A 112,244-nucleotide genomic window follows, 5' to 3' on the forward strand; every position below is an offset into this window, starting at 1 on the left:
AACGGCCGGACGGTGAGTCCCGGCCCTGAGCTCAGGGACTCCCGTGCCGGGTCACCGCATCCACAAGTTCTTGCCAGCCCTTCTCCAGTCGGAGCAGGCTCATTCCTTCTTCGCCGTGCAGGTGGAGAAGCAGTCCGGCGTCAAGGAAGGCCGTCAGCTGATAGGCGGCGAGTTCCGGATCCGGTACCGGGCCGGCCAGCCGGAGCAGCCCTGCGAGGTGCCGGCGTGCGAGGCTCCGGGACGGGTGCTGATAGCGCGTCCCGGGGTCGACGTCGGCCGCCCGGGCCAGCTCGCCGGTGACCTTCAGCGCCGCCAGCCGGGCCAGGCCGAAGGCATGGAGACGGTCCCTGGCCGGAGCCCCCGGTCCCAGCGGCGGCGGACCGAGCAGGTAAGCCGTCTGGAAACCCCGCTCGGCATGGTCCAGGAGCGCCTGCATGAGGCCCGCACGGGAGCCGAAGCGGCGGAACACCGTCCCCTTGCCCACGCGGGCACGGCTGGCAAGATCATCCATCGTCAAGGCGTCGGCACCGCGGGCTGCAACGAGTTCCAACGCGGCTTCGAGCAGGCGGTTGCGGTTCCGGGCGGCGTCTACCCGGATGCCTGTCTGTGATGGTCCTCTCCCGCCCATGCGGGCCAGTGTAGTGCCCTCGGGAATAAAATCGGACTGTAGTCCGCTTAAGCCATGAAGAAGAATCCGTGCTCGTGTCCGTAACCCGGCACGGCCAAGACAGGAGTTTCAATTTTGAGCACCACCATCCTGACCCTCGTCGGCAGCCTCCGCGCCGGTTCCATCAACCGCCAGCTCGCTGAAGCCGCTGCCGCCGGCGCTCCGGAAGGCGTCGAGGTGAAGCTCTTCGAGGGGCTGGGCGAGATTCCGTTCTACAACGAGGACATTGATGTGGAAGGGCTCGTCCCCGAAGCCGCCCAGGCCCTGCGGAACGCAGCTGCTGCGTCCGACGGTCTGCTGCTGATCAGCCCCGAATACAACGGCACCATGCCGGCTGTCCTGAAGAACGCCATCGACTGGCTGTCCCGTCCCTTCGGCGCCGGTGCCATCTCCGGCATGCCGACCGCCGTCATCGGCTCTGCCTTCGGCCAGTACGGCGGCGTCTGGGCCCAGGACGACGCACGTAAGTCGGCCGGTATTGCCGGGGCCCGCGTCGTTGAGGAAGTGCGCCTGGCCATCGGCGGTTCCGTGACGCGCTACGACGGAATCCACCCGCAGGATGATCCGGATACCGTTGCCCAGCTCGGGGAGGCCATCCGCGTTCTCGCGGATGCATCCGTCTCCGTAGCCTAGGCACGCACAGACACACAGGAGAGGGACGAACCGTCAGCGGTCCGTCCCTCTCCCGTTACAGCGGACCGTCTAGAACCAGACCTCGTCGGCCCACGCCGCATCCCGGAGATATTCCCGGGCCGGGCCGACGTTCCACGCTTCTCCGTTGGACGCCAGGACCCCGCTGTTCTTCAGGTCGGCAAGGACGTCCTCGGAGCATCCGAGGACCGACCCCAGCTCCTGGGAGTCCGCCACCACTACTTCTTCATGATCGGCCACCGGATGGGCCCCCTTCCCATTTATGCGCGGTCAGCGCTTATCGAGCAGAACCGACTCGCGTTCCGGACTCCATGTGCGTGCGTACAGTCCCATGGCCGCTTCTTCGCGCAGGCTCAGGCCAAGCCGGTTCAGAAGCATGTGGGCCTGGTAGACCGTTAGGTGCTGGGCGCTTCGGCTCAGCCGGGCTTTGTCCGCCCGGTACAGGTACGTGTCGATTCCGCGGAACCAGCGGCGGCGCCAGTTCTCGACGGCGGATTCGGCCGCCGTCGCTGCCATGAGGCGGTGCGTCGGCATGACCTTTGCGCCAATCTGGACCGTCATGGCCTGCCGGACGCCGGCTGCACGGGGACCGAACCCTGCGGTGCAGCTGCGCAGGTGGCTGTCCCAGTAATAGTCCCAGGAGAGCCTGCGGCGGTCCGGCCAGGCTGATGCCCGCGGACCCTTCATCATGCTCCGGGCTGCGTCAAACAGCAGAAGCGAACCGAGTGCCCAGCGGTTCTGGACTTTGGGGAAGCGTGCGGTGGCCCAGCTGGCCAGATCCGAGGAGAGTTCAAAAACCTCCTCCGCGAGGGAGAGACCCTCCACACCGCCGTATTTGGCGAGGTCTGCTTCAACACGGGGATCCTGCGGCTCGCTGCCCCCGGGGCTGAGCCGGTCCGTGGCCGGCTCGCTGAACTGTTGGCTTGTTTCCAGGTGGCCGATGACGCCGCTGGACTGTTCCTGCAGTGCAACAAGCAACGACTGCAGCCTGTCGAGGGTGTTCATATTGGCCAGTATGCGGAGCTTTACGTGTGCGTGGGCCGGTTCCGAGCAGCGGGTGAAATACCAGCGCTGCGCTCCAAGGACCTGGGCCTGAGCCGCCAGCGGGGTAACCAGTTCTCCGATGACGCCGTCCGCTACATCAAAGCCCCCGGTATGAATGGAGAGCGACCACCAATGAGTGCCGGGTTGCGTCCGTGAGGCTGGTCGAACTGCAGCTAGCTGGCTCATAGGTGTCTTTCCCCTCGGGGTCTGGTTACCGCCGGCTGGCGGCCTGGAATTGTTCCAGTTACGGGTGGTTTGCCCTGTACGGGCCTTCGGTTAGAACCAGTCCCAGCTCTTCATGATCGCTATCCCCCTTGGGTCTTAGGCTGTTGCTCAGCCGGCGCCTTGATTGACTCCGAAAGCTTCCCCCGCCGTTGCACGGCCTGTAAATACCCTCCGCTGCCCGGTTCCTGACATGTCCGGATGTGGACCCGCAAAAGTGTCATGTCCGGGCCGCAGGAGGCGCAGGGTGCAGGCTTTCGGCGACAGGCGCATCGGATTGCCGCCGGTGTCATTAACCGGCCATGTCCTGCATTCCAAAGTGTGTTGCCGTCATAAAACACTTTCGCCACACCCGGACCGCAATCCGCGCCCACTGGGTAGGGTAGCTGTGGGGGCTCCTGCTAACGCTGTCGAGAAAGGATTCGCCGTGCTGTCTCAGGTTTCGCTCGACGTCTACCGCTTTGCCGTAAGCCGTCCGGGATGGACGGCCGAGGAGGCTTCCGAAGCCCTGGGGTACACCAGCCGGGCGATCGACACTGCCATCACCGAGCTGACGGCACGCTGCCTCCTGCTGAAGCAGGCCGCCGACTGCCCCAGCTACACGGCCGTGTCCCCCGACGTGGCCCTCGCGGAACTGGTTGATCCGGACGAACGGGCTCTGTTGGAACTGCGCGGCAGGATCAATGCCCGCCGCAGGGAGATGGCCTCGCTGACGCCCGCCTACGTTGAGGCACGCAAGCGCCTTGCCGCCGATTCATCGGTAGAGGTGGTTGAGGATCAGGAGAAAGTCCAGCGGGTCCTGATTGAGTACGGCCGCAGCGCCACCGACCGCGTCCTGATTGCCCGTCCCGGGCAGGGCGCCAATGCCGACATTCATGAAGAAAGCGTGGAGAAGGATCTGGACCTGCTGCGCAGCGGAGTGCGGCGGCAGACGCTCTACCACGCCAGCACCCGGGACCATGTGCCCACCCGCAAGGCGGTGGAAATCATTACCGAAGCCGGAGGGCAGTTCCGCACCCTTCCCTACATGCCCCTGCGGACCCTCATTTTCGATGACAAAGTGGCAGTGGTGGCCCGCGACCTGCATCCCGGCGATGTGGCCGGGCTGGTGGTGCGGGATCCCAACCTGATCCGGATTTTCGGCCTGCTCTTCGAGTTCGCGTGGGGCCTGGCGGAACCGTTCCTGACGGACAATCCGGGCCGGGAGGACCTCACCAGCACGCAGCGGGCGGTATTCACGGCGCTGGCGTCCGGGTATTCGGATGAGGCGATTGCCCGCCGGGTGGGGATCAGCGTGCGCACCTGCCGCCGCCACATCGCCTGGATGCTGGAAGAGCTGGGTGCGGAGAGCCGCTTCCAGGCCGGGATCAAAGCGCACAAGGCCGGCTGGATCTAGGCCCTGCGGCAACCCTGTGTACTAAACAGCCGTTGCCTGACAGTCAACCGAGCGGGTTAGCATGGGGGCATGACCCGCGAGGACTTCTCCGATGCCGTAGAACTGCCCGTCGACACCATGGCCGCGCTGGAGCGTGCCGCCGGTTCCCACCGCCACGAGGTGCTGTTCTCCAACCGCGCCTTCCACATCAAGCAGTCGGCGGTGCGCGATGTCTTCGATATTTCCATCCGCCCCGGCCTGATCTCCCTGGCCGGCGGCAGCCCCTACCTGCACTCCCTCCCCCTGGAAGAACTGGGCCGGACCGCCCAGCGGATCATCGCCGACCACGGGCTGGAGGCGCTGCAGTACGGCGGCGGACAGGGCATGGAAGAACTGCGCAGGCAGGCCTGCGAGGTGATGGCGGCGGAGGGGATTCTCGACGCCGATCCGGCGGACATCGTCATCACCACAGGCTCACAGTCTGCACAGGACGTCGCGGCCAAGGTTTTCTGCGATCCCGGAGACGTCATCCTCTGCGAGGACCCCACCTACGTAGGGGCACTGAATGCCTTCGAAGCCTACGAGGTCGACGTGCGCACCGTGCCGATGGACGACGGCGGCCTCGTTCCGGACGCGCTCGAACAGCGGATCCGCGAGCTGCGGGCAGAGGGGAAGACCATCAAGCTGCTCTACACCATCCCCAGTTTCAACAACCCCAGCGGTGTCACCCTGACCGCCGGGCGCCGGCAGGCCGTAGTGGAGATCTGTCGGCGGAACAACATCCTGATCCTCGAGGACAATCCGTACGGCCTCCTCCGGTTCGACGGCGAACCGCTGGCTCCGATGCGCGCCGGGAACCCCCAGGACGTCCTGTACCTGGGCTCGTTCTCCAAGATTTTCGCTCCCGGGGTCCGGCTCGGCTGGGCGCTGGTCCCCCGCCACCTCTACCGGCGTTTCTACCTCGCCTGCGAGGCCGTTGTCCTCTGCCCCTCCCCCTTGACCCAGATGCTGGTCTCGGCGTACCTGCGCGAATACGACTGGATGGGCCACGTGCGCAGTTCCCGCACCCTCTACGCCGAGCGCTGCTCGTCGATGCTGGCTGCACTGGAGGCACAGATGCCCGAGGGTGTTTCGTGGACCCGTCCGGACGGCGGGTTCTTCATCTGGGTGACGCTGCCCGAGGGCGTGGACACCTATCCCCTGCTGTATGAAGCCATCGACGCCGGGACGGTCTTCATTCCCGGCGCGGCCTTCACGCCCGGCGAGGGGCCCTCGAACAAGCTGCGCCTGGCCTTCAGCGCAGTTTCCCCCGAGGACATTACCGAAGGCGTACGCCGCCTGGCGCCCATCCTGAGGGCCGCCGTCGACGCCGCAAAGGTCCGCTGAGGTTCCTTAGCCCAGCAGCAGTGCGGGTTCTTCCAGGATCGCCGCAACGTCGGCCATAAAGCGGGCCGAGAGGTCGCCGTCGACCACGCGGTGGTCGAAGGAGCCGCCCAGGGTGGTGATCCAGCGCGGCACCACCTCGCCGTCGACCACCCAGGGCTTTTGCTTGATGGTTCCAAACGCCACAATGGCCACTTCCCCGGGGTTGATGATCGGGGTGCCCGTATCGATGCCGAGGGACCCGATGTTGGTGACGGTCAGGGTGCCGCCCCGCATGTCGGCCGGCGGTGTCCTGCCTTCCCGCGCCGTTGCCGCAAGGGTGTTGAGCGCAATCGCAAGTTCCTTCAGTGAAAGCTCCTGCGCCTCCTTGATATTGGGCACCATCAGCCCGCGCGGCGTGGCTGCTGCAATACCGAGATTCATGAAGTGCTTGACCAGGATCTCGTCGCCCGCCCAGGTGGCGTTTACGGACGGGTTGCGTGCGGCAGCCCAGATGACGGCTTTCGCCAGGATCAGCAGCGGCGAGACCCGGATACCCTCAAAGTCCTTCGACGCCTTCAACCGCCGAACGAACTCCATGGTCCGGGACGCATCCACGTCCACGAAAATGCTGACATGGGGTGCGCTGAACGCGCTTTCCACCATTGCTTTCGCCGTGGCTCGCCGTACTCCCTTGACAGGAATGCGTTCAATCCGTGAATCATCCGCTCCGGGGCCGGGTGACCAGAACTCGCCGGCCGACTCACGCTCTGCCTCACGCTGGGCCTGGTAACTCATCAGGTCCTGTTTGGTGACCTCGCCGCTGACGCCCGTGGCGGTGACGTCCGCCAGGTTGATACCCAGGTCCTTTGCGGCCTTGCGTACCGGCGGCTTGGCCAGCACGCGCTGGATCAGCCGGTTGACCCGGTCCTGGACTGCTGCGGTGCCGGACGGCGCCGGGATTTCGGACGGGGCGGGGATATGGGCCTGGGGGGCTGCCGGAGCGGGGGCCGGGGCCGGATCCGCTGCCGGAACGGGCCTGGCCTCCGCCGGAGTCACGGGCGAAGGCGTACCGGAAGCCGAGGGACGGCGGGGGCGGCGGCGCACCGCGTCGGGCTTCGGGCCGGCACCCGTCAGGGAGGCGCGCGGAGCTTCTGCCGCAGGCGCGGGTTCCTTCATTGCAGGGGCGGGTGCCTGGGGTGCCGCCGGAACGGTCTCCGGTGCGGCAGCTTCGGTGCTTACTTCCGGCGTCGGCGTCGTGGATCCGGCACCGCTGTCGACCGTCACGCTGATGATGGGCGTGCCGACGTCGACCGTTTCGCCTTCCGCAACCATGAGGGCAGAAACCGTGCCGGCGTACGGTGAGGGCAGCTCCACCAGGGACTTGGCGGTTTCGATCTCCACGATCACGTCATTGACGGCAACGGTGTCCCCCGGGGAGACCTTCCACTGCACGATATCGGCTTCGGTAAGGCCTTCGCCCACGTCCGGCAGGCGGAATGTCTTTTCAGTCATGGCAACTCGTTCTCGATTATCGGCTGTGGGCGGGCGGACAGGCTCATCAGTACGCGAAGGACCGGTCCAGCGCCTCAAGGAGGCGGTCGATGTCCGGCAGGTAGTGCTCTTCGACCTTCGCCACCGGATACGGCATGTGGAATCCGCCGACGCGCAGTACCGGGGCCTCAAGGGACAGGAAGGCGCGTTCGGCCACCCGTGCGGCAATTTCGCCGCCGATTCCGCCGAAGGTCGGTGCCTCGTGGGTGACGATCAGCCGTCCGGTTTTGCGCACGGACTCGGTCACGGTGTCGAAGTCGATGGGGGAAATGGACCGCAGATCCACCACCTCCACGGACCGTCCGTCTTCCTCCGCGGCGGCGGCGGCGGCCAGGGCAACGGGGACCAGCGGCCCGTACGCCACGATGGTGGCGTCGGTTCCTTCGCGGACAATATGCGCAGAGAACGGGTCCGAAGTGGGCGCAGTGGTGTCGACGTCGCCCTTGAGCCAGTAGCGGCGCTTGGGTTCAAAGACGATAACCGGGTCCTTGCAGGCCACGGCCTGCTGGATCATCCAGTAGGCGTCCTGCGGGTTCGACGGCGTGATGATGCGCAGGCCTGCGGTATGGGCGAAGAGTGCTTCGGGTGATTCCGAGTGGTGCTCAATGGAGCCGATGCCGCCGCCGTAGGGGATGCGGATGACCACGGGTGCGCTGAGCGTACCTTCGCTGCGGGAGTGCATTTTCGCCAGCTGGGTGGTGATCTGGTTGAAGCCCGGGAAAACGAACCCGTCGAACTGGATTTCGCAGACGGGCAGGTAGCCGCGCAGGGCCAGGCCGATGGCCGTGCCGATGATTCCGGATTCGGCCAGCGGGGTGTCCATAACGCGGTCTGCGCCGAAGTCCGCTTTCAGGCCTTCGGTGACGCGGTAGACGCCGCCGAGGGAACCGATGTCCTCGCCCATCAGCAGCGAGTTGGGGTGCGATTCGAGGGCTGCGCGCAGGCCGGCGTTGATGGCCTTGGCCATGGTCATGGTGGTGCTCATGCGTTGTGCTCCCGGGAGGCGGGGTCGGAGGTGGCGGGGTTGGCGTCGTCGTCGGCGCCGGCGAATCCGGCTTCGTACCGGCGGTGCTCATCCAGTTCCTCGCGGATCAGCGGGTGGGCCTCGGCGTACACATCGGCGAAGGCGTCCTCGAAGCCCGGGGCTTCCATCTGCTGGACGTTTTCACGGAGCCGGACCGCCATGGTGCGGCCTTCCTCGCGGAGCTCTTCGAAGAAGGCGTCGTCGGCCAGCCCCTGGCTGCGCAGGTACTTTTCCATCCGCAGCAGCGGGTCCCGGTCCAGCCAGGCTTCCTCATCAGCGCTGAGGCGGTACTTGGTGGGGTCGTCCGCCGTCGTATGTGCGCTCATCCGGTAGGTGAAGGCCTCGATGAGGACAGGACCTCCGCCCGAGCGGGCGTGTTCCAGCGCCCAGCGGGTGACCGCATGGACGGCCAGGACGTCGTTGCCGTCCACCCGGACTCCGGGGAAGCCGTAGCCCTGCGCCCTGTTGGCCAGCGGGATCCGTGACTGGACTTCGGTCGGAACGGAAATGGCCCAGTGGTTGTTTTGGCAGAAGAAGACCACCGGTGCGTTGTAGGACGCGGCGAAGACCATGCCCTCGTGCACGTCGCCTTCGGAGCTCGCGCCGTCGCCGAAGTACGCCACCGTGGCGGCTTCGGGCAGCATGGGATCCACCAGCCGGTCGCGGGCCATTCCCATGGCGTAACCGACGGCGTGCGGCACCTGCGCGGCCAGTACAAGCGTGTAGAGGTGGAAGTTTGCCTCCCGGGGATCCCAGCCGCCGTGGGAGATGCCGCGGAAGCGCCGAAGCAGGTGGGCAAGTTCCAGGCCGCGGGTGTACGCGACGCCGTGCTCCCGGTAGGTGGGGAAAACGTAGTCCTGAGGCATCAGGGCACGGCCGGAACCGATCTGCGCGCCTTCCTGGCCGGTGAGCGGAACCCACATCACGAGTTCACCCTGCCGCTGAAGCGCAGTGGCCTCTTCGTCGAACCGGCGGACCAGGAACATGTCCCGGTAGAACCCGCGGAGTTCGTCGGGGGTCAGGTCCTGGACGTAGCTGCTGTAGGTGTCGTCCTGCAGGAGCTCCCCGTCGATGGTTAGCAGCTGAACCATATCCGGGACAGGGTTCTCCTCGGGAGCACCCATGAGGGATTGCTCGAGTCCGGCCGAGTCGAACTCACTGGCCGGCAAGTGTCCTACGTCCATGCCTACTCCTCGCCTGGACAGCCGAAAGCCGCACCGCGCTAGAAATATACCTCTCCGAGAATATATTCCCGGTGTTGCATATAAGTGGAAGTTACCTTCCAAAGCCTAACGACGGCGCGGCTTCAGCCCCTACCTAAGACACGCTAGGAAACGCGCGGGCCTTTTGTATAGGTCGCACATAACGCGAGGAACCGCGTGTTTGCATCCTCTTCGCCAATGGTCACTCTCACACCCTCATTGCCGAAGGCCCGTACAGCCAGGGCCTGCTGCTCCGCCAGAGCTGCAAATTCGGGGGTATTCCCGCCCAGGTCCAGCCAGACAAAGTTGCCCTGTGCCGACGGAATGGACCAGCCCAGCGCCTTCAGCCCTTCCACCACGCGGGTCCGTTCAGCAACCAGTCCTTGTATTCTTTCCACAACTTGGTCGTGGTGCCGCAGGGAGGCCACGGCAGCCTGTTCGGCAATCGTGGAGACGGCGAACGGCACGGCTGCTACGCGGAGATGCTGGGTGATGGGAGCGTGCGACACGGAGTAGCCCACGCGCAGTCCGGCCAGGCCTGCACCCTTGGAAAACGTCCGCAGCACCACCACGTTGGGGTGGCTACGGTACATATCGATGCCGTTGACCGCGTCGTCGTCCCGCACGAAGTCCTCGTACGCTTCGTCAATCACCACGATCACGTTGGACGGAACCCGCCGGAGGAAATCCTCCACCTGGGCCGTAGTCAGTACCGGGCCGGTCGGGTTGTTGGGAGTGCACAGCAGAATCACCTTGGTCCGCTCGGTGACGGCTTCGACCATGGCATCCAGGTTGTGGGTGCCGTCGGCGTTCAGCGGCACCTGGACGCTTTCAGCACCGGCCAGGCCCACACTGATGGGGTACGCCTCAAAGGAACGCCATGGGTAGATGACCTCGTCTGCCGTGCCGTCCGGGTTTTGTCCGGCAAAGGTGGCGAGCAGCTGGTTCAGCGCTCCCAGGCTGCCGCCGCCCGTCACGATGTCTTCTGCGGGAACGTCCAGGAACGCGGAGAGCTCATTGCGCAGCGCCGTGGAGAGCGGGTCGGGATAGCGGTTCACGGTTGCGGCGGTGCTTATCGCTTCCAGCACGGCGGGGAGCGGCGGGTACGGGTTCTCGTTGGAGGACAGCTTGTAGCTCTGGATTCCTTCAACAGCCACCGGCGGCTTGCCTGCCGTGTATTGCGGCAGCTTCCCGATAACGGGCCGTGGGGTGATGCCGGGTACGGGAATTTCAGCTGCGTCGGTGTCATTCTCGGTAGTGGTCATGGCGTTAACAGTAATGGTCTCTTTTCTGCCAGCATGGGGGCATGCTCTCTCTGTTGCTGCGGATTGTCCTGAACGCCGTTGCCCTCTGGGTGGCCGGGTGCCTTTTGCCAGGCCTGACGGTGAGTGCGCCCTCGGGGAGCATAAGCGGGGATCCGGCGATCGACACGGTGCTTGCGTATCTGTTTGTCGGCCTGATTTTCGGCGTGGTCAACGCTCTCGTCCGCCCTATAGCCCAGGGACTGACGCTGCCGTTGGCCATTCTGACGCTGGGGTTGTTCCGAGTGGTCATCAATGCCGCCATGCTTGAGCTCACCGCCTGGCTCAGCAGCTACACCCCCATCCGGTTCGAGGTTGATTCCTTCTTCTGGACCGCCATTGCCGGTGCAGTTGTCATCAGCGTTGTGTCGCTGGTGTTGGATACGGTGACCGGGAGCCGCCGGCGGGAGCGGAACCGGAGCTAGCACCGTCGCGGCCCGGGTGCGGAAGGCGTCTTACCTTCCAGCCCCCACGGGCGGGCGGTATTCGTCCTCTTGTTCCCGCGCCGGCCCCGGCTGTACAACCCGTACCGGACGCTGCTGCCGCTCCGGGCGCTCCGGCAGTTTTTCCCGGGAGAGGCGGTAGAGGTGCCTCGTGGCCACGCTTCCGGCCGCAATAGCTGCGCCCAATGATTCCAAGGAGGCCTTCAGGGAGGCGTCGTCGCTGGCATCTGCGCGTGCGGCACCCTCCCGGTAATTGTCCAGCCGGTGCGCGGGCCCCAGACCGGCGTCCTCGCCCTCGGGTGTGGCCACGGGGTTGGTCAGTGTCATGGTGACCCGGTCCGGCGTATCGGGGTTCTGTCTTCCGTCGATTGCGGATACCCAGTCCTGCACATGCTCCAGGTGCAGTGCCGGCACTCCGGGAGGGAGATCGGTAGCGCCGGTCGGGCTGCCGGCCGTCAGCAGGAACGCCACGTCGTAGTCACTTTCGGCCGCCAGATTCCCGGCTACATGAGTGGCGTGGTCCCCGCCCTGGCTGTAGCCGGACAGAATGACCGCATCCCCCGCTTCGGCCCCGGCCCGCCGCAGCGCCTCTGCCACTCCTGCTGTGACATATCGGCTGTCTTCGACGGTGGGTTCCAGAACACCCAGGAAATCGAACACGTTCTCGCTTCCCTCCGAAATGCCGACACCCTGGGTCCCCGGGAGCGTGACAACGAACGCCGGCTTTCCGTCTGTCCCCACAGCCTCGATCACTTCAATTACTCCCGGGTCGTTTTCCCGCTTCAACACTTCCGACCGTCCGAGGACCCAGGTGGCGGTTCCTTCCACCTGAAGCTTTTCCGGCTCTCCGGGAAGGGTCGTTACCTCTACCGGGCGCAGCTTGCCCAACCCCGCCGCGGTGATCAGGCCCAGTACGGAGCGCATTGCTATCTCGGAGGTCGGATAGGCAAGGCCCTCTTCGGCCTGGCGGCGAGTAGGAAATCCTTCTGCCCGGGGGTACGGTCCGGGTGCAATCCAAGGATTCACGGGATAGGGGCCAACGGGAGGAAGCCGTGTCTCAACGCGCCCTTCGACTTCCGCGTAGGCTCGGGCGCTCCCGCGCACCCCGTCCGCAATTTCGTCGACGGCGGCAGCCGACGTCCTGAGGATGTGCCCCGCTTCCATGATCCGCGACCTGATCCGGTCAGCCGACGCGGAACCGCCGCCGAACGCACCAACGGCCAGCCAAAGCTCCGTCACCCTCTCCTCGAGTTGCCGCACACGGCCCGTTGTCGATTCCAGCCTGCCCGCGACCCGGACCAGGTCCTCGTACTGGACCAGGAGCCCGGCAGCCCCTCCCCTCACCTCGTACATCCCCCGGTCTCCGGTCCCCTGCTCCGTCATGGTCAGCTCCCCGCCGCCAACATGAGCGGATCCTGCTGCAGCTCGACGGCAGCTGACCGCAGCTGCGACGAGACATCGAAAAACCGCTCCGCTGCAGTCAGGACTTTGCGCCGGAAGGCATTGGCGGCGCGTGACTCCCATTGGATAATTGCTGCCTCTGCGACCTCCCGTTCCAGCTCGTCGGTTTCTGCTGCAAACGCCAGAAGCAACCGTTCCGTCTCTTGCGCATACGCTGCCGCTGCCATTTGGTCCACCACTACCTCCCGTGGGTGACGAATTATCTACGCTGTGCTTTCCGGTTCTGTACCCGCCCGGAGTAGGCCACGATCAGGAACCCCGGCGAACCGCCGGTGGGGACCGGATCAAGAACGATGCCGTGGCGTCAAGGTTCCCGGACTGCCGGCCGAAGGACGGGCATTACCTCCCCGCCGGTGGACACAGCCCGCACCCGCACCGCCCGCAGCTTGCCTGTGGAGGAAAACCCTGCTCCCGGGAGAACGCGGCGGAACAGCAGGACCTGCAAAACAGCCAGCCGGAAAGTCACACAGCGGCAGCACCCCGGCGGCATGAAAGAATTACTGCATGGCCGAATCCGAACCCCGTGTCTCCCTTGCCTCCGTGACTCCCGCTATCGCCCTGGGCCCGTTGGACGGCCGCTACCGCAGCGCCACCGCGCCGCTGGTGGACTACCTGTCCGAAGCCGCCCTGAACCGGGACCGGACGCATGTGGAGGTGGAATGGCTGATTCACCTGACCTCCAACGCCGTCCTGCCCGGCACTGCTCCGCTTACGGAAGACCAGCAGCACCAGCTGCGGGCCATCGTCTCGGGCTTCGACGGCGATTCCGTGGCCGAGTTGGGCGAGATTGAAAAGCGCACCGTGCACGACGTCAAGGCCGTCGAGTACTACATTGCCGATCGGCTTCCGGCCCTCGGTCTCGAGAGCCTGAAGAGCCTCGTGCACTTCGGCTGCACGTCCGAGGACATCAACAACCTCTCCTACGCACTGGGCATCAAGGGCGCCGTCGAGAACGTCTGGCTGCCCGCCGCGCAGAAGCTGGTGGACCAGATCGCCGCCATGGCCGAGGACACCCGTGCCGTGCCCATGCTGTCCCGGACGCACGGCCAGCCCGCCACCCCCACCACGCTGGGCAAGGAACTGGCCGTCACCGTCCACCGGCTCTCGCGCCAGCTGCGCCGCATCCGCAGCACGGAGTTCCTCGGCAAGATCAACGGCGCCACCGGCACCTACGCAGCCCACTACGCAGCCGCCCCGCAGGCAGACTGGCAGCAGGTGGCGCGCAGCTTCGTGGAAGGCCTCGGCCTGGCCTGGAACCCGCTGACCACGCAGATTGAATCCCACGACTGGCAGGCCGAGCTTTACGCCGACATCGCCCGCTTTAACCGCATCCTGCACAACTTCTGCACGGATGTGTGGAGCTACATCTCCATTGGCTATTTCGCGCAGGTTCCGGTGGAGGGCGCCACCGGCTCCTCAACCATGCCGCACAAGGTCAACCCGATCCGCTTCGAGAATGCCGAAGCGAACCTGGAGATTTCCAACGGCCTGCTGGACACGCTGGCTTCCACTTTGGTCACCTCCCGCTGGCAGCGCGACCTCACAGATTCCTCCTCACAGCGCAACATCGGTGTGGCCTTCGGACACTCGGTCCTCGCGATTTCCAACGTGGCCAAGGGACTGGAGCGCCTGCACGTGGCCGAGCAGGTCCTCGAGCAGGACCTGGATGCCAACTGGGAGGTGCTCGGTGAAGCCATCCAGATGGTGATGCGCGCCGAAGCCGTCGCCGGAACCGAAGGCATGGAAAACCCCTACGAACGGCTGAAGGACCTCACCCGCGGCCACCGAGTAGACGCCGAACGGATGAAGGAATTCATTGCCGGCCTCGGCCTTCCGGCAGACGCGGAAGCCCGCCTGCAGGCTCTCACCCCGGCAAAGTACACCGGCATCGCGGACACCCTGGTGGACCACCTCAAGTAGGCTGCCCGCTTAAAACCAAACGACGACGGCGGGAGCCGGGCATGCAGCCCGGCCTCCCGCCGTCGTCGTCTTCGCCTCGGTGCCGCCCGCCGAAGCGGACGCGGGACTGCTAGTCCGCTGCGGCGAGCTGGCCGCAGGCGCCGTCGATCTCCTTGCCGCGGGTGTCGCGGATGGTAGTGGGGATGCCGGCGTCGATCAGGTGGTTGATGAACTCCTGCATGACCTCCGGCTCCGGCGACGTCCAGATGGAACCGGGCGTGGGGTTCAGCGGAATGGGGTTCACGTGCACCCAGCCGCGGCCGCGGGCATTGAGCTTCTTGGCGAGCAGGTCCGCACGCCAGGCGTGGTCGTTCATGTCCTTGATCAGCGCGTACTCGATGGAGACGCGGCGGCCGGTGACGCGGTAGTAGTTGTACGCGGCGTCCAGCGCCTCGTCCACCTTCCACCGGCTGTTGACCGGGATCAGCTCGTCACGAAGTTCGTCGTCCGGGGCGTGCAGGCTCAGGGCGAAGGTGACCGGGATGTTTTCCTCGGCCAGCTTCTTGATGGCCGGCACCAGGCCCACGGTGGAAACGGTGATGTTGCGGGCGCTCATGCCCAGGCCTTCGGGAACCTCGGCGGCCATCCGGTGGACGGCGTTCATCACGCGCTTGTAGTTGGCCAGCGGCTCGCCCATGCCCATAAAGACAATGTTGGTGACGCGCTCGGCGTCGTGGCCGCCGTCGCGCCGCTTGCCGCCGAGGCCGCCCTCCTTGATCACCCGGTTGGCCTGGACAATCTGGTCCAGGATTTCCGCGGTGGACATGTTGCGGGTCAGGCCGGCCTGGCCGGTGGCGCAGAACGGGCAGTTCATGCCGCAGCCGCACTGGCTGGACACGCACAGGGTGATCCGGCCGGGGTAGCGCATCAGCACGGACTCCACGAGGGAGCCGTCGAAGAGCCGCCACAGGAACTTGATCGTGTCGCCGTTGTCAGTGGTCAGGCGCTTGATCTCGGTGAGCAGCGTCGGGAACATCTCGCCCACAAGCTCGTCGCGTCGCTCCTTGGGGAGGTCGCTCATGGCTTCCGGATCGGTGGTGTAGTGCTGGAAGTAGTGCACCGACAGCTGCTTCGCGCGGAACGCGGGCAGGCCCATGGACTTGAGCTTCTCCTGGCGTTCGGCCAGCGACATATCGGCCAGATGGACCGGCGGCTGGGACACGCGCGGCGACTTGAACTGCAGCAGCGGGCGGCCGTCGGGCTCCTTGGCCTGTTCCCAACCCTCCGTGGCGGGGCGGACCTGCGGTCCGGTGGCGGTGGGAAGCGCGCGGGTGGTGCGCTGCTTTTTGGCGGTGTTTTTCTCAGGGGAAGAATCGACAGTTGACATCGCTACCATTCTCGCACGATTCGCATATCCGGAACATTCCCTTTGCCGGGACGGCACACTCCCGAAACACAGGCGAAACCCCGCACTCCTAGCGTGGAAGCACCACCCCTGGCCACTGGAGGCAGCATGTCGGATTTGCGACCCTTTTCCGGATTCCGTCCCTACTCCACCCCGCACCTGCGCATCCGCGAAGTGCCCTGGAGCAACCCCGTAGGCGCCGACCTGCGCGAAGCCCAACAGGCCGAACTGGATGCCCGGTACGGCACCGCGGAACACGATCCCAACCCGCCGCGCGCCGCCGATGCGGCGGTCTTCCTCATCGCCTATGAGCGCAGTACCGGCCAGCCGCTGGGCTGCGGCGGGCTGCGGCGGCTGGATACGGCGACGGCGGAGATCAAGCGCGTGTATGTCCTGCCCTATGCGCGCGGGTCAGGGGTGGCGACGGCGGTCCTCGGGGCGTTGGAGGCACGTGCGAAGCAGATGGGATTCGCTGCCCTGATGGCCGAAGCGGGCTCTGCGCAGCCGGACGGACACCGGTTTTACGAGAATGCCGGCTACCGGGTGGTGCCGAACTTCGGCCCCTACATCATGGCCGACGGGTCCACGTGCTACTCCAAAACCATCGGCGCCGCGCTGGAGCACCGGCTTTAGCAGCCCGCCGGAAGCGGGCTGCTAAAGCCGGCGGACTGCCGCCTAGTAGTCGATCCGCGTAGCTGCCGCGGTCCAGGCGTTGAACGGAGTCATCGCGGGAGTGCCGTCAACGGTCTGCTGGGTGACCTGCATGGAGCGCTGCTCCAACGGTGTCTCGAAGTACTCGTAGAAGGCGGCGTCGTCGAACCCCGCGCTGGCGGCGTCGTGCCGGTCGGCAGCGAAGATCACCCGGTCCACACGCGCCCACAGCGAGGACGCCAGGCACATGGGGCACGGTTCGCAGCTGGTGTAGAGGACGGCGCCCGAGAGGTCGAAGGTGCCGAGGGCTGCGCAGGCGTTGCGGATGGCCGTGACTTCGGCGTGCGCGGTCGGATCGTTGTTAGAGGTCACGCGGTTCACACCCTCAAATACGGCACCTTCCGCCGTGACGACGACGGCGCCGAACGGGCCGCCGTCCATGGCCACGTTCTCGGTGGCCAGGCGGATGGCCTGGGCCAGGTAAACATCGTCCGAAGTACTGCTCATTGGCTTCTCCCTTGGTGTGGTGCCAGGTAGATAACCGGAAGTGTCCGGCCCGCCTTCGCAGCTGTGAGATTAGCAGTTATTGCCGGGCGGACGCACAGAGGCAGGACATATTCGGCGGCACTGCAGACACAGGCTGCAACCTTCCCGCTACCCGTTGTCAGCGGCGGCGGGCAGTGGGAACGTGAAGAAACAGTCTGATACCTACCCGTACGCATATTCCCCGCGGGCCCTCCGCCGCGATGCGCCCACGGACCTCCTGGAAGGACCCGTCATGGAACGCATGATTTTCCCCAACCTCCCCGTGGCAGACCTGCCCGCCGCGGAAAACTTTTACCTGGGTCTCGGTTTCACCAAGAACCCGCAGTTCAGCGACGATCGCACCACCGCCATTGTCGTCTCGGACAGCATTGTGGTGATGCTGCTGCAGCAGGACTATTATCAGGAGTTCCTGCCCAAGGGAGACACCCCGCACCTTGCTTCCGCCGGCAAGGAAGTGTTGAACGGCATCAGCTGCGACAGCAGGGAGGAAGTGGACCGTTTCCTGGCTGCCTGCACCTCCGGCGGCGGTGCCCTCTACGCTCCGGCAGAGGAACGTATGCCCGGAATGTACAGCGGCTCGGCCACCGACCCGGACGGACACGTCTGGGAGTTCATGTGGATGGATCCCGCGAATGTTGAGCCGCCCGAGCGGACCTTCGAGGTATCCTCCAACGCCACGGTCCAGGAGCAGAACTCAGCGCTGTGACCGGGCCCGGCGCGGCCGGCCCCCGGCGCGGCCCGCTTACTTGACTGCGCCCATGGACAGACCGCGGACCAGTTGCTTTTGCGCCACCCAGCCCGCGATGACGACCGGCAGCGACGCCAGCACCGACGCCGCGGAGAGCTGCGCCAGGAACAGGCCTTCGCTGGTCATCTGCGACACCAGGAAGACCGGAACCGTAGCCGATTGGCCGGCGGTGAGGATCAGGGCGAAGAAGAACTCGTTCCAGGCGAAGATCACGCAGATCAAGGCGGTCGCTGCCAGCCCGGGAGCCACCATGGGCATCAGCACCCGCCAGAGGGTCTTCATCAACCCGGCACCGTCCATCTGCGCCGCTTCCAGCACCTCCCCGGGCACTTCAAGGAAGAACGAGCGCATCATCCACACAGCGATGGGCAGGTTCATGGAGGTGTAGAGGACCACCAGCGTCCACACGTTGTCCAGTACCTTCAGCTGCCCGGCAATGACGTAAATCGGCATAATCACAGCCACGACAGGCAGCATGCGGGTGGAGATGAAGAAGAACAGCACGTCGGAGGTTTTCTTCACCGGGCGGATGCTCAGGGCATAGGAAGCCGGCACCGCAAGAAGAATCACCAGGATGGTGGAGACGCCGGTGGCTATCGCCGAATTGGCGAAGTAACTTCCGGCACCGCTGCCCAGCACCGCACGGTATTGGTCCAGCGTGGGCGCGAAGAAGAACACCGGCGGATCGGATGCTGCGGCGGACTCCTGTTTAAAGGAGGTCAGCACCATCCAGAGCACCGGCGAGAAGAAGATCAGCGCCAATACCCAGGTGACCGTGGTGAGGATGGGCCCGGAGTTAAACCTTCGATCCGGTTTCCGGATGGTCTTTGGGATCGAGGGAGTCTTCTTCCCGGCGGGAGTAGGTGCAGCAGTCTGGGTAGCCACGTCGTCAGTCCTTTACGTCGAAGCTCTTGAAGATCAGTCGCAGGGCCAGGGTGGCCACAATGATGGTGGCGATGACCACCACCACGCCCATCGCAGCCGCCTGGCCGATATCGAAGCCGAGGAAGGCCCGCTGATAGATGTAGAACGGGAGGTTGGCACTGGCCGTCCCGGGACCGCCGGCGGTCATCAGGTAGATCTGGTCGAAGGTATTCACCACGTAAATGGCTCCGAGCAGGATCCCGAGCTCTATGTAGCGGCGCAGCTGCGGCAGCGTCACCGAGATAAAGGTCCGCCACCACCCAGCTCCGTCCACCTGGGCCGCTTCCAGCACGTCCTTGGACTGCGCCTGCAGTCCGGACAGAACCAGCAGCATCATGAACGGCGTCCACTGCCACACCAGCGCCATGAGGATGGACACGATGGGGTGCTGCGAGGTCCAGTCCACCGGAGGGATCCCCACCAGCCCGATGACCCAGTTCAACAGGCCGTAACTGGGGTTGAGGATGGAGATGGACCACAGCAGGGAGCTGGCCACGGGCATGATCAGGAACGGGGTGATCAGCAGGGTCCGCACCACTCCCCTGCCGGCGAAACTGCGGTCCAGCAGCAGGGCGAAAATGATGCCCAGCAGCATCGCGAAGAAAACACAGGCCAGGGTGAACAGAACACTGTTCAGCGCCGCCCCGCGGAAGGTCGAGTCGGAAAAGATATCAACGTAGTTTCCGAGCCCGACGAACTGGTTTCCCTCCGGCCGCAGCAGGTTCCAGTTCTGCAGGGAGTACCAGATGGTAAAGAGGAAAGGCACCTGCGTCACGATCAGAGTGAAGATCAGGGCCGGCAGCAGCGGCAGCCGCCGCCGCCATCCCTCGGCAGAGGACATCCCTCCGCCCTGCCTTTCCGTAGCGGCCTTCCTGGCGCGGACCTGCTGCCGTTCTACCAAGGTGGACATTAACCGCCTCCGTCCTGGTAGCTTTCCGCCACCGTTTCGGCGTACCCCTGCGATTGCTCCAGGGCTTCCTGTACCGTCTGCTGCCCGGCGATGGCCGCCGAGATCTGCTGCGCCACACGGGTGCCCAGATCCTGGAACTCCGGGATGCCGACAAACTGAAGCCCGGTGTACGGCACACCGCGAACCATGCTGCTTTCCTGGGACGCGCCGGCCATGGCATCGAGGGTCGGCTCGGCATAGGCCTCGGCAACCTCGGCGTATTCCGGGATCTCGTAGGTGGAAAGCCGGCTGCCCGGCGGCACCCGTTCCCAGCCGATCTCCTCGCCCACCAGCTGGATGTATTCCTTATTGGTCATCCAGGAAACAAAGTCCCAGGCGGCGTCTTTCGACTCACTGGTCGAGGGGATGGCCAGTGACCAGCTGTAGAGCCAGCCGGAGGACTCGGTTTCCTGGATGGGTGCCGGTGCGTACCCGCTTTTCCCGACTACGAGCGACGACGCCGGATCCTCAATGGCGGAGACCATGGCCGTGGCGTCGTACCACATGGCCGTGTTGCCCTGGCTGTAAAGGGTCAGGCAGTCCCCGTAGCCGCTGGTGGCGGCGCCGGCCTGCCCGTAGTTCTGCACCAGGTCCACATAATCGGTGACCGCCGCTTCCACTTCGGGCGCATCCAAGGTGGCATTCCAGTCCTCGTCGAACCAGCGGCCCCCGTAGGTATTGATCATGGTGCCCAGCGGTGCCATGACCTCGCCCCAGCCGGCCAGTCCGCGCAGGCAGACACCGGACATGTTGTTCTCCGGGTCATTGAGCGCTTCGGCAAATCCGCGGATGTCCTCCCAGGTGGGGTTTTCCGGCATGGTCAGACCGGCCTCGTCGAAGAGGTCCTGCCGGTAAACCAGGAAGGAGGATTCCCCGTAGAACGGAACGGAGTATAGGTCCCCCTCGTAGCTCAGCGCCTCGCGGATGGTGGGGACGAAATCCTCGGGGTCATATCCCTCGGTGGAATCCGCGTAATCCTGAAGGTTGGTGATCCAGCCGTTTTCCGCCCACATCGGCGTTTCGTAATTGGAGATCATCACGACGTCGAATTCCCCGCCCTGGGTGGCGACGGAGGCCGTGATCTTGGCGCGGGCCTCATTTTCGGGGAGTGATACAAAACTGACGTCCACGTCCGGATACTGGGCTTTGAATTCCTCCTGGAGAGTGATCGCGTCCTGCATCTGCGGATTGGAAACAATTGCTACGACAATTTCCTCTTTACCCTCCGCCTCCGTGCCTCCGCAGCCGGTCAGAACAAGGGCCGCGGCAGCCGCTGATGCCAGTCCGGCACGCAGCCGGGGTCGGCCTGAGCGGTAAAACCGCCTGCTGTGTCGGAATCCCATCTGGTCACCTTTGCTCATTTGAGATCGTGGTACCGCTCACGTGTGCGGAACACTACTTCCATCCACCCATGCGGACAAGATCTACCGCTGCGATACCTTGAGGAAACAGGTAAGCGGACCATCAAATGGCATTGTTGCCTGATTTTTCCGGGAATTACGGCCGTAAGATACGCCGCCGGACCTCCCTCAAAACCGGTAGGGGTTATTGCCCTTCGGAGAAAGTGCAGCGTGTTTCCATCACTACGTCAACTGCCCCTTCTCCCGGCTCGGCACTCAACCGGACCTCAATCGCGGAAACAGCCGCCAGCGAGGTGAGATGGGTGCCGCCGCAGGGAATGCTGACCGTGCCGTCGGGCAGCTGGCAGACCCAGCGGCGCATGCCGGTAAGGAGACCGGACTCCCGCTCAATGCGCACCTCGGCCCCGGACGCCACCCATTTGGCCAGTGTTGCGTTCACCCCCGCTTCCACGGCTGCCGGGTCCGAGAGCAGAGCATCCGGGAGGAAGCCCTTGCGGCGCAGGGACTTGCCCAACCGGTAAACATCCCGGGAGCCTCCGGGAAGGATGGTTGTCGTTTCAATCGCCAGTGCATCGAAATTCGGGCTGCCCGCGGCGTCGGCCTGCACGTCCTTCTTCCAGGCATCGGCCAGCTGCCGGTTCAGGGCCAGCGAGGCCAGATGGCAGGCGGTGTGCCCGGCCGAAAGCGCGGCCCGGTACTCACCGTCCACGCGGACCTCTACCCGCTCCCCCTCCGCAATGCCGGCGTCCCCGGGCACCATGTGGATTACCAGGAACACCCAGCCCTCGGTGCCCTTGCGGACCGGAATTTCCCGGCCGAGGAACAGTGCGTCTCCGTCCGTGGCTCCTACTACGCAGTCGAGCACGGGCACCCCGCGGCCAGTCGCCGTCGTCAGTGTTGCCCGGTCCGGCCCCTGGTCCGGCCAGCCCGCATCCACGGGATGCACGGGCGTGGCATCCAGCAGTACCGCCAACCGCCCGTCCGGGAGGGTTTCGACGTGCTGTACGGTTCCCGTTCCGGTCAACGCCCCGGCCGGATAAGTGACGGTGGTATCAGTTTTCGGCATGCTCACGCGGTCCAGCGTAGCGAATTCCGCCGCACTAAATGTGAGCGCCGCCACTGGATTACACTGTGCGGCAGATCTGCGGTAAAGTCATAACCACGCCGCGGGGTGGAGCAGTTCGGTAGCTCGCTGGGCTCATAACCCAGAGGTCGCAAGTTCAAATCTTGCCCCCGCAACCAATAGAAAGATCCCGATCCGGAAACGGATCGGGATCTTTTTTGTCTTCCCGCCCTTCGCGCAGCAGCGGAACCTCAATCGCCAGTGGTTCAGCGGCGAAGAGTCCCGGTTGACGGCATCAATGGTTGTCTCCGCCACATCTGCTCCGGTAGGTTGCGAGAACAAACCGCGAGGGAGAGGTGTCCCACATCTCATGGAAGCCCGAATAACCCTGCAGGTGGACGGCGAGCCGCGCACCCTGACGGTGGATACCCGCACCACGGTCCTGGACGCGCTGCGCGACCGGTTGGACGTCACGAGTCCCAAGAAGGGCTGCGACCACGGCCAATGCGGTGCCTGCACAGTCCTTCTGGACGGGCGCCGCGCCAATTCCTGCCTCACCCTTGCCGTGGCCCACGACGGAGCCGAGGTCATCACGTCCGAGGGACTGGCCGGCGGCACGCCCGACGGCGAACTGCACCCGGTCCAGCGCGCCTTCCTGGAGCAGGACGCGTTCCAATGCGGTTACTGCACTCCCGGGCAGATCTGTTCCGCCGCCGGCATCATCGAGGAAGCCGCCGCCGGGCACCCTTCCACGGCCACGGAAGATCTGCAGGCCGAGGGCGGCATAGACCTCACCGATGCTGAAATCCGCGAGCGCATGAGCGGAAACCTGTGCCGCTGCGGGGCTTACGTAAATATTGTTGCCGCCGTCCGGCAGGCCGCCGAAGCAGCCGCGGCACGGCGGGGCGGAGCAGCCGACCCGGAGGTTCCGGTAGTGGCGGACTCCCCCACCGCGGAATCCATGCCCGAACACCCGGAGGAACGCGCATGATCCCGTTCGACTATCACCGCGCCGAAGACGTCGCGTCGGCCGTCGCCCTGGTGAGCGGCAACCCTGAGGCCGCTTTCCTGGCCGGGGGCACCAATCTGGTGGACCGGATGAAGCTCGGCGTCGCCCAACCCACCCTGCTGGTGGACATCTCCCGGCTGCCGCTGGACACGGTGGATGTGCAGGAGGACGGGCGGGTCCGGATCGGTACGAATGTGCGCAACGCGGACCTGGCAGCCAACACGGTCATCCGCAGCCGCTACCCTGCCCTGTCCCAGGCGCTGCTGGCCGGAGCCTCGGGCCAGTTGCGGAACCTGGCCACCACCGGCGGAAACCTGCTCCAGCGCACCCGCTGCGTGTACTTCCAGAACCCCACCACTCCCTGCAACAAGCGGGAGCCCGGCACCGGCTGCTCCGCTCTGGAGGGCTACACCCGGTACCACGCCATCCTCGGCGCCTCCGAGGACTGCGTCGCCACCCATCCGTCGGATATGGCGGTGGCGCTGGCCGCCCTGGATGCCGCCGTCGTCGTTATGGGCCCCGCAGGCGAACGCGTACTCCCCGTGTCTGATTTGCACCGGCTGCCCGGCAGCGAACCGCAGAAGGACACGGTGCTTGACCACGGTGAGCTGATCACCGCCGTTGAACTCCCGCCGGCGCCGGCCCGTTCCGCGTACCGCAAGGTCCGCGACCGTGCGGCCTACGCCTTCGCCCTCGTTTCCGTGGCCGCGGCACTGGAACTGGAAGACGACGACGCCGCCGCCCCGGTGATCCGGGACGTACGCATAGCGCTGGGCGGAGTGGCGCACAAACCCTGGCGGGCCCTCCAAGCCGAAGCGGTGCTCCGCGGGGCCGCAGCCACCGAGGCCAACTTCCGGGCCGCCGCGGATGCCGAGCTATTGCACGCCGAGACGCTCAACGGGAACGGTTTCAAGGTGCCCATGGTCCGGAACACCCTGGCCGCAGTGCTGCGGGACCTGACCGGCACCGCCGGGCCGGACGCGAGCGCGCCGGGGACGGACCATCCGGAAGGGCCCGCCGGCCCGGAGGACGCAGGCTGGGAGGACATGAACTCATGAGCAAGCTGATGCCCGCGTCCGCCATCGGTACTCCGTTTGAACGGCTCGACGGCGAACTCAAGGTCCGGGGCACCGCCCCGTATGCCTACGAACAGCCGGTGGAGAACCCCGTCCACCTCTACCCCGTACTTTCCACCATTGCCCGCGGCCGGGTGGAGCGGGTGGAGACCGCCCAAGCGGAGGCCCTCGACGGGGTGCTGACCATCCTTACGGCGGAAACCACTCCGCGGCTGGCAGACAGCTCGGACCGGGAATTGGCGGTCCTGCAGGACACCAGCGTGGGCTACCGGGGGCAGATAGTGGCCGCAGTACTGGCCGAGACCCCGGAAACCGCCCGGGAGGCAGCCGCTGCCGTGCAGGTGACTTACACGGAGGAACCGTTCACCGCCCAGCTGCACGGAGACGATCCTGCGCTGTACGCCCCCGAGGAGTTGAATGCCGGCACCCCGACGGACAGCAGCCAGGGCGATTTCGACGGCGCCTTTGCCACGGCCGCGCTGCGGATCGACGCGACGTATTCCACTCCGCCCGAACACAACAACCCTCTGGAGCCGCACGTCACGGTGGCGCAGTGGGACGGGACTGTCATGACCCTCTGGGACTCCACGCAGGGCGTCCACGCCGTCAGGGGCACGCTGGCGCAGGTGCTGGGTCTTGAAGAGGAGCAGGTCCGCGTCATCGCCCCGCACGTGGGCGGCGGCTTCGGGTCCAAAGGCATGCCGCACGTGCAGGTGGTGATGGCGGCCCTGGCCGCGCAGTGCACGGACGGACGGCCGGTGAAGTTCCCGGTCAGCCGGCAACAGATGTACACGCTGACCAGCCACCGAACCCCTACCATCCAGCATGTCCGGCTGGGTGCGGCCGACGACGGCCGGCTCAGTGCCATGTCGCTGGACATCCTGGAACACACCTCCCGGATCAAGGAGTTCGCCGAGCAGACTCCGGCACCGTTCCGGATGATGTACGCCTCCCCTAACCGGCGGACCACCACGAGGCTGGCACCGCTGGATATTCCGGTGCCGTCCTGGATGCGTGCCCCCGGGGAATGCCCGGGCATGTTCGGACCCGAGGTGGCCATGGATGAGCTGGCGGCGGCGGCCGGCCTGGATCCGATCGAGCTGCGCCGGCGCAACGAACCGGAGGTTGACCCGGAAACCGGCAATCCGTTCTCCAGCCGGCATTTGCTGGAATGCTTCGACCTCGGTGCGGAGCGCTTTGGCTGGCAGAACCGGGTGGCCCGCCCACGCTCCGTTCAGGAGGACGGCTGGCTGGTGGGGATGGGAACCGCCAGCGCCGTGTATCCCTTTATGCGCCAGCCCGCGAACACGGCGCGGATCCGGTACGAGCAGGACGGCGTCTACTCGGTGCAGATCGGTGCCGCCGACATCGGCACGGGCAGCTGGACCGCCCTGACGCAGATCGCCGCCGATGCCCTGCGGGTGCCGGTCGACCGGATCCGGCTGGGCATCGGTGACACCCGGTTCCCGAAAGCCAGTGTGGCCGGCGGGTCCTCGGGGACGGCCAGCTGGGGCGGCACCATCATTGCCGCCGCCCGCGCCTTCCGGGAGGATCACGGCGAGCACCCCTCCCCCGGCGCCCAGACGGAAGCGCAGCCACCGGAAGACCCGGAGGCTGCGGACCTTGCCCTGTACTCCTTCGGCGCGCACTTCGCCGAGGTCCGGATCCACGCGGACACCGGGGAGATCCGGGTCCCCCGGATGCTCGGGGTGTTTTCCGCGGGCCGGATCATCAACCCGCGCACGGCCCGGTCCCAGTTCCTCGGCGCCATGACCATGGGCCTGGGCATGGCACTGCACGAGCAGGGGGTGCTGGATCCGCGGTTCGGGATCTTCGTGAACTCCGACCTTGCGGAGTACCACATCCCCACCAACGCGGACGTGCTGGACATGGAGGCACTGTGGATCGAGGACCATGACGAGCATGCCGGACCGCTGGGCGCCCGCGGCATCGGAGAAATAGGGATTGTGGGCAGCGCTGCTGCCATTGCCAATGCCGCCTACAACGCCTCCGGCACCCGGATCCGGGACCTGCCGCTGACCCCGGACAAGTTCCTGGCCTGACCCGGCTGCCCGCCTTAGCAAACTGACGCCTGCCGGGCCAGGAGCCGCAGACTTCGGCGGAGGGCCGTCGACGCCGGCCCGACAGACCCCTTACTGACAGTTACGGCATCCCGGGTAAACACGCCGCGACACCTGGCATGCCGGGTCCCGGCCGGAATTCCCGCCCTATACTGGCGCTCTCTGCACCGGGAACCGGTGCGGTCCGAATGGGGGAAATGTGAGTCGAAATATTCCAACGGGCCCGCGCCCGGCATCTGCCGCAGCGGGTCTGGCCTTGCTGGTAACCGTCCTTTCCGCCTGCGGCACCGACCCGGCGGGCACTGACGCCAGCAGCCCGCCGGCCGCTTCCAGTTCGCCGTCCGCAACTGCTTCCGACAAAGCGACGGGAAAGCCGTCAGGCAAAGCCCAGCCCTCGCCGTCGGCAACGCGGACGAAGACCCCGGCCCCGACGTCGTCCGCTTCCGCCGTCAACGGGCTGGGCGTCAAGGGCACCGTAGAAACGGCACACGGAACCTACCTGCAGATCTCGCTTGCCGAGGACGATCCCGCCTGGACCCTCGATCCGGCGGTGGTGGAACCGAAGCTGCTTTCGCTCTACTCGCAGGCCGAAATCGAGGAAGCCCACCGGACAAACCTCACTTTTATGGTGGAGGAGGGACTGGACTCCCCGCTCAACGGCGGGGCCTGGACCCCGGAGGAGTGGTGGGCGGAAAATGAGAACCGGATTGCCCCGGAACTCCACGGCACAGCCCGGCAGAGCCTGAGCGACGGTTCCCCCTTTGGCGGAATGGTTATGCAGAGCACCTTCCACCACGAGCGGTACGGCGACTCCTACCGGTACATCTACGAACCTGACCGGTCACGCTTCACGGCGCTGGAGGTCGAAGTCCTCGGTGTCTGGCTGGCCGACGACGGCGAGAGCATCGTGACCGAGATTTCCGCCTCGGCGGAGATGGAGGTAGCGCCCGGTGCGGGCGAACCCGGTACCGATGCGCAGATCGTCCAGGCGTCAATGACGCTATGCTCCCGGCCCGGCGAGAGTTCCGGCGACTGGCTGATCACGAGCTGGCGCAACCTGTTCCAGGTCACCGCGGGCTAGGCGGCAGCCATGAAACTGAGACGCCGAGCCATCTTGCTTGCCGGAATACCGGTCATTGTCATGACGGGTATCGGAGCTGCCCTGTATGCCCAGGGCGATGCCGTCAACGGACGCAGCACCATTGCCGCCGGAGTGATCTCCGGGGCCGTGGCCGGTGCGACGGTGATCTACCAGCTGGAACGGTGGCCGCTGTGGCGGCAGTCCGCCGTGCACTTCGCCGTCATGGCTGCAACCGTACTGCCGGCATTGTTCCTGGGCGGCTGGTTTCCGGTGGACAGCACGGGAGCCGTGTTCAAGGTCATCGGCATGTTCCTAACGGTTGGTGCGGTCCTATGGAGCACGCTGTTTCTGATCTTCCGCCACCTGGAGCGACGCGCGGCAAGGCCGGCGAACTCCGGCTAGAGCGGCTCCTGCCGGCGCCGCGCGGGACTGAGTACGTGTCGGAACGGATGGGGTGCCCGCCGCGGGTCGGCCGGATGTCCCGCCGCCGCAGGGGTAGCATCCGGGGCAAAGCGGAAATCCGGCACACCAGCCGGCAGGAAAAGGCGGAACCCCATGGGCATGAACTACGGCGATTATCAGCTTGGCATCTACATGAACGGTGCCCGGGGTGTCCTGCCGGATCTGCCGATGGACTCCGCCGCCATGGAGGAACTGGCCAAGAGCCGGATGGATCCCCGGATCCTGGGGTACGTGGCAGGCGGTGCGGGCAACGAGTACACCCAGCGGGCCAACGTCGCCGCCTTTGAACGGCTGGGCATCATGCCGCGCATGCTGGTGGGAGCCGCGCAGCGCAGCATGGGCATCGACCTGTTCGGGCACGCGCTGCCCTCCCCCCTGTTCTTTGCGCCGGTGGGCGTGCTCGGCGCAGTGGCCGACGACGGCGACCTGGCCACCGCTGCCTCGTCCGCGGAGCTGGGCATACCGATGGTGGCATCCACCCTCTCGCAGGCTCCGCTGGAACAGGTCCGGACGGCAGCCGGGGAAACGCCGGGCTTCTTCCAGCTCTACCCGCCGGCGGACCGGGAGCTCGCCGAGTCCCTGGTGCACCGCGCGGAAGCGGCCGGTTACTCCGGCATCGTCATCACCTTGGACACCTGGGTCAACGGCTGGCGGCCCCGGGACCTCAGCGCCGCCTACCTCCCGATGCTCACCGGACAGTGCCTCGCCAATTACCTGTCCGATGACCGCTTCCGCAAACTCCTCGCCGAGCAGGGCTCAATCGACCCTGCAGCTGCGGTGATGCTTTGGGCCTCACTGTTCGGCAACCCCACCATGACGTGGGAGGACCTGGCGTGGTTCCGTTCCCTGACGTCCCTGCCGATTGTGCTCAAGGGCATCTGCTCGCCGGAGGACACCCGGCGGGCGCTCGACGGCGGCATGGACGGAATCTACTGCTCCAACCACGGCGGGCGGCAGGCCAACGGCGGCATTCCCGCGATCGACTGCCTGCCCGGCGTCGTCGAGGCCGCCGGGGGCGCACCCGTGCTCTTCGATTCGGGCGTGCGGTCCGGCGTGGATGCGCTGCGGGCGCTGGCACTGGGCGCAACGGCGGTGGGCATCGGCCGGCCCTATGTCTACGGCTTGGCGGCGGGCGGGCAGGCGGGAATCACCCATGTCATGCGCAGCCTGCTCGCGGAAGCGGACCTGACCATGGCGGTCAACGGCTACCCGGACCTGGATTCGCTGCGGGGCAGCCTGCACCGCCTCTAGGCTGCTGCCCGCGGAGAGAAACTTAGCGGCGGGGCCCTACGCCTCGGGGAAGCCGTCCCTCGGCCACCAGCACGGGAGCAGGTAACGCAGCGAGGCCAGCCGGGCCTCGACGTCGTCGTCGTCGCTGGCCACCCACTGCTCGAACCAGGAGGCGTAGGCGCCGGCGAGGAAAGCGGCGGTCGCCTCCAGGTCCAGGGCCGGCGGCACCTTGTGCGCCTGCCAGACATGGAGTGCCAAAAGGATCCGTACGTTTAGCTGGTCGGCGAGGATGCCGAGGAAGGTCTCGGTGTGAAACAGCGCCCGGTAGACCCGCTGTTCCGCCTTGATGTGCTGCAGGATCTGCCGGATGGACTCGACGTACAGATCCCCGATCTCCGCGACCGTCCGGCCGGTGCCGCGCTGATCCAGTTCGATCGTGCCCAACCGGTCCACGACGCCGGCGTACACGGACCCGGCGAAGTCGAAAATGTTGCGGTGGTGTCCGTAGAAGGTGGTGCGGTGCACCCCTGCCTGCCGGCAGAGCGCGGCAACGCTGATATCCGCCAATTCGTGGTCCCGCAGCAGTTCCCACAGGCCCGCCTCCAATGCGTCCCGGGTACGGGTCATCCTCGGCTCGTCGGAGGATGGGCGCCGTGGCGGCTTGGGGTGGTGCAGTCCGGGCATGGAACTTATCTTCTCAGATACACGGAAGGGCCCCGCCGAAGCGAAGCCCTTCCGTGCCGCGGCGCTGGGGGACGCCGCAAGCTTTTAGTTGTCGCAGGCCCAGTGGTCGATCAGGCCCGCGGTCTCGCCGCCGTCGACGATGAAGTCCGCACCGTTGGAGAAGCTGCAGTCCCCTCTCCAACAGGTTCGTTTCTATCCTGCCTTATTCAACACCTGTAGAAGAACTTCCCATTCCGAAAAGTTTCGAATGTGACCGAGCAGACAGTTTCGCCCCCTCCCGTCCGTCCTAGTGCTTCGGACCCAGCCGAGGGGGAAGCGGAATGATCGGTGAGGTCCGACGCCGGTACCCGGCGTATTCGGGGTAGCGCGCCTGGGAAATGCTCTCGGTAAAGGCGGTGGAACCGGCGAAGAGCAGCGTCACCAGGACCGGCCCGGCGAGCGTCCAATGCAGCCAGGCACCCGAGGCGGTAACGGCGAACCCGTAGAAGAGCCACCACTGCGCCTGTTCAAAAAAGAAGTTCGGATGGCGCGAGTACCGGAACAACCCGGTCTGCAGGAAATCGACGGCGGGGGTCCGGCCGGCAGTCCGGAGGGCCTTCTTCCATTGCTGAAAGTTCCACTGCTGCTGGTCCGCGAGCGTTTCCCCGGCCAATGCAGCCAGGAACAGGAGCGCCAGCAGCCAGTCCCAGCCGGTGAGCGGCCCGGGATGGTGATAGACGGTCAGCACCGGAAGAGTCATCACCCAGATAATGAAGTTCTGGTAGACGCTGATGAACAGCAGGTTGAAGGCCTGGAACTGCCAGGACTTCAACCGGCGCCGGAGGATGCCCCAGCGATAATCCTCGCCGCCGGGGGCATACCCGCCCTTGCGGGCAAAGTTGAACGTCAGCCGGACACCCCAGAGGGTGACCAGGACCGCCATCAGGGTTACCCGGGGGTCGCCGTCGGACGCCGCTGCGAAAACCCACAGGTAAGCCACGGGAGTTACGGACCAGATGCGGTCCGTCCAGGAGTATTCACGGGTGGCCAGCGACAGCACCCAGGTGCCGGCGCAGGTGGCGGCAAATATCTCCAAGCAGACGCGGACCGGGTCCATGCTTGGAGGATACGGTTGGTTTCCTGCCGGCGGGACCCCCCGCAGAGCAGGAGGCGGTGTTGCGCCGCAGGTTGATCCGGGGCCCTGCACCTGTCTCTGGCTCGGGGCAATGCCCGGGCGCCGTTCCCCGCAGGCTTATGGTTGCAAAGGTACGCACACAGCATCCATGCACCCGAAAGGACGCCATGAGCGAGGAACGCCGCAGCGAAATCGGAGAATCCTCAGCACCGGTGGAGGATGAACTGAAGGAATCCTTCGACAACACGGTGACGGAAGGCGCAGAACGGCTGCACCGCACTTTCCGGACCATCCTGGTGACCGGGTTGTTCGGCGGCATGGAGGTTGGCCTGGGCGTGATGGCCTATCTGGCCGTGATGCATCAAACCGGGGACCATCTGCTGGCCGGCCTGGCCTTCAGCGTCGGCCTGATTGCCCTGTTCCTGGCCCACAGCGAACTGTTCACGGAGAACTTCCTGATGCCGGTGGCCGCCGTCGCCGCCAAGGAGGGAAGCGTTAAGTCGCTGGCCAAGCTCTGGGGCGGAACCCTGCTGGCCAACCTTGCAGGCGGCTGGATTTTCATGTGGATTGTGATGCAGGCCTTTCCGCAGTGGGGGCCCACCGTCGCCACATCGGCGTCGCACTTCACCGAGGCGCCCTTTTCGCTCCAGACCGTTGCACTGGCCTTCCTAGGCGGCAGCACCATCACCCTGATGAGCCGCATGCAGCAGGGAACCACCTCGGACCCGGCCAAGATCGTGGCGACCGTAATCGGTGGTTTCCTGCTCGCCGGACTGCAGCTCTTCCACTCGATCCTGGATTCCCTGCTGATCTTTGGCGCCATTGTTTCCGGCGCGGACATCACGTACCTGGAATGGCTGGGCTGGTTCGGCTACACCCTGCTGTTCAATATGCTCGGCGGGCTGGTGCTTGTCACGGCACTGCGGCTGGTGCGCACCAAGGAACTGGTGGCGCAGCGGCGCAGGGAGGCACCCGAGGACCCCGACGCCGCCCGCAGGGACGCCTGAGACGGACCCGAGGCCGGTGGGATTGACCACCGCTGAGCGGTGCGGAGAAGGGGTACTTGCGCAGGGAGGATAAACTGACTGAACAGCGCGGGACCGGAGGCCGGACAGTCATTGACGAATCCGTCAACCTCCTGAGCACTATCCGCTCCCCTCGCCTGGAAATTGACTCCTTCTCTATTGCCCGCCCGCCCGGCCGTCACCCTTCGCTCGTGACCGGCATGGACAGGTCCAAGCGGTCTTGGGAGCCCGCTTCTAAAAGCATGCTCGGAACCATTGAACAGAGGGACGTCATTTTGATTTTCACCGTCGGACAGACACTGGTGTATCCGCACCACGGCGCCGTTACCGTGACAGATATTTCACCCATGACCGTCAAGGGGGTGGAGCGGGAAACCCTGACCTTCCGCGTCCATGCCACTGAGCTGACGATCAAGCTCCCGGCAGACAACGCCGAAGACGTGGGGGTACGCGCCGTCATCAACGACGACGGCGTCCAGGCCGTGTTTGCGGTGCTGCGCGGACCGGTGGGGATGGAACCCGACAACTGGTCCCGCCGTTTCAAAGCCAACGAAGGCAAGATGTCCACCGGCGAGCTGCACCTGATTGCCGAAGTTGTCCGTGACCTGTGGTGCCGCGAGCGGACCCACCCGCTGTCCACCGGGGAGAAGCGGATGCTGCTAAAGGCCCGCCAGCTGCTCGTTTCCGAACTTGCACTGGCCCGTTCCTCTTCCCTGGAAGATGCAGGCGACCTGCTTGATTCCGTGCTGATGGAAACGGCCGGCGAGCCGGAACTCGCCACAAGCTGATCCCCCTGCCTCCCCGCGCTTCGGAGCACGCGGCCACAGCCGCCGGAAGTGCGGGGAGGCAAGGAAATCCCCGTTTTGGATCAACGCGGGGTGGCGTTGTATCAAGGAAAGTAGGACAGTTTCCGCCTTTAGCGGAAGCTCCCGCTGCGGATCAAGAGAACTTCGAGGGCCTTGATGCCTGGGCCCGGAAAGGCGCCCGTGAACTTTCCCTGTACATGTTTTTGCCAGCCTGTGCCAGGCACCGGCCGGCTGGGGATCGAAATCTATGACCCGTTCTGCCTGGTGCGCCAGCACCGGGTCGCGGGGTCCACCAACCACGAGCCGACGTATAGATACGACCAGGGAAGCTGGTAGCCGGACCGGCCCGGAGACGCGCTTCCTGATAAGAACCTTGGAATCGCGCACAGGGGCTTCCTGTATTATTTCTTGGACTATGGATGACCCTCCCTCACATAAACCCATGCCCCTCCCCGTCCTGACCGACGTGCAGACTGTGTTCACCCCGGCTGCACCGGCAATCACGAGAGAGGGGCAGCCCCATGTATGAATGGCTCATGGTCGGCGTAGGTTTGCTCCTCACCGTCGGCACCGGACTGTTTGTCGCCTCCGAGTTTTCCCTCGTCAATCTGGACCGTGCGGAGCTCGAGGCCCGGCGCGACAAGGGCGAGAAACGCCTGACTCCAACGATCAACGCGCTGAAGATCACCTCCACGCACCTTTCCAGCGCGCAGCTCGGCATCACCCTGACCACGCTGCTGACCGGGTACACCTTTGAGCCGGCGATTAGTTCGCTGCTGCGCTCCCCGCTCACCACGCTGGGCCTTCCCGAGGGGATGGTGCCGGGAATCGGTGCCGTCATCGGCATTTTCCTCGCCACGGTGTTCTCGATGATCATCGGTGAGCTGGTACCCAAGAACTTTGCCATGGCCCTCCCCCTGGGCACGGCGAAACTCGTGGTGCCTTTCCAGACCCTCTTCACCACGGTGTTCAAGCCCGTGATCCTGCTGTTCAACAACACGGCCAACGCAATCATCCGATCCTTCGGGATCGAACCCAAGGAAGAACTCTCGGGCGCCCGCAGTGCCGAAGAGCTCAGCTCCCTGGTTCGCCGCTCCGCACTGGAAGGCGTGCTGGACCTGGACCACGCCGTGCTGCTGAACCGGACCCTGCGCTTTGCCGAGCACTCCGCGGCGGACGTCATGACGCCCCGCGTGCGTATGCGGACTGTCCACGAGTCCGATACCGCCGAGCAGGTGGTGGCCGTTGCCACAGCAACCGGCTATTCCCGCTTCCCCGTGATCGGACGCGATTCGGACGACGTACTGGGCGTGCTGCACCTCAAGCAGGCCTTCGCCGTCCCGCTGGCCGCACGGGCCTCCGTCACCGCCGCCGACCTCATGGTGGAACCGCTGCATGTACCCGAGTCCATGGGCGTTGATACCCTGCTGGGACTGCTGCGGGCCCAGGGCCTGCAGGTAGCGATCGTCTCCGACGAGCACGGCGGCACCGCCGGAATCGTGACGCTCGAAGACCTCGTTGAGGAAATTGTCGGCGAACTCGAGGACGAACACGACCGCGCACGCGTCGGCGTCGTCCGCACGGGCCGCGCCATCACGTTCGACGCCGCGCTGCGGCCGGACGAACTCCTCGACCGCACCGGCGTCGAGGTTCCCGACGGCGAGGAATACGACACCATCGCCGGCTTCGTCACGGACGAACTGGACCGGCTGCCGGAACTGGGCGACGAAGTGGAAATCGAGGGCGGCAGCCTCCGCGTGGAGCGAGTGGTCCGAAACCACATCGAACGCCTGTGCTTCACCCCGTCGGGATCATCGGAAACCCCGGTGAGCGCCCATGACCGCATTGTCGACTCGCTGACCAAGGAACTGACCCATGAGTGAATACCTGCCCGGAATCATCTGGCTCGTAGTGCTGCTCGTGGTCAACGCGTTCTTCGTCGGGGCTGAATTCGCCGTTATCTCGGCCCGCCGGTCCCAGATTGAGCCTAAGGCCGAAGCCGGAAGCAAGGCCGCGAAAACCACGCTGTGGGCCATGGAGCACGCCACGCTGATGCTGGCTACCAGCCAGCTTGGCATTACTGTCTGCTCCCTGGTCATCCTGAACGTCTCGGAACCGGCCATCCACCATCTGCTGGAGATCCCGCTGGGCCTGACTCCCCTGTCTGCAGACGCCATCGGGATCATCGCGTTCGTAGTGGCGTTGCTGCTGGTGACGTTCCTGCACGTGGTGGTGGGGGAAATGGTGCCGAAGAACATTTCGTTCTCCGTGCCCACCCGCGCCGCACTGCTGCTGGCTCCGCCTCTGGTGATGGTCTCCCGCATCGTCCGTCCGGTCATCTGGGCCCTGAACGGCATAGCCAACGGCGTCCTTCGCCTGTTTCGGGTGGAGCCCAAGGACGAAGCCACCAGCGCCTACACCTTGGACGAGGTGGCCAACATCGTGGAGCAGTCCACCCGTGACGGGGTCCTCTCGGACAGCAGCGGCACCCTGACGGCCGCGTTCGAGTTCACGGAGAAGACCGTGGCCGACGTCGAGGTTCCCATCAGCCAGATGGTGCTGCTGCACGAAACCGCGACCCCTGCGGACCTGCAGCAGGCCGTGGACGTCCACGGCTACTCGCGGTACATCCTCACCAACGACGACGGCGACCCCGACGGCTACCTTCACCTGAAGGACGTCATGGACCTGACCACTCCGGACGAGTTCGCCGCACCGGTTCCGCCCAAGCGGATCCGCCGCCTGGCCTCGGCCTACCGGGGCAGCGACCTTGAGGACGCCCTGGCCACCATGCGCCGCACCGGCGCCCACGTGGCACGGGTGTTCGATGCCAAGGGCAACACCACGGGTGTGCTGTTCCTCGAGGACATCATCGAAGAGCTGGTGGGCGAAGTCCACGACGCCACCACCGTCTGACGCCTAGCGGAAGCGTTTCCACCAAGGCCGCCGCTGCTCCGGTTCCGGAGCGGCGGCGGCTTCATTTTCCGCTGCCGCGGCCTTCCGTTCCCGCCAGCGCTGCACTTCCAGTTCGACGTCGCGGACGCGCGTGACAACGGGGGGACCGCCTTCTAGCTGGCGGCGTGCCTCGATGACCCGTGCATTGAAATCCTCCACGATCTCCCGGACCTGCTTGTCCGTCCACCGCGTGTCCAGCCGCGCGTCGAGTTCGGCGTCTTCGGTGCGGAGCAGGATGGCTTGAGGACCGAGGCCGGTGACGTTCTCTCGCTGCATCAGCCCCTTGATCCACCAGTCCGGATCATGGCCGTCACCCAGGTTCGGCAGGGGTTTGCCGGCGTATTTCAGGTTGTCGAAGTCGCCCCGTGCCATCGCGTCGCGGATCAGGTAGTCGGCCTTGGCGGCGTCGTCGACCTTCCGCCGCTTGTGCTGCAGCTTGCCCTCCGCCGTGGCCCGTTCCAGGCCTTCCTCGTCCAACCCGCCCCCGGACGCGGCCGCCCTCAGCCGGGCCGCACGTTCCATCCTGCTCCGGTACTGCTCCACGCCTCTGCCGTCCATGGTCTCCTACCGCCTAAGCCGTCCCGTTATGGATTCCAACAGGCCGGGACCCCGCCGGTATTCCTTGGATGGGCTACTTCCGCAGCCGCCGCACCACCGCGCCGACGGCGGTGGCCGCCCCGGCACCGGCCAGCAGCCAGGGGCCGCCGACAATGATCGGATCGATCCACTGATGGACGACGTCCGCCCGCCTCCGGCCCGCCCGGGAGGAGTATCCGTGGCGGGAAAACTCGCTCAGCACACCGGTCTCGGTGATGGGGTTGTCCGGGTGCAGGGTCGCGAAGGAGGTCAGATGGCTCTCCACAGCGTCCACCCGGTCCGCGGCGAGCAGGATCAGCCAGTGCGCGGTGCGGGCTTCGCTGAACCGGCGGTAGGCGTAGCGGCGCATCACGCCGGACAGTCCCTTGGGCGGGCACGCGGTGCCGAACACGGGCGTGAGGAACTTGTGCTCGATGGACCGTTCGCGCGGATACTTTTCCTCCTGGCGCTCCGGGAATTCCCAATGGGCACCGCTGAGGGTCGGGTCAAACTGCAGCCTGGGCACTGCGGGACGGTCCCGGGGATCAAGGTCTGCGCCCCAGCCCGGGATCCGTGCACGCAGTTCCTCGCTCGTGGGGGTTCGGGACGGCTTTTGCGGGGTATAGGGCATTGCGGAATCCTTCCTTCAGGAACCGGGGATGATGACGGGCTTGATGCAGTTATCCAGCTTCGCGGAGAACATGTGATAGCCCTCGGCAATGTGTTCCAGCGGAATCCGGTGCGTGATGATCTCGTGGGGCTTGAGGTAGCCGGCCTTGATGTGCTCGAACAGGCGCGGCCACTGCCGCTTCATCGGGGTCTGGTTCATGTTCAGCGTCAGGCCCTTGTTCAGGGCGTCGCCGAACTTCACGGCGCTGTAAACCGGCCCGTAGGCACCCATCACGGAGATGGTTCCGGCCTTGCGCACCGAGTCGATGGCCCAGTTCAGTGCCACCGGGGACCCGCCCTGCAGCTTGAGCTTTGTCCCCGTGACGTGCTGGAGGAAACTCCCGTCCGCCTCGGCTCCCACCGCATCGATTGCGACGTCGGCACCCAGGAAATCGGTGGTCTTCTTCATCTGGACCACAATGTCGTCATACTCGGTGAAGTTGTAGGTCTCGGCGTGGGCGAAGGTCCGCGCCTTTTCCAGCCGGTAGTCCAGGTGGTCAATGACGATGACCCGGCCGGCCCCCATCAGCCAGGCAGATTTGGCGGCATACAGCCCCACCGGTCCGGCGCCGAAGACAATCACGGTGTCGCCCTCCACGATGTCCCCCAGCTGGGCCCCGAAGTAGCCGGTGGCCAGCGCATCGGTGCACATGAGGGCGTCTTCCTCATCCATCCAGTCGGGGATGATAGAGGGTCCGACGTCGGCGAACGGGACCCGCACGAATTCGGCCTGGCCGCCGTCGTACCCGCCGGTGGTATGCGAATACCCGTAGAGGCTGCCCACGGCCGTGGCGTTGGGGTTGACGTTGTGGCAGTTCGAGTACAGCCCGCGTGCACAGAAGTAGCAGGAACCGCAGTAGATGTTGGCCGGAACCATCACCCGGTCGCCGGCCTTGAGGTTCTGCACGGAGGACCCTACCTCCTCGACAACGCCGATGAACTCATGGCCGAAGGTCATTCCGATCCGGGTGTCGGGCATCAGTCCGTGGTACAGGTGCAGGTCGGAGCCGCAGATGGCCGCCCGGGTGACCCGAACAATGGCATCGTTGGGATGCTCAATGGGCGGTATGTCCTTTTCTTCGACCCGGACTTTGTAGGGTCCGCGGTACACCATCGCTCGCACTGGGCTGCCTCCTCGTCTGGAGTCGGATCCGGCCCCTTAACAATAAGCAGACTTAGTAACTTTGCAAGCCCGTACCCGGTGCTGCCGCCGGAAGCGTCACACTGAAGACCGTTCCCTGCCCGGCCGTGCTGCTGAAGCGGATGCTTCCGCCGTGTTCCTCCACAATCCTGCGCGCGATCACCAGTCCCAGCCCTGCCCCCGGAATGGCGGCCGTGAGGGCCTGGCCTGACCGGAAGAACCGGGTGAAGACCTGCTCCTGCTCCTCAAGCGCCATGCCCATGCCGTTGTCAGCCACCTCGATCAGCACAGATTCGTCCTGCCGCCAGGCCCGCACCTGCACCTTTCCACCCTCGGGCGAGTACTTGACCGCGTTGGAGACCAGGTTTTCCAGCACCTCCCGGATCCGCCCGCCGTCCACCGTTGCCTTCAGATCCGCCGGCACCTCGACGTCGAACTCCACACCGTTCATCCGGGCACGGGGGCCGAAGGAATCCACGGCGGCGTTCACCACGGGGGCGAGGTCCGTCTCCCGCAGCTCCAGCGCAGCATTGCCGGTGGCCACGGACAGAAGGTCGGTGACCAGCTGCAGCAGCCGTTCAGCGTTCCGGACGGCGGTCTGCAGGGCTGTCTCCACGGCGTCGGGCAGCTGCACCTCCTGCTCCAGTGCCATGTCGAGGTAGCCGAGGATGGAGGTGAGGGGAGTCCGCAGCTCGTGGGAGACATTCCCGACAAACTCGCCCTGCGCCGCCAGCGCACGCACGAGCTGGGTAACGTCGCTGAAGGCCAGGACCGAACCCCTGAAGTTTTCTCCGTCCCGCATACTGCGCGCGCTGACGCTGACTGCCATTTGCCCCCGGCCGGTGCCGATCCAGACAATCTGTTCGGAAAAGGACTCGCCGGAAATCGCCCTGCGGATGGGACGCTGCTCGTCCGGAAGCGGAGTTTTCCGGTCCGGCCCGTAGACCGGCCATGCCCCGCCCCCGAAGGTGTGGGATTCCAGGGATTCACCGGAGGAGACGAGGGACCGGCTGCTTTCCATCCGTGCGTTGGCAAGGATTTCCCGACCCGTGTCATCCACCACCAGCACACCGACATCCACGGTGTCCAGGACGGTCTTGAATAGCGACTCCCGCTGCTGGGCCCGCAGCTCGGCAGCGCCGCGGGCAGCTTCCGCCTGCTGCAGCGCATCAGCGAGGCGGCGTTCATCCCGGCGGTCACGGGGCGCGGGAAAGACAGTGATCAGGTCAACGGTACTGCCGCGGGAGTCCATCCGGACTGCGGAAATCCAGGCCGGCAGCCTGGCATTGTCCGGCCCCCTGAAGTCCACACCCAGATTCGCCGACGATCCGGCAGCCAGGGCCGCGCTCCATCGCTCGTACTCGGGCAGATCCCCCGATGAAAGCAGGTCGGCAAAAGCAGTTCCGGCCAGCGCACTCCGGCTCCTGCCGGCCCACACTGCAAAAGTGGAGTTTGATTCCAGGATGACGCCGCGTCCGGAAACCAGGACATAGCCGGACGGGGAGCGGTGAAACAGGGTGGGCCAGTCCGGAATAGGCGTCCGTTCCCGGCCGATGCGCGGAAAACGGCGGGAAAACATTGGCATAACGGACCTTTGGGAAGAACAAATAGTCAGGGACTTTTCCGGGGACCCGCATTTGTTAATACCGATTGCGCATTGTGCCCGGCAAAGAATTTATCAGCCTGCTTGTAATATGCCGCAATATGACGGGTGTCCCTGTGCTCCTCCGTATGCACACCCGTCCGCACCGCCCGGCCCAGGCCCGGCGGTGCATGCCGGTGCGGGGCCTGGAGATACTACTACCAATCGGGCACTTCGGGCGGGGTTCCGAGTGTCTTGGCAGAGAGGAACTTTCGGTGGTGGACACGGCCGTCCAAGTGGGAAAGACTTCCATCCCGGGACGCGCTGCAAGAGGCGTTCCGGTGGGGTGGCCCAGCAGAAACAGCACCGAAAGGATGGCCATGACCCAGCCAGCCGTACTCCGCACCCCCTCCCGCCCGTCCCCCCGCCTCGCGTGGTGGAACCTGACCATTGATGCCGGTGGTTTCGAACTGGCCGACCGGATCATCGGTGAACTCGTGGCGCCCCTTATCGCCCAGGCAAGGCTGTGTGGAACCCAGCGGTGGTTCTATACCCGCCGTATGCAGCCCTCGAACGCTCAGGTCCGGCTTCGCGTGCTCGCCCCGCCGGAGACCCTGGAGCGGCTCAAGTCCCTGCTGGGAGCCCTGCAGGAACAGTCCGGCGATCCGGTGCGCAGTCTCGCAGTGGAGCATGATTTCAGCGAGCCGGTGCTGGACCGGACCGTCGGCACGGACGCACTGCTGCCCTCAGTCGAAGCCGATCTGGCCCGCTACGGCGGAGTTGACGGGCTTGCCCTCGCGGAAGAAGTCTTCGAGCTTTCTTCCGATCTCTGCCTCTGGGCAACGGCCCGGTTTGCGAAGGCGCAGAACCGGTCCGCCCTGGCTTCGCTCCTGCTCTTCGATTCCGCCTACGCGATGATGAAGGGACCGCGCGCATCCACCTGGCCGGACCGTCGTCGGGTCTCCTGGGAGTACTACTGGGACAGTCATCTGCACAGCTGCACTGCAACGGACCCGCGGGCCGCGGGAGTGCAGAAGGCCACCGGGGCGCAGGCACAGGCCCAGCTGATGCCCGTCCACCGCCTGATGATGGCCACGGCATCCGAATCCGCAGTCACGAACTGGCGCAGGCGCTGGCTGCGGACCATAGACACCTACCTGTACCGGGCGGACAAGGCCGGAGCCAGCCGCAGCGCCCAGCACCTCACCGTTTTCCAGGCGCACGGCCTGTTGAACCGACTGGGGTTCACCCTTCGCCAGGAGGCACTGATCGGGGTTTATGCGCGCACCTGGAGCCGGGAGAAGGAAGTGGAGCTGGCGGAGGCCACCTGAGCGTGCGGCGGGGCAGCGGCGGCGGGCCGGGGACGGGCGAGGATAGAATCGGCGTATGAGCCTAACCGCGGACCAACACTCCGTTGCAGCTGAATTGCAGCAGCTAATTCTGCAGACCGAGTCGGTGGAGCTCTTCCTTGAGGGCTTCGCCACGCGTGCGGCTGAACTTTTCAGCAGCGACGCCGAAGTCCTGGCCGGGGTGACCCTGCTTCGGAACAAACAGGGCACCACCGTGGCCAGCAGCAGCGAGGCGGCGCGGGCGCTGGATGAAGTCCAGTACGGCTTCGGAGACGGACCGTGCCTGCGGGCCTCGCGGACGGGGCGGACCGTCATGGTGGACGATGTGCGCACCGACCCGCGGTGGCCGGACTATACGGACGCCATCCGGGACCGCGGTTTCCATTCCATCCTCGGCGTCCCGCTTATCCTCGGTAACGACGGCGGTGCCGGACTGAACCTGTACGCCCGGGACGCGGGCCACTTCACGCCGCACATCGTCCAGTCCGCCGAAGCGTTCGCCGCCGAGGCCGCAGTCACCCTGCAACTGGCTGTCCAGATCGCCCGGCACAAGAGCACAGCCGATCATCTCCGCGCGGCCATGGAAGCCAGGACCACCATCGACGTTGCCGTGGGCATTGTCATGGCGCAGAACAAATGCAGCCAGGAAGCGGCCTTCGAGATCCTGAGCGGTGCCTCCAGCAACCGGAACGTGAAACTCCGGGACGTAGCCGAGCGCGTGGTGCAGTCCGTAACCGCGCAGACTGTGAAAACGCACTTCGTCGACTAGGCACCCCCGGGACACTGTCCGGTCAGGCTTTGTCCACCAGCGCGGCGACGGCCGCCCGGGCACCGCTGCGGTGCAGGGTTCCGAGGGCGGACAGGTACTCCTGCGCAAACCCCGGATCGGAGGACAGGTTGGCAAAGAAGTGCTCCTGCGAAATAAAAGCCAGCGGATCCTCCCGGTTCCGGGTGGCCGCGGCCATCACCTCGTCACGCCGGTTATCGACCACCCGGATCTGTTCACCTGCTTCGTCCACGCCCTCGGCGTAGCGTGCCCACGAGGCGATGATGGCGGCTGACCTGGCGGTTTCGCCGCCGGCGGCCACATTCTCCCGGACCACCGGAACCAGCCATTTCGGAATCCGGTCGGAGCTTTCGGCGCACAGCCGGGCGAGGGTGTCCCGGACGTGTTCATTGCCGAAGCGCTCCAGCAGCCTTCTCTTGTAGGCGTCCAGATCGACATTCGGAACCGGGAGCAGGGTGGGGGTTGCTTCCCGGTCCATGTAGTCCAGGAGGAACTGTGCCATCTGCGGGTCCCGCGCGGCCTCGTGCACGTATCGGTAGCCCGCGAGGTAGCCCAGGTAGGCCAGGGCCTGATGGCCGCAGTTCAGCAGACGCAGTTTCATGTATTCGTACGGTTCGACGTCGGCCGCCATGTTCACGCCGGCGTCCTCCCAGGCCGGCCGGCCCTGGGGAAACGTGTCTTCCAGGGCCCACTGCTCAAAGTCCTCTGCGATAACCGGCCAGGCGTCCTCCACCCCGAATTCCTCCGCCAGCAGGGCACGGTCGGCGTCGGTTGTCGCCGGGGTGATCCGGTCCACCATGGAGGAAGGGAACGAGACGGATTCCTGCACCCAGTCCCCCAGTTCGGGATCCAGCAGCCGAGCGAATTCGCCAAAGGCCTTGCGTGCCACCTCGCCGTTGCCCGGGACGTTGTCGCAGGACATCACCGCGAACGGTGCCACCCCTCGGTCGCGTCGGCGGCGCAGGGCCTCGGTCACCAGGCCGAAAACACTCATGGGAACCGCGCCGGGCTGCAGGTCCGCGGCGACGCCGGCGGACGCAGCGTCGAACTCGCCCGTGGTATCGCTGATGTTGTAACCGCCCTCGGTGATCGTCAGGGAGACAATGCGGGTGGCCGGGTCCGCCATTTTCTCAATGACGGCGTCGGGATCCTCGGGTGCGAACAGATATTCAACGATGGAGCCGATTACGCGGGCTTCGCGGACACCGTCAGGGTGCTTCAGCATCAGGGTGTACAGGCAGTCCTGGCTGTCCATCACGGTTTTCATGGCGGCGTCCTGCGGCAGAACGCCCACGCCGCAGATGGCCCAGTCGAGGGCCTTGCCCTCGTTCATCAGCCGGTCCAGGTACATGGCCTGGTGTGCCCGGTGAAACCCGCCCACGCCGAAGTGCACAATCCCGGTGGTCAGCCGGGAGCGGTCATATAGGGGCCGGGACAGGGAGGCCGGGAGATGGGGAAGGGACTCTTCATTGAGCTTGGTCATAACGCCGCCTTAGGCCAAAGGATTCCGCTAAAGCTACCAGATTCAGCCTTGGCCGCCCGGGTAAAGCGGTCCTGCGGCGTACTTGGCGGCGGTCACTCGACGGCCTGGGCATCCAATTCAATAAAGACCCAGTCCGGTTCGGCCAGGATGGGATCCATGACGGGACCGCCGGCCTCGGCAATCCGGTCCTGGACCTTGGGCGGCAGGCCGTCCTGGCGGAGATTGTGCCTCAACCAGTCCTTGGCCGAACCGTCCAGGTACGGCCACCAGCGTTCGATTCGGATAGGTTCCACAGCAGCCCCCTTCAGCGTTGCGTAAATCCACGGTGACACCGGCACTGAGGGGGCGCAAGAGGGCACCGAAAGAGCTGCGGTGCTACCGGAAAGTAGCACCGCAGCCGAGAAAAAACTCAGTCCCGGACGCTGATCGATTCCAGCGCTTCACGGGCCTCTTCGGCCAGGGAAGCGGGGATGGGGGCACTCTTCGCTGCCTCTGCGGAGGTCTGCTGTCCCTCCTCGCTCACCACATACTGGCCGAAGGTCCGCACCCGTTCGACGAGGTCGGCGTCTTCGTAGGAGCTGCAGTAGATCTGGTAGGACACCAGCACCAGCGGGTAGGCCCCGGGCGCGGTGGTCCGCCGGTCCAGCTGCAGCGCAATGTCGTGTTCGCCGCGTCCGGGGACCCGTGTGGACTGTTCGACGGCGGTGCTTGCCGCTTCGGCGCTGATCGGCACGAATTCGGTTCCGACGAGCAGGTTGGCGGTGCCCATGGAATCGTCGATCACCGAGTCGTCGGCGTAGGTGACGGCCCCCTCGGTGCGTGTCACGGTGCTGACGACGCCGGAGCTCCCCTGCGCGTTCTCGCCCTGCAGTCCACCCGGCCAGGTTCCGGAGGGCTCGTCCGGCCAGGCCCCGGGCGCCACTTCGTGCAGATATTCGGTGAAGTTCTCCGTGGTGCCGGAGTCATCGGCACGGCTGACCGGGGTAATCCGGGTCTCTGGCAGCTGTGTTTCCGGGTTGAGCGCCGCGATGGCGGGATCGTTCCAGGTCTCGATCTCGCCGCGGAACATCCGCGCGATGGTGTCGGCGTCAAGGTTCAGCGATTCGACGCCGGGAAGGTTGAAGGCGACGGCTATCGGGGAAATGTAGGCGGGAATGTCCAAGGCGCCGTCCGGGCCGCAGACGGCCTTGGCGTCCTCCATTTCCTCGTCCTGCAGGTAGGCGTCGGAACCGGCGAAGTTCACCGCGCCGGCCAGCAGGGCGCTGCGCCCGGCGCCGGAGCCGTCCGGGGAATACTGCAGCTGGACCTTGGGATGCAGCGTTCCGAAGCCGGCAATCCAGGAATCCATTGCCGGCCCCTGGGCACTGGACCCGGCACCGGAAAGCACTCCGCTGAGAGTGGAGGTGCTGTTCTCGGCGGCCTCGCGCTGGGCGTCTCCGAGGGGATAGTCGGATCCGCAGGCGGTGAGGGCAAGTGTTGCCAGCACCACCGTGGCCAGGGAACGGGCGGGGCGGTTTGGGCGCACAGGGTGTCCTTCCAAGAAACGGCTACGGCGTCCATGCCGGGAGGTAGTCTGCAAAAAGGCAGCTCTTTCAAGGCTAGCTGGCAATCGGCCCCGCCTGCCAACTGAAAGCCGCCTTCCCCCTTGAGCGGCGGCGGTGCCTACTGACAGCATTGACGGCACTGCGGAGGTTACCGTTACGGCTGCGCCGGCGCCGGGGCGGCTCCGCGTGCGCAAAGCCGAGGAGCTCCCGTGCTGATTGCCGCAGCCATCTTTGCCGTCGTCGCCGCAGCCGTTGCGTTTTACTTCTTTATGCTCGAATCCCTGCGCTGGGCGGAGCCCGACACCGCCGAAGTGTTCGCGCTGCGGGGCTCCAATCCCGCCGCCACTGCCCAGCTGGCCTACAACCTGGGGTTCTACAACCTGTTCCTGGCGGTGGGCGCCGCGCTGGGGGTGGTCCTACTCTTCGCCGGGAACGCCGTGGCCGGGCTGACGCTGATGACCTTCACCACGGCCTGTTTGCTGCTCGCCTCGGTGGTCCTGGTACTCAGCGACCGGAGAGTGGCCCGGGTGTCCCTGGTCCAGGGTGCTCCTGCCGCCCTTTCCCTTGTCCTTTCACTGCTCGGCACCTGAAGGACGGCGGTGACGCCGGGCCGTTACCCGACGACGGCGGCCGGCACCGCGTACGCGGCCCGGGTCCAGAGGTGGAACAAGGCATAGGAGCGCCACGGACGCCACGGCTGTGAGAGCCGGGCTGCTTCCCGCCCGGTTCCCACGCCCAGGGCCCGTTTCAGCACCAGGTCATCGGCCGGATAGGCGTCGCGGTCCCCCAGCACCCGCACGGCCAGGTAATCCGCGGTCCACGGGCCGATCCCCGGCAGGGCCAGCAGGCCAATACGCACGGCGTCGGAATCCGCTCCGGGATGCAGCGGCAGGCCGTCCGCCACGGCCCGGGCCAGGGCGGACAGGGTCCGGGCTCGGGCATGCGTGATCCGGACGGTGGACTGGATGTCGGCAGCCGGCACCGCGGCCAGGCGCTCCGCCGTCGGAAAGGCGGCTAATCCGCCGGGTCCGGGTTCCCCGAAGGCCGCAACCAGCCGGGAGCCGAAGGTCCGGGCGGCCGCCAGAGATACCTGCTGCCCGAGGACGGTCTGGACGCCGGTCTCAAAGCCGTCCGTGGAACCCGGCACCCGCAGGCCGGGGTGCCGCCGCACCATAGGTTCCAGCAGCTCGAAGCCGGCGAGGAACGGATCCACCACGCCCGGGTCGGCGTCCAGGTCAAGCCAGGCCCGGACCGAGGCGATGAGCGCCGCTTCCTGAGCGTCAGGCAGGGCGGGCAGCTCGAGGACCGCTCCGGCGTCGTCCATGTGCACTGTCACGGGCACCGGACCCGCGGAACCCGCGACGAGCCGCTCCACGGTGGCGCCGTCGTCGGTCCGGGTGACCCGTTCCAGGCCCGGTACCGCGTGCGCCTGCAGCGCACTGGCGAGCGGTTCCCAGGCGAAGGGCCCGCGGTGCGGCAGCGAAAGCCGCCGACCCGCCGCTACTTCGGTCATGAGAGTCCGGTCATGCGCAGCGTGATGTTGATCCGCCCCGCGGGCAGGCCGGACTCCGGATCGGCCGTACCCGCCAGGGTCCGCGGGACGCCGTGGTAGGCGAAGCGGGAGGGGCCGCCGAACACAAACAGGTCTCCGGACTCCAGCTCCAGGTCGGTGTAGGGGCGGGTTCTCGTCTCGGTGTTGCCGAACCGGAAAACGCAGGTATCCCCGATACTGATGGACACCACCGGGGCGCTGGATTTCTCGTCCTTGTCCTGATGCATGCCCATGTGGGCACCCTCCGCGTAGTAGTTGATCAGCGCGGTATCCGGGGTGTAGTTCTCCGGCCGGAAGTCCTCCCGGGCGTAACTGCCGTCGGGTTGCCGGTAGGCCTCGCGGAGGGCGTCGCGGCCCAGTTCGACCAGCCAGTCGGGCAGTTCGGCGACGCGGCCGCCGCCGACGTCGTCGGCCGTCCGCGTGTACTTGTAGGGCTGCCAGTGCCACCCCAGGCACACGGTCTGCACGGACATGGTGTGCCCGCCCGGCAGCACGGCGGCGCGCATGGGCACCGGGCCGATGGCCCACTGCCGGCATGCCTGCACGATCTGCCGCTGTTTCCCGGGGGGCAGCCAGCCCGGCACGTGGACGGCGCCGACGGCGGGTTCGGATCGTTCGCGCGGAAAGAGGGAGTTGCTCATGCGGCGGCTTCCAGGTCGAGGAGGATTTTCTTGGCGGCCGGACCGCCGCGGTAGCCGCCGGTGGTTCCGTCGGAGCGCAGGACCCGGTGGCAGGGGATCACCAGGGGCAGTGGATTGCGGCCGCAGGCGGTGCCCACGGCCCGGACGGCGCCGGGGTTTCCGGTCAGTGCGGCTATGCCCGCGTACGTGGAGGTGCGTCCGTAGCCGATCTGCTGCAGCGTCTGGACCACGGTCCGCCGGTACCCGGCGGTGAGCCGCAGGTCCAGGTCCAGGTCGAAACTGCGCCGGGTGCCGTCGAAGTACTCACGGAGCTGGGCCGCGGGACGGGCCAGGCGGCCCGGAGCCTCGAGGATCCGCGGGCTGATCCGGGTGCTGAGGTCCTGCAGCACGGTGTCCACCCCTTCACATTCGAACGCCACCCGGACCAGGCCGGCGTCGGTTGCTGCGAGGATGAGCCGGCCCACGGGGCTGTCGATGACGGTGTAGGCGACGTCCAAGAGTCCGGCCGGCTCCGCCTCGGCGGCGAGGCGGGTGTGCAGGGCGGCCAGGACCGCGGCCTCCCGGGGGTCGGGCGCCAGGAGGCGGGTGCCGGAGATGTCGGTGGCGGCGACGTCGGTGGCGGCGACGTCGGTGCCGCCGGGTCCGGTGCCGGCGGAATCATAGGATGCCATTGCGGTCCTCCTCGTACAGGGTGCGTAGTTTCTTGATGCCGTCGGCCGCGGACCGGCGGCAGGCGGCTTCGCTGCCGCCGAGCAGCTGTGCAACTTCGGCGTACGGAAGTCCGGCGAGGTGGTGGTACGCCAGGGCCTCGCGTTGGCGGACCGACAGTGTTTTCAGGGCCGTCCACAATCCGTCGGTATCCGCCGGTGCTGCCGCCGGCGGAGGTTCCGGTATGTCGTTCACCGGAAGCGGGTTCCGGGCCGCGGAGCGGTGCTGGTCCACGGCCTTCCGCTTGGCAATGGTCACCAGCCAGGCCTGGACATTGGCGCCCTCGGGCAGGTCCGGGTAGGCGCCCAGGGCGGCGAGGAACGTTTCCGACCAGGCATCTTCGGCCGCATCCGGCCCAAGAACGGCACGGCAGACGCGCAGCACGGCCGGGCCGTGCTCGCGGACAATCTGCTCAAAGGGTTTCACTTCCACATACGGTAGACGTTTTCCGCGCTCCGTTTGTGAGCCGCCGTGTTAAGAAAGTTTCTCCCGTTCGGCGGCGGTGGCTAGACTTCCCTCTACGTCGCACTGATCAAAGGAGATCACCCCCATGCACAACCTCGCCGGCATCCTGACCGACACGGTGGCACGCTTTCCGGAGCGGACAGCCCTCAAACTAGATGACACAGTTATCTCCTACGCGGCCCTCGATGCCATGAGCGCCAAGGTTGCCGGCCTCCTCGCGAGCCGGGGCGTGAAGCCCGGAGACCGCGTCGCACTGGTGATGCCGAACATCCCGCAGATGGCGTTCCTTTACTACGGCACCCTTCGCCACGGCGCCGTCGTCGTCCCCATGAACCCGCTGCTGAAGGCCCGCGAGGTGGCCTACCACCTGCAGGACTCGGGCGCCCGGATTGCCTTCGCCTGGGAGGGTGTGGCCGCCGAGGTCGCCGCCGGGGCGGAAGAAGCCGGCGGGGTCGAGGTGGTTTCCGTGGACTCGGGAGCTTTCCTGCAGCTGCTGGCCGGTGCGGAGGCACGCCCCGACGTAGCGGAGGTGGATGACCAGGACACCGCGGTGATCCTCTACACCTCCGGGACCACGGGACGCCCCAAGGGTGCCGCCCTCACCCACCGGAACCTGCTGACCAACGCCTATGTGGCGCAGTCCCTGCTCAACACCGTGGAGACGGACGTCCACTTCGGCGGACTGCCCTTCTTCCATGTGTTCGGCCAGACGGCAGCACTGAACTCGTCAGTGCTGTCCGGGGCCTCCATCAGCCTGCTGCCGCGTTTCGATGCGGGCAAGGCGCTGGAGATCATCGAGCGCGACGGCGTGACCATCTTCGAAGGCGTGCCCACCATGTACGTGGGGATGCTGCGCCACCCGGCGGTCAAGAGCACCAACCTGTCATCCCTGCGCGGAGCCATCACCGGCGGTTCCGCCATGCCGCTGGAAATCCTGCACGAGTTCGAAGAGGTTTTCGGCATCGAGCTCCTGGAGGGTTACGGCCTCTCGGAGACTTCACCGATCGTCTCCTTCAATGTTCCCGGCGGCGACCGCCGGCCCGGCTCCATCGGCAAAACCGTGGCGGGGACGGAGGTCCGGATGCTGGATCCGGACGGTAACGACGTGCCGGTGGGCGAGGTCGGAGAGCTCTCCGTCCGCGGCGACGGCGTGATGAAGGGCTACTGGAAGAACGACGACGCCACCGCCGCCGCCATTCCGGACGGCTGGTTCCGAACCGGAGACCTCGCCCGGTTCGACGAGGACGGCAACATCTTCATCGTGGACCGGAAGAAGGACATCATTCTGCGCGGCGGGTACAACGTCTATCCCCGCGAGATCGAAGAGGTGCTCTACGAGCACCCGGCCGTGGCGGAGGCTGCAGTAATCGGCATTCCCGACCCGCTGCACGGCGAGGAGATCGTGGCGGTGGTGGGACTTCGCGAGGAGGCCGCACCCGCTGACAACGCCGCCCGGGAAGCGCTGATCGCGGATATCCAGCAGTTCACCAAGGACCGGCTGGCCGCGTACAAGTATCCGCGCCGCATCGAGCTGACCGATGCGCTGCCGAAGGGGCCCACGGGCAAGATCCTGAAGCGGGAAATCAAGGTTCCCGCTCCCTTGGCGGCCGAAGCGCCCGGGGTCTAGGGTCCGCTGGGGCCCAGGGCACGGCCCCTGCGGGGCCTGGAACGGCGGCAACGAAATTCTCCGCTCGCAGAGCTCGCGAGAATATTAAAGCCGCCTTCCTCCAGGCCCCTCCGGCGCCGTTGGAGGGGCCGCGGGTTCATCGAGTCTGCACGATTTACCGTTCCCTGCATCGAGTCCGCAGGATTTACTGATTTTCGGTTGGAAAAAGGTAATTGCTGCAGACTCGATCTGCAGCGACCCTCTAACGGCTGAATGGACACCCGGAGCCTGGTGACGTGCCTTGTAGGGAACGTGTTCGCTAGGCGTAGGGTTCGACGTCGGAAGCTGCCTCCCCCGGCAGCCCGGCGGGATCATCGGAGCGGACCAGCACAACACCGGCAATAATCAGGCACCCGCCCACCAGTTGGATCGGGCGTGGCAGCTCAGATAGCAGCAGCCACGCCCACAGGACCGCAAACAGCACCTCGGTCAGGGACACGAACGAGGCCACACGCGAGCCGAGGGATCGCGCCGCGATGATGCCGGTGACGTAGGCCAGCACCGTGGACAACAGCACCAGGCCGGTCAGGGGGACCCACCACGCCGTCTGCCAGCCGCCCAGATCCACGTCGGCTGTGCTGAAGGCCAGGGGCAGGATGCCGGTGAGCCCCAGCGCGGCCATGGTGGCTCCGCCTACGAGCATCCCTCCCGTGGCCAGCACCAACGGCGGGAGCGAGTCATTCTGCTTGGCGGTGACGAAGAAATAACTGGCCAGGCAGACCGCAGCGGCGAGACCCCACAGCACGCCCACCGGGTCGATGCGCGTGCTGCCGGCCAGATCAAGGACCAGCACCAGCCCCGCGACGGCGGCCACAGTGCCAAGAATGGTGCGGACCCCGGGCCGGCGGCGAGTGGCCAGCCAGATCCAGAGGACCATCAGCACCGGGGCAAGGAACTCCAGCAGCAGCGCCACCCCCACGGACAGGCGCTCCACCGCGTTGAAGTAAAAGAACTGGCACCCGGCCACTCCGACAAATCCGAAAAGCACAATGGTGCGCCAGTTCTCCCGGACCTGGCTCCATCGTCCGTGCAGGGCAACTGCGGCCGGAACTGCCAGGACCAGGGCGGCTCCGAGCATCCGGACGGCCACGGCCCCGGTACTGCTCCAACCGGTCTCCAGCAGCGACTTCGCAAAGGAGCCGGAAAGTCCGAACACCGCTGACGATGCCAGCGCCACCAGGATGCCGGCGGCCCCCGGACGCAGCAGCGTACGGTCAGCGTTCGTCCGTGCCGGTGCCATGCGTCTCCCTGGGTTTGCGGATGCCCGGGAGACCCGGTCCCGGGGAGTACGAGGCGACGCTACCCGGGGCGCCGAACTGGTTCAAGACAGCAGCAGCACTACTTGCTGCTGCCCCTTGCCATCCGTCTGGTCTGAAGCTATTCTTGCGACGGCTGCGGGTAGTGACACTTGTCACCATCATTCGAGCAGACCACTTTTAGTCTCGCTCCTCCGCATGTCCCAGTGCTGCTCACGCCCGCATGGACGCCGGAGGCCGACGTTTATGGGGGAATTTCATGCAGGATAGTCCACGTCCGCTCTACGCCCGGGCCAGCGCCCTGAGCGCAGCGGCCCTTTTGGCAGTGAGCGGCGCATTCATCGCCGGTCCGGCCATGGCCAATACCGGGGATACCCCGGCAACAACCGATGCTCCCGCCACTGCACCGCTGGAGACCGAAGCCGCGACTCCCGCCGAAACCGGTGAAGCATCTCTGGCTCCCGGCCTGGAAGAGGCATTGCAGCGGGACCTCGGCATGACCGTCGAGGAATTCCTGGCTGCCGGCGAGCTCGGCAAGAAGGCTTCAGACGCCCTCGAGCAGCTCAAGGCCACCGAAGGCTTCATCAGCATCGAGATCCTCGACGGCGGCCTGGTCATTACCGGCAGCGGCGAGGAACTCCAGAAGCTTGCTACAGAACTCGACGCCACTGTGGTTGAGCCCTCGGCTCCGGCTGTGGAAGCTCCCGCTGTTGATGCTCCGGTTGTTGAAGCTCCGGAAGAGGTCCAGGAACCCACTGAGCCAGTGACCGAGGCGCCGGAGAAGACCGAAGCCGAGACCCCGGCTCAGGAACCGACCGGCAAGGACGAAAAAGAGCTGAAAGTAGCCTCTGATCTTCGGAGCCTGGTAAAAGCCTTCGGCGCAGAAGCCGGCACGGACAACCTCCGCTGGATCTCCGGCAACGCCGAGTCCGGATTCACCATCGCTGTCGGCGAGCCGCTCGACGCGATGAAAGCCCGGGGAATGGCTTCGGCCATGACTCCGGAGGAATTTGCAGCCCAGTACCAGAACGTTAAAATCGATGGCGAAGTCCCCGCGCTGAAGACCCTCGCGGATGAAAATACAATCTTCAATGGCTCGGGCTACCTCATTCCCCTTGGTCCCACCAGCGCCTCCGCTTGCTCCGTCGGGTTCACGGGATTCAATGGCACAGGTGAAGACGCGATATTCAGTGCCGGACACTGTGTCGACACTGCGGGTGCCGAGACAGTTGTTGAAATCCCCAGCGCGGAAGAGACCTTCATCGCTGGCGAGCAGCTGGGAACCTTTGGCACCTACTCCTTCGACGGAACCGCGGAAGCACCGGGAACCGACGTTGCAGTCATCGACGGGATCAACTCGGAGCTTGAACTGCTGCCCGAAACCACCCAGTGGACTACTCCGGACGAACTCCTGAGTGCAACCACCGTAAAGATCACCGGCACCACGGCACCCGTTGCCGGCGCTCCGGTTTGCAAATCCGGACGGACCACCTTCTGGAGCTGCGGCACCATCACTGAGTCTTCCGTCATCTTTAATGCAGAAGGCACGATCACCCAGGGCTTTGAAGCTGAGCTCAGTGCTGATCACGGAGACTCGGGCGGTTCGATGATCTCGGGCAGCCTCGCTGTCGGTCTCCTCAGCGCGGGTATCCCGGCTACCGAAGATTTCCCCGGCGTTGTCTTCGGTGCGGACCTCGCAACTGCAATGGCCGTTGTTCCCGACTACTCCATCGCCATCCACATGGACGCCCCGGCGCTGACCAGCCCGGAGAACAATGGCACGGTTGAGACCGATGCCGCTATCACCGGTACCGCCCCCGCCGGCAGCACCGTCAACGTAACCATCGACGGCGAAGACGCCAAGGCAGAGACCGCCACGGACGGCACCTGGAGCGTCAAGGCCCCGAGCCTGGTTCCGGAAGGCGGCACGATTGACGTCACGGCGCAGGCCATCAACGGTTTCAACAAGTCCACGATTAGCGAATTCAAGCTGACGGTCGAGGAAGCACCCGCAGCGGCTCCGGCCTTCACCACCCCCGGAACCGTGCTGCGTTCCATCGAGACCATTGAAGGCACCGGCGTCGCCGGCGCCACCGTGACCCTGACCATGCCGGGCGACGCCGAGGAAGAGGACGTAGCTGCGGCTGCAGACCTCAGCACTGAAGTCGACCCGAACGGCAACTGGTCCGTAACCCTGGACGAGCCGCTGACCTACGGTATCTACGCCCTGTCCGCCACCCAGGACGGCATCGCCGGCAAGAAGAAATCTGCAGCAGCGGAGCTGACCCTCACGGTCGCCCCTGACGCACCCGTGATCTCGTCACCGACCGACGGCCAGGAATTCGTGGAAGGCTCCCTTCCCGAGGACATCACCGGAACCGGCACCGCCGGATCCAAGGTGACCGTTGCCATCGATGACAAGGCACTCGACGCCGTAGTCGTGGACGAAGACGGCACGTGGACCGTACCGATGGGCGACCTGGCTGCAGGCGGCCACGGCGTCAAGGCCTTCCAGGTCATCAACGAAGCCGCCTCGGCCGTTGACTTCGCCAGCATCATGGTCACGGCAGCTCCTGTTGTCGTAGATCCCACACCGGCCGGGAACCCGAACCCGGGTACGGACAACGGCACGGGTACCGGTAACGGAGCGGGTACCGGCGATCTGCCGGACACCGGCGCCGCCAATCTCGGCCTGCTGGCCGGAGGCGGAGCAGGCCTGCTCGCGGCCGGTGCTGCAGCACTGATGTACAACAAGCGCCGCCGGGTTGCTGTAGACGCCTAACTAGCCGAAGCACAAACGGTAAACAACTAAAGCGGGTCCCTGCCAACGGCCGGGACCCGCTTTGGCTTAAGCTACAGTCACGCACCAGGAGGAATCATGATCCGGAACCGGACACAGCACCCGCTCCACCAGCCTTCCACCCGCCCCCTGGCCGGGATTGCCCTGGCCGCCGTCATCGCTGCCGCGGTCAGCGGATGCGGCGCGCAACCGGCCGACGGCGGCGCTGCCGCCCCGTCGCCTTCTACCGCAGTGTCCACGGATACCGCCGCCCCCTCTGCCTCCTCCGGTACTGCCAACCCGGCCGCACCGGCAACGCCTGGATCGGACCCCTCCATGACCTCAGACGAATTCACCACCGGGCTCCTGCAGCTGCACGATCGGCTCAAACATGACCTCGGGGACCGTTATGCGGACGCGTGGGTTGACGGCGGTGTTCTCCACGTCGCGGTGACGGATCCGTCTGCCGAGGCCAAGGTGCGTGATGCCGGCGCTGTGCCCGTCACTGTGGCGTTCAACGCCGCCGAACTACTGCAGGCCCGCACGCAGGTGCAGACCTGGATTGCCGGGAAGCCCGTTCCGGGAGTGGAAATGCACTCGATCAGCGCCAGCGGACGAACGGGTGCAGTAATCGTCACGGTCCCCGCGGAGCAGGTGCCCGCCCTGCAGGCTGCGGCCGACGAACAGTCGCCGGCCGGAGAAGTACCTGTCATTGTGGAGGAATCGGCCGGGATGGCAACCCCCCTGTCCACAAACTAGGAACAAGACAAGCGGAACCGGCGCCGGACGCCGCCTGCGGGCCTAGTGTTGATGGGTCAAGCAGGCGGCGTCTTCCTTCTTCCTGTCTGGACGCCTGCCATGGAGCAAACGCTGCTCTCCCTCCTCAGCCGCCGCACCGCCTGGATTCTCCTCGCCGCCTGCACGGTGTTCTGGCTGGTCCTCGCCGCCGGATTCCTCGAGGCACCGATGGGCACCCCGCCCACCCTCATGTTCCTGTGGATGTACTCCAGCCTCATGATCGCCCTGGCCAGCGCACCGGTGGCCGCGGCCGCCGTCGCCGCCCTGGTGCTGCACCGCGCAGAAGACCGCGCCGCACCAGGGGAAACCGACCCCGCCGGTGCTGCCGCCCCCGAGCAGCCGCACGAATCGCGGAGCTTATACCTTCTGCTCCAACGGCAGTTCAAGAAGCAGCAACAAACAAGTGGTCCGGACTCTTGATAACCGCTGAGTGCTCTGGTGTCCTGTTCTGGCGGTCCAGCAGTGGGCCGGACCTGCTGCTGAAACCCCCTGCCGCTCATGAGCGCTCTCTCCAGTGTTCCGCCGTCCCTGCTTCCATTCGAAACAGCCCGCCAGGCACGCGGTGACCTGCAGCAGGCCCTGCACAACGAACTGGTCCTCAGATACCGCGAAATCGCCGAAACGGCAGCAGTTTCCTATGCCGGGAGGGGACGCGAGCTCGCGGATCTGCGCCAGGTCGCCTATCTGGGGCTCATCAAGGCGGTCCGGCGTTTCGACCCTGCTGTCGGTCCGCATTTCCCCGCCTTCGCGGTTCCCACCGTCCACGGCGAGCTCAAGCGCTACCTCCGTGATTCCACCTGGATGGTCCGGCCACCCCGGCAGCTCCAGGATCTGCGGACCTCCCTCGCCCGCCTCCAGCCGGAGCTTCTCCAAGCCCTGGGACGTGAACCTTCGCTGCGGGAACTCGCCGAAGCGCTGGGGGTCACTGCCAAAACCGTTGCGGAGGCACTGAACTGCCAAAGCAGCCTGCGCCCGGAGTCCCTCGAAGCCCTCGCCGACATCAACGGATCGGAAGAGTGCGCCGTCGCCGACGGACGGTTGGAACGCGCCGAAAACCTGGCCATGCTCCGCCGTGCTGTGCGGAACCTTTCCGGCCAGGACAAGGAACTGCTGTTCCTTCGCTATTTCCACGAGGAATCCCAGCAGGCCATCGGCGAGCGCCTGGGCCTGACACAGATGCAGGTTTCCCGTGGACTGGCCAGGATCCTGGTCCGGCTGCAGCATGAGCTCCTGGACGCCCCCGCTTTCCAAGGCCGGACGGCCGCCCCTGCCGGCAAAGGCACAGCCACAGCCTGAATCTGCAACGCGTTCCTGCCCGGATACCGCCGTCGGCCTTGCTATCGTTCCACCATGAATCCCTCCGCCGCTCCCGAAAACGCCGCCTCCGCAATCACCGCACCCACAGTCACCGTTCCGCCGAAACTGGCCAAGGGCGACCTGCTGCGCGTCATTGCCCCGGCGAGCAGCCGTGCCATGGTCGCCGAACACGACCACAGTGCGCTTATCGAGAGCCGTTTCGCCGACCTGGGCCTGCGGCTTTCCTACGGCAGCCATGTGGATGAACGCGACATGTTCGACTCTTCCTCGGTCGCCTCCCGCGTCGCTGACCTGCATGACGCGTTTGCGGATCCGGCAGTCAAGGGCATCCTGACCGTCATCGGCGGCTTCAACAGCAACGAACTCCTCCCGTACCTGGACTGGGACCTGATTGCCGCCAATCCGAAAATCCTGTGTGGATACTCCGACATCACGGCATTGCAGAACGCCATTTTCGCCCGCACGGGCCTGGTCACCTACTCCGGTCCGCACTGGTCCAGCTTCGGCATGAGGGACCACTTTGACCTGACCCGGCAGTGGTTCGTGGACGCCCTGGTTGACGGCTACCGGATGGAACTCATCCCGTCCGCGGAGTGGACCGACGATGCCTGGTTCCTGGACCAGGACAACCGCAGCCCCCAGCCCGGGGAAGGATGGTGGCCGCTGCAGCAGGGCAGCGCAGCCGGGCGCATCATCGGCGGGAACCTGTGCACGCTGAACCTCCTGCAGGGCACCGCGCAGATGCCTCCGCTGGCAGGCAGCGTCCTGATGCTGGAAGACGATGCCTCCACCGATCCGATGACCTTTGCCCGTGACCTCACCTCATTGCTCCAGTTGCCGGACGCGGAAGATATTCAGGGCCTGGTCATCGGCAGGTTCCAGCGTTCGAGCGGCATCACCCGGGCGCATCTGCAGGAAATTACGGCCCAGCCGGCGCTGGCCGGCCTGCCGGTCCTGGCCAACGTGGATTTCGGCCACACCCAGCCGCAGTTGACCCTGCCCATCGGCGGCCGGGCGGAACTGGCGGTGGACTCATCCGGCGGCAGGCTGCGCCTCGCCGACGGTTAGAACGCGTCCAGCTTTTCGACGGCGGCCAGGACATCTTCCACAGTGACCGCCAGCAGTGCGGGATCAGGGTCTACGGCGAAGGTGTCCCCGCGGCGCCGGGTTTCGTCGGTCAGGGCGATGTGCGGGCCCGGAGGCGGCCCCCATTCGCTGACCGGTGCCGGGCCGAACAGGACCACCGACGGCCGGGCGTAGGCGGACGCGAGATGCGCGGCACCGGTATCGGCGGAGATCACCAGCCGGGCCCGGGCAATGACGGCGGCAAACTCCTCCAGCCGGAGTTCACCTGCCACGACGCGCTCCGGCGCCAGCCCGGCGGCGTCGGCCACGGCGAGCGCCCGCCGGCGTTCACCTCCGCTGCCGGTGAAGAGAATCGGTGAACCTGCGGCGTCCAGTTCACGGGCGACGGCGGCAAACCGGGCTGCGGGCCACAGCCGGCTGCCGTACGCCGCCCCCACATGGATCACCACCGCTTCCGGTGCCGTCGACCACGCCGCCGGCGGGTCCAGGCGGTAATCCAGCGGATCGGCAGGGATTCCGTGCCAGGACAGCAGCCCCGCCCACCGCTCGCGTTCGTGCACGCCGTCCTTCCACGGCGGGCCGTCCCAGCCGGGTCCGGCATGTCCGATGAGCCGGGAGGGCTGTAGTACCTCCAGCCGGCTGCAGCTCTCCGGGCCGCTGCCGTGCAGGTTGACGGCAATGTCGAGCTGTCCGGGCTCGAGGGGAATGGGCACATCGAGGCCGTGCAGGGGAAGCAGGTCATCCACGGCACCGGTGAGCGGCAGGATGGGGCGCAGCCACTCCTGCGCCGCATAGCGGATGCGGTGCCCGGGGAAGGCCCGCCGCAGGGCCTTCAGTGCGGGAACCGCCACCAGGAGATCCCCCAGTTTCAGTGCGCGCAGCACCAGCAGTTCGGGACGGGCAGCCGGTTCGGGCATGGTCGCGGTGTCCTTCCGGTTGGTGCTTCTCCTGCCAGGAACGTCCACATCCTGCCAGAACCCAGCGCCTTGGGATACGCGTGGGGCGGCAGTGAGGGCTGTCCAGGAAGTGACCGGCGGGATGTTTAGCTTTCCTTCCGGCGGGGAACAGATGCGGTATGGAGTTCTTCCGGCCGCCGCCGCGTGCCGTCCTGTTTGACCGGGACGGAACGCTGATAGTCGACGTCCCCTACAACGCGGACCCGGCACGGGTGCGGCCGATGCCCGGCGCTGCCGGGGTGCTGGCAGGGCTCCGCCGCCGGGGCGTACCCGTAGGGGTGGTCACCAACCAGTCCGGCATCGGCAGCGGGAGGCTGTCCGCCGAGGACGTGGCGGCAGTCAACGCCGCCGTAGAAGACCTGCTGGGGCCGTTCGACGTCTGGGAAATCTGCCCGCATGTTCCCGGCTACGGCTGCATTTGCCGCAAGCCGATGCCCGGCCTGGTGCTGCGGGCCAGCCGCCGCCTGGGGCTCGACCCCGTGGAAGTAGCCGTCATCGGCGACATTGGTTCCGACGTTAGAGCCGCAGCTGCCGCGGGGTCACGCGGCGTATTGGTGCCCACCGCCGCTACCCTCCCCGCTGAGACCGCCGCGGCCCGGCTCGTGGCCCGCGATCTGGCCGAGGCCGTGGACCTGCTGTGGGGGAACGGATGAGCCGCCGGGTACTGATCGCCCGGCTCGACGGCGCCGGCGACGTTCTGCTCGCGGGCCCCGCCGTCCGGGCAGTCGCCGCCGCCCCGGGAGTGGAGGCGGTTTTGCTGTGCGGTCCGCAGGGCGCGGCCGCCGGCCGGCTGCTGCCCGGCGTCGCGCAGGTATTGGAATGGCCCTGCCCTTGGATCCTGAACCCCGCCCCGGAACCCACCCCCGACCTGATGCAGGCACTGCTGCAGCTGGTCCGCTCCGCCCGGACCGAGGAAGCAGTAATCCTCACGTCCTTCCACCAGTCGCCGCTGCCGCTGGCGCTGCTGCTCCGGGACGCGGGGATCCGCACCATCACCGCGGCATCCACGGATTACGCCGGCACGTTGCTGACCACCCGGCTCAAGCCCGGGGAGGACTTCCCCGAAGACCAGCCCGAGGCCGAACGTGCACTGCGGATCGCGGCTGCCGCGGGTTTTGCGCTTCCGGCCGGCGACGACGGCCGGCTGCGGCTGGGTCCGCTGCCCGATGTCTCCCCTCTGGTGGGCACCGGCCCCTACATCGTGGTGCATCCGGGCGCCGCCGTGCCGGCACGGGCCTGGCCGGCACTGCACCATGCGGCCGCCGTCGAACTGCTCACCGCCGCCGGCTTCCGCGTGGTGGTCACCGGCGGGCCGGGCGAGAAGGAACTAACCGCGACGGTGGCGGCAGTCGCCGGCCTGGACCTGGGCGGACGCACCGACCTGGCCGCCCTGGCGGCCGTCCTTGCCGGAGCCGATGCGGTGGTGGTCGGAAACACCGGACCGGCCCATCTCGCCGCCGCCGCGGGCACCCCCGTGGTCAGTCTCTTTGCGCCCGTGGTCCCCGCCATCCGCTGGGCGCCCTATCGGGTGCCGCTGGAGCTGCTGGGCGAGCAGCACGCCGCCTGCAGCGGAACCCGGGCCCGGACCTGTCCCGTGTCCGGGCATCCCTGCCTGTCCGGGGTCTCTCCGGAACAGGTGGTGGAAGCAGTGCAGCGCCTGGTCAACGGCGTCCCGTCCCTGCAGACGCACCGCGAAATGAGGCACCGATGAAGATCCTGCTGTGGCACGTGCACGGCGGCTGGATGGAGGCCTTCGTCCGCGGCGGGCACGAGTATCTGCTGCCGGCCACCCCCGCCCGGGACGGCTGGGGGCTGGGGCGCGGCGGCCGGCCCTGGCCCGGGTCCGCCGTCGAACTGGCGCCGGACGAGCTGCGCGGACAGCAGATCGACGTGGTGGTGCTGCAGCGCGTCGAGGAAATCGAGGCCTGCACCCGTCTGCTCGGCCGCCGGCCGGGCCGTGACGTTCCGGCGGTGTTCCTGGAACACAACACGCCGCGCGGCAGAGTGCCCGAGACCCGGCATCCCCTGGCCGGCCAGACGGAAATCCCGATTGTGCACGTGACACAGTTCAACAGCCTGTTCTGGGACAACGGGGAGGCACCGGTCCGGGTGATCGAACACGGCATTCCCGATCCCGGCTATCTCTACACCGGGGACCGTCCGCATCTGGGCGTCGTGGTGAACGAACCGGTGCGCCGCGGCCGGGTGGCAGGAACCGATCTGCTGCCGGTCTTCGCCCGGACCGCTCCGCTGGAGGTCTTCGGCCTCGGCACCGAACGGCTGCCCGCGCTGCTCGGGCCGGACCGGCTGCTGATCCGCGGCGACCTCCCGGTTGCCCGGCTGCACCGGGAGCTGGCCGGCTGCCGGGCCTACCTGCACCCGATGAGGTGGACTTCGCTGGGCCTGTCCCTGCTCGAAGCCATGCACCTGGGCCTGCCGGTGCTCGCCCTTGCCACCACCGAAGCCGTCCGGGCTGTTCCGCCGGGGGCGGGAACGGTCAGCAACGATCCCGACGAGCTCCGCCGGGCCGCGCAGCTGTTCCTGGCGGATCCGGAACAGGCCCGCGCCTGCGGCCGGACGGCCCGCCGGGCGGCACTGGCCCGCTACGGTCTGCACCGGTTCCTGTCCGACTGGGACGGACTCTTCGCGGACCTGCTGACGGGAACGGCTTCCACCGCGCCGCCGCGTGCCGCGGCTGGACCCATGCCGGCATCAACAGGAGGGGGACAACAGTGAAAATCTCGATGGTGTCCGAACATGCAAGTCCGCTGGCCGCCCTCGGCGGGGTGGATGCCGGCGGCCAGAACGTGCACGTGGCGGCGCTCTCCGTGGCACTGGCAGCCCGCGGCCACACCGTGCAGGTGTACACCCGGCGGGATGATCCCGGACTCCCGGACCGGGTCCAGGTCCAGGACGGCCTGGAGGTGGTGCATGTAACGGCCGGCCCTGCGCTGCCGCTGCCCAAGGACGACCTGCTGCCCTACATGGGGCAGCTGGCCGGCGGGGTCCTCGCCGACTGGGGCGCCGAACCGCCCGACGTCGTGCATTCACACTTCTGGATGTCCGGCCTCGCGGCGCTGGAGGCAGCCGGCAAGGTACCGGAGGGCGGCGTGCCGGTGGTCCACACCTTTCATGCCCTGGGCACGGTGAAGAAACGGCATCAGGGCAGCGACGACACGTCCCCGCCGGAGCGGTCCTGGCTGGAGCCCTCCGTAGGGCGGCGGGCGGACCGGGTCCTGGCCACGTGCTCGGACGAAGTCTTTGAACTCAAGGCCATCGGGGTCCCCGGCAACCGGATCTCCATCGCCCCCTGCGGCGTGGACGTTTCCCTCTTTGCGCCCGGGGGACCGGCGGAGCCGCGCGGAAGGCGGCACCGGATAGCCGCCGTCGGGCGCCTGGTGCCGCGCAAGGGCGTGGACCTGGCCATCCGTGCGCTGGCGGTGCTGCGGGACGAGGGCCTGGCGGACGTGGAACTGCTGATTGTCGGCGGCTCGAGTGACAGCGCTGGACTGGAATCGGACCCGGAGGCCCGCCGGCTGCTGGCCCTCGCCCGGTCCCTGGGCGTGGCGGACCGGGTGCTGCTCCGGGGACAGGTCCCCCGCGAACAAATGCCCGCGGTGCTGCGCAGCGCCGACGCCGTGGTGTGCGCCCCCTGGTACGAACCCTTCGGCATCGTCCCGCTGGAGGCCATGGCGTGCGCCGTGCCGGTGGTGGCGTCCGCCGTCGGCGGGCTGATCGACACCGTAGTCCACGGCAAGACCGGGCTGCATGTGCCGCCCCGGGATCCAGCGGCCCTGGCCGCGGCGCTCTCGGAATTACTGCAGAATCCCCGCTACGCGCGGCGGCTCGGTGCGGCGGGGCGGCAGCGCGCCTCCGCCCGCTACTCCTGGGACCGGGTAGCGCTGGACACGGAGAAGGCCTATCAGCTGGCCCTGGGGGCCACCGCACGGCCGGCCCGGCTGCAGCCGCTGGGAGGGAAGGCACTGTGAGCATCGAATCATCGGTCACCGCCGCCCCGGTCCTACCCGGTGCGGGACCTGCGGCACCGGAACAGGCAGTGCTGGACCATCTGGCCAACGCGCAGCCCGCCCTGATGTCCGTCCAGCGGCAGGCCCGGCACCTGACCGACTGGGGGGTGGAGCTGGCAGGCCGCCTGCTGGCCGGGCACCGGCTCCTGACGGCAGGAAACGGCGGATCCGCCGCCGAAGCCCAGCACCTGAGCGCGGAACTGGTGGGACGGTTCGACGGCGAGCGCCGCCCGTTTTCCGCCATCGCCCTGCACGCGGAAACCTCCGCCGTGACGGCCATCGCCAACGATTACGGCTTCGAGCAGCTTTTCGCCCGGCAGGTGCAGGGCCACGGCAGGCCCGGCGACGTCCTGATCCTGTTCTCCACCAGCGGCGCCAGCCCCAACCTGCTGGCCGCGGTGCAGGCCGCGCACGCTGCCGGTCTGCGCACCTGGGCCCTTACCGGTCCCGCACCGAATCCGCTCACGGCCGCCTGCGAGGACTTCATCGCCATCGACGCGCCGGCGGCGAACGCGCAGGAGGCCCATCTGGTTGCCCTCCACGCGCTCTGCCGGTCCTTTGACGCCGAAATCGAACGGCGTGCCAGCACAGGAGGAACATCGTGAAAACGATCGTAGTGGTGGGCGACGTCCTCCTCGACACGGACATTTCCGGTACCGCCCAGCGGCTCTCCCCCGACGCGCCCGTCCCCGTCGTGGAGGTGGACGACGTCGGCCGGCGGGCCGGCGGGGCGGGGCTGGTGGCGCGGATGCTGGAACGGGACGGCTGGCAGGTCCATCTGGTGACGGTACTGTCCGACGACGACGCCTCCGGACTGCTGCGGTCCGCGCTGGCCGGCATCCCGCTGACCTGCGGCCCGTCGGACGCGCCCACCCCGGTCAAGACCCGGATCCGGGCCGGCACCCACGCCGTCGTCCGCTTCGACTCCGGCTGCTCCCCCGCCCCGGTCCCCGCGGTCACCGCACAGATGTTGTCCGTCGTGGCGGCAGCCGACGCGGTGGTGGTGGCCGACTACGGCCGAGGGCTCGCCGCCAATCCCGCCCTGCGGGACCTGCTGGAGATCCTGGCCCAGCGCATCCCCGTGGTCTGGGACCCGCATCCGGCCGGGGCCGAGCCGGTACCCGGCGTCGCGGCCGTCACACCAAACCTGGCCGAAGCCCTGCAGACCGCCGGGCAGGTACCGGGCGGCGTTCCGGCGGCATTACGCGCAGCCGAACAGCTGCTGACCCGCTGGCAGAGCCGATCGGTGGTCATCACCATGGGAGCACAGGGGGCGCTGGCCCTCCCCGCGGCGGGCCTGGCGCAGGTCCTTCCCGCCCCGAAGATTTCCGTGGACGATCCGTGCGGTGCCGGGGACCGGTTTGCCGCTTCACTTACTGCCCGCCTGCTCGACGGCGCCGGGCTGGAGGCCGCCGCCGAAGACGCCGTGACCGCCGCGGCCGCCTTCCTGGCCGCCGGTGGTGTGGCCGGCCTCGACGCAGGGGAATTTCTGCGGCTGCCGGGCCCCGAAACGCCGGACGCCATGGCGACGGCGGCGCGGATCCGGGAACGCGGCGGAACCGTGGTGGCCACCGGCGGCTGCTTCGACCTGCTGCATGCCGGCCATGCCCGGACCCTGCTGGCAGCCCGCGGTCTGGGCGACTGTTTGATTGTCTGCCTGAACTCCGATGATTCCGTCCGGCGGCTCAAAGGCGAGCAGCGCCCGATCATCGGCGTCGGGGACCGGGCGGAACTGCTGCAGGCCCTGGAATGCGTGGACGGTGTGCTGGTCTTCGAGGAGAACACCCCTGCGGCGGTGCTGGAGCGCCTGCGGCCGGACATCTGGGTCAAGGGCGGGGACTACCGCGAAGACCAGCTCCCGGAGGCCGCGCTGATCCGTTCCTGGGGCGGGGAGACCGTCACCGTCCCGTTCCATCCGGCGCGGTCCACCACCGCCCTGGCCTCCGCACTGGCAAAGGTCGGCTAGGCGAACTGACTCAGACCCGATCTACCGAAAGGAAATCCCATGAGCTTGAACCCTGTGACCCCCCTACCTGCGACCGTCCCCGACCCAACCCCGGACCCCGCCCTTCGGGGGCCCCGCCTGCAGACCGCCTTCCGCGGCCGCGTCCTGGTGACCGGCGGTGGATCCGGGCTTGGCGCCGCCGTCACAGCTGCCGTCACCGCCGCCGGGGGCAGCGTGGTGGTGCTGGACCGCGATGTCAGCTCGGTTACCGAAGCCAAGGCCCTGCAGGTTGACGTCGCGGACCGCGCCTCGGTGGAAGTAGCGGTCCGCGAAGCGGCGTTGATGCTCGGCGGGCTGGATGCCGTGGTCACCGCCGCGGGAATTGACCGGTGCGGGCGGCTGGAGGACGTGGCGGCCGCCGAATGGGAGAAAGTGATCAGCGTGAACCTGCTCGGCACGGTATCCGTAATCCGGGCGGCGCTGCCGTACCTGACTGTTTCCCACGGCCGGGTGGTCACGGTGGCGTCCTCGCTGGGCATCAAGGCGGTGGCCGATGCGACGGCGTACTGCGCCTCCAAGTTCGGGGTGATCGGGTTCAGCCGGGCACTGGCGGCCGAGACCCGCGGACAGGTGGGCGTGACCACCATGATTCCGGCCGGCATGAAGACCCGGTTCTTCGACGACCGCACGGAGCAGTACCGCCCGCAGGACGACTCGCGGTTGAACGATCCGGAGAACGTGGCCGCGGCGATCCTCTTTGTGCTGGGGCAGCCGCAGGGCAGCGAAGTGCGCGAAATGGTCATCTGCCATGAGGAGGAGGAATCCTGGCCGTGACCGGGGATTGCTTACGACAGGCGCAACAGCATGGTGTCCGAACCCTTGTGCCTGTCCGACGACGGCCCTCATCAGTGCGGTGCCGGCACCGCTGCCGCGGTGCCCGGGCAGGACTCCCATGGTCAGCTCGGGGATCGCATCCGACACGAAGCCGCAGCCGGGATCGGCTTCGCTCAGCACGCGCGCAGGTACATGGGACCCGGCCCTAATCGCTGTTAGCCAATACCCTGCCTCGAAACAGCGGCGGTGGTCCTTTCGTCACCGGTTCCCCTTCCCTATGATCACTGCAGACTGCATTTTCTTCCTAGGTCCCGGGGGCTGCGTGACGACCGTAGATCAGGCCGTATTTATTGGCGGCCGTGCCGGGGTGGGCAAGACCAGCGTCGCCATGGCCCTGCATTCCCTGCTGGCCGGGCGCGGGGTCCGCCACTGTGTCATTGAGGGAGACAACCTGGACCTGGCGTACCCGGAACCGTGGGAACACGGGCTGGCGGCACGGAACCTGCAGGCTATGTGGGCTAACTACCGGGAGCTGGGCTATGACCGGCTGATCTATACCAACACCGTAAGCGTCCTGGAAATGGATTCCCTGGCGGCGGCCATGGGCACCAACCCGGTGGTCCGCGGCATCCTGCTCACGGCCACGGATCGATCCGCGTTGGAGCGGCTCTCGCTGCGGGAACGCGGAGCGGAACTGGAGCGGCACGCCGCCCGGAGCAACGCCATGGCAAAAATCCTCGCGGACCAGGCGCCGACGAATGTCCTGGCGGTGGACACCGACACCAAGGGCATCGAGCAGGTTGCCGGAGAAATACTGCTCCATTTGGGCTGGTGAGCCTGCACGCGCTCCGAGGAAGCGGATCCGGCGGTGACCGCTACTCCCGGGCGCGGGTATCCGCCGCGGCGGAGTTTCGGGCACCGTTGCCGGTTCCGTCCGGTGCGCCGTCGTCGTCCATGTCCCCCGGCTCCCACCGGAGCAGGTCCCCGGGCTGGCAGTCAAGTGCCTCGCAGAGGGCGGCGAGGGTGGTGAAGCGGACCGCTTTGGCGCGCCCGTTTTTCAGCACGGCCAGGTTCGCGGGGGTAATGCCGATCAGTTCGGCCAGCGTTCCCACGGGCATTTTCCGCCGGGCGAGCATCACGTCGATATCCACGATGATCGGCATCAGATAACACCGCCCAGTTCGGTGCGGAGCCGGGCGGCTTCGGCGGCCGTTGCGACAGCAGAGGCCAGCAGGGCCCGCATCACCAGCATCAACAGGGCACCCGCAGCGACTGTTATGCCCGCTCCCCCGATCAGCAGGACAATGCCCGGCGCCGCTTCCTCGCCGGGAGCCAGCACGGCTCCCAGGGCGAACAGCAGCAGGGCTGCGGCCGTGATGGCACCAATGATGACATCCACGTAGCGGAAGGCGGCGGAGGAAAAGACAGTCCCCCGCCGCACCATGGTCAGCAGCCGCCAGACACAGACCAGACAGATCTGGAACGCCAGAATGCCCAGCACCACGATGAGGAGCACCGGCACCCGGACCGCTTCGGCACCGGCCTCGGCCAGGTCGATACCGAACAGCGGCACCATCACGGCCTGGACAAACAGGCTGCCGAGGAGCACCAGGGCCAGGACTATTCGCAGCACCAGAATCATTGCTTTTCCCATGAGGCTCTCCCTGCGGAAGCACTGCATCTATTGACGGACAATCAATACTTATCGATTATCGAGAGATTCTGCAAGAGTGTCGCCGAGTCTACGGCGCCGAATCCACCACGGACGTGGTGATGGCAGTCCATGCCGTCACGGTGCCGGCCGGGACGCCTAAGTAGTCCTTGAGCTGCACCATTCGCTCGCCGATGACCTGACCGGTTTCCGGATCAATGATAATTTCCATCCTGGCCCGGTAATCAGTGGTCTTCATTCCCAGGGAGACTCCCCTCCGCCCGTCCAACGCGGCTTCGCTGTCCACCACGGTTACCCCCGGGATCAATGCAATGGCTTGGTAGAGCGCAGCACGCAGGTCCGCCGGAACAATGACGCCCGCCCGGACGATACCTTGGACAGCCATGAAGGCATTGGCATCCGTGTTCCATCCTTGACCCTCTGTTTTTTCATAGATCATCTTCAACAATTCATCCGGGTCGCGGGGGGCACTTTCGATGAATTCATTGAGCGGCATTTGTCCTAGGACCTCCCATGCGAAGCCCTCCCATTGGCCGCCGGGTGCACGCAGGACCTCGCTTTCGTCCATCTGTATTCCGTCTGCCTGCAGGTCTGCCTTCATCCTTTCGGACGCCTCCCGGGACCCTTCGCCGAAGAATTGCACCGGCACGCTGGGCTCCAGGGACCAGACCCACTCCGCCGTCCGGTCCGCAGGCACATACATCTGTGTATCGATACTGGATAGCCAACGGGGAGTAGTGTCTCCGAGCTGCCCTGACGCGAACGTCATAGCGACACCGGTGGTGTCGACCAACAGGTACTGCCCCGGCTCCAGCACCGGGTCGGAGGTGGCAATGGTCGATGCCGCTGCGTCGTTGAGGACATCGGCTGCCTCCGCCGTCACCCCCGGGCGTTCGCCCGAACCCATGACATCTACCACCACCAGCGTCGCGACGAGTGCCACAGCCGCGGCGGAAGCAAACAGAGTGCGGCGCCAGGGCCGCACGGGATGCAGCACCGGTGCCGGGGTTTGATGTGCGGATTCATCCGCCGCCCTTTGCATCAGCTTCTCCCGCCCGGCGGCCAGGACGGCCGGGGGTACGGTTCCGGTGGTGTTACGCGTTGCGCGGAGCAGGTGCAGTTCGTCCATGATCACTGTCCATTTCGTCGAAAAGGGCGAAGCCGAGGTCGGCCCGGAGCTTGCGCCGGGCGCGGTTGATGCGGGAACGGACGGTGCCGATAGGCACGCCGGTGGCGGTGGCGATTCCGTCGTAGGTCAGGTCCGCCCAGGCGTAGAGCAGTATGGCTTCCCGGTCGATCGGGGCCAGCGCATGCAGTGCAGCCCCAATCCGGGACCGGTCGCCGTCGGCATCGATTTTCGCGTCCACGTCTTCCAGCCCGTCGGCGGCATGTCCGCGGCCGCCGTTCCGGGCCAAGGCCCGCAGCATGCGGGCTTCGGCACGGTGATGCCGACGCAGCAGATTGGTGGCGATGCCGAAGAGCCAAGGCCGCACGGCCTCGGACGGCCCCTCGAAGCCAGCCCTGCGCTCGAAGGCGATCAGGAAGGTTTCCGCCATCACGTCTACGGCGGCAAAGTCGCCGGCACGGCGGGCCGCGTACCGGTAGATGTCCGGCGCATGCCGGTCATAGAGTTCCCCGAATATGGCAGGGCCGCTGTGCGAGAACTCCACAATCTCTTTGTCTGTCTTCACACCTTGTAATGCCCGCTCACCGGCAATGGTTCACGGTTCCCCCGGATTTCTTTTCGACGGCTGCCCCTCTGGACAACATGCACATTAAACGACGACGGCGCCGCCCGGACTCGCAGGGAGTCCGGCGCGGCGCCGTCGGGCGTACTTCTTGAGATTAGAGCTTAGAAGCAACCAGTCCGGTCAGATCGACCAGGCGGTTGGAGTAGCCCCACTCGTTGTCGTACCAGCCGACGATCTTGACCTGGTTGCCCATAACGCGGGTCAGGCCGGAGTCGAAGATGCAGGAGGACGGATCGCCCACGATGTCGGAGGAAACAATCGGATCCTCGGTATACGTGAGGATGCCGGCCCAGCGCGGATCCTGTGCAGCCTTGGCGTAGGCGGCGTTGATCTCTTCGACCGTGGCTTCCTTTTCCAGCGTGACAGTCAGGTCGGTGACCGAGCCGGTGGGAACGGGAACGCGGATGGCGAAGCCGTCCAGTTTGCCCTTCAGTTCCGGCAGGACCAGGCCGATGGCCTTGGCGGCACCGGTGGAGGTCGGAACCATGTTCAGGGCAGCGGCACGGGCACGGCGCAGGTCCTTGTGCGGGCCGTCCTGCAGGTTCTGGTCCGCCGTGTAGGCGTGCACGGTGGTCATGAGGCCCTTTTCGATGCCGAAGGCGTCGTTGAGGACCTTGGCCAGCGGGCCCAGGCAGTTGGTGGTGCAGGAGGCGTTCGAGATGACGTCGTGGTTCTCGGCATCGTAGTCGCCGTCGTTCACGCCCATAACCACGGTGAACGCGTCACCCTTGGCCGGAGCGGAGACCAGGACCTTCTTGGCGCCGGCGGTGATGTGCTTGCGCGCATCGTCGGCGTTGGTGAAGAAGCCGGTGGATTCGATGACGATGTCCACATCGAGCTCGGCCCAGGGCAGGTTGGCCGGATCGCGCTCAGCGAAGACCTTGATGGTGGAACCGCCGACAACCAGGTTGCCCTCTTCGACGGTGACCTTCTCGGCCAGGCGTCCGGCTACCGAATCGTACTTGAGCAGGTGGGCCAGCTGGGCGGGATCGCCGAGGTCGTTGACTGCAACAACCTCAAAGCCTTCACCGTGCTGCAGGGCTGCCCGCAGGTAGTTGCGGCCAATCCGACCAAAACCGTTGATTCCGACGCGTACCGTCATGAGTGCCTCCTTGATGCAAACAAGTAAATTTAGGAACTAAATTTATTCTCTCCTATAATTATGCTGTTATTACCGCCACACGTCAAAAGGCCACTTCCATGGACGCCTCCGCAAACACCCCGCAGCTGCTGCGCCGCACTAACCTGCGCGCCGTGCTGGAGGTGCTCCGTGCCGCCCCGTCCGTCACGGGCACCGACCTGATTAATGCCACCGGCCTGACCCGGGCCACGGTGATTGCGGTCTGTGACGATCTGATTGCCCGCGGCTGGGCCCGCGAAACCGACTCCCCGCGCCTCGACCGGCAGAAAGGCCGGCCCGCCCGCCGGTTCGAGTTCAACGAAAGTGCCGGCTACGTCCTGGGGCTCGACGTCGGCATCGCCACCGTCCGCGTGCTGGCCGCGGACCTGGCGGGCGCCGTCGTCGGCGAATCAGAGGCACGGTTCCCGCGTCACGGCGGGGAACCGGAACAACGACGCCGGGTAGTCACCGAGGCCGTCGACGCCGCACTGGAGAACGCCGGGATTTCCTCGTCGGCTGTGCTGTGCGCCGGGATGGGCATTGCCGCCCAGGTGACCGGGGCGGGTGTTATGGCCCCGGGGCAGGATGTGGCGCCAATGTTTGATCTCGGGTTGAGTTCCACCTTCAGTGAGGCCCGAGGCTGGCCGCTACTGGTGGAAAATGATGCCAAACTGGCAGCCCTGGCCGAACGCTGGCGGGGCGTTGGTGCCGGCGAGGACAATCTGGCGGTGATCCTGGCCGGCGAACGCCTGGGCAGCGGCATCATCGAGTCCGGCCGTCTGCTGCACGGCGCGTCCGGCGGCACCGGGGCGATGGGCGTCCTGGAGCTGGTTGCCGGTGTCGGCAACGAGGACGGCATCGCCAAGCTCGCGCGCCTCTGGGGTAGCGCCGCATTGAAGGAAGGGCACAGCGGCAGGATCCGCGAACTCGTGGGACCGGACACCAACCGCGCCTCGGCACGGCTGGTGTTTGAGGCTGCCGAGGCCGGGGATCCGGTGGCCGAGGAAATCCTGGGCCGGATCGCCCGGCGGATGGCCAGGGTACTGGCCCTTGTGTCCTCGTTCTTTGATCCCCGGCTTATCGTGATCGGCGGTGCGGTAGCGGCGTCGGCCACGGCCCTTCTGCCCGCCATGACGCAGGAACTCGACCGGTATGTGGCGAAGCCGCCCCGCGTTGCCGTCTCGAACCTGGGCACAATGCTCGTGCCCACCGGCGCCGTCCGCCTGGCTCTTGATTATGTGGAGACACACCTCCTGGACCTGGTGCCCGAACCGCGCCGGGAGTAGTGCAAAAAAGGGCCGGGTGCCGCTGCACCCGGCCCTTTGACTGCGGAAACTACGCGGGGGCCGACCCGTCTTCGCTGTCGTTCTCCCGGTCCTCATCCGGTCCGCCGTCGTCGTCGTGCTCACCGTCGTGGTGGCCGTCGTGGTGCCGGCCTTCGCCTTCCTCGGCGTCCTGGTCCTTCTCCTGGGGACCTTGGCCGCCCGGACCCTGCTCCTCGGCGTCCTCCCGGTCGGGACCCGGTCCGTCGCCGTCGCGGTCACGGTCACCGTCGCGGTCACGGTCACGGTCACCGTCACGGACGTCGCCGTCGCCGTCGGCGTCCCGGCTCTCCTCGTCCTGGGTGTCCTGCTCGCCCTGGGTGTCCTCGTCGAACAAATCCCGGCTCTCGTTGTCCCCGGCGTCCTGTTCTTGGGCCGTGGTGCCGGCCTGTTCAAATTCCGTGTTGTCCCCTACTGCGGTACCCGCGAAGAAGCTGGCAACCAGCAGGCCAACCCCGGCGAGGGCGCCGCCGCCCCAGACGATGGCTTTCCGAGCTCCGCTCCCCATAGCCATATTGGTGTTTCACCTCCGAATGAGTGGTTTTCTTGCAGTTCCATCTTCAAACCGGATTCTTTGAAAATACTTGAAAAACGCAGCGGGCAAGCAGAAAGCGCGCAGCCATGGAGGCCGGACGAGCCGCCGAGAGATATATGCCCCCTTGCGTATATGACGCGGATTGCTGCGGCAGGGCGGGCCGGATGAAGCCAGCCTGTGCCTAGAACGCCACCACCTGCAGCAGACGGCGGAGTTCGCGCTGCTCGGCGGCACTGAGCTTCGCCATGGAGATTTCGGTGGCGCCGTCCACCGCCTCCTTGGCCTTGCCATACAGGGCATGTCCGTCCTTGGTGGGCACAATGACCTTCGACCGGCGGTCCCTTGGATCGGTCTGACGCTCGACGGCGCCGCGGTGCTCCAGCTCGTCCACGATGGCCACGATCTGGCTGGGATCCAGCACCAGGAACTGGCTCAGCTCCCGCTGCGTGGGCGCGGTTCCGCCGCAGGCCAGGGACAGCACGGAGTAGTGGCGCACCTTCAGCCCGAAGTCGGCCAGCCGGCGGTTGGCCTCCGCCGATCCGATGGACGCGGCGCGCGCCATCAGGAACACGGGTTCGGCACCGAGATCGGTAGCGGCGAAGCGCGCTGCCTCGGCAACGCCGTCAGGGGAAGTGCTCATGGAGTGTTTGATCCTTCGGCAGGGGCACGGTAGGACCCCATCCTAGAAGACGGATGCAGCTCCTAATAAATGAGGATCATAACTGTTGACAATTTCAACGGTATACCGTGGAATGGTTCCAATGCCTCACGTGGCTGCAGTCATGTGCGGCCGGCCTGAGCAAAGGAGCTTCGAATGACCGCTGAATCCACTGGTGCACTCGCCGGAAAGGTCGCCGTCGTCACCGGCTCCGGCCAGGGCCTCGGGCTGGCCTACGCCTCCGAACTCGCCCGCCGGGGTGCCGCCGTCGTCATCAATGACGTGGTTCAGGAAACAGCGGACCGGGCCGTCGAAATGATTACTTCCGCCGGGGGCAGGGCCGTCGCCGTCGTCGCCCCGGTAGGCACCACTGAAGCCGCCGTAGCCCTGGTCGAGGGTGCCGTGGCCGCCTTCGGACGCCTGGACATTCTGGTCACCAATGCGGGTGTCCTGCGGGACAAGTCGCTGCTGAAGATGACCGATGAGGATTTTGACCTGGTGATCCAGGTGCATCTGCGCGGCACGTTCACCTGCGCCCGCGAGGCCTACCGGTACTTCAAGGAAAACAACGTGGCGGGACGGATCATCACCATCGGCTCCCCCACCGGCCAGTACGGCAATTTCGGCCAGACCAACTATGCCGCCGCCAAGGCCGGCATTGTCGGCATGGTCCGCACCTGGGCGCTGGAAATGCGGAAGGCCGGGGTCACCGCCAATGCCGTCATTCCGGTGGCCGCCACCGCCATGACCGAGACTGTCCCCTACTTCCGCGCCGCCGTCGAGGCGGACCGCCGCGGCGAGCCGATGCCGGACTTCTTCCGCAAGGAGCTGGGGTTCGGCACCTCCGCCGACGTCGCCGGGCTGGTCGCCTATCTGGCCTCCGACGACGCCGCGGGGATCACCGGGCAGGTTATCGGTGCCGGCGGGGACCGGCTGCAGATCTTCTCCCACCCCGTACCCGTAGTCACCGAATACCGCGAGGGCGGCTGGACGTTTGAGGCGCTGCACGAGCAGTTCCCCGCACTCCTGGAGGGCAACCTGCAGCCGGTCGGGGAGAAGATGCCGCCGCTGCCTGAGGAACTCGAACCGCAGGCATCGTAAGGGGATTCAAAATGCGATACGAATACGGCCTGGACCTGGCGTCCCTGGACGCCATCGACATGCACGTGCACATAGAGTGCTCGGACCACGGCCACGCCTCGCTGCCGGCGGCCCTCACCGAGGCTTCCGCCAAGTACTTCAAATCCGAGGACCGCAGCCCCAGCCTGGACACCATCGCCGAACGCTACCGCGAGTGGCGGATGGCGGCCGTCGTCTTCACCGTGGACGCCACCACCGCGCTGGGCCACGAACCAAACTCCATCGAAGAGATCGCCGAGGGCGCGGCACGCAACAATGACGTGCTGATCCCCTTCGGCTCCGTGGATCCGCTTCAGGGCCGCCGGGCGGTCGACCGGGCGCGGATGCTGGTGGAGGACTACGGGGTCAAGGGCTTCAAGTTCCATCCTTCCCTCCAGGGTTTCGACCCTTCGGACCAGCAGTTTTATCCGATCTACGAGGCCATCGCCGCCCTGGGCGTTCCGGCCCTGTTCCACACCGGGCAGAACGGCATGGGGGCCGGGCTTCCCGGGGGCTACGGCATCAAGCTTGCGTACTCGAACCCGATGCTGCTCGACGCCGTTGCCGCGGACTTCCCGGAACTGCAGATCATCATGGCCCACCCGTCCGTACCGTGGCAGGACGAGGCCAACTCGATTGCCACACACAAGGCCAACGTCTGGATCGACCTGTCCGGCTGGTCGCCGAAGTATTTTCCGGAGTCCCTGGTGCGGGCTTCGAACTCGATGCTGGCCGACAAGGTCCTGTTCGGCACCGACTATCCGCTGATCTCCCCGCAGAAGTGGCTGGGAGCCTTTGAGCAGCAGAGCTTCAAGGATGAAGTGCGCCCGAAAATCCTGAAGGACAACGCTGTGCGCCTGCTCGGGCTGGATACCGCTGCCGGTGCCGCTGCCGGTGCCGCCGGTGCAGGGGAACGCGCATGACCGGCCTGCTGACCGAGCCCCGCCTGTACCCCGACTGCGATCCGCTCAACGTCGAGGGGCGGCTGACCGAGGCGGAGAAGGCACCGCTTCGGCGTCTGCGCCGGGTCCTGGAAGACACCGCCCGGCCGCTGTTGGCGGACTACTGGGAGGCCGGGGAGTTCCCGTACCAGCTGGACGGTCCGCTGCGGGAACTGAACCTGATGGTTCCGCAGGAGCTGACTGCCGGCGGCGCCGAACCGCGGGCGCTCTACCACGGCTTCCGGATCTTCGAACTGGCCCGCACCGACGCGTCGCTGGCCACCTACTACACCGCGCAGGCCGGGTTGTTCCGCACCGCCTGCCGGGTGGGAGGAACACCGGAGCAGTTTGCGCAGTGGGATCCGTTGATCACCACCTTCGAAATGACCGGCGTGTTCTGCCTGACCGAGCCCGAGCATGGTTCGGACATTGCCGGCGGGCTCGCGACATCGGCACGCCGCGACGGCGACGAGTGGATCCTGGACGGGGCCAAGCGGTGGATCGGCGGGGCGTTCACCGCCGACTACCTCGCGGTCTTCGCCCGCGACGGTGCCGACGGACAGGTCAAGGGGTTCCTCGTGGACCGCGAGGCCCCCGGAGTGCGGCTCGAAAAGATCCGCGGCAAAACGTCGCTGCGGATGATGCAGAACGCCGACATTTACCTCGACGGCGTCCGCGTTCCGGAATCCCGGCGGCTCGGCAACGTGAACTCCTTTAAGGATGTCGCGGCGATGCTGCGGGCCATGCGGTCCGACGTAGCCTGGATCGCCACCGGCATCCAGGCCGGAGCGTACGAAGCTGCGCTGCGGTACGTCCGCAGCCGCGAACAGTTCGGCCGGTCGCTGGGCAGCTTCCAGTTGGTCCAGGAAAAACTCGCCCGGATGCTGGGCAACGTCACCGCGTCCCTGAATCTGGTGGCCGGGCTGGCGGAGCGCCAGCAGGAAGGGATTTTCCGGGACGAGGATTCCGCCCTGGCGAAGATGTGGATCAGCCTGCACATGCGGGAAACCGTTGCCCTGGCCCGTGAAGTGGTCGGCGGCAACGGCATCACCCTGGCCACCGACGTCGCACGCTTCCACGCCGACGCCGAGGCCGTCTATTCCTACGAGGGAACCCACGAAATCAATGCGCTGGTCGTAGGCCGCGCAATCACCGGCAAGAGCGCCTTCATTTAACGTATTCCGCCCAGCAACCCAGGAGTTTTCCATGACCGAAGCACCCGCCTCAGCCCAGACCGTCGTCGCGTTCGAAGTGGTTCAGGGCCTCATCGGCAAAAATCTCGGACACTCGGCATACCGCGAGATTACGCAGGGTCAGGTGGACCTGTTTGCCGACGCCACCGATGACCACCAGTGGATCCATGTGGACCCGGAGCGGGCCAAGGACGGCCCCTTCGGCGCTCCGATTGCCCACGGGTTCCTGACCCTGTCGCTGCTGATCCCCATGTGGGGCGAGCTGCTCGATGTCACGGGAGTCAAGACGAAGGTCAACTACGGCCTGGACAAGGTCCGCTTCACCTCGCCGGTGAAGGTCGGCTCCCGGATCCGGATGACCGCCGAAATCGCCGATGTCCAGGAGGTCAAAGGCAACGGCCTGCACGTGGTCGCGGACCTGACCATCGAGGTCGAGGGCCAGGAACGTCCCGCCGTCATCGCCCGTTTCCTCAGCCGTCTGTACGCCTAGCGTTTCCGGGCCGCCCCGGCCGGCCCGGGGCGGGCCGGAGGGGTTACCGCCAGTAGTTGTTCGCGGCCGCAACCGTCGCGAACTCAGTGGCCACCACGTGGGAGGCCGCGATGATGCTGTCCGGGTTGTTGGCATAGGCATCGCGGATGATGTGCTCCACCTGGTCGTCCGGCTGGATCGCGAAGGCGGTCTGCAGCGCTAGATTGACGGCCAACTGCCGTCCTTCCTCCGGGGTGGCGCACTTAAGCGAATTATTCGGCACAAGCTCCATGGTGTCCGTCCTGTCTTTTCAAAGCCCGCCGGCCTGCCGGCCCGGGCGTGCGGGCGGATACACCCGACGGCAACAGTCTCACCCCGCACCGCCCGGCACTCAACCGTTTGCCCCGCTTTGTCTCCGGCCGGAACCGAGGACGGCGAACGCTCAGCCTTTCGGATCCCTACCCCAGCAGCTCGTCGACGTCAGCCCACACGTCGGACGGCCGGACCTCGGCCACAAACGAGTCATCGTGTTCGCACCGCTCCGCCGTCCAGCCCACCTGCGTCACATCAGCCTTGCAGACGGGGCACACAGACACCCAGGACATGTGCACCCGGTGCCGGGTGCGGCCGATCGCCCCGGCGTTGACGACATTGCCGAACCAGTAGATCCCCACGGTGGCGGCCCCGACCGCCTGCGCCAGGTGCCGGGGGCCGCTGTCGTTGCCCACCATCACCGCGCTGGCCTGCAGCAGGGCCGCGAGCGTACCGATGCCCAGCTCGCCGGCCAGTGACCGCACGCGTGCCTCCGGCCCGGCGTCGGCGAGCGCAAAGTCCACAACCTGCTGCGCAAGGCCCCGGTCGGCGTCGTCACCCACCACCACTACCTGACAGTCCCGGGCGGCGGCACGCACCGCCACTTCCGCGAAGCACGACGCCGGCCACCGCCGCCGCGGGTCCGTGGCCCCGGGGTGCAGGGTCACCAGGCTCCGGTCCGGCATTACCAGTGCCCGTGCCGCTGCGGCCTCTTCGGCTAGGACCGGAAGCTGCGCCTCCAGGCTGACGGGAGCAGCGCCGGCCAGACCGGCCACCTCCAGGGCACGGAAGACCTCATGCTGGTAATAGATGTAGGGGATGCACCGGTCCAGGGCAGCGGCATCGGGGGTCCGGGTGCCCACGGTGTGCCGGGCCCCCAGGCCGATGAGAAAGGGATTGGAATTCCGGCCGCCGCCGTGCACCTGGACGGCCAGGTCGAACCGCTCCAATCGCATCCGGGCCAGGAACGCTTCCACAGCCCGCGGGTCCTCGGGTCCGGCGGCGATCCCGGGAGCTGCGGGCAGGACCTCCACCCGGTGCACCGGCCCCGGGCGTCCCGTCAGCAGGGCGGCATGCAGAGCCGTGCCCAGCAGCGTGACGGACGCGGACGGATACGCGGCGGCGAGCGCTTCGATGGCGGGCAGGGAGAACATCAGATCCCCCAGGCCGCCGCCGCGCAGCACGGCGATCTTCCGCACGTCGGGAAAGGGTGCGGCCAGGGGGCCGACACCGCGGGCGAGTCCCGGCCGGTCCCCACGGGGGTACAGCGGCCCGTGCCGATCCGTGGTCTTCTGCTTCATCGGGCTTCCTTTCTCCGAGAACCCGCGTGCCGCGCCGGTCTGCCCTGTGGGCACTCACCATAGGTGCTGGCGCGGCCGGACCCAAGGGAGGTGCGTACTCTAGCTGGCGCGCTGTCCGGAGGACGAGCCGCATCTGCTTTCCATGCCTGTCTAAACCCGCCGGAAACGGGGTATGGGAGCTATACAACGCGCGACAAGGAGCAGTATGTCCACCACCATTCAACCGCCGGTTTCCGCGCCGGACCAGCCGGCTTCCCGTCCGGAAGCGGCGGACTCCCCGGGCCTGATCACCGTCCTCGACCCGCGGTACGGCACCCTCGCTGGCCGGCTGAAGCCTACCGGCCGCGCCGGGATCCGTGCCGCCGTGGAGGCGGCAGGGATGGAGATCTTCGACGCCGAAACGTTCGGCCCCGTAGCTGCCGTGCAGGTGCTGGACAGCTTCGAGGAAGGTCTCGCCCTGGCCGCTGCGGGGTCCTACGGGCTGGCGGCCACGGTACTGACCGGCAGCATTGCGCACGCGCAGCAGGCGGTCGCGGCCCTGGACGTGGGCACGGTGAAGATCAACGCCGTCTTCGGCGGCGGCCCGGGCTGTTCCGCACAGCTGCGGCGCCGGAGCGGCCGGGGGTTGGGCTACGGACCGGAGCTTCTTGACGAATTTTCCCTGGTGAAGGTGGTCCATATCGGGCCGCCCGGACCCGCGGCACCGAGGATCCCCGCATGAGGGACTTCGGGAACCCCGGGGAGGTTCGCAGTCTCGCTCCGGGGCTGCCGGGCCGGCTCGCGGCGGCTTCACTGCGTGTCGCCGTCATTGGCGATGTGATCCTGGACGGCTGGTGGTATGGGGTCACCGAGCGGTTCTGCCGCGAGGCCCCGGCACCCGTGGTGGATGTGCAGCAGAAGAACTACGTGCCGGGCGGCGCGGGAAACACCGCCATGAACCTGCATGCCCTCGGAGCGCGGGTGCGGCTCGGCGGGCTGACCGGCAGCGACGACGCCGGTGACCGGCTGCGTTTCCTCCTGGCCGGGGCTGGAGTGGACCTGCGCGGACTGGTGCAGCACCCGCATGCCCAGACCGCCACGAAGGACCGGATACTCGCCGGCGAACAGGTGCTGTTCCGGCTCGACGACGGCGGGCGGTTCCCGGCCGAGGCGGAGGAGCTGCTCGCTGCCTCAGTCCCTGCACTGCTGGAGGACGCCGATGCCCTGGTGGTCTGCGACTACGGCACCGGCCTGCTGCACGGGGCGGTGCGGGACGCCCTGGTGGCCCTGCGCGGCGGCCGGCTCACCGTGGTGGACGCCCACGACGCCGCCGCCTGGGCGGATCTGGCCCCCGACTTGGTCACGCCGAATGCCGCCGAAGCCGCGCTGCTGCTGGGCGGACCGAAGGCCCTCGGCCCGGACCGCGCCGCGGGGGTGCGTGCGGCTGCACCGGACCTGCTGGCCGGTGCCGGGGCCGCGGCGGCGGCCGTCACCTTGGACCGGGACGGCGCGGCGGTGATCAGTGCAGGCGGCGGATTCCACCGCACCTGGGCACGCCCGGCCGCCGAAAAACAGGCGTCGGGAGCGGGCGATACCTTCGTTGCCTGCCTGACGCTGGCCCGGGCGGCAGGGCTGCCGTTATCCACCGCGGCGGACCTGGCGCAGAACGCCGCCGATATTGTGGTCCAGCGGCCCGGCACCTCCGTCTGCAGCACCGCCGATCTGGAAAAGCACCTGGACAGTTTTGCCGACGCGGCGCTCAGCCGGGCCGACCTGCTGGCCCGGACCGCCGTCGAACGGGCGGCCGGGCACAGAATTGTCCTGACCAACGGCTGTTTCGACGTCCTGCACCGCGGACACACCCGCTACTTGAACCAGGCCAAACAGCTGGGTGACATCCTGGTGGTCGCACTGAACAGTGACGCGTCCGCCCGCCGGCTGAAAGGACCGGGCCGTCCGATCAATCCCGTCCACGACCGGGCCGGGATCATTGCCGCACTCAGCTGCGTGGACTACGTGACCGTGTTCGACACGGACACCGCGATTCCGCTTATCCGGGAACTGCGGCCGGATATTTACGCCAAGGGCGGGGACTATTCCGCCCAGATGCTGGCCGAAACCCCGGTGGTGGAGGAGTGCGGCGGCCGGGTGCTGATCCTCGACTACGTCTCCGACCACTCCACCACCGCTCTGGTATCCCGGATCCGGTCGGGCGGCACCGGGAACGGTTCAGGGGAAACCGGCGGAAACCCCGCGGTCAAGGGCGGCTCGGAGGCTATCGCCGACGACGCCGGGAACAGCCCCGGGGACCCGCCGTGACGCGGCGCTGGTCCGGGGACTGGGCACGGCCGCCCGAATCCGGCAGCCCGGCCCAGGTGGACGTGCTGATTCCCACCCGCAACCGGCCGGCCGAACTGGCCGTCACCCTGGCCGGGCTGGCCGCGCAGGACGGGCCGGACTTCGCCGTCGTTATCAGCGATCAAAGCACTGACGTCCCCTCGTGGAACCATCCCGCCGCCGAGGCCATGGTCCGGGTCCTGCAGGCGCAGGGCAGGCAGGTCCGGCTGCTGAGGCACCTGCCGGCCCGGGGGCTGGCCGAACAGCGGCACTTCCTGCTTGGCCAGGCCGGAGCTCGGCTGGTCCTGTTCCTGGACGACGACGTCTGGCTGGAACCGGGCATGCTTGTCCGGCTGACGGCGGCTCTGGAAGCGTCCGGCGCGGGTTTCGTGGGAGCGGCCGTCCAGGGGCTGTCCTATCTCAGCGACCGGCGGCCCCAGGAACAGCAGCCGTTCCAGCTCTGGGAAGACGGGAGGGTACAGCCGGAACGGATCCGCCGCGGTGGGCCGGGCTTCTCACGCTGGACCCTGCATAACGCAGCGAATCTGGCGCATGTGGCTTCCGGCCTCGGGATTCCGCCCGGAGATTGGCAGCTGTACCGGATCGCCTGGGTGGGGGCCTGCGTCCTCTACGACCGCCGGGCCCTGCTCGCCTGCGGCGGCTTCGGGTTCTGGGATCAGCTTCCGCCGGGGCACGCCGGAGAGGACGTGGCGGCACAGTGGAGGGTGATGGAGAGGTTCGGCGGGGCCGGGGTGGTTCCCTCCGGGGCCGTGCACCTGGAGTCGCCGACCACCGTCACCGACCGGTCCGCCGACGCTGCGGAGCTCCTGCTGGGCGGCGACGGGCAGGATCCACCCCTCAGTAAGCCGCCGCAGCGGAGGCGCTGAAGAACCTGCCGGAGCGCCAATACGACGCGCCGACGGGCATCAGCAAGGAAATCTTCGACCGGGCCCGCTGATCAGGCGGTGGGATCCGTAGGGCGGGGAGAGTCGTCCGCAGTGTCCGTGGTGTCCGGAGCGGACGACGCCGGCCTGCCCACGTGTCCCGCACCGCCGGGGATCTTTGCCGAGCTGCGGTGAATACCCGAACCCTGGCTGAGGTGCTCGGGGTTCGGCTTCTCCGTCATCAGGAGCAGCGAAGAGACCAGCAGCGAGGCAATAAACGCGATGCCGACGGCGATGAGCCCGAGGTCGAACCGCAGTTCCTGCTCCGCTCCGCCGGTGGCGAAGATCATGGTGGCAACGCCGGCGATCAGCGCCAGCACGGCAGAGAAGATGAGCGGTGCCTTTACGGAGTTCCGCTTCTGCGGCCCGCCGGTTGAGCTGTTCGCCACTATCTTTGCCTCCTGCTGCGTTGGGGTGGCGCGGATCGGTGCAGATTGCACCGCGCGCGTTACCTAGTTTACGGCCTACGCCTGCGTTGCCGCCGCGGTACGGGAATCATGCCGTGCGCCCAGCGCGGAAATCGCCACGATCACGGCAATGATGATTGCCGCACCGCCGGTCACGCCGAGCAGCGCACGGACGCCCAGGCCGTAGAAGACCGGCACCAGGACACCGGCCGTCAGTGCCGCGGCACCGGTGATCAGCCAGTCACGTGCCGGCAGGAAGTCCCCTCGGTTCCGGACCCAAAGGAAGATTTCCAGCACTCCGCCGAGGATGAGGGCGGCTGCCGCCGCGACGCGGAAGGCCTCGGCCGAGGCGAAAATCAGCGTAGCTGCGCCGGCAAGAACGTACGCAGCGGCTTCCACCAGCAGCAGCGGCCGGACCTTCCCGTGGCCCCTGGCTGCCGTCAGCATGGGCCAGAGTGCAACACCGGTAAGCAGCAGATAGGCGCCGCCGGCAAACACCAGGACCGGTTCGGTGGGCTCCTGCCAGAAGACGGTCAGCACGCCGTAAACTGCGGCCACCGCTGAACGGACCAGCATGGGTCCCCAAGGTGCGCCGGGATTGGATGCGCCCACTGCAGAGCCTCCGCTTTCACTTGCCGTCATATCGATGGCCGGTTGGCCACCGTCAAGCTTAGTCGCTTGCGGTCCGGGGCACGGTACCGGTAACCATCCACGCGTCCCGCCGGGTCCGCCAGGAGAGGGTGATTCCGCGGGCGCTCATGTACCCGAGGGCGAAGGCCGCCCACAGCCAGGCAATCCCGCCGGGACCGGACAGGCCGGCACTGTGCACCCAGATCAGCAGCGGCACGTAGGCGGCCAGGTTCAACAGTCCGGTGAGGGCCAGGTATCTGGCGTCCCCCGCACCGATCAGCACTCCGTCCAGCACGAACACCAGCCCGCAGATCGGCTGGGAGACGGCGAGGACCCAGAGTCCGGCGGTCATGGCCTGCTGCACCCCGGCGTCGTTGGTAAAGAGCACACCGGCCACCGGCGCCGCCAGTGCCAGCAGTGCCCCCGTCACCACACCGAACCCGACGCCCCACAGGATCATCCGGCGGGTCAGTGCGCGGGCCAGCACGGTGTTTCCGGCACCAAGCTCCTTGCCGATCATTGCCTGGGCTGCGATGGCCAGCGCGTCCAGGGCGAACGCCAGGAAGGTGAACACGGTCATGACCAGCTGATGGGCGGCCAGGGATTCCGGACCCTGCGCGGTGGCCACCAGCACCGTCGCGAGCACCGCTGCACGCAGGCTCAGCGTGCGCAGCATCAGCCATGACCCCACGTGGGCGGTGGCCCTGATACCCGACGCTGCCGGCCAGAGCGGGACACCCTGTGAACGGACCATCCGCGCCACCGCGATCAGGTAGAACACCGCCATGCCCCACTGGGCAATGCTGGTACCCAGCGCCGATCCCGCCACGGACAGGGAGAATCCGTACACCAGCAGGTAATTCAGCCCGATGTTCACGGCGAAACCGGCCGTGGCCACCACCAGCGGGGTGCGGGTGTCCTGCAGTCCGCGCAGCACGCCCGTGGCGGCCAGGACCACGAGCATCGCGGTCAGGCCGGGCATTGAAAAACGCAGGTAGTCCACGGCGTACCGGTGCACATCGCCGGTGGCCCCCATGGCGGCGCACAGCTGGGGAGCGAAGAGGTACCCGACGGTGGAAAGCAGCACGCCGAGCAGGACGGCCAGGGCTATGCCGTCCCGTCCGGCGGCGAGCGCCTCAGGCTGCCGGTTGCCGCCGAGAAAGCGGGCCACTGTGCCGGTGGTGGAATAGGCCAGGAAGACCATCAGCCCGACGGCGGTCTGCAGCACCGTGGACGCGAGGCCGACGCCGGCCAGCTGGGGTACGCCGAGGTGGCCGACGATGGCGGAGTCGGCCAGCAGGAACAGGGGTTCGGCAATCAGTGCACCCAGCGCCGGCAGGGCCAGGGCGAGGATGCGGCGGCTGAGCCGCCGGGAGGAAAGGTCGGCGTCGGTCTTCACACCGTCCAGCCTACGTTTTCGGCACCGCCGGAATCGAAAGTGCAGTAGTTACGGGTTTTCACCCGAAAACCGGTAGTACCGCACTTTCGATCTCCCCAACGGTAACTACTGCACTTTCGCTGACGGTTTCCGCGCAACGTCGTCCTCGGTGCGCAGGACCAGGACGGCCACCAGCGCCGCCGCCGCCAGCAGCACGCCGACAAACAGCACCAGCGACCGCCAGCCGTCCTGCTGGAAGCAGTAGCCGCCGGCCCAGCCCAGCAGGCTGGACCCCGTGTAATAGAAGAGGTTGTACAGCGAGGACGCCTGCGCCCGTCCCTCCCGGGCCAGCAGCGGCGTCCAGCCGGAGGCGATCGAGTGCGCTGCGAAGAAACCGGCGGTGAAGACCAGCAGCCCGGCCACAATGGCCGGCAGGTTGTCTGCCACGGTCAGGCCCAGACCCAGTGCCATCGCGCCGATGGACAGCAGCAGCACCGGCTTCCGCCCGCCGCGAAGCCGGGCTGCCAGGGTTCCCGCCGCGCGGGAGGACCACGTGCCGGCGAGATACGCGAGGAACAGGGAGCTGGCCAGGCTCGAGGGCAGCCCGAAAGGTTCCGCGCCGAGCCGGAAACCCAGATAGTTGTAGACCGCCACGAATCCGCCCATCAGCAGGAAACCCTGAAGGTACAGCGCCAGCAGCCGCGGGTTGCGGAGATTGGCTGCCAGCCGGGCGGCCAGGCCGTGCCCGGGAAGCGCCCCGCGCACGGGGAGAAAGCCGCGCTGGCGGGGTGCGGTGAGCATAAACACGGCTGCCGCACAGGCGGCCAGCAGGCTCACGGCGGCCACGCCCACGCGCCAGTTCACGAGTTCGGCCAGGGGTGCCGCCAGGATCCGGCCGAGGAGGCCGCCGATGGTGGTGCCCGAAACATAGGTTCCGGCCGCCACGGCGGCATGCACCCGGCTGACTTCCTCACTGAGGTAGGCCAGCGCCACGGCCGGAATTCCGCCCAGCGCCGCACCCTCGAGGAAGCGCAGGCCCAGCAGCACCGGCAGGCTGGGGCTGAGGGGAACGGCCAGTCCCAGCACCACAGCGGCCAGGATCGCCAGGCGCATGGCCGGCAGCCGGCCGAAGCGGTCCGCGGCCGCGGACCAGGGAATCACGGTGACGGCGAGCCCAAGAGTGGCTGCGGAAACGGTCAGTGCGGCCGAGGCGGCCGAGATCCCCAGGTCCGCCGCCAGCTCCGGCAGGACCCCCTGCAGGGAATACAGCTGGGCGAAGGTGGCCACGCCCGCGGCAGCGAGCCCGATCAGCACGCCGCGGTAACCGCGGCTGCCGCGGCGGTGCCCGGTGAATTCGCCAGGGGCCGGCCCGCCGGGAGCCGCCGCCGGAATACTCACTGCCGGTTGTCCGCTGCCGCGGTGCGGGAAGGGACGACGACGGCGGGCGCCCCGGCCAGCTCCCCGGCCAGGTTGCGGCGGGCCTGTTCCTCCCAGAGACGCCGTCCGGCCGGCGTCCGGTAGAGCGGATCCGCGGCGGCAAGCTGCCGAACCACCCGCCGTCGGCCGGCAGCAAAGTCCTCCGAAAGGTGCGCGTATTCGGCCCGGACGGCCTGCAGGTAGGCGGCGTAGCGGGCGGGTTCACGGGCCAGCACGGCCAGGTCCGCGTCCGTGAGCAACGCCCCGTGGATATCCGCCGCCGCAGGATCGTGGGTGGCGGTCAGACGGACCAGCCGGGCGCATTCGGCGGTCACGGCGGCGGCGACGCCCGCGGCCGGCAGCAGCTGTTCGGCCAACCGGGCCGACGCTTCCTCGTCGGCACCGGGACGGCCGGTGTACACGGCGTCGTGGAACCAGGCGGCAAGAGCCACGGGAAGGGGAACGTCGCTGTCGGTCAGCAGGTCCAGTGCCTCCAGGACCTGCAGCAGGTGCCTGCGGTCGTGGTAGCGGCGGTGCGGTTCATTCCAGTGCTCCAGCAGGCGCCCGCCCAGGTCCGGCGTGCCGGGCAGCAGCCGGTTCCACCGGTGGCGCAGCGGACCGGCGAGGGCGGACGGGCGTTCCCGCGCCGGGATCCGCAGTCCGCAGGCGATCAGGATGCGGACCAGGTCCCCGCCGCTGACCGGCACGGCACCGCGGGACACCAGCGCATCGTAGCGTTCCCGGGGCACGTCGTAGTGGTCGCCGTCGAACGCCCTTGGCGAGATGCCCGCGGCCGCGGTGAAGGCGTGCAGCTCGTCGAGTCCGGTGTCGGAGACCAGATGGGAAAAGAGGGTGTTGTGCGCCGGCCACATCGGCGGATCGATGTAGATCATGGACACCGGGCTTCCGGCCGCAGGAACAGCATCTTTTATGTCTATCGCACCCGCGCCTGCAATTTCCATGCCGCGGCTGGCTTGGTTGGGCCGCGGCCCGCGCGGTCTTTCCACAACCCCTTGTTCCGGCGCACCCCCGGTGCTGGAATAACCGCATGGATGCCGTGCCCGAAGCGATGCCCGCTGCCGTACCTGCTGCCGTATCCCCCGATGTCTCCACCGTGGTCGCCATTGGAACCCGCAAGGGACTGTGGCTGGCCACGAGTCCGGACCGCCGGACGTGGGAGCTGCGGGGACCGGAGTTTGCCATGACCGAGGTGCCGTCCCTTGCCTTCGACGCCAGGAGCGGGACCCCGCGGCTGCTCGCCGGGGTGCGGTCCGAGTGGTGGGGCACCAACGTGGCGATTTCCGATGATCTGGGGAGAACCTGGCAGGAACCGGAGCAGGCGGCCATTGCCTTTCCGGACGACACCGGAGCGTCGCTGGAGCGCATTTGGCAGCTGGCACCGGACAGCGCGGACCGGCCCGGCGTGATCTGGGCGGGCTGTGAACCGATTTCCGTGTTCCGCTCCGAGGACGGCGGCAAGCACTTCGAACTGGTGCGGGGACTCTGGGACCATCCGCACCGCACCCAGTGGGGCGCCGGCTACGGCGGCCCGGCCGCGCACACGGTCCTGCCCAGTGCCAGTGATGATTCGGTCCATGTCGCGATCAGCAGCGGCGGGGTCTACCGGTCCGATGACCGCGGCGACACGTGGGATGCCTTCAACACCGGCATCATCGCGGACTTTATGCCGGAGAAGTATCCCGAGTTCGGACAATGTGTGCACAAGGTGGCCCGGGACGCCGGCGACCCCCAGCGGCTGTACGCCCAGAACCACGGAGGTGTGTACCGCAGCGACGACGCCGGCGGGCAGTGGATTTCCATTGCCGACGGCCTGCCCGCGGACTTCGGTTTCGTGATGCTGTCCCACCCCACCCGCGCCGATACCATCTGGACCATTCCGCTAGGGTCCGCCGGGGAACGGAATCCGCCGCAGGGCCGCCCGGCCGTGTACCGCAGCACCGATGCCGGCGGAAGCTGGGAGCGGTTCGACGCCGGCCTGCCGGCCTACGACTTCAACGCCGTGCTGCGCGACGCCGCCCATGTAGACGACGCCGATCCCGCCGGCATCTACTTCGGCACCCGCGGGGGCGAGGTTTACGCCAGCGCGGACGAGGGTGAAACCTTTCACCTGGTGGCGGCCAATCTTCCGGATGTGCTCTGTGTCCGCGCCGTTGCAGCCTGACGCTCCCGGCCGCACCGGCGTCGAGCTGCTGCTGCCGGCGGCGCTGGCCGACGCCGCGGGCGGCCGGCGCCTGCTGACGCTGCGTCCCGTGTCCGCGCCGGTCCCCCGAACCGGACCGGCAGGGGAAACTACGGTGGCGGACGTGCTGGTGCTGCTGCAGGCGGGGTACCCGCGTGTGTACCGGAAGGTCTGCGACGAGAAAGGCGGCCTCCGCCGCTACGTCAACCTGTACCTGGACGGCGAGGATATCCGGGACCTTGACGGAGTGGCTACCGTGCTGCCGCGCCATGCAGAACTCCTGGTGCTGCAGTCCATCGCCGGGGGCTAGCGGCGGCGGGAATGGGGTTAAACGGCAATGGGCGCTTCCGCAGTCAGCGGAAGCGCCCATTGTGCTTCGATGTCCGCTACAAGGCGGAACTATTACCGAAGACTTGCTTTGCCGTCATTAGGCCGGCAGCTGCAGGGTCTGACCGGTGAAGATCAGGTCCTGGTGGATCACGGTGTCCAGGTTGGCGTTGTACAGGGCCTGCCAGCCACCCTCGATGCCCAGCTTCTCGGCGATTCCGGAGAGGGTGTCACCGGCCTGGACCACGTAGGTCTCGCCGGACAGGACCGGAGCCGGGGTCTGAACCGGGGCAACGGCTTCAACCGGAACGCTGGCCGGTGCCGGAGCCACGGTCTGCGGCTGTACGTAGGTCTCTACCGGAGCGGCCTCAACAACCGGGGCGGGCTCGGTGTAGGTCTCCACCGGAGCAGCCTCGACAACCGGGGCCGGAGCGGCCTCAACGACCGGGGCGGGCTCGGTGTAGGTCTCCACCGGAGCAGCCGGAGCAGGCTGGGCGGCCTGCGGGTTGGCGGTGGCGCCGGTCAGGCCCAGCTTGGCGGTGCAGGCAGGCCAGGCGCCGGGGCCCTGCTCAGCCAGTACACGCTCGGCTACGGCAATCTGCTGCTCGCGGCTGGCGTTTGCAGCGTCGCCGGTGCCGCCGAAGGCTGCCCAGGTGCTGGGGCTGAACTGCAGCCCGCCGGAGTAGCCGTTACCGGTGTTGATGGCCCAGTTTCCGCCGCTTTCGCACTGCGCGAGGGCGTCCCAGTCCATGGAGGCTGCGTTGGCCGGGGCGGCCATTCCTACGAGACCTGCAGCGCCAGCGCCGGTGATGGCGGCGGTAGCCAGGCCGCGGCGTACGATACGACGGATCTTCTGGTTCTTCATAAGTCTTTTGCTCCCACGGGTTCCACCTGCGCTCGTCCCGTCCCCGGGCGTCTTCACGCCGTCGCCTTCCCCATATAGATAGAGGTCTTCTTCGATGCCACGCAGCGGCGACGCACAGTGGACGCGTGGCATCTTGATTCTGGTTTGAGGCCGCACCAGGATTGGTGCCGGCCGCCGCCGACTTCGTTCCAGTCAGCGGTCCAGCCCTCGACCGGGGCCTTAATCAAAGTAGGGGAGCTCTTGGTCGATATCAAATCGATATCAAGCCTGCATGAATTGTTACCTTTCCCGGAGCCGCGGAAACAAGCGGAAGAAGTACAATTTCGAGGCTATTTTGTATCCTTTGTCACACAATGCGCTTTGTGGTCCCTATCATGCTTTTCGCATGGTATAGACCACATAAAACGACGCCGGCGGACGCCCGAAAGGACGCCCGCCGGCGATGATTCAAAGGGTGGTTATTTCAGCGCATTGGAAGCCTTGCGCTTGTTGAAGACGTCAAAGCCCACGGCAAGGAGAAGGACGAGCCCCTTGATGAACTGCTGGTAGTCGATCCCCACCCCTAGGAGCGACATGCCGTTGTTCAGCACACCCATGATCAGGCCCCCGGTGATGGCCCCCACGATCGTTCCGACACCGCCGGTGACGGCTGCCCCGCCAATGAAGGCTGCGGCGATGGCATCGAGTTCGAAGAGGTTGCCCGCCCCGGGGCCGGCGGAGTTCAACCGGCCGGTGAAAATGAGTCCGGCCAGGGCCGCCAGCACGCCCATGTTGACGAACAGCATGAAGTCGACCCGTTTGGTGTTGACGCCCGAGAGGTGGGCGGCCTGCAGGTTCCCTCCCCGGGCGTAGACGTGCCGGCCGAACACGGAGCGGTTCATCACGGCGCTGTAGGCCACCACCAGGATCCCCAGCACCACCAGCACAATCGGCGTGCCGCCCCGGGAGCTGGCGAGCAGATAGGTGAGCCCAAGCATAATCACCGCACTGAAGACCAGCCGGGTGAGGAACCAGGCCCGGGGCTCATCATCCAGGTTCAGTTTCATCCGGGCGTTTCGGCCGCGCAGCTGGCTGATCACCAGCAGTGCGGTGGCCAGCACGCCCAGTCCCACGGTGGTCCAGTCCAGGAGGTTGGTCTCCGGCGGGAACAGCCCCGGGAAGAGGGAGCCGCCGCCAAGCTGGCGGTACTCCTCGGGAAAGCCGGTGATTCGCTGGTTGCCCAGGATAATCTGCGTCAGGCCGCGGAAGACGAGCATGCCGGCCAGTGTGACAATGAAGGCGGGGATACCGACGTAGGCAACCCAGAAGCCCTGCCAGGCGCCCACCAGGGCACCCACCACCAGGGAGAGTCCCAGTGCAGCCCACCAGGGCATGCCCCAGTCACGGATCATGATGCCGGACATGGCGCCGACAAAAGCCGCCACCGACCCGACCGAAAGGTCGATGTGCCCGGCCACGATGATCATGACCATGCCGATGGCCAGCAGCAGGATGTAGCTGTTCTGCACAATGATGTTGGCCACATTATCCGGCTGGAGCAGGGCGCCGCCGGTCAGCACCTGGAACAGGGTCACGATGACCAGCAGTGCGAGGAAGATGCCGATCTGGCGCAGCCTGCTGGTCAGGAAGCGCGCCGCGTCCCCCAGCGGGGAATTTTTGGGGCTCCTGGTGCCGAGAGCCGGATCCTCGCCGGCGAGAGTGGAAACCATGGTTATTCCTTTTCCTGGGTCATGTACTGCATAAGTCGTTCGGGGGTGGCCTCGGCTATCGGGACCTCCGCGGTGATCCTGCCCTGTGCCAGGGTGTAGATGCGGTCACAGATTCCGAGGAGCTCCGGGAGTTCCGAGGAGATGACCACCACCGCTTTGCCCTGCGCTGCCAGCTTGTTGATAATCGTGTAGATCTCGTACTTTGCACCCACGTCGATGCCGCGGGTTGGTTCATCGAGGATCAAAACGTCCGGGTCGGCGAACATCCATTTGGACAGCACCACTTTCTGCTGGTTTCCGCCGGACAGCTTGCCCGTGACCGCCGCGACGGAGGGTGCCTTGATGTTCATGCTGCTCTTGTAGTCCTGTGCCACCACGGTTTCGCGGCCGCCGTCGACCCAGCCCCTGGTGGCGAGTTTTGTCAGGGCGGAGGCGGAGATGTTCCGTTTGATGTCTTCGATGAGGTTCAGGCCGTACCGCTTGCGGTCCTCCGTGGCATAGGCGATGCCGTGGCGGATGGCTTCCTGCACCGTCCGGGCAGTGATTTCCCTGCCGTTTTTGTACAGCTTTCCGCTGATGTTGGATCCGTAGCTGCGCCCGAAGATACTCATGGCCAGTTCGGTGCGGCCCGCGCCCATCAGCCCCGCGATTCCGACGATTTCGCCGGCACGGACGGTCAGGTGCGCGTTGTGGATCACTGTGCGGGCATGCTCCCGGGGGTGATGGACCGTCCAGTCCTCCACGCGGAGCACTTCCTCGCCGATGTCGGGTGTCCGGTCCGGGTAGCGGTTGGTGAGCTCGCGTCCCACCATGCCCTTGATGATCCGCTCCTCGGTTACGGAGTCCTCCTGCAGGCTCAGGGTTTCGATGGTCTGTCCGTCACGCAGGATGGTGACGGAGTCCGCAATCGCCCTGATCTCGTTCAGCTTGTGACTGATGATGATGCAGGTGATGCCGTCCTCGCGCAGGCCGCGGACCAGGCCCAGCAGATGCTGTGAGTCTTCGTCATTGAGGGCGGCCGTCGGCTCGTCGAGGATCAGCAGCTTCACGTCCTTGGACAGCGCCTTGGCGATCTCCACCAGCTGCTGCTTTCCGACGCCGATGTCTCCGGCCGGGGTCACCGGATTGAGGTCCAGCCCCACCCGCCGGAGCAGTTCGGCGGCACGGACGTTGGTCTCGTTCCAGTTGATGAATCCCCGGGCCGCACGTTCGTTGCCCAGGAAAATGTTCTCGGCCACCGAGAGGTAGGGGGAAAGTGCCAGTTCCTGGTGGATGATCACAATGCCGCTGCGTTCGCTGTCCTTGATGTCGCGGAAGGAGACCGGTTCGCCGTCCAGCAGGATCTCGCCGTCGTAGGTCCCGTGCGGGTAGACACCCGACAGGACTTTCATGAGGGTCGATTTGCCGGCACCGTTCTCTCCGCACACCGCGTGGACTTCTCCGCGGGCAACGGCCAGGGTGACGTCCTGCAACGCCTTGACCCCGGGGAAGGATTTCGTGATCCCCATCATTTGGAGAATGTAGTCGCTCACGCGGACCTCTCTGTGTGCCTGAACTGTGCCGGTTCACAGGGCGGGCAGCAGCACGCCGGCCGCCCCGTGCTGTTATTCGAGGTCCGAGGCCTCGTAGTAGCCGCTGTCCACGAGGGTTTCCTCGTAGTTGTCCTTGGTGACAATCTCCGATTCGAGCAGGTAGGCGGGAACCACCTTCACGCCGTTGTCATAGGTCTCCTCGTCGTTGACCTCCGGGTCCTCGCCCTTCATCAGGGAATCGACCATCAGGACGGCACGTTCGCCGAGTTCGCGCACGTCCTTGAAGATCGTGGAGTACTGCTCGTCGGCCATGATGGACTGCACCGATCCGACTTCCGCGTCCTGGCCGGTGATGACCGGCAGGTTTTCCCCGGAGTAACCGCCGGAACGGAGGGCGGAGATGATGCCGATGGACAATCCGTCATACGGGGACAGCACGCCGTCGAGCTGCGCGCCGCCGCCTATTGTCAGGAGGTCTTCCATGCGGTCCTGGGCGGTGTCCGGCAGCCAGCGCAGGATGGCGGCCTGCTCGAATTCGGTCTGGCCGCTGGGCACCTTCAGGGTGCCGTTATCCAAGTAGGGCTGAAGAGTGTCCATGGCCCCGTCCCAGAAGAAGGTGGCGTTGTTGTCATCGGGGCTGCCGGCGAACAGTTCCACGTTGAACGGGCCCTTTTCGCCGGTTTCCGTGCCGGCCTCGTCGAGGATTCCCAGGCCGGTGAGCAGCGAGGTGCCCTGCTGCACACCTACCTCGTAGTTGTCGAAGGTGGTGTAGTAGTCAACGGTGTCCGACTCGTTGATAAGGCGGTCATAGGCGATGACGGGGATGTCCTGGGATTCGGCCGTCTCCAACACGCCGGTCAGCGTCGTGCCGTCGATGGAGGCGATCACGAGGGCCTCGGCCCCGCCGTTGATCATGTTTTCGATCTGCGAAACCTGGGTGGGGATGTCGTCGTTCGCGTACTGCAGGTCCACCTCGTAGCCGAGTTCCTCGAGCTGCGACTTCACGTTCTCGCCGTCGGCAATCCAGCGTTCGGACTGCTGCGTCGGCATGGCCACGCCGATTTTGGCTCCCTCGTTGGAGCCTTCGCCGGCGTCACCGCCGCCGCGGTTGCCTGAGCAGGCGCCGAGGCTCAGCGCGAGCGTCAGGGATACTCCCCCAATGAGGGTTTGTTTCAGGGTCAGTGCCATGGTTCTGCCTTTCGTGGTGCCGTGCCTGGTGGAAGGTGCCGTGCGGGTCATAGCTTGGAGGCGAGTCGGTAGTAAGCGGCGTTCCAGCGCACTTCGCGCTGGAACGCCCGCAGGGTGGTGGCTGAGTCGATGAGGAGCAGTTCGACGCCGGCCATCTCGGCGAAGTCGGTGACCACGTCTGCGCCGATGGCGGTGCTGAGCACCGTGTGGTGGGCCGCGCCGGCCGTAAGCCACGCGGCCGCAGACGTCGCGAGGTCCGGCTGCGGCTGCCACACTGCACGGGCCACCGGAAGGTGCGGCAGCGGAGCATCCGGCGGCACCACGTCCACGGTGTTGGCAGTGAGCCGAAACCGGTCGCGCATGTCGGACATGGCAACAACGACGCCGGGGCCCGGATCGGTGTCGAACACCAGGCGGACGGGATCTTCCCTGTCCCCGATGCCCAGCGGGTGGATTTCAAGGGAGGGTTTCCGCGTGGTCAGGCTGGGGCAGATTTCAAGCATGTGCGCGCCGAGGATCTTCTCCTCGCCCGGGACCAGGTGGTAGGTGTAGTCCTCCATGAGGGAGGCACCGCCGGGCAGTCCGGCACCCATGACCTTCGCGGCGCGGACCAGCATGGCGGTCTTCCAGTCACCTTCGGCACCGAACCCGTAGCCGTGCGACATCAGCCGCTGCACGGCCAGCCCGGGCAGCTGCCGCAGCCCGCCGAGATCCTCGAAGTTCGTGGTGAAGGCACCGAAACCGCCTTCTTCCATGAACTGCAGAAGACCAAGCTCCTGGCGCGCTCCGTACCTCAGTGACTCGTGCCGTCCGCCGCCGCGCCGCAGTTCCGGCGCCACGTCGTACAGCTCTTCGTATTCGGCCACGAGCTTGTCCACGGCGTCGTCGGGCTGGGCGTCCACCACGGCCACCAGGTCGTTGACTCCCCAGCTGTTGACGGAGACGCCGAACTGCAGCTCGGCTTCGGTCTTGTCGCCCTCGGTCACGGCGACATTGCGCATGTTGTCGCCGAAACGGGCGATCCGCAGGTCCTGGATGGCAGCCCGTCCTGCGCAGGCCCGCTGCCAGGATTCAATCTGGGCGATGACCTCCGGGGCGGAGGCGTGGCCGACGACGGTCTTGCGCGGAACGTCGAGGCGGGTGGCGATGTAGCCGAACTCCCGGTCTCCGTGCGCAGCCTGGTTGAGGTTCATGAAGTCGAAATCGATTTCACCCCACGGCAGGGCGACGTTGATCTGGGTGTGCAGATGCAGCAGCGGCTTACGCAGCGCGTCCAGGCCGCTGATCCACATCTTGGCGGGACTGAAGGTGTGCATCCACGCGATCACGCCGATGACGCGGTGGTCTGCGTTGGCCTCCAGTGCTGCGGTGCGGATGGAGCCGGCATCGGTCAGGGTGGGCTTCCATGCGATCCGGACCGGCAGCCCGGCGGACTCGAGTATCCCGACAATGGCCTGTGACTGCTCGGCGACCTGGCGAAGGGTGTCTTCACCGTAAAGATTCTGGCTGCCGGTGAGGAACCAGACCTCGTACGGTTCAAGGGAAGTATCTAGCGGGCTCAAGGTCAGGCGCTCCTGGATGTTGTTGGGGCCGCTGCCGCTGATGCGGACGGTGCAGCGGCCGGCTGGCCGTAGACGTTCTGGTATCGGTGGAACAGGGCGTCAATGTGCCCCGGGTCGAGGGGCACCGGCTCGCCGAGCTGCCGGGAGAGATGGACGGTGCGGGCGGCATCCTCGAGCATGACCGCCGCCTTGACTGCGTCACGGGCATCACGGCCCACGGTGAACGGGCCGTGGTTGCGCATCAGGACGGCCCGGGACCGGTGGCCCGTCAAGGTGGACACGATGCCCCGCCCGATCGAGTCGTCGCCGATGACGGCGAACGGACCCACCGGGATCTCGCCGCCGAATTCGTCGGCCATGGCCGTCAGGACGCAGGGCACGGGTTCGCCCCGCGCCGCCCAGGCCGTGGCATAGGTCGAGTGCGTGTGAACCACTCCCCCGACGTCGGGCATGTGCCGATAGACATAGGCGTGCGCGGCCGTGTCGCTGGAGGGTGCCAGCTCCGCGCCGGATGTACCGGGCACGGGGGTGCCGTCCAGGGTGCACAGGATCATATTCCCGGCGGTGAGGTCCTCGTAGGCCACACCGCTGGGCTTGATGACAAAGAACTCGGTGCCCGGAACGCGCCCGGAGACATTGCCGGCAGTCCAGGCCACCAGCCCGTACCGGACCAGTTCGGCGTGCAGGCCGGCCACGTCAGCCCGGACCTGGCCCACCCGCTCCTCGACGGAAGCGTGGCCGCTCATGCGGATACCTCGCGGACCTTACGGGCGGACCGCCGCAGCGCTTTCAGCCGCCGCATGACGTCACTGCCGCCGCGCCCGAAGTAGTCATGCAGGGTCTCGTATTCCTCGTACAACTGCGTGTAGGTCAGGGCACGGGCGGGGTCCGGAAGGTACGCATTCTGCTGCACCCGGCCCATGGCGGCAGCGGCTGCCCGCACGTCCGGGTAAGCGCCGGCCGCTACGGCTGCATGGATGGCCGAGCCGAGCGCCGGGCCCTGGTCACTGCCGATAACGGAGATGGGCATGTCCAGGACATCGGCGTAGACCTGCATCAGGAATTTGTTCTTCACCAGTCCGCCGGCAGCGATGAACTCCGTCACCGGAACGCCGGAGGCTGCAAAGGTTTCAACAATCTTGCGGGTGCCGAAGGCGGTGGCTTCGAGCAGCGCCCGGTAGGCCTCGTGCGGCCGGGTGGCGAGGGTGAGCCCCACCAGCAACCCGGACAGTTCGTGGTCCACGAGCACTGAGCGGTTGCCGGACTGCCAGTCCAGGGCCAGGAGCCCGTGGGCGCCTACCTCTTCCCGGCTCGCCTGCTCGGTCAGCAGTTCATGCACGCTCAGTCCGCGCACCGCAGCTTCTTCGGTCACTTCCGGCGGTACGAAATGTGCGGTGAACCAGCCGAAAATGTCACCTACACCTGACTGTCCGGCTTCGTAGCCGTAGAGACCGTCGACGATGCCGCCGTCCACCACGCCGCACATCCCCGGGACCTCCCGCTGGACCTCCGCGCTCATCACATGGCAGGTGGAGGTACCCATGATCGCCACCATCTGCCCGGGTGTCGCCGCCCCGGCAGCAGGGGCGCAGACGTGGGCATCCACGTTGCCCACGGCAACCGGAATGCCTGCCGGCAGTCCCGTCCAGGCCGCGGCTTCGGCGCTGAGTGTTCCCGCTGCCGAGCCGAGGCTTCCGATTGGATGCTCCAGTTTCTCTTCAACAAAGCCGGCGAAGTCAGGGTTCAGTGCGGCCAGGAAACCGCGGTCCGGATATGCCCCGTCCTGCAGGATTCCCTTGTAGCCCGCCGAGCAGGCGTTGCGTACGTAGGTGCCGGTGAGCTGCCAGACAATCCAGTCGGCGGCCTCCACCCAGTGGTCCATCAGCCGGTAAAGTTCGGGATCCTCTTCCAGCAGTTCAAGGCCCTTCGCGAATTCCCATTCGCTGGAAATCAGCCCGCCGTAGCGGGGCAGCCAGGTTTCACTGCGTTCTTCAGCTACGCGGTTGATGCGGTCTGCCTGTGCCTGGGCGGCGTGGTGGCGCCAGAGTTTCACGTAGGCATGCGGGCGCGTTGACAGCCCGGGCAGCTCGTTCAGGGGCGTGCCGTCTGCTGTCACGGGGACCATGGTGCAGGCAGTGAAATCGGTTCCTACGCCGATGACGGACTCCGAGGCAACGCCGGCGGCCCGCAGTGCGGCCGGCACCGCCTGCTGCAGGACTTCGACGTAGTCCGCCGGCACCTGCAGCGCCCAGTCGGGCGGCAGCGCTTCCGAAGTGGCGGCCAGGACCGAATCCATGACCCCGTGCCGGTAGGCATGGACCGCGGAGCCCATCTCCGCTCCGTCATGCACCCGCACTACGACGGCGCGGCCGGAAAGAGTGCCGTAATCGATGCCCACCACATAGGCGGGCGCACTGCCGGTCTGACTCACGGTGACCTCATTGTCATCTTGACCGAAGTTCGGAAACCACCGGTTGGCCCCGAATGTGAACGGTCACATTTATATTTGCAGTCAGAGTACTCCGGTTTTGTGAGGCAGACCACAGGTGGGTGGATTACGGTTTGGTTACGGGACGGCGTGGTCGTAGCCGTAGCAGGCGGCTGGCCCGGACAGGCGGAGCCGGCTCAGGCGCAGGCACGTCAGCGAGCCGGAGCCGGCGCGGCTGACCCATAGGTCAGCCGGGCGGAGCCGGCGCAGGCGGAGCAGGCAGGTCAGGCAGGTCAGGCCGGCGGAGCCGGCGCCCAGGGAACAACCGCCGGCGCGACCGCCGAGCCGCGTTGGATAAGCCGGGGGGCCACGTCCCCCATTGCCACCGGGGCTTCACCGCGCAGTTCCGCCAGCAGCACGGCCACGCAGCGCCGGCCCAGCTCCGGAAAGTCCTGCCGGATAGTAGTCAGCGGCGGCAGGAAATGCGCGGCTTCGGGCACGTCGTCGAAACCCACCACACTGAGGTCCTCAGGCACCCGCAGCCCGACGTCGGCGTAGGCATGTACAAGGCCAAGGGCAATGTGGTCGTTACCGCAGACTACGGCACTGAACCGGCGTTCCTGCCGCAGTTCCAGCCCCACCCGGTAACCGGAATCTGCCGTCCACTCCCCGGCTGGGACGATGGCCGGCTCCAGACCCCACTCCGCCATCTCTTCCAGATACCCCTGCCGGCGGGCCTCGGTTTCCACCCATTCTTCGGGTCCGGGTACGTGCACCACTCGGCGGTGTCCCAGTTCCAGCAGGTGCCGGGTGGCCAGCCGCGCCCCGGCCAGCTGGTCCACGGACATGCGGTGATCCTCGCTGTGCAGGGAATGCACCGTGACGAACGGGATCCGGATGGACAGCTTCTCGATCACCTCCAGGGTCCTGGACTGCGGTGCCAGCAGCACCAGGCCCTCCACTGCGTGGCTCATCAACCGATCCAGTGCGGCTTCGATGGACCGGTGGTCCGCCTTGTCGATGTGGGCGGGGTCCACAACGTAACCGGCCGCATTGGCGGCCGTCTGGACTGCCTGCAGGGTCGCCGTCGGCCCGTATTCAGCCCCGGAGGCGACCAAGGCGCCAATGATGCGGGATTCCTTGGTGACCAGGGCCCGGGCGGCGCGGTTGGGGCGGAACTGCAGCTCCTCCATGGCGTCAAGCACCCGCTGACGGGTGGTCTCGCGGAGGTTCGCGTGTCCGTTGATCACCCGGGAAACGGTCTGGTGGGAAACCCCCGCAGCAGCTGCGACATCACGGATATTCGGGGCACGCCGAAGGCCTGCGGGACTCGTACCACCCTCGTAAGCCATACCCAGAACCGTACTCCACCGCCGTCGGCCGGGCATCCGCCGGCGGGCCGTGCTGCCGGCGGATTTTGCGCTTCTGGACAGTGCCTACGGCCCGGGTCTAACGTTGGTCCTCGTGCTCACATTCTTCAATGCGCTCAAGCGCATTCTGGTCGGGCGTCCTTACGGCAACGAACGGCTCTCGCACACCCTCCTTCCCAAGCGGATTGCGCTCCCGGTTTTCGCCTCGGACGCCCTCTCCTCGGCCGCGTACGCGCCCGACGAAATCCTCCTCACCCTGGCACTGGCCGGCGTCGCTGCCGTGACCCTCTCCCCCTGGGTGGGGCTGGCCGTCATCATTGTGCTGCTCACAGTGGTGGCCTCCTACCGGCAGAACGTCCACGCCTACCCATCCGGCGGCGGCGACTACGAAATTGCCAGCACCAATCTGGGCAAGCCTGCCGGCCTTACCGTCGCCTCCGCGCTGCTGGTGGACTACGTGCTCACCGTGGCTGTGTCCATGTCCTCCGCGGCGTCCTATCTGGTGACAGCCATTCCCGCGCTGCACGGCACCCAGGCCACCATCGCCGTGATCGGCGTGGCGGTACTGGTCCTGGTGAACCTCCGCGGCATCCGGGAGGCCGGCGCCCTGTTTGCCGTACCCACGTACATCTTCATGGCCTCCGTGCTGGGCATGTGCCTCACCGGCCTTATCCAGTTCGTGAGCGGAGATCTGCAGCAGGCACCGTCCGCCTCCTTCGAACTGGTGAAGGAATCCGGTTTCGACGAGGGACTCGTGGGGCTTGCCGGCGCCCTCCTGCTGCTGCGTGCCTTCTCCTCGGGCGCCGCCGCGCTCACCGGCGTCGAAGCCATCAGCAACGGCGTGCCGACCTTCCGCAAGCCCAAGAGCGCCAATGCCGCGACCACCCTGCTGCTCCTGGGCGTGATCTCCGCAGCCATGATCGGCGGCATCATCGCCATGGCCAACCTCACCAAGGTCCATGTGGCGCAGCATCCCGAAACCCAGCTCACCGTCAACGGTGACCCGGTGGGCGACGAGTACGTGCAGCATCCGGTCATCAGCCAGCTGGCGGAGACCATTTTCGGCGACGGCAGCATCGCGTTCTACCTGGTGGTGGCCGCCACCGGGCTGATTCTGGTGTTCGCCTCCAACACCGCGTTCAACGGCTTCCCGGTGCTGGCCTCGATCCTGGCAAAGGACGGGTTCCTGCCCCGCCAGATGCGCACCCGCGGGGACCGGCTGGCCTTCAGCAACGGCATCATTGCCCTGGGTGTGGGCGCCCTGGTGCTGATTGTCGCTTTCGACGCCGATGTCACCCAGCTGATCCAGCTCTACATTGTCGGGGTCTTCGTTTCCTTCACCGCCAGCCAGCTGGGCATGATCCGGCACTGGACGGGGAAGCTCCGCACCGAACGGGACAAGGACGTACGACGGCGGATGCACCGCTCCCGCGCGATCAACTCCCTCGGCTTCGGCATGACGGCCCTGGTGCTGCTCATTGTCATCATTACCAAATTCACCCACGGCGCATGGATCGCCCTGCTCGCCATGGCCGTGCTGTACGTGATCATGTACAGCATCCGGGTCCACTACGACACCGTCGCCCGCGAACTCGCGCTGAATGAAAACGACCACGGACTGGCGCTGCCTTCCCGGGTCAACGCCGTGATCCTGATTTCGCAGGTGCACAAGCCGGCACTGCGGGCCATTGCCTACGCACGGGCGTCCCGCCCCTCCAGCCTGAACGCGATCATCGTGGACCTGGATCCGGAGGACACCCGCCGCACACTGGCCGACTGGGAGCGGCTGCAGATCCCGGTACCCCTGACGGTGCTGTCCTCACCGTACCGAGAGACCATTTCCCCCGTGCTGGCGTACCTGCGCGATGCCCGGCGCAACGCGCCGCGGGAACTGTTTGTGGTCTACATTCCGGAGTACGTGGTGGGCCGCTGGTGGGAGCAGCTGGTGCACAACCAGACCGCCCTGCGCATCAAGGCCCGGCTGCACTTCGAGCCGGCCATCATGGTCGCTTCCGTGCCGTGGCAGCTGGCCTCCAGCCATGATGCCCACGGAGAGCCCGCAGGCGGTCCGGGCGCCTCAAACCGGGGCTAGGCGCGCGCCCCGGGCGGAGCGCCCCGCGGGGGCGCCCCGCGGTTGTTCTGCGGCGCGGTTACTGTGCGGCGTAGTTACTGTGCTTCGCGGCCGGCCAGGACCGACCGGTAGGCGTACTCGGTGAGCCGGCCGTCCTGCACGGCCTGCTCGACGGCCGCAAAGGAACGCGGACCGGCGTCGCTGCTGTACGGGAAGTGGATGAGCTCGGCGATGAGCTCCCATTCCTCAGTGATGGAGTCAATGAGGTCGCCGGGGGTCTCCTCGGCGGAAGGACCGCCGCCCAGGGCGGTCCACGCGTCGTCGGGCACCCGGTAGGCCTGCAGCCGGTCCAGGTCCGCCTCGAGTGCTTCAAGGGAGTCGTACTCGGTCTGTGCCACCGGGGGAACGGAACCGTCCGGCGTCGCCAACTGGCTGACGAAGGTGGTTTCGGAGGACGGGTAGATGGAGGTGGGTACCGGCTCGCCTTCCTCCAAGTAGGCGGGCAGCTGGGAGGGCATCCAGTACCAGGCGTCGCCCTGATCGGGTCCGCCGGGCTGGTCCCGCTCGCTGATCCAGCCGCGGGCGGTGAGCAGTGCCTCCGCCTCGTCGCTGAAGTAGGCGGTTTCACCGCGCAGCAGGGCATTGACTTCATGCTCGGCGCGGCGGGCCTGCTTCTTCTTGGTGACGGCCTTCTTGCGGGGCTTGGACTTGGGCATGCTGGATCTCCTGCGGCGTGGGGGGGTGGATCGGTGGTGGGGAGGAGGGGTGAGCGGCGGCTAGAAGCCGCTGCCGCCCTCAACCGCCATGTTCGAGAAGCGCGAATAGTGGCCCTGGAACCCTACAACGATCGTCTTGGTGGGGCCGTTACGGTGCTTGGCGACAATAACGTCGGCCTCGCCGGCGCGCGGGGACTCCTTGTCGTAGATGTCCTCGCGGTGCAGCAGGATGACCATGTCAGCGTCCTGCTCAATGGAGCCGGACTCACGCAGGTCGGACACCATCGGCTTCTTGTCGGTGCGCTGCTCGGAACCACGGTTCAGCTGCGACAGCGCGATGACGGGTACTTCGAGTTCCTTGGCGAGCAGCTTCAGCGCACGCGAGAACTCGGAAACTTCCTGCTGGCGGGACTCCACCTTTTTGCCCGAGGACATCAGCTGCAGGTAGTCCAGCACCACGAGCTTGAGGTCATGGCGCTGCTTCAGGCGGCGGCACTTGGCTCGGATTTCCATCAGTGACATGTTCGGGCTGTCGTCGATAAACAGCGGCGCGTCATTCATCCGGCCCATCGTGGTGGCGATCTTGCCCCACTGCTCGTCCTTGATGGTGCCCTTGCGCAGGTCCTGGAGGCCGATGGTCGCTTCCGCGGAGAGCAGGCGCATGGCGATTTCGTTGCGGCCCATTTCCAGCGAGAAGAAGACAGTGGTCATGTTGTTCTTGATGGCCGCCGAGCGGGCAAAGTCCAGTGCGAAGGTGGACTTGCCAACGGCGGGGCGGGCGGCGATGACGATCATCTGGCCCGGGTGCAGGCCCTGCGTGAGCTCATCGAGCTCGTAGAAGCCTGTGGGGACGCCGGTCATTCCCTCGCCGCGGTGCCCGGCGGATTCAATCTCGTCCACCGTGCCCTCGATGATGTCCTTCAGGGGCACGTAGTCTTCCGCGGTGCGGCGCTCGGCCACGGCGTAGATTTCGGCCTGGGCGGCGTTGACAATGTCATCCACCTCCATGCCCTCGTTGGAGTAGCCCAGCTGGACAATTTTGGTTCCCGCGCCGACCAGGCGGCGGAGAACGGCCCGCTCGCGCACGATCTCTGCATAGAAACCGGCGTTGGCTGCGGTGGGAACGGACTGGATCAGCTCGTGCAGGTAGGCCGGGCCGCCGATGCGGCCAATCTCACCGCGCTTGGTGAGTTCATCCGAAACGGTGACGGCGTCCGCCGGTTCCCCGCGGCCGTAGAGATCAATGATGGCCTCATAGATGGCCTCATGCGCCGGACGGTAGAAGTCGAGGCCGCGCAGGACCTCCACGCAGTCTGCAATGGCGTCCTTGGAGAGCATCATGCCGCCAAGAACCGACTGTTCGGCAACAAGGTCCTGGGGCGGTGTCCTCGCGAAGTCCGGACTTGATGTTGATGCCGGGGAGTCCGTATGCGTGAGCGACACTGTGACCCTTTCCATAAAGGCTAAGACGTTTCGATCCCTGCCCTGCCGGAGGGCTGAACTATCTCTATCAGCCCGCACTGACATCCGGCCGGAATGGCGGCGGCGGCGCTGACGGATCCTCCACCGGCTGGCATGCGTCTGAAGAAGGGATTCACCGCAACCGTATGCCCCCTGCGCCCTGCCGACAAACGCGTTATCCACAGGTCCTGTGGACAGTCTGTGCATAACGCGGCGTGTCTTGTGCACAGGCTGGGTATAAGCATGTGGATAAAACTTGGGTTTTTCCACAAAAGGGCCTCTGACTAGGGCAAATGCTTGTCCACACCTGTGTAAACAAACTATTTTTCCGCCGCGCCCACCAGTCGGTACCGTGTTGACAGGAGCTCCAAACAGGCCTAAGGGTGGCGAAATCCACAAATTACCCTGCCGATATCCACAACTCCGGCCTGCGGGCTGTGGATTTCCCACCGCGGGCGGCTGCAACAGCCCGTTGAACACCGCCCGGACATACAAAAGCACCCCCCGGCCCGAAGGCAGGAGGGTGCTTGTGTGTCTGCGTCAGACGCTAGCCTGCAACGACCTCAAGGTCGATGACGGCTGCAACATCGTTGTGCAGGCGGACGTTGGCCTGGAAGGAACCAACCGACTTGATGTGCGTCGGCAGTTCAACCTTGCGCTTGTCGATGGCGCCGAGACCGGCGGCTTCAACAGCGGCAGCAACGTCGGCGGGCTTGACGGTACCGAAGAGGCGTCCGGACTCGCCGGCCTTGACGGTCAGCTTGACCGGCTTGGCGGAGAGAGCAGCAGCCTGCTTCTGAGCATCTTCCAGGGAAGCGTGCTCGCGGGCAGCGCGGGCAGCCTTGATGGACTCAACCTGCTTCTCGCCACCCTTGGTCCAGGTCAGAGCGAAGCCGCGGGGCAGGAGGTAGTTACGTGCGTAACCGTCCTTAACCTCGATGACGTCGCCGGCAGCGCCGAGACCGGTTACTTCGTGGGTCAGAATGAGCTTTGCCATGAGTTAGGTTCCTTTCCTTTAGCCGCGGCCAGCGCCGGAGTAAGGCAGGAGAGCAACTTCGCGGGCATTCTTGATTGCCTGGGCGATCTTGCGCTGTTCCTGCACGGAGACGCCAGTTACGCGACGAGCGCGGATCTTTCCGCGGTCGGAAATGAACTTGCGCAGCAATGCTACGTCCTTGTAGTCGATGACAGTGATGTCAGCGGCCTTCAAGGGATTGGACTTTGGTTTGGGCTTGCGAAGTTCAGCCTTAGCCATCGTGGAGCTCCTTATGTCTAGTGGAGCCCGTGGATACATTTTCCACGGGATGGGCTCGACGGCGGTTGCCGTCTGAGGATGGCGTCCGAAGACGCCGGGTGAAGGGCCGCTTCTCCCGAATGGGGGTAGCCGCTCTTCGAATGAAGAGGTTTAGAAGGGCGGATCGTTCGAATCCGGGCCGCTGCCCCATCCACCGGAGTTGCCGCCCGCAGGGGCGCCCCAGGGATCGTCAGCCGGTGCGGACTGTGGCTGCTGCTGCTGGCCGCCGCCCCAACCGGAGTTGGAGTTGCCGCCGAAGCCGCCGCCACCGCCGCCGTTGCTGCCGCCGAAGCCGCCGCCGCCACCGCCGGAGCGCTGGGTGCGGGTGACCTTGGCAGAGGCATAACGCAGCGAGGGGCCGATTTCATCGACCTCAAGCTCCATTACGGTGCGCTTTTCGCCCTCTTTGGTTTCGTACGAACGCGACTTCAGGCGGCCCTGGCAAACTACGCGGGTTCCCTTGGTAAGGGACTCGGCGACGTTTTCAGCAGCTTCACGCCAGACAGACGCACGGAGGAACAGCGTTTCGCCGTCCTTCCACTCGTTGGACTGACGGTCGAAGGTCCGAGGGGTTGAAGCAATGGTGAAGTTCGCCACTGCCGAACCGGACGGAGTGAACCGCAGTTCCGGATCGTTGGTTAGGTTACCGACGACGGTGATTGTTGTCTCGCCTGCCATGAAAGCCTCCTGATATCAGTACGGGTTGCCGAAATTATTCTGCGGAAACCTTTGCAGCGTCCTTAGCGGCCTTCTTGGCATCCTTCTTCGAGATCTTCTGCTCTTCCGGGCGGATGATCTTGGTGCGCATGATGGTCTCGTTGAGGCTCAGCTGGCGATCAAGCTCGGCTGCTGCTGCAGGCGTACCGGTGAAGTTAACCACCGCGTAGATGCCTTCAGTCTTTTTCTGGATTTCGTAGGCCAGTCGACGACGGCCCCAGATGTCTACCTTGTCGATGGTTCCACCATCGTTGCGGACAACATTGAGGAACTTGTCGAGCGAAGGCTCGACGGTACGCTCTTCGACCTCGGGGTCGATGATTACCATCAGTTCATAAGCACGCATTTGTGAACCCACCTCCTTTGGGCTATACGGTCACGGCATTTCCGTAACAGGAGGTTCTTTTGCGTTGTCTCCCCTCGGCCTGCAGCTGATCCGCAGCGGGGGGAATCTGTCGACCTAAGCCGACAGCACAGACTTTCATATCCTATCCGATTTCCGGGGCCGGGATTGACACGCCGGAATCTGCGGGGGCTCCGCCGGGGGTCAGGCTGCACCCGAGGCGAAGAACAGCTGCGCCACGGCGGCCAGACGCAGGGGATCCTCCACGCCGGCCATTTCCCGGGCCGAGTGCATTGAAAGAACGGGAATCCCCACGTCAACGGTCCGGATTCCGAGCCGCGTCGCGGTCAGGGGGCCGATGGTTGAACCGCAGGGAACGGAATTGTGGGACACGAATTCCTGGTACGGCACCCCTGCAGCGGCGCAGAGGGCCGCCCAGCGGGCCGCGCCGGGCGCATCGGTGGTGTAGCGCTGATTGGCGTTGATCTTCAGCAGCGGACCGCCGTTGAGCACCGGATGGTTGGCGGGGTCGTGGCGTTCCGCGTAGTTGGGGTGGACGGCGTGGCCGACGTCCGCGGAAATGCAGAAGGAGGCAGCCAGCCCCCGTGCACGCTCCGCCGTCGTGGCGCCCAGTCCGTCGCTGATCCGCAGGAGGACGTCTTCGAGGAACGGCCCGGCGGCTCCCGACCGGCTCCCGCTGCCCACCTCTTCATGGTCGAAGGCCGCGAGCACGGCAACCGGCGCGGTGGGTGCGACGTCGGCGGCGATAAGGGCGACGACGCCGGCGTGGACGGAGGAAAGGTTATCCAGCCGTCCCGAGGCGAAAAACTCGCCCTCTGCGCCGAAAATCTGCGGCGCCTGGGTATCCGCGGCGACAATGTCGTATCCGCCGATTTCCTCCGGCGCCAGGCCGGCCTTCGCTGCCAGCAGCGCCACGAGGTCCGCGGCGGAGGGGTCCCCCAGTCCCCACACCGGGTTCATGTGCTGCTGCTTGTCCAGTTTCAGGCCCTCATTCACGGCCCGGTCCAGATGGATGGCCAGCTGGGGGAAACGCATCAGCGGACCGGTCTCCACGAGCCGCTCAACACCATCCAGGGTGACCATGCGCCCGGCCAGCTGCAGCTCCCGGTCCAGCCAGGAGTTCAGCAGCGGGCCGCCGTACACTTCGACGCCGGCCTGCAGCCAGCCGAGCCGGCCGGTGGTGGGGCGGGGCTTGAGCTTGAAGGACGGGGAATCGGTGTGGGTACCCAGGATCGAGAAACCGGTGGCGGGGCCGGCGGCTTCGGGAGTGACCCAGGCGATGAATGCGCCGTCGCGCACCACAAAGAACTTTCCGGCCGAGCGGGGGAAATCCCCGGTCTCGAGGACTTCGGTGAATCCCGCCTCCGTGAGGCGGCGCGCACCTTCGCGCGCTGCGTGGAAGCTGGACGGTGAGGCGCTGACAAACGCGCCGAGATCATTTACGTGGGCCAATGCGTTGGACATGCTCCGATTCAACCAGAGCGGCCGGTCCCGGCGTAACCGCCGCCCGTTCCGGACGTAAAGAACCCCCGGCGCAGTAAGCACCGGGGGTTGTGGAGGATTTGTTGAATCCGGTGAAGGCGGCGGCGGCCGTTCTTCCGCCGTCGCCCCCACCGAAGTATTGGTGCCTACACGTCGCGCCGCTTGGTGACAACGATGGAGATGATCAGCAGTGCCGCTGCCCACACCGCGAGGACCAGGCCGCCCTGCAGCTGGGTGAGGTCCCCTTCCGCGGTGGTTCCGGCCATCACCAGCTGCGCTCCGGCGTTGCTCGGCAGGAAACGGGCGGCATCCGGAATCCAGTCGCCCAGGTTCTGCAGGATGGTCGCCACCAAGGGCAGGACGAAGATGACACCGATGGCCGTCACCACGCCGCCCGCCGTGTTGCGGAGCAGTGTTCCGATGCCCATGGAGAACACGGCCAGCAGCGCCAGGAACGTGCCGGTGTTGAGGATGCTGGCCACCACGCCGTCGTCGTTCAGGGAGAGGCTGAGGTCTGCGCTGTTGAGGATCGGCTGGGCCACCAGGAACGAGATGAAGGCAGCACCGGCGCCGACAATGAAGGAAATGACGGCGATGATGAGGTTCTTGGCCAGCAGTGCCGGCGTCCGCTTCGGGACGGCGCTGAAGGTCGAACGGATCATCCCGGTGCCCCATTCCGAGGCGATCAGCACCACCGCGAGGGATGCCATCAGCAGCTGGCCGAACAGGACGCCGCTGGACGGGATTTCGGGGATCAGGCTGCTCGCTGCGGGAGGGCCGGCGGTCGGGTCGGCTCCCGGCGCCTCCCCGGCCGGGGCTCCCTCTGCCGATTCCTCCCCGGAGGCCGCGCCTGTCGGCATGCCCTCAGCAGGAGCCGTGGCAGCGCCTGTCGGCATGCCCTCCGCGGGAGCACTTTCCGGTGCACTCGGGGCAGCTGTGCCGCCGACATTCTCAGCAAGCTGGACGGTTCCCCAGGCCGCGCCCGAGGCCAGTCCGACCATGACCAGCACGGTGACGGCGAGCAGGATCACGGTGGAGGGCACGGTGGTGACCTTGATCCACTCGGATTTCAGGACCCGCAGGAAGTTCACGCCGGGACCGGAGGGAGCCGTCGGCGCGGGCTCCGACGGATTCTTGGATGTTGTAGCGGTACTCACGGTTTTACTTTCCCTTTCCGGAGGCAGTTCCCGCAGCGGCAAGCTCCGGCGGCCGCTCCTGGGACCGGTATTCAACGTCGTCCCGGGTCAGCTCCATGTACGCGTCTTCAAGGGACACCTGCAGCGGCGTCAGTTCGTACACCAGGATCTGCCGCTCCAAAGCGGTCTCGGCGATACTGCGCGGTTCCGCGCCGGTGATTTCCAGCAGGCCGGTTTCCTTTTCGACGCCGGTGATCTCCGGTCCGGTCAGGGCCTGCAGCAGTTCGCGCGGGCTGTCGGTGCGGACAAGGACCCGGACCTTGTTCTGGCCGGCAATGATGTCGGCGATAGGTGCATCCGCAATGATCCGCCCGCGCCCGATCACGATCAGATGGTCCGCCGTCTGCGCCATTTCGCTCATGAGGTGGGAGGAAAGGAAAACGGTGCGGCCTTCCGCGGCAAGTTCCCGGGCCATATGGCGGACCCAGAGCACGCCTTCCGGGTCCAGCCCGTTAACCGGCTCGTCCAGGATCACGGTGGAGGGATCTCCCAGCAGGGCCGACGCAATGCCCAGCCGCTGCCCCATTCCGAGCGAGAAACCGCCTACCCGTTTTTTCGCCACGGAGGTCAGGCCGGTCAGTTCAATAACCTCGTTCACCCGCTTGGTGGAAATGCCGTGGGTGGCTCCCATGGCGCGCAAATGGTTATAGGCACTGCGCTTGGTGTGCACGGCCTTCGCGTCGAGCAGCGCCCCGACCTCGCGGAGCGGGGCCTTGTGCCGGGCGTAGGGTTTGCCGTTGACCAGCACCCGGCCGGAGCTCGGCCGGTCCAGGCCCACGATCATGCGCATGGTGGTTGATTTGCCGGCGCCGTTGGGGCCGAGGAATCCGGTCACCTTGCCCGGCTGGACGGTGAAGGAAACGTCGTCGACGGCGGTTTTGTCGCCGTAGCGCTTCGAGAGGCCGAATGCCTCGATCATGGGTGGTCCTCACATTGGGAAGCAAAATCCTGCGGGTGTACCTCCACCATAGGCGTCCAGCACCGCAACAGGACCGGTCCAAGGGATGAATCAGGGGTCCCCCTTAGGGATGACCAGGGGGTTCCCCGATCCTTCCGCGCCGAGGTTCCGGGACTGGTACTCAACCTCACCGTGGGTGAGCTCCATGTAGGCGTCCTCCAGGGAGGTCTGCTGCGGGGTCAGCTCGGTGACCAGGATCCGCTGTGAGAGTGCGGCTTCGGCAATAACGCGCGCGGACACCCCCCGGACTTCGAGCCGGTCCGGCGCCAGCCGGCGCACATCGGCTCCGCGTGAACCAATGAGCGCGCCCAGGGCGTCGGCATCATCGGCGCGCACGAGAACGCGCTCCAGGCCGCTGCCGGCGAGTACTTGATCCATCGGTGCATCCGCCAGGATCCTGCCGCGGCCGATCACAATCAGGTGGTCGGCGGTGACGGCCATCTCGCTCATCAGGTGGGAGGAGATAAATACCGTACGGCCCTCCGCGGCGAGGCCCCTGGCCAGGTGTCGGACCCACTGCACCCCCTCGGGGTCCAGCCCGTTGACCGGTTCATCAAAAATCAGGGTCCGGGGGTCCCCCAGCAGTGCCACGGCAATCCCGAGCCGCTGGCCCATGCCCATGGAGAAGCCGCCCACACGCTTCCTGGCTACCGGGCCGAGGCCCGTCAGTTCAATGACCTCGTTGATGCGCGCCCTCGGAATGCCGTGCGTGGCGGCGAGCGCCCGCAGGTGGTTGTAGGCAGTCCGGCGGGGATGGTAGGCCTTGGCCTCCAGCAGGGCGCCCACTTCCCGCAGCGGCGCCTGATGGGCGGCATACGGCGCACCGTTGACCGCCACGGTCCCGGCGGTGGGACGGTCCAGCCCCACGATCATCCGCATGGTGGTCGATTTGCCGGCGCCGTTGGGGCCGAGAAAGCCGGTGACCTTACCCGGCTGGACGTCGAAGGTGATGCCGTCGACGGCGGTTTTGGTGCCGTAGCGCTTCGCTAGACCGCGGGCTTCGATCACGCTGGGTCCTCATTTCGGAAAGGGGTTTGTCCTACCGGGAGCTGATCGACTCGAATTTGCGGACCGCCAGCGGAACGAAGACCACGAGCATCACGGCCGAGCCGATCAGCACCGTGGCAACGGCGTTCTGCATCGGCCAGGTGTCCGGCACGGGAGCGCTGCCGAGGTTGCCGAACAGCTCGCGCACGGCCTGCACCAGCGCCGAAACCGGGTTCCAGTCCGCAAAGGTCTGCAGCGGTCCGGGGAGGTTGGAGCTCTGCACAAACGCATTGGAAATGAAGGTGATGGGGAACAGGATCATAAAGGAGGCATTGTTGATCGTCTCCGGCGAGCGCACCGTCATCCCGAGCAGGGCCATGACCCAGCTGAACGCGTAGGAGAACAGCAGCAGCAGTGCGATGGCTGCGAGGAAACGGCCCGGCGTGGAGTTCACCCGCCAGCCCACCAGCAGACCGGTCCCCATCATGATGAGCATGGAGATCCCGTTGAGCGCCAGGTCGGCGTTGGTCCTGCCGATCAGCACCGCTGACGGGCTCATCGGCAGGGTCCGGAACCGGTCAATGATCCCCTCTTTCAGGTCCTGTGCCATGGCGGAGCCGGAGAACGTGGATCCGAAGACCACGGTCTGGGCGAAGATTCCTGCCATCAGGAACTGGGTGTAGTCCGTCCCCGCCACGGCGATGGACCCTCCGTAGACCTGGCTGAACAGCAGGACGAACATGATCGGCTGCAGCACGGCAAAAATGATCATGTCCGGCGAGCGTTTGATTTTGATCAGGTTCCGCTTGGTGACCGTCCAGCCGTCTCCGGCCCAGCGGGCGGGAAGGCTGGGGGTGCCGGCCCGGATCCCGGTTGCTGACACTGCGGCGCTCATCGGTTCGCCTCCTCTTTCTTTTCCGTTTCGCTGTCCTCTTCGGCCGGCCGGCCGGTGAGCTGCAGGAAGACGTCGTCCAGGGTGGGGCGGCGGATGCCGGCGTCGTGGAGTTCGACGCCGGTCGCGTCCAGCTCGGACAGGACGCGCTGCAGCGCGGCGGGGCCGTCGACGACGGCGACCTCCAGGGTGCGGCCGTCCCCGGAAACGTGCGGTTCGCCGGATCCGTGCCGGCCCAGAATGGACATGGCCCCGTCGGCGTCGCTCTGGTGCACGAGTGCAACCGCCACGCGGTGCCCGCCGGTCTGGGCCTTGAGGTCATCGGAGGTGCCCTCGGCAATGACCTTCCCCTCGTCGATCACCGCCACCTTGTCAGCCAGCTGGTCTGCTTCCTCCAGGTACTGGGTGGTCAGCAGCAGGGTGGTGCCCCGGGCCACCAGGTCGGTGATGACGCCCCAGAGCGCAATCCGGGACCGCGGATCCAGGCCGGTGGTGGGTTCGTCCAGGAAGAGGACCCGGGGCTGGTTGACCAGGGCCCCGGCGAGGTCCAGCCGCCGGCGCATGCCGCCGGAGTAGCCCTTGACCGGCCGGTTCCCGGCGTCGGTGAGCTCGAACATGTCGATCAGTTCGACCGCCCGTTCCTTCGCGCGCCGGGCGGGCAGGTGGTACAGGTGCCCCACCATGTCCAGGTTTTCCAGCCCGGTGAGGTTCTCATCCACGGCGGAGTACTGGCCGGACACGCCAATGACGCGGCGCACGGCCTTCGGATCGGCGGCAACGTCAATACCGTCGATGAAGGCGGTGCCGGCGTCTGGCCGGATGAGGGTGGTGAGAACTTTGACGGCGGTGGTTTTACCGGCTCCGTTGGGGCCCAGCAGGGCGGTGACGGTTCCTTCGGGAACGGCGATATCCAGGCCGTCCAGGGCATGCACGGGACCGGATTTTGAGGAGTAGACCTTGGTCAGCCCCTCGGCGGAAATCAACGGCGAGGACTCTGGGGAAAAGGACATGCGTCGAGGGTAGGACCCGGCAGGGTTCCCGCGCCTGCCTAATGCGGACAGGATCGGTCCGCAGCATTAGGCCGGTTCGGGAGCGGCCTTCCGCTCTGCGGCAGCCGGAGCGAAGGCAATGGAAACCAGCATGGCGGCGCCCACCACCAGCAGCGCATTGCGCACGCCCCAGTGTTCCCCGAGGAAGCCGAGCACCGGCGGACCCACAAAGAAGGCCATGTAGCCGATCGTGGACACCACGGATACCCGGCCGGCGGCATGTACGGGGTCCTCCCCCGCGGCGGACATCCCCATCGGGAAGCCCAGGGCCGCCCCGATCCCCCACAGCACGGCACCGACGGCGGCCAGCACCAGATTCGGGGCGAAAACGAAGAGCAGCAATCCGGCGAGGGAGGCGCTCATGCATATCCGCAGCGCCGGCACTCGTCCCAGCCGGTCGATCAGCCGGGCGCCGAACCAGCGGGTGAGGGTCATGGCGGCCACGAAAATACCGAACATCACGGCGCCGGCGGACTCGCTGGTGCCCAGTCCGTCCACGGTCGCCTTCGCCACCCAGTCATTTGCCGCACCCTCGGTGAGCGCTGCGCCCATAACGACGACGCCGATCAGCAGCGTCCGTCCCTCCCGCCAGGCGCCGAACCGGGATGGTTTAGCCGTCGCGTCGGCTCCGCCGGCGGCAGCATGGTGCGGCAGCTGGAGGAAGTTCCGCGGCACAATCAGCACTGCGATGCAGACAACGGTCAGGATGCCCAGCAGGTGCAGGGACAGCGAGACGCCCAGGGCGGAGAGCACCGCGCCGATCATGGCACCCACGAACGCCCCCGCGCTGAAGGCGCCGTGGAATTTCGGCATGACCGTTCGCCCCACCCGGCGTTCGACGTCGGCGCCCTCCAGGTTCATGGCGACATCCCAGCCGGCAATACCCACACCGAACACCAGCAGCCCGGCAGCGGTTATCGGGATCGACCCCAGGTTCAGCCCGGCGGCAATGGCCAGCGAGGCGGCCGACGTCGTAATGCCGCCGGCCCGCACGGTTCCCGCGGTGCCGATCCGCTGCGCCACCGAACCTGCCAGCGGCAGCGCCGCGACGGAACCGATGGCCGAAAACAGCAGGAGCAGGCCGACGCCGGCGGCACCGATCCCCAGGTCCTCCGCGGCAGCCGGAATGCGGGCCGCCCAGCTGGCGAACACCAGGCCGTTGAGGCCGAAAATCACGAAGACGGCGATGAGGGCTTTGTTCAGGGCAGTTTCGTTCACGCCTGTATTGTCCCCTACCGGACCCGTTCCACCCGTTTTTCGTCCCAGACGGGCGTCTCGGATTCGTAGACCCTGCCGTCGGAGCCGAAGACCAGGAAGCGGTCGAAGCTGCGGGCGAACCAGCGGTCGTGGGTGACCGCCAGGACCGTTCCTTCGAAGGCATCAATGGCTTTTTCCAGGGCCTCGGCGGAGTGCAGGTCCAGGTTGTCGGTGGGTTCGTCCAGCAGCAGCAGGGTGGCGCCGGACAGCTCCAGGAGCAGGATCTGCATGCGTGCCTGCTGGCCGCCGGACAGGGACTCGAACTTCTGCTCGGAGGACGAGGCCAGTCCGTAGCGGTCCAGGGCTCCGGCGGCGGCTTCACGGCCCAGACCGGACCGGTGTTCGTCGCCGCGGTGCAGGATGTCCAGCAGGGTGCGCTCGGCCAGGTCCGGGCGCATCATGGTCTGCGCGAAGAACCCCGGCCGGATCCGTGCGCCCAGCTTCACTGAGCCGTTATGCGGAACCGGTGCAATCTCCACCTCGGACACGGGCTCGTGTTCCTTATCCGGGTCGCTGCCGCCCAGGGCCAGCAGGCGCAGGAAGTGGGATTTGCCGGAGCCGTTGGAGCCCAGCACCCCCACCCGGTCCCCGAACCAGA

111 protein-coding genes, 1 tRNA gene and 2 pseudogenes (2 of these 114 only partly in view) are annotated in these 112,244 nt (G+C 66.7%); 47 read left to right on the forward strand and 67 right to left on the reverse strand.

From position 1 onward, the window contains the following. Positions 1-29, forward strand: partial view of a hypothetical protein gene (locus NNX37_RS04870; RefSeq protein ID WP_255791178.1) — the end only. Its footprint begins 436 nt before the window's first position; only the last 29 of its 465 coding nucleotides appear in the window; the start codon falls outside the window, past its left edge; its stop codon occupies positions 27-29. A gap of 2 nt (positions 30-31) precedes the next feature. Here the strand turns inward: NNX37_RS04870 and NNX37_RS04875 are convergent, their stop codons facing one another. Next, positions 32-628, reverse strand: coding sequence for a TetR/AcrR family transcriptional regulator (locus NNX37_RS04875; RefSeq protein ID WP_255791179.1), 597 nt, complete (start codon positions 626-628; stop codon positions 32-34). 111 nt (positions 629-739) lie between these two features. Here NNX37_RS04875 and NNX37_RS04880 point away from each other — a divergent pair, with 111 nt between their 5' ends. Next, positions 740-1,300, forward strand: a complete 561-nt coding sequence (locus NNX37_RS04880; protein WP_255791516.1) for an NAD(P)H-dependent oxidoreductase — start codon at positions 740-742, stop codon at positions 1,298-1,300. 69 nt (positions 1,301-1,369) lie between these two features. On the opposite strand, the gene NNX37_RS04885 is transcribed toward NNX37_RS04880, so the two are convergent. Then, the gene (locus tag NNX37_RS04885; protein WP_255791180.1) at positions 1,370-1,558 is read right to left on the reverse strand and encodes a hypothetical protein; all 189 of its coding nucleotides are present in this window, start codon (positions 1,556-1,558) and stop codon (positions 1,370-1,372) included. A 30-nt stretch (positions 1,559-1,588) separates the two neighbouring features. Next, positions 1,589-2,548: a lantibiotic dehydratase C-terminal domain-containing protein gene (locus tag NNX37_RS04890; RefSeq protein WP_255791181.1), complete on the reverse strand. Its 960-nt coding sequence runs from the start codon at positions 2,546-2,548 to the stop codon at positions 1,589-1,591. Between the two features lie 463 nt (positions 2,549-3,011). Between NNX37_RS04890 and NNX37_RS04895 the strand changes: the two genes are divergently transcribed. Together NNX37_RS04895 and NNX37_RS04900 are read left to right on the forward strand one after the other, a co-directional pair. Further along, entirely contained in the window at positions 3,012-3,980 is a 969-nt protein-coding gene (locus tag NNX37_RS04895) for a helix-turn-helix transcriptional regulator (protein ID WP_255791182.1), read from the forward strand. A gap of 69 nt (positions 3,981-4,049) precedes the next feature. Next, positions 4,050-5,345 carry an aminotransferase-like domain-containing protein gene (locus NNX37_RS04900; RefSeq protein WP_255791183.1) on the forward strand — a complete coding sequence of 432 codons (1,296 nt, stop codon included), beginning with the start codon at positions 4,050-4,052 and terminating at the stop codon, positions 5,343-5,345. 6 nt (positions 5,346-5,351) lie between these two features. Here NNX37_RS04900 and NNX37_RS04905 read toward each other — a convergent pair whose 3' ends face one another. The 4 genes from NNX37_RS04905 to NNX37_RS04920 form a co-directional block, all read right to left on the reverse strand. Beyond that, positions 5,352-6,836, reverse strand: coding sequence for a dihydrolipoamide acetyltransferase family protein (locus tag NNX37_RS04905; protein WP_255791184.1), 1,485 nt, complete (start codon positions 6,834-6,836; stop codon positions 5,352-5,354). Positions 6,837-6,882: 46 nt separating this feature from the next. Continuing rightward, positions 6,883-7,860, reverse strand: coding sequence for an alpha-ketoacid dehydrogenase subunit beta (locus NNX37_RS04910; protein WP_255791185.1), 978 nt, complete (start codon positions 7,858-7,860; stop codon positions 6,883-6,885). Next, positions 7,857-9,083: a pyruvate dehydrogenase (acetyl-transferring) E1 component subunit alpha gene (gene pdhA, locus NNX37_RS04915; RefSeq protein WP_407079920.1), complete on the reverse strand. Its 1,227-nt coding sequence runs from the start codon at positions 9,081-9,083 to the stop codon at positions 7,857-7,859. Before pdhA ends, NNX37_RS04910 begins: the two co-directional genes overlap by 4 nt. Before the next feature lie 143 nt (positions 9,084-9,226). Next, positions 9,227-10,366: a histidinol-phosphate transaminase gene (locus tag NNX37_RS04920; protein ID WP_255791186.1), complete on the reverse strand. Its 1,140-nt coding sequence runs from the start codon at positions 10,364-10,366 to the stop codon at positions 9,227-9,229. 41 nt (positions 10,367-10,407) lie between these two features. On the opposite strand from NNX37_RS04920, the gene NNX37_RS04925 reads away from it, so the two are divergent. After that, complete coding sequence (locus NNX37_RS04925; RefSeq protein WP_255791187.1) at positions 10,408-10,827, forward strand: phage holin family protein; 420 nt, start codon at positions 10,408-10,410, stop codon at positions 10,825-10,827. 30 nt (positions 10,828-10,857) lie between these two features. Here NNX37_RS04925 and NNX37_RS04930 read toward each other — a convergent pair whose 3' ends face one another. Both NNX37_RS04930 and NNX37_RS04935 read right to left on the reverse strand, forming a co-directional pair. Then, entirely contained in the window at positions 10,858-12,228 is a 1,371-nt protein-coding gene (locus tag NNX37_RS04930; protein WP_255791188.1) for a hypothetical protein, read from the reverse strand. Between the two features lie 2 nt (positions 12,229-12,230). After that, positions 12,231-12,473 carry a hypothetical protein gene (locus NNX37_RS04935; protein WP_255791189.1) on the reverse strand — a complete coding sequence of 81 codons (243 nt, stop codon included), beginning with the start codon at positions 12,471-12,473 and terminating at the stop codon, positions 12,231-12,233. Positions 12,474-12,810: 337 nt separating this feature from the next. Here NNX37_RS04935 and purB point away from each other — a divergent pair, with 337 nt between their 5' ends. Next, positions 12,811-14,226 carry an adenylosuccinate lyase gene (gene purB, locus NNX37_RS04940; RefSeq protein WP_255791190.1) on the forward strand — a complete coding sequence of 472 codons (1,416 nt, stop codon included), beginning with the start codon at positions 12,811-12,813 and terminating at the stop codon, positions 14,224-14,226. A 109-nt stretch (positions 14,227-14,335) separates the two neighbouring features. Here the strand turns inward: purB and rlmN are convergent, their stop codons facing one another. After that, a complete protein-coding gene (gene rlmN, locus NNX37_RS04945) occupies positions 14,336-15,592 on the reverse strand; it encodes a 23S rRNA (adenine(2503)-C(2))-methyltransferase RlmN (protein WP_255791191.1) in 1,257 nt (418 codons plus the stop codon). A gap of 126 nt (positions 15,593-15,718) precedes the next feature. On the opposite strand from rlmN, the gene NNX37_RS04950 reads away from it, so the two are divergent. Then, positions 15,719-16,243, forward strand: a complete 525-nt coding sequence (locus tag NNX37_RS04950; protein ID WP_255791192.1) for a GNAT family N-acetyltransferase — start codon at positions 15,719-15,721, stop codon at positions 16,241-16,243. A 42-nt stretch (positions 16,244-16,285) separates the two neighbouring features. On the opposite strand, the gene NNX37_RS04955 is transcribed toward NNX37_RS04950, so the two are convergent. After that, positions 16,286-16,768 carry a nucleoside deaminase gene (locus NNX37_RS04955; RefSeq protein ID WP_255791193.1) on the reverse strand — a complete coding sequence of 161 codons (483 nt, stop codon included), beginning with the start codon at positions 16,766-16,768 and terminating at the stop codon, positions 16,286-16,288. A 181-nt stretch (positions 16,769-16,949) separates the two neighbouring features. Here NNX37_RS04955 and NNX37_RS04960 point away from each other — a divergent pair, with 181 nt between their 5' ends. Continuing rightward, a complete protein-coding gene (locus NNX37_RS04960; RefSeq protein ID WP_255791194.1) occupies positions 16,950-17,513 on the forward strand; it encodes a VOC family protein in 564 nt (187 codons plus the stop codon). 36 nt (positions 17,514-17,549) lie between these two features. On the opposite strand, the gene NNX37_RS04965 is transcribed toward NNX37_RS04960, so the two are convergent. The 4 genes from NNX37_RS04965 to NNX37_RS04980 all read right to left on the reverse strand — a co-directional run bounded on the left by NNX37_RS04965 (position 17,550) and on the right by NNX37_RS04980 (position 21,855). Continuing rightward, a complete protein-coding gene (locus tag NNX37_RS04965; protein WP_255791518.1) occupies positions 17,550-18,389 on the reverse strand; it encodes a carbohydrate ABC transporter permease in 840 nt (279 codons plus the stop codon). Positions 18,390-18,444: 55 nt separating this feature from the next. Next, the gene (locus tag NNX37_RS04970) at positions 18,445-19,389 is read right to left on the reverse strand and encodes a carbohydrate ABC transporter permease (RefSeq protein ID WP_255791195.1); all 945 of its coding nucleotides are present in this window, start codon (positions 19,387-19,389) and stop codon (positions 18,445-18,447) included. After that, complete coding sequence (locus NNX37_RS04975) at positions 19,389-20,609, reverse strand: ABC transporter substrate-binding protein (RefSeq protein WP_255791196.1); 1,221 nt, start codon at positions 20,607-20,609, stop codon at positions 19,389-19,391. The genes NNX37_RS04970 and NNX37_RS04975 overlap by 1 nt, the downstream gene beginning before the upstream one ends. A gap of 364 nt (positions 20,610-20,973) precedes the next feature. Then, complete coding sequence (locus tag NNX37_RS04980) at positions 20,974-21,855, reverse strand: alanyl-tRNA editing protein (protein WP_255791519.1); 882 nt, start codon at positions 21,853-21,855, stop codon at positions 20,974-20,976. A 99-nt stretch (positions 21,856-21,954) separates the two neighbouring features. Here NNX37_RS04980 and NNX37_RS04985 point away from each other — a divergent pair. The 7 genes from NNX37_RS04985 (at position 21,955) to NNX37_RS05015 (ending at position 28,812) form a co-directional block, all read left to right on the forward strand. Continuing rightward, positions 21,955-22,031 (forward strand) — tRNA-Met (locus tag NNX37_RS04985). Positions 22,032-22,222: 191 nt separating this feature from the next. After that, positions 22,223-22,843, forward strand: a complete 621-nt coding sequence (locus NNX37_RS04990) for a 2Fe-2S iron-sulfur cluster-binding protein (RefSeq protein WP_255791197.1) — start codon at positions 22,223-22,225, stop codon at positions 22,841-22,843. Further along, positions 22,840-23,919 (forward strand): FAD binding domain-containing protein, encoded by a 1,080-nt coding sequence (locus NNX37_RS04995; RefSeq protein WP_255791198.1) that lies wholly within the window; start codon positions 22,840-22,842, stop codon positions 23,917-23,919. Before NNX37_RS04990 ends, NNX37_RS04995 begins: the two co-directional genes overlap by 4 nt. After that, positions 23,916-26,000 carry a xanthine dehydrogenase family protein molybdopterin-binding subunit gene (locus NNX37_RS05000; RefSeq protein WP_255791199.1) on the forward strand — a complete coding sequence of 695 codons (2,085 nt, stop codon included), beginning with the start codon at positions 23,916-23,918 and terminating at the stop codon, positions 25,998-26,000. The genes NNX37_RS04995 and NNX37_RS05000 overlap by 4 nt, the downstream gene beginning before the upstream one ends. A 217-nt stretch (positions 26,001-26,217) precedes the next feature. Beyond that, positions 26,218-27,099, forward strand: coding sequence for a hypothetical protein (locus tag NNX37_RS05005; protein ID WP_255791200.1), 882 nt, complete (start codon positions 26,218-26,220; stop codon positions 27,097-27,099). Positions 27,100-27,108: 9 nt separating this feature from the next. Then, positions 27,109-27,501 (forward strand): DUF3021 domain-containing protein, encoded by a 393-nt coding sequence (locus NNX37_RS05010; protein WP_255791201.1) that lies wholly within the window; start codon positions 27,109-27,111, stop codon positions 27,499-27,501. Positions 27,502-27,654: 153 nt separating this feature from the next. Further along, the gene (locus NNX37_RS05015; RefSeq protein ID WP_255791202.1) at positions 27,655-28,812 is read left to right on the forward strand and encodes an alpha-hydroxy-acid oxidizing protein; all 1,158 of its coding nucleotides are present in this window, start codon (positions 27,655-27,657) and stop codon (positions 28,810-28,812) included. Positions 28,813-28,848: 36 nt separating this feature from the next. Here the strand turns inward: NNX37_RS05015 and NNX37_RS05020 are convergent, their stop codons facing one another. Both NNX37_RS05020 and NNX37_RS05025 read right to left on the reverse strand, forming a co-directional pair. After that, the gene (locus tag NNX37_RS05020; RefSeq protein WP_255791203.1) at positions 28,849-29,475 is read right to left on the reverse strand and encodes a TetR/AcrR family transcriptional regulator; all 627 of its coding nucleotides are present in this window, start codon (positions 29,473-29,475) and stop codon (positions 28,849-28,851) included. 286 nt (positions 29,476-29,761) lie between these two features. After that, the gene (locus tag NNX37_RS05025; protein WP_255791204.1) at positions 29,762-30,571 is read right to left on the reverse strand and encodes a DUF1295 domain-containing protein; all 810 of its coding nucleotides are present in this window, start codon (positions 30,569-30,571) and stop codon (positions 29,762-29,764) included. A 185-nt stretch (positions 30,572-30,756) separates the two neighbouring features. Here NNX37_RS05025 and NNX37_RS05030 point away from each other — a divergent pair, with 185 nt between their 5' ends. From NNX37_RS05030 to NNX37_RS05045, 4 genes are all read left to right on the forward strand, one after another. Then, positions 30,757-31,596: a formate/nitrite transporter family protein gene (locus NNX37_RS05030; protein WP_255791206.1), complete on the forward strand. Its 840-nt coding sequence runs from the start codon at positions 30,757-30,759 to the stop codon at positions 31,594-31,596. Between the two features lie 293 nt (positions 31,597-31,889). Next, positions 31,890-32,402 (forward strand): CarD family transcriptional regulator, encoded by a 513-nt coding sequence (locus tag NNX37_RS05035; protein WP_255791520.1) that lies wholly within the window; start codon positions 31,890-31,892, stop codon positions 32,400-32,402. Positions 32,403-32,941: 539 nt separating this feature from the next. After that, on the forward strand, positions 32,942-34,303 hold the full coding sequence (locus NNX37_RS05040; protein ID WP_255791207.1) for a hemolysin family protein: 1,362 nt from the start codon (positions 32,942-32,944) through the stop codon (positions 34,301-34,303). Next, positions 34,296-35,336, forward strand: coding sequence for a hemolysin family protein (locus NNX37_RS05045; RefSeq protein WP_255791208.1), 1,041 nt, complete (start codon positions 34,296-34,298; stop codon positions 35,334-35,336). Before NNX37_RS05040 ends, NNX37_RS05045 begins: the two co-directional genes overlap by 8 nt. Before the next feature lie 3 nt (positions 35,337-35,339). On the opposite strand, the gene NNX37_RS05050 is transcribed toward NNX37_RS05045, so the two are convergent. The 4 genes from NNX37_RS05050 to NNX37_RS05065 all read right to left on the reverse strand — a co-directional run bounded on the left by NNX37_RS05050 (position 35,340) and on the right by NNX37_RS05065 (position 39,346). Then, positions 35,340-35,933, reverse strand: a complete 594-nt coding sequence (locus NNX37_RS05050; protein WP_255791209.1) for a DnaJ family domain-containing protein — start codon at positions 35,931-35,933, stop codon at positions 35,340-35,342. Between the two features lie 73 nt (positions 35,934-36,006). After that, entirely contained in the window at positions 36,007-36,582 is a 576-nt protein-coding gene (locus tag NNX37_RS05055; RefSeq protein WP_255791210.1) for a hypothetical protein, read from the reverse strand. Positions 36,583-36,597: 15 nt separating this feature from the next. Beyond that, positions 36,598-37,743 carry a zinc-dependent alcohol dehydrogenase gene (locus tag NNX37_RS05060; protein ID WP_255791211.1) on the reverse strand — a complete coding sequence of 382 codons (1,146 nt, stop codon included), beginning with the start codon at positions 37,741-37,743 and terminating at the stop codon, positions 36,598-36,600. A 52-nt stretch (positions 37,744-37,795) separates the two neighbouring features. Then, positions 37,796-39,346 (reverse strand): sensor histidine kinase, encoded by a 1,551-nt coding sequence (locus tag NNX37_RS05065; RefSeq protein WP_255791213.1) that lies wholly within the window; start codon positions 39,344-39,346, stop codon positions 37,796-37,798. A 377-nt stretch (positions 39,347-39,723) separates the two neighbouring features. Between NNX37_RS05065 and NNX37_RS05070 the strand changes: the two genes are divergently transcribed. Next, positions 39,724-40,674: a lantibiotic dehydratase C-terminal domain-containing protein gene (locus NNX37_RS05070; RefSeq protein ID WP_255791214.1), complete on the forward strand. Its 951-nt coding sequence runs from the start codon at positions 39,724-39,726 to the stop codon at positions 40,672-40,674. 55 nt (positions 40,675-40,729) lie between these two features. Continuing rightward, positions 40,730-41,461, forward strand: a complete 732-nt coding sequence (locus NNX37_RS05075; protein WP_255791215.1) for a GAF and ANTAR domain-containing protein — start codon at positions 40,730-40,732, stop codon at positions 41,459-41,461. A gap of 22 nt (positions 41,462-41,483) precedes the next feature. Here the strand turns inward: NNX37_RS05075 and NNX37_RS05080 are convergent, their stop codons facing one another. From NNX37_RS05080 to pstS, 3 genes are all read right to left on the reverse strand, one after another. Further along, a complete protein-coding gene (locus tag NNX37_RS05080) occupies positions 41,484-42,962 on the reverse strand; it encodes a mannitol dehydrogenase family protein (RefSeq protein WP_255791216.1) in 1,479 nt (492 codons plus the stop codon). Between the two features lie 92 nt (positions 42,963-43,054). After that, positions 43,055-43,255, reverse strand: coding sequence for a hypothetical protein (locus NNX37_RS05085; RefSeq protein ID WP_255791217.1), 201 nt, complete (start codon positions 43,253-43,255; stop codon positions 43,055-43,057). A gap of 116 nt (positions 43,256-43,371) precedes the next feature. Then, on the reverse strand, positions 43,372-44,487 hold the full coding sequence (gene pstS / locus NNX37_RS05090) for a phosphate ABC transporter substrate-binding protein PstS (RefSeq protein ID WP_255791218.1): 1,116 nt from the start codon (positions 44,485-44,487) through the stop codon (positions 43,372-43,374). 228 nt (positions 44,488-44,715) lie between these two features. Between pstS and NNX37_RS05095 the strand changes: the two genes are divergently transcribed. Further along, positions 44,716-45,096 (forward strand): DUF1304 family protein, encoded by a 381-nt coding sequence (locus tag NNX37_RS05095; protein WP_255791219.1) that lies wholly within the window; start codon positions 44,716-44,718, stop codon positions 45,094-45,096. A 23-nt stretch (positions 45,097-45,119) separates the two neighbouring features. Here NNX37_RS05095 and NNX37_RS05100 read toward each other — a convergent pair whose 3' ends face one another. From NNX37_RS05100 to NNX37_RS05115, 4 genes are read right to left on the reverse strand one after another with little or no spacing between them, the layout of a single operon-like run. After that, complete coding sequence (locus tag NNX37_RS05100; RefSeq protein ID WP_255791220.1) at positions 45,120-46,019, reverse strand: DNA-3-methyladenine glycosylase family protein; 900 nt, start codon at positions 46,017-46,019, stop codon at positions 45,120-45,122. Beyond that, positions 46,016-46,699, reverse strand: a complete 684-nt coding sequence (locus NNX37_RS05105) for an alpha-ketoglutarate-dependent dioxygenase AlkB family protein (protein WP_255791221.1) — start codon at positions 46,697-46,699, stop codon at positions 46,016-46,018. The genes NNX37_RS05100 and NNX37_RS05105 overlap by 4 nt, the downstream gene beginning before the upstream one ends. Beyond that, positions 46,696-47,370 carry a methylated-DNA--[protein]-cysteine S-methyltransferase gene (locus tag NNX37_RS05110; RefSeq protein ID WP_255791222.1) on the reverse strand — a complete coding sequence of 225 codons (675 nt, stop codon included), beginning with the start codon at positions 47,368-47,370 and terminating at the stop codon, positions 46,696-46,698. The genes NNX37_RS05105 and NNX37_RS05110 overlap by 4 nt, the downstream gene beginning before the upstream one ends. Further along, positions 47,357-47,839 (reverse strand): RNA polymerase sigma factor, encoded by a 483-nt coding sequence (locus tag NNX37_RS05115; RefSeq protein WP_255791223.1) that lies wholly within the window; start codon positions 47,837-47,839, stop codon positions 47,357-47,359. Before NNX37_RS05115 ends, NNX37_RS05110 begins: the two co-directional genes overlap by 14 nt. A gap of 118 nt (positions 47,840-47,957) precedes the next feature. Here NNX37_RS05115 and NNX37_RS05120 point away from each other — a divergent pair, with 118 nt between their 5' ends. Next, on the forward strand, positions 47,958-49,499 hold the full coding sequence (locus tag NNX37_RS05120; RefSeq protein ID WP_255791224.1) for a long-chain-fatty-acid--CoA ligase: 1,542 nt from the start codon (positions 47,958-47,960) through the stop codon (positions 49,497-49,499). A 298-nt stretch (positions 49,500-49,797) separates the two neighbouring features. Here the strand turns inward: NNX37_RS05120 and NNX37_RS05125 are convergent, their stop codons facing one another. Beyond that, positions 49,798-50,778 carry an EamA family transporter gene (locus tag NNX37_RS05125; RefSeq protein ID WP_255791225.1) on the reverse strand — a complete coding sequence of 327 codons (981 nt, stop codon included), beginning with the start codon at positions 50,776-50,778 and terminating at the stop codon, positions 49,798-49,800. A 275-nt stretch (positions 50,779-51,053) separates the two neighbouring features. Between NNX37_RS05125 and NNX37_RS05130 the strand changes: the two genes are divergently transcribed. From NNX37_RS05130 to NNX37_RS05150, 5 genes are all read left to right on the forward strand, one after another. Beyond that, positions 51,054-53,576 carry a trypsin-like serine protease gene (locus NNX37_RS05130; protein ID WP_255791226.1) on the forward strand — a complete coding sequence of 841 codons (2,523 nt, stop codon included), beginning with the start codon at positions 51,054-51,056 and terminating at the stop codon, positions 53,574-53,576. Between the two features lie 96 nt (positions 53,577-53,672). Further along, the gene (locus NNX37_RS05135; protein WP_255791227.1) at positions 53,673-54,332 is read left to right on the forward strand and encodes a hypothetical protein; all 660 of its coding nucleotides are present in this window, start codon (positions 53,673-53,675) and stop codon (positions 54,330-54,332) included. A gap of 99 nt (positions 54,333-54,431) precedes the next feature. Further along, complete coding sequence (locus NNX37_RS05140; protein ID WP_255791228.1) at positions 54,432-54,791, forward strand: hypothetical protein; 360 nt, start codon at positions 54,432-54,434, stop codon at positions 54,789-54,791. A 78-nt stretch (positions 54,792-54,869) separates the two neighbouring features. Next, on the forward strand, positions 54,870-55,667 hold the full coding sequence (locus NNX37_RS05145) for a sigma-70 family RNA polymerase sigma factor (RefSeq protein WP_255791229.1): 798 nt from the start codon (positions 54,870-54,872) through the stop codon (positions 55,665-55,667). Positions 55,668-55,721: 54 nt separating this feature from the next. Then, positions 55,722-56,756, forward strand: a complete 1,035-nt coding sequence (locus NNX37_RS05150; protein WP_255791230.1) for a S66 family peptidase — start codon at positions 55,722-55,724, stop codon at positions 56,754-56,756. On the opposite strand, the gene NNX37_RS05155 is transcribed toward NNX37_RS05150, so the two are convergent. Beyond that, positions 56,753-57,691: a glycosyltransferase family 9 protein gene (locus tag NNX37_RS05155; protein WP_255791231.1), complete on the reverse strand. Its 939-nt coding sequence runs from the start codon at positions 57,689-57,691 to the stop codon at positions 56,753-56,755. The genes NNX37_RS05150 and NNX37_RS05155 overlap by 4 nt on opposite strands. 158 nt (positions 57,692-57,849) lie before the next feature. Between NNX37_RS05155 and NNX37_RS05160 the strand changes: the two genes are divergently transcribed. Genes NNX37_RS05160 through NNX37_RS05190 form a run of 7 tightly spaced genes read left to right on the forward strand, consistent with a single transcriptional unit; the run spans position 57,850 to position 64,537 of the window. After that, positions 57,850-58,383: a D-glycero-alpha-D-manno-heptose-1,7-bisphosphate 7-phosphatase gene (locus NNX37_RS05160; RefSeq protein WP_255791232.1), complete on the forward strand. Its 534-nt coding sequence runs from the start codon at positions 57,850-57,852 to the stop codon at positions 58,381-58,383. Continuing rightward, positions 58,380-59,441 (forward strand): glycosyltransferase family 9 protein, encoded by a 1,062-nt coding sequence (locus NNX37_RS05165; RefSeq protein ID WP_255791233.1) that lies wholly within the window; start codon positions 58,380-58,382, stop codon positions 59,439-59,441. Before NNX37_RS05160 ends, NNX37_RS05165 begins: the two co-directional genes overlap by 4 nt. Further along, the gene (locus NNX37_RS05170) at positions 59,438-60,466 is read left to right on the forward strand and encodes a glycosyltransferase (protein ID WP_255791234.1); all 1,029 of its coding nucleotides are present in this window, start codon (positions 59,438-59,440) and stop codon (positions 60,464-60,466) included. The genes NNX37_RS05165 and NNX37_RS05170 overlap by 4 nt, the downstream gene beginning before the upstream one ends. Then, on the forward strand, positions 60,463-61,719 hold the full coding sequence (locus NNX37_RS05175; protein WP_255791235.1) for a glycosyltransferase: 1,257 nt from the start codon (positions 60,463-60,465) through the stop codon (positions 61,717-61,719). Before NNX37_RS05170 ends, NNX37_RS05175 begins: the two co-directional genes overlap by 4 nt. Continuing rightward, positions 61,716-62,363: a D-sedoheptulose-7-phosphate isomerase gene (locus NNX37_RS05180; RefSeq protein WP_255791236.1), complete on the forward strand. Its 648-nt coding sequence runs from the start codon at positions 61,716-61,718 to the stop codon at positions 62,361-62,363. Before NNX37_RS05175 ends, NNX37_RS05180 begins: the two co-directional genes overlap by 4 nt. Next, entirely contained in the window at positions 62,360-63,724 is a 1,365-nt protein-coding gene (locus NNX37_RS05185; RefSeq protein WP_255791237.1) for a PfkB family carbohydrate kinase, read from the forward strand. The genes NNX37_RS05180 and NNX37_RS05185 overlap by 4 nt, the downstream gene beginning before the upstream one ends. Before the next feature lie 39 nt (positions 63,725-63,763). Continuing rightward, positions 63,764-64,537, forward strand: a complete 774-nt coding sequence (locus tag NNX37_RS05190) for an SDR family oxidoreductase (RefSeq protein ID WP_255791238.1) — start codon at positions 63,764-63,766, stop codon at positions 64,535-64,537. 9 nt (positions 64,538-64,546) lie between these two features. Here NNX37_RS05190 and NNX37_RS16615 read toward each other — a convergent pair. Continuing rightward, positions 64,547-64,657 (reverse strand): annotated as a pseudogene (locus tag NNX37_RS16615) (GNAT family N-acetyltransferase); the annotation flags it as partial. Between the two features lie 202 nt (positions 64,658-64,859). On the opposite strand from NNX37_RS16615, the gene NNX37_RS05195 reads away from it, so the two are divergent. Then, the gene (locus NNX37_RS05195; protein ID WP_255791239.1) at positions 64,860-65,372 is read left to right on the forward strand and encodes an adenylyl-sulfate kinase; all 513 of its coding nucleotides are present in this window, start codon (positions 64,860-64,862) and stop codon (positions 65,370-65,372) included. Positions 65,373-65,412: 40 nt separating this feature from the next. Here NNX37_RS05195 and NNX37_RS05200 read toward each other — a convergent pair whose 3' ends face one another. From NNX37_RS05200 to gap, 5 genes are all read right to left on the reverse strand, one after another. Next, positions 65,413-65,700, reverse strand: a complete 288-nt coding sequence (locus NNX37_RS05200) for a helix-turn-helix domain-containing protein (protein WP_255791240.1) — start codon at positions 65,698-65,700, stop codon at positions 65,413-65,415. After that, entirely contained in the window at positions 65,700-66,191 is a 492-nt protein-coding gene (locus NNX37_RS05205; RefSeq protein ID WP_255791241.1) for a DUF2975 domain-containing protein, read from the reverse strand. Before NNX37_RS05205 ends, NNX37_RS05200 begins: the two co-directional genes overlap by 1 nt. An 88-nt stretch (positions 66,192-66,279) precedes the next feature. After that, positions 66,280-67,338: a CU044_5270 family protein gene (locus tag NNX37_RS05210; RefSeq protein WP_255791242.1), complete on the reverse strand. Its 1,059-nt coding sequence runs from the start codon at positions 67,336-67,338 to the stop codon at positions 66,280-66,282. Then, the gene (locus NNX37_RS05215; RefSeq protein WP_255791243.1) at positions 67,304-67,900 is read right to left on the reverse strand and encodes an RNA polymerase sigma factor; all 597 of its coding nucleotides are present in this window, start codon (positions 67,898-67,900) and stop codon (positions 67,304-67,306) included. The genes NNX37_RS05210 and NNX37_RS05215 overlap by 35 nt, the downstream gene beginning before the upstream one ends. A gap of 154 nt (positions 67,901-68,054) precedes the next feature. Beyond that, positions 68,055-69,062, reverse strand: coding sequence for a type I glyceraldehyde-3-phosphate dehydrogenase (gene gap, locus NNX37_RS05220; RefSeq protein ID WP_255791244.1), 1,008 nt, complete (start codon positions 69,060-69,062; stop codon positions 68,055-68,057). 98 nt (positions 69,063-69,160) lie between these two features. Between gap and NNX37_RS05225 the strand changes: the two genes are divergently transcribed. Continuing rightward, a complete protein-coding gene (locus NNX37_RS05225; protein ID WP_255791246.1) occupies positions 69,161-70,366 on the forward strand; it encodes an ROK family protein in 1,206 nt (401 codons plus the stop codon). Positions 70,367-70,415: 49 nt separating this feature from the next. On the opposite strand, the gene NNX37_RS05230 is transcribed toward NNX37_RS05225, so the two are convergent. Next, positions 70,416-70,916 (reverse strand): hypothetical protein, encoded by a 501-nt coding sequence (locus NNX37_RS05230; protein WP_255791247.1) that lies wholly within the window; start codon positions 70,914-70,916, stop codon positions 70,416-70,418. Positions 70,917-71,118: 202 nt separating this feature from the next. Beyond that, entirely contained in the window at positions 71,119-71,577 is a 459-nt protein-coding gene (locus NNX37_RS05235) for a MarR family winged helix-turn-helix transcriptional regulator (RefSeq protein WP_255791248.1), read from the reverse strand. 174 nt (positions 71,578-71,751) lie between these two features. On the opposite strand from NNX37_RS05235, the gene NNX37_RS05240 reads away from it, so the two are divergent. From NNX37_RS05240 to NNX37_RS05255, 4 genes are read left to right on the forward strand one after another with little or no spacing between them, the layout of a single operon-like run. Next, positions 71,752-72,696, forward strand: coding sequence for an SDR family NAD(P)-dependent oxidoreductase (locus tag NNX37_RS05240; RefSeq protein WP_255791249.1), 945 nt, complete (start codon positions 71,752-71,754; stop codon positions 72,694-72,696). An 11-nt stretch (positions 72,697-72,707) separates the two neighbouring features. After that, positions 72,708-73,637 (forward strand): amidohydrolase family protein, encoded by a 930-nt coding sequence (locus NNX37_RS05245; protein ID WP_255791250.1) that lies wholly within the window; start codon positions 72,708-72,710, stop codon positions 73,635-73,637. After that, entirely contained in the window at positions 73,634-74,830 is a 1,197-nt protein-coding gene (locus NNX37_RS05250; RefSeq protein ID WP_255791251.1) for an acyl-CoA dehydrogenase family protein, read from the forward strand. Before NNX37_RS05245 ends, NNX37_RS05250 begins: the two co-directional genes overlap by 4 nt. 31 nt (positions 74,831-74,861) lie before the next feature. Further along, a complete protein-coding gene (locus NNX37_RS05255) occupies positions 74,862-75,338 on the forward strand; it encodes a MaoC family dehydratase (RefSeq protein ID WP_255791253.1) in 477 nt (158 codons plus the stop codon). A gap of 43 nt (positions 75,339-75,381) precedes the next feature. On the opposite strand, the gene NNX37_RS05260 is transcribed toward NNX37_RS05255, so the two are convergent. Both NNX37_RS05260 and NNX37_RS05265 read right to left on the reverse strand, forming a co-directional pair. Continuing rightward, entirely contained in the window at positions 75,382-75,609 is a 228-nt protein-coding gene (locus NNX37_RS05260) for a hexameric tyrosine-coordinated heme protein (RefSeq protein WP_230025419.1), read from the reverse strand. Between the two features lie 166 nt (positions 75,610-75,775). Continuing rightward, positions 75,776-76,930 carry a glycosyltransferase family 9 protein gene (locus tag NNX37_RS05265; RefSeq protein ID WP_255791256.1) on the reverse strand — a complete coding sequence of 385 codons (1,155 nt, stop codon included), beginning with the start codon at positions 76,928-76,930 and terminating at the stop codon, positions 75,776-75,778. Between the two features lie 394 nt (positions 76,931-77,324). Here NNX37_RS05265 and NNX37_RS05270 point away from each other — a divergent pair. The 3 genes and pseudogenes from NNX37_RS05270 to NNX37_RS05280 form a co-directional block, all read left to right on the forward strand. Further along, positions 77,325-77,651 (forward strand): annotated as a pseudogene (locus NNX37_RS05270) (aldehyde dehydrogenase family protein); the annotation flags it as partial. Then, positions 77,648-79,228 carry a D-glycero-beta-D-manno-heptose 1-phosphate adenylyltransferase gene (rfaE2, locus tag NNX37_RS05275; RefSeq protein ID WP_255791257.1) on the forward strand — a complete coding sequence of 527 codons (1,581 nt, stop codon included), beginning with the start codon at positions 77,648-77,650 and terminating at the stop codon, positions 79,226-79,228. The pseudogene NNX37_RS05270 and the gene rfaE2, both read left to right, overlap by 4 nt. Beyond that, positions 79,225-80,133 (forward strand): glycosyltransferase family 2 protein, encoded by a 909-nt coding sequence (locus NNX37_RS05280; protein WP_255791258.1) that lies wholly within the window; start codon positions 79,225-79,227, stop codon positions 80,131-80,133. The genes rfaE2 and NNX37_RS05280 overlap by 4 nt, the downstream gene beginning before the upstream one ends. 71 nt (positions 80,134-80,204) lie before the next feature. Here NNX37_RS05280 and NNX37_RS05285 read toward each other — a convergent pair whose 3' ends face one another. From NNX37_RS05285 to NNX37_RS05305, 5 genes are all read right to left on the reverse strand, one after another. Continuing rightward, positions 80,205-80,579, reverse strand: a complete 375-nt coding sequence (locus NNX37_RS05285) for a hypothetical protein (RefSeq protein WP_255791259.1) — start codon at positions 80,577-80,579, stop codon at positions 80,205-80,207. A 75-nt stretch (positions 80,580-80,654) separates the two neighbouring features. Further along, positions 80,655-81,209, reverse strand: coding sequence for a hypothetical protein (locus tag NNX37_RS05290; protein WP_255791260.1), 555 nt, complete (start codon positions 81,207-81,209; stop codon positions 80,655-80,657). Positions 81,210-81,267: 58 nt separating this feature from the next. Continuing rightward, the gene (locus NNX37_RS05295) at positions 81,268-82,626 is read right to left on the reverse strand and encodes an MATE family efflux transporter (protein ID WP_255791261.1); all 1,359 of its coding nucleotides are present in this window, start codon (positions 82,624-82,626) and stop codon (positions 81,268-81,270) included. A 105-nt stretch (positions 82,627-82,731) separates the two neighbouring features. After that, complete coding sequence (locus NNX37_RS05300) at positions 82,732-84,003, reverse strand: MFS transporter (protein WP_255791262.1); 1,272 nt, start codon at positions 84,001-84,003, stop codon at positions 82,732-82,734. Then, positions 84,000-84,914, reverse strand: a complete 915-nt coding sequence (locus tag NNX37_RS05305) for a DUF4031 domain-containing protein (protein WP_255791521.1) — start codon at positions 84,912-84,914, stop codon at positions 84,000-84,002. The genes NNX37_RS05300 and NNX37_RS05305 overlap by 4 nt, the downstream gene beginning before the upstream one ends. Before the next feature lie 155 nt (positions 84,915-85,069). Here NNX37_RS05305 and NNX37_RS05310 point away from each other — a divergent pair, with 155 nt between their 5' ends. Then, positions 85,070-86,203 carry a WD40/YVTN/BNR-like repeat-containing protein gene (locus NNX37_RS05310; protein WP_255791263.1) on the forward strand — a complete coding sequence of 378 codons (1,134 nt, stop codon included), beginning with the start codon at positions 85,070-85,072 and terminating at the stop codon, positions 86,201-86,203. Continuing rightward, complete coding sequence (locus NNX37_RS05315) at positions 86,181-86,531, forward strand: MoaD/ThiS family protein (protein WP_255791264.1); 351 nt, start codon at positions 86,181-86,183, stop codon at positions 86,529-86,531. Before NNX37_RS05310 ends, NNX37_RS05315 begins: the two co-directional genes overlap by 23 nt. Positions 86,532-86,648: 117 nt before the next feature. Here NNX37_RS05315 and NNX37_RS05320 read toward each other — a convergent pair whose 3' ends face one another. The 8 genes from NNX37_RS05320 to NNX37_RS05355 form a co-directional block, all read right to left on the reverse strand. Beyond that, complete coding sequence (locus NNX37_RS05320; protein WP_255791265.1) at positions 86,649-87,413, reverse strand: transglycosylase family protein; 765 nt, start codon at positions 87,411-87,413, stop codon at positions 86,649-86,651. 458 nt (positions 87,414-87,871) lie between these two features. After that, on the reverse strand, positions 87,872-89,122 hold the full coding sequence (gene mmsB / locus NNX37_RS05325) for a multiple monosaccharide ABC transporter permease (protein WP_255791266.1): 1,251 nt from the start codon (positions 89,120-89,122) through the stop codon (positions 87,872-87,874). Positions 89,123-89,124: 2 nt separating this feature from the next. Further along, the gene (mmsA, locus tag NNX37_RS05330) at positions 89,125-90,633 is read right to left on the reverse strand and encodes a multiple monosaccharide ABC transporter ATP-binding protein (RefSeq protein ID WP_304659170.1); all 1,509 of its coding nucleotides are present in this window, start codon (positions 90,631-90,633) and stop codon (positions 89,125-89,127) included. Positions 90,634-90,726: 93 nt separating this feature from the next. Beyond that, the gene (chvE, locus tag NNX37_RS05335; RefSeq protein WP_255791268.1) at positions 90,727-91,842 is read right to left on the reverse strand and encodes a multiple monosaccharide ABC transporter substrate-binding protein; all 1,116 of its coding nucleotides are present in this window, start codon (positions 91,840-91,842) and stop codon (positions 90,727-90,729) included. A 47-nt stretch (positions 91,843-91,889) separates the two neighbouring features. Further along, the gene (gene araA / locus NNX37_RS05340) at positions 91,890-93,404 is read right to left on the reverse strand and encodes an L-arabinose isomerase (RefSeq protein WP_255791269.1); all 1,515 of its coding nucleotides are present in this window, start codon (positions 93,402-93,404) and stop codon (positions 91,890-91,892) included. A 2-nt stretch (positions 93,405-93,406) separates the two neighbouring features. Beyond that, the gene (locus NNX37_RS05345) at positions 93,407-94,150 is read right to left on the reverse strand and encodes an L-ribulose-5-phosphate 4-epimerase (RefSeq protein WP_255791270.1); all 744 of its coding nucleotides are present in this window, start codon (positions 94,148-94,150) and stop codon (positions 93,407-93,409) included. Further along, the gene (gene araB / locus NNX37_RS05350) at positions 94,147-95,835 is read right to left on the reverse strand and encodes a ribulokinase (RefSeq protein WP_255791271.1); all 1,689 of its coding nucleotides are present in this window, start codon (positions 95,833-95,835) and stop codon (positions 94,147-94,149) included. The genes NNX37_RS05345 and araB overlap by 4 nt, the downstream gene beginning before the upstream one ends. A 290-nt stretch (positions 95,836-96,125) precedes the next feature. Beyond that, entirely contained in the window at positions 96,126-97,184 is a 1,059-nt protein-coding gene (locus NNX37_RS05355) for a LacI family DNA-binding transcriptional regulator (RefSeq protein WP_255791272.1), read from the reverse strand. 112 nt (positions 97,185-97,296) lie between these two features. Between NNX37_RS05355 and NNX37_RS05360 the strand changes: the two genes are divergently transcribed. Continuing rightward, positions 97,297-99,294 carry an APC family permease gene (locus NNX37_RS05360; protein ID WP_255791273.1) on the forward strand — a complete coding sequence of 666 codons (1,998 nt, stop codon included), beginning with the start codon at positions 97,297-97,299 and terminating at the stop codon, positions 99,292-99,294. Positions 99,295-99,368: 74 nt separating this feature from the next. On the opposite strand, the gene NNX37_RS05365 is transcribed toward NNX37_RS05360, so the two are convergent. The 14 genes from NNX37_RS05365 to NNX37_RS05430 form a co-directional block, all read right to left on the reverse strand. Further along, positions 99,369-99,989, reverse strand: coding sequence for a cell division protein CrgA (locus NNX37_RS05365; protein ID WP_255791274.1), 621 nt, complete (start codon positions 99,987-99,989; stop codon positions 99,369-99,371). A gap of 60 nt (positions 99,990-100,049) precedes the next feature. Further along, the gene (dnaB, locus tag NNX37_RS05370) at positions 100,050-101,432 is read right to left on the reverse strand and encodes a replicative DNA helicase (protein ID WP_227920294.1); all 1,383 of its coding nucleotides are present in this window, start codon (positions 101,430-101,432) and stop codon (positions 100,050-100,052) included. A 565-nt stretch (positions 101,433-101,997) separates the two neighbouring features. Then, a complete protein-coding gene (rplI, locus tag NNX37_RS05375; RefSeq protein ID WP_255791275.1) occupies positions 101,998-102,447 on the reverse strand; it encodes a 50S ribosomal protein L9 in 450 nt (149 codons plus the stop codon). Positions 102,448-102,465: 18 nt separating this feature from the next. Then, entirely contained in the window at positions 102,466-102,705 is a 240-nt protein-coding gene (gene rpsR / locus NNX37_RS05380; RefSeq protein WP_007269381.1) for a 30S ribosomal protein S18, read from the reverse strand. 150 nt (positions 102,706-102,855) lie between these two features. Then, positions 102,856-103,422 (reverse strand): single-stranded DNA-binding protein, encoded by a 567-nt coding sequence (locus tag NNX37_RS05385; RefSeq protein ID WP_255791276.1) that lies wholly within the window; start codon positions 103,420-103,422, stop codon positions 102,856-102,858. Between the two features lie 34 nt (positions 103,423-103,456). Then, a complete protein-coding gene (rpsF, locus tag NNX37_RS05390) occupies positions 103,457-103,807 on the reverse strand; it encodes a 30S ribosomal protein S6 (protein ID WP_227920298.1) in 351 nt (116 codons plus the stop codon). A 201-nt stretch (positions 103,808-104,008) separates the two neighbouring features. After that, on the reverse strand, positions 104,009-105,289 hold the full coding sequence (locus NNX37_RS05395; protein WP_255791278.1) for a M18 family aminopeptidase: 1,281 nt from the start codon (positions 105,287-105,289) through the stop codon (positions 104,009-104,011). Positions 105,290-105,453: 164 nt separating this feature from the next. Further along, complete coding sequence (locus NNX37_RS05400; RefSeq protein WP_255791279.1) at positions 105,454-106,464, reverse strand: ABC transporter permease; 1,011 nt, start codon at positions 106,462-106,464, stop codon at positions 105,454-105,456. A gap of 4 nt (positions 106,465-106,468) precedes the next feature. Further along, positions 106,469-107,422 (reverse strand): ABC transporter ATP-binding protein, encoded by a 954-nt coding sequence (locus NNX37_RS05405; protein ID WP_255791280.1) that lies wholly within the window; start codon positions 107,420-107,422, stop codon positions 106,469-106,471. 90 nt (positions 107,423-107,512) lie between these two features. Next, entirely contained in the window at positions 107,513-108,469 is a 957-nt protein-coding gene (locus NNX37_RS05410; protein WP_255791281.1) for an ABC transporter ATP-binding protein, read from the reverse strand. A gap of 31 nt (positions 108,470-108,500) precedes the next feature. Then, positions 108,501-109,343 carry an ABC transporter permease gene (locus NNX37_RS05415; protein WP_255791282.1) on the reverse strand — a complete coding sequence of 281 codons (843 nt, stop codon included), beginning with the start codon at positions 109,341-109,343 and terminating at the stop codon, positions 108,501-108,503. After that, positions 109,340-110,350, reverse strand: coding sequence for an ATP-binding cassette domain-containing protein (locus tag NNX37_RS05420; protein ID WP_255791283.1), 1,011 nt, complete (start codon positions 110,348-110,350; stop codon positions 109,340-109,342). The genes NNX37_RS05415 and NNX37_RS05420 overlap by 4 nt, the downstream gene beginning before the upstream one ends. 66 nt (positions 110,351-110,416) lie before the next feature. After that, on the reverse strand, positions 110,417-111,607 hold the full coding sequence (locus NNX37_RS05425; protein WP_255791284.1) for an MFS transporter: 1,191 nt from the start codon (positions 111,605-111,607) through the stop codon (positions 110,417-110,419). Between the two features lie 14 nt (positions 111,608-111,621). Beyond that, on the reverse strand, positions 111,622-112,244 hold the end of the coding sequence (locus NNX37_RS05430; protein WP_255791285.1) for an ABC-F family ATP-binding cassette domain-containing protein. The gene runs 1,060 nt beyond the window's last position; 623 of the gene's 1,683 nt are visible here — the last part of the coding sequence; its start codon lies beyond the right edge, outside the window — the gene reads right to left on this strand; it ends in the stop codon at positions 111,622-111,624.

It is taken from the genome of Arthrobacter zhaoxinii (assembly GCF_024385505.1).
In the GTDB taxonomy this organism is placed as follows: domain Bacteria; phylum Actinomycetota; class Actinomycetes; order Actinomycetales; family Micrococcaceae; genus Arthrobacter_B; species Arthrobacter_B zhaoxinii.

Coding starts and splice junctions, on each gene's coding strand:
- NNX37_RS04890 (WP_255791181.1), bottom strand. CDS start 2,548: ATGAGCCAGCTAGCTGCAGTTCGACCAGCCTCACGGACGCAACCCGGC.
- NNX37_RS05225 (WP_255791246.1), top strand. CDS start 69,161: ATGGACGCCTCCGCAAACACCCCGCAGCTGCTGCGCCGCACTAACCTG.
- NNX37_RS05190 (WP_255791238.1), top strand. CDS start 63,764: ATGAGCTTGAACCCTGTGACCCCCCTACCTGCGACCGTCCCCGACCCA.
- rfaE2 (WP_255791257.1), top strand. CDS start 77,648: ATGAGGGACTTCGGGAACCCCGGGGAGGTTCGCAGTCTCGCTCCGGGG.
- NNX37_RS05125 (WP_255791225.1), bottom strand. CDS start 50,778: ATGGCACCGGCACGGACGAACGCTGACCGTACGCTGCTGCGTCCGGGG.
- NNX37_RS05150 (WP_255791230.1), top strand. CDS start 55,722: ATGAATCCCTCCGCCGCTCCCGAAAACGCCGCCTCCGCAATCACCGCA.
- rpsR (WP_007269381.1), bottom strand. CDS start 102,705: ATGGCTAAGGCTGAACTTCGCAAGCCCAAACCAAAGTCCAATCCCTTG.
- NNX37_RS05045 (WP_255791208.1), top strand. CDS start 34,296: ATGAGTGAATACCTGCCCGGAATCATCTGGCTCGTAGTGCTGCTCGTG.
- NNX37_RS05310 (WP_255791263.1), top strand. CDS start 85,070: ATGGATGCCGTGCCCGAAGCGATGCCCGCTGCCGTACCTGCTGCCGTA.
- NNX37_RS05385 (WP_255791276.1), bottom strand. CDS start 103,422: ATGGCAGGCGAGACAACAATCACCGTCGTCGGTAACCTAACCAACGAT.
- NNX37_RS04900 (WP_255791183.1), top strand. CDS start 4,050: ATGACCCGCGAGGACTTCTCCGATGCCGTAGAACTGCCCGTCGACACC.
- NNX37_RS05130 (WP_255791226.1), top strand. CDS start 51,054: ATGCAGGATAGTCCACGTCCGCTCTACGCCCGGGCCAGCGCCCTGAGC.
- NNX37_RS04920 (WP_255791186.1), bottom strand. CDS start 10,366: ATGACCACTACCGAGAATGACACCGACGCAGCTGAAATTCCCGTACCC.
- NNX37_RS05165 (WP_255791233.1), top strand. CDS start 58,380: ATGAGCCGCCGGGTACTGATCGCCCGGCTCGACGGCGCCGGCGACGTT.
- NNX37_RS05245 (WP_255791250.1), top strand. CDS start 72,708: ATGCGATACGAATACGGCCTGGACCTGGCGTCCCTGGACGCCATCGAC.
- NNX37_RS05145 (WP_255791229.1), top strand. CDS start 54,870: ATGAGCGCTCTCTCCAGTGTTCCGCCGTCCCTGCTTCCATTCGAAACA.
- NNX37_RS05170 (WP_255791234.1), top strand. CDS start 59,438: ATGAAGATCCTGCTGTGGCACGTGCACGGCGGCTGGATGGAGGCCTTC.
- NNX37_RS05100 (WP_255791220.1), bottom strand. CDS start 46,019: ATGACCGAAGTAGCGGCGGGTCGGCGGCTTTCGCTGCCGCACCGCGGG.
- NNX37_RS05105 (WP_255791221.1), bottom strand. CDS start 46,699: ATGAGCAACTCCCTCTTTCCGCGCGAACGATCCGAACCCGCCGTCGGC.
- purB (WP_255791190.1), top strand. CDS start 12,811: ATGGCCGAATCCGAACCCCGTGTCTCCCTTGCCTCCGTGACTCCCGCT.
- chvE (WP_255791268.1), bottom strand. CDS start 91,842: ATGGCACTGACCCTGAAACAAACCCTCATTGGGGGAGTATCCCTGACG.
- NNX37_RS05155 (WP_255791231.1), bottom strand. CDS start 57,691: ATGCCCGAACCGGCTGCCCGTCCCGAACTGCTGGTGCTGCGCGCACTG.
- NNX37_RS04905 (WP_255791184.1), bottom strand. CDS start 6,836: ATGACTGAAAAGACATTCCGCCTGCCGGACGTGGGCGAAGGCCTTACC.
- NNX37_RS05255 (WP_255791253.1), top strand. CDS start 74,862: ATGACCGAAGCACCCGCCTCAGCCCAGACCGTCGTCGCGTTCGAAGTG.
- rlmN (WP_255791191.1), bottom strand. CDS start 15,592: ATGTCAACTGTCGATTCTTCCCCTGAGAAAAACACCGCCAAAAAGCAG.
- NNX37_RS05120 (WP_255791224.1), top strand. CDS start 47,958: ATGCACAACCTCGCCGGCATCCTGACCGACACGGTGGCACGCTTTCCG.
- NNX37_RS05025 (WP_255791204.1), bottom strand. CDS start 30,571: ATGGACCCGGTCCGCGTCTGCTTGGAGATATTTGCCGCCACCTGCGCC.
- NNX37_RS04980 (WP_255791519.1), bottom strand. CDS start 21,855: ATGCCGAAAACTGATACCACCGTCACTTATCCGGCCGGGGCGTTGACC.
- NNX37_RS04970 (WP_255791195.1), bottom strand. CDS start 19,389: ATGTCCACCTTGGTAGAACGGCAGCAGGTCCGCGCCAGGAAGGCCGCT.
- NNX37_RS05240 (WP_255791249.1), top strand. CDS start 71,752: ATGACCGCTGAATCCACTGGTGCACTCGCCGGAAAGGTCGCCGTCGTC.
- NNX37_RS05265 (WP_255791256.1), bottom strand. CDS start 76,930: ATGAAGCAGAAGACCACGGATCGGCACGGGCCGCTGTACCCCCGTGGG.
- NNX37_RS04995 (WP_255791198.1), top strand. CDS start 22,840: ATGATCCCGTTCGACTATCACCGCGCCGAAGACGTCGCGTCGGCCGTC.
- mmsA (WP_304659170.1), bottom strand. CDS start 90,633: ATGATGGGGATCACGAAATCCTTCCCCGGGGTCAAGGCGTTGCAGGAC.
- NNX37_RS04955 (WP_255791193.1), bottom strand. CDS start 16,768: ATGAGCAGTACTTCGGACGATGTTTACCTGGCCCAGGCCATCCGCCTG.
- NNX37_RS05055 (WP_255791210.1), bottom strand. CDS start 36,582: ATGCCCTATACCCCGCAAAAGCCGTCCCGAACCCCCACGAGCGAGGAA.
- NNX37_RS05405 (WP_255791280.1), bottom strand. CDS start 107,422: ATGATCGAGGCATTCGGCCTCTCGAAGCGCTACGGCGACAAAACCGCC.
- NNX37_RS04950 (WP_255791192.1), top strand. CDS start 15,719: ATGTCGGATTTGCGACCCTTTTCCGGATTCCGTCCCTACTCCACCCCG.
- rpsF (WP_227920298.1), bottom strand. CDS start 103,807: ATGCGTGCTTATGAACTGATGGTAATCATCGACCCCGAGGTCGAAGAG.
- NNX37_RS05010 (WP_255791201.1), top strand. CDS start 27,109: ATGAAACTGAGACGCCGAGCCATCTTGCTTGCCGGAATACCGGTCATT.
- NNX37_RS05135 (WP_255791227.1), top strand. CDS start 53,673: ATGATCCGGAACCGGACACAGCACCCGCTCCACCAGCCTTCCACCCGC.
- NNX37_RS04975 (WP_255791196.1), bottom strand. CDS start 20,609: ATGCAGGACGCGATCACTCTCCAGGAGGAATTCAAAGCCCAGTATCCG.
- NNX37_RS05235 (WP_255791248.1), bottom strand. CDS start 71,577: ATGAGCACTTCCCCTGACGGCGTTGCCGAGGCAGCGCGCTTCGCCGCT.
- NNX37_RS05050 (WP_255791209.1), bottom strand. CDS start 35,933: ATGGACGGCAGAGGCGTGGAGCAGTACCGGAGCAGGATGGAACGTGCG.
- NNX37_RS04875 (WP_255791179.1), bottom strand. CDS start 628: ATGGGCGGGAGAGGACCATCACAGACAGGCATCCGGGTAGACGCCGCC.
- NNX37_RS05030 (WP_255791206.1), top strand. CDS start 30,757: ATGAGCGAGGAACGCCGCAGCGAAATCGGAGAATCCTCAGCACCGGTG.
- mmsB (WP_255791266.1), bottom strand. CDS start 89,122: ATGGTTTCCACTCTCGCCGGCGAGGATCCGGCTCTCGGCACCAGGAGC.
- NNX37_RS05020 (WP_255791203.1), bottom strand. CDS start 29,475: ATGCCCGGACTGCACCACCCCAAGCCGCCACGGCGCCCATCCTCCGAC.
- NNX37_RS05355 (WP_255791272.1), bottom strand. CDS start 97,184: ATGGCTTACGAGGGTGGTACGAGTCCCGCAGGCCTTCGGCGTGCCCCG.
- gap (WP_255791244.1), bottom strand. CDS start 69,062: ATGACGGTACGCGTCGGAATCAACGGTTTTGGTCGGATTGGCCGCAAC.
- NNX37_RS05305 (WP_255791521.1), bottom strand. CDS start 84,914: ATGATCTACATCGATCCGCCGATGTGGCCGGCGCACAACACCCTCTTT.
- NNX37_RS05250 (WP_255791251.1), top strand. CDS start 73,634: ATGACCGGCCTGCTGACCGAGCCCCGCCTGTACCCCGACTGCGATCCG.
- NNX37_RS05210 (WP_255791242.1), bottom strand. CDS start 67,338: ATGGACGAACTGCACCTGCTCCGCGCAACGCGTAACACCACCGGAACC.
- pdhA (WP_407079920.1), bottom strand. CDS start 9,083: ATGGACGTAGGACACTTGCCGGCCAGTGAGTTCGACTCGGCCGGACTC.
- NNX37_RS05345 (WP_255791270.1), bottom strand. CDS start 94,150: ATGAGCGGCCACGCTTCCGTCGAGGAGCGGGTGGGCCAGGTCCGGGCT.
- NNX37_RS05110 (WP_255791222.1), bottom strand. CDS start 47,370: ATGGCATCCTATGATTCCGCCGGCACCGGACCCGGCGGCACCGACGTC.
- NNX37_RS05070 (WP_255791214.1), top strand. CDS start 39,724: ATGACCCAGCCAGCCGTACTCCGCACCCCCTCCCGCCCGTCCCCCCGC.
- NNX37_RS05420 (WP_255791283.1), bottom strand. CDS start 110,350: ATGTCCTTTTCCCCAGAGTCCTCGCCGTTGATTTCCGCCGAGGGGCTG.
- NNX37_RS05160 (WP_255791232.1), top strand. CDS start 57,850: ATGGAGTTCTTCCGGCCGCCGCCGCGTGCCGTCCTGTTTGACCGGGAC.
- NNX37_RS05205 (WP_255791241.1), bottom strand. CDS start 66,191: ATGGGAAAAGCAATGATTCTGGTGCTGCGAATAGTCCTGGCCCTGGTG.
- NNX37_RS04925 (WP_255791187.1), top strand. CDS start 10,408: ATGCTCTCTCTGTTGCTGCGGATTGTCCTGAACGCCGTTGCCCTCTGG.
- NNX37_RS05075 (WP_255791215.1), top strand. CDS start 40,730: ATGAGCCTAACCGCGGACCAACACTCCGTTGCAGCTGAATTGCAGCAG.
- NNX37_RS05065 (WP_255791213.1), bottom strand. CDS start 39,346: ATGCCAATGTTTTCCCGCCGTTTTCCGCGCATCGGCCGGGAACGGACG.
- NNX37_RS05080 (WP_255791216.1), bottom strand. CDS start 42,962: ATGACCAAGCTCAATGAAGAGTCCCTTCCCCATCTCCCGGCCTCCCTG.
- NNX37_RS05140 (WP_255791228.1), top strand. CDS start 54,432: ATGGAGCAAACGCTGCTCTCCCTCCTCAGCCGCCGCACCGCCTGGATT.
- NNX37_RS04930 (WP_255791188.1), bottom strand. CDS start 12,228: ATGACGGAGCAGGGGACCGGAGACCGGGGGATGTACGAGGTGAGGGGA.
- NNX37_RS05365 (WP_255791274.1), bottom strand. CDS start 99,989: ATGCCCAAGTCCAAGCCCCGCAAGAAGGCCGTCACCAAGAAGAAGCAG.
- NNX37_RS05200 (WP_255791240.1), bottom strand. CDS start 65,700: ATGCCGATCATCGTGGATATCGACGTGATGCTCGCCCGGCGGAAAATG.
- NNX37_RS04910 (WP_255791185.1), bottom strand. CDS start 7,860: ATGAGCACCACCATGACCATGGCCAAGGCCATCAACGCCGGCCTGCGC.
- NNX37_RS05260 (WP_230025419.1), bottom strand. CDS start 75,609: ATGGAGCTTGTGCCGAATAATTCGCTTAAGTGCGCCACCCCGGAGGAA.
- NNX37_RS05415 (WP_255791282.1), bottom strand. CDS start 109,343: ATGAGCGCCGCAGTGTCAGCAACCGGGATCCGGGCCGGCACCCCCAGC.
- NNX37_RS05000 (WP_255791199.1), top strand. CDS start 23,916: ATGAGCAAGCTGATGCCCGCGTCCGCCATCGGTACTCCGTTTGAACGG.
- NNX37_RS05320 (WP_255791265.1), bottom strand. CDS start 87,413: ATGAAGAACCAGAAGATCCGTCGTATCGTACGCCGCGGCCTGGCTACC.
- NNX37_RS04990 (WP_255791197.1), top strand. CDS start 22,223: ATGGAAGCCCGAATAACCCTGCAGGTGGACGGCGAGCCGCGCACCCTG.
- NNX37_RS05395 (WP_255791278.1), bottom strand. CDS start 105,289: ATGTCCAACGCATTGGCCCACGTAAATGATCTCGGCGCGTTTGTCAGC.
- NNX37_RS05040 (WP_255791207.1), top strand. CDS start 32,942: ATGTATGAATGGCTCATGGTCGGCGTAGGTTTGCTCCTCACCGTCGGC.
- NNX37_RS05015 (WP_255791202.1), top strand. CDS start 27,655: ATGGGCATGAACTACGGCGATTATCAGCTTGGCATCTACATGAACGGT.
- rplI (WP_255791275.1), bottom strand. CDS start 102,447: ATGGCAAAGCTCATTCTGACCCACGAAGTAACCGGTCTCGGCGCTGCC.
- NNX37_RS05230 (WP_255791247.1), bottom strand. CDS start 70,916: ATGGCTATGGGGAGCGGAGCTCGGAAAGCCATCGTCTGGGGCGGCGGC.
- NNX37_RS04935 (WP_255791189.1), bottom strand. CDS start 12,473: ATGGCAGCGGCAGCGTATGCGCAAGAGACGGAACGGTTGCTTCTGGCG.